Genomic DNA, 115,343 nt, shown 5'->3' with positions numbered 1-115,343 from the left:
CCACAATAAAAAAGCGGCCATTGGCCGCTTTTTTATTGTTCTGTATTTCAGTCTTATTACCAGTCACCGGCAGACAGTGCCGCCCTGACGGTGCGCATTTTCTCAGACTCTTCCAGTGCGATCAGATTCTGGAACAGCTGACGCGAGTCTGCGGTAGTCGCTTCGCTCAGCATCTGCTGGTACAGGCCGATCATGTAGTCGTCGATCTTCAACGCCACCATGACCAGTTCATCAACCGAAATATCCGCATGAAATTCACTGCAGCCCTGCAAAGCATCACTGATCGAACCGGGTTCAAACTGATGCCATTCGGTCAGGACTTTCTGGCTTACATGCTCCTGCATACTGGCCATCGACTTTGCCAACGTATCTTCATGCGCCGCCAACAGCTGCAGCATCATATCGACCCGCTCACGCTGAGTCTGATCGCGCAGCTGTTGATACAGGTTGCGCGCATGCTCGTGCAGGCGACGGCTGTATTCGAGCACATCTTTGACCGTGGAATAACTCATATTTCTGCTCCCTGCTCAAAGCACCCGTGTGTTCCACAGGCCGGTAACCCGCAGATTCTACCCAAAGGTATGTGACTCAAGGCCACAAACACAGTGGATGCTTACAGCATAGCGTCCACGGTTGTATGCGCCATTGCGCAGGATCAAGCCGGGATGCCAGACGGCAGATTACTCGTCGCCGGAATCAGACTCGGCAAACTGATCAGCCAACTGCTGGCGGAAAGGACGTACGGCGGCTTTATCCTTCTCGCTGACATTCTCCACCGCACGCATCATCATCAGCGACGCACTCATCATTTGTTCCATCATCATTTTCTGTTCTGCCGGCATTCCTTCTGCCTGGCGGATCTGTTCCAGTTGCGCTTCCAGCTGCGACAGACTGACCTGCTCGTTTTCCATTTCCAGCGCCATATAGCCCATGGTCACACGACGGGAAACTTCGGCCCACTGCTCGATGCTGTTATAGCCACCCGCTTTTACCTGCTTGCTGAAATCGTCATGCAGACCAGCGGCCTTCAGCTGCTCTATTCCTTTGTTGAACATGGCATCAATACTGGTTTCACCGGCACTGAAATCTTCATCCGGCAACTGATCTTCATGCTGTGTCAGCCAATTTTCCAGTGCTGGCATGGCTTCCATCCAGTGTTTTACATCTTTTTCTGTCAGATCAGCGGCCATTGCCAGTGGTGCCAATAAGCTGAACAACAGCGTCATAACGATGCGCATGGGTATCTCCCTGAGAGTGTTTATTAAAGCGTTATTATTGATAAAGCGGTTACGTTAGTCGAGATTGACCGGCGCGGCAATAAATCTCAACCTCCACCGCCTCATCAAAATCACCAATGGCGGGAAGTGTCGAACTGACCATGGAATGCAGACAATCCAGCGCAACAAAATCCGGCGCAACAAAGCGGCTTTCGGCCAGAATCCAGTCGGGAATACTCAGCATCAGCGGCTTAAGATCGGCACTGGAGCTGATGTCATACAGCACATCACTGGCCAGCAGCAGGTCGACCTGTGGCCACTCCCCTTTTACCGGTAAAACCTCCACCCCGTTCAGGGCGGCATTTTCGGCTGCAGCCTGCAGAGCATTTGCGTCCAGATCGGCAACCCAGACTTCCGCAGCTCCGGCCTTAGCTGCAGCGATGCCAACCAGCGCTGAACCACAGCCAAAATCCAGCACTTTCTTGCCGGCAACCGCCTGAGGGTTAGCCACAATCCATTGCGCCAGAGCACGCCCGCCTGCCCAGGCAAACGCCCAATACGGCAGATGCTGCCAGAAGGCACCAATAGCCTGGCTGTCCAGCGTTAACTCGGAGTCAGGCAGGCTGAGCAGCCACAGTTGTAACTGTTCAGCGGCGAGATGCTCAGCCACGAGCTGCGCCTGCGGTAAAATCAGTGCCTGTTGTAAATGAGTAAGACGTGAACGATCTGAAGACATAAAAACGTAAAACCAACGATTATTAGGACCCGGCGTTTAAATCCGTGAAATTTAAAACCCGTAGATTTAAAACCAGTGACGTTTAAAATCCGTGACCTTTTCCAGGTATCGGCGCGACTCGGCTTTCGGATGCTTGTGTACTATCGTGCGGTACACCTCCTCTGCTGACATCGCATTAATCCGTTGTATGGCTTTTTTCCGGTCGGAATGAAACGCTTTAAGTAAATTACCTGCACCGCCGTTATACGCAGCAATGATGCAGTACTCGCGCTTTTGCCAGCCCTGAATATCCCGCAGATAGACATCCCGCAGAATCGATAAATACGCACTGCCGGCGTCGATATTATTGGCGGGATTCAGCAGATAATTACGCGTAGGCCGATCGCTGCGGCCATAAATACGCTCATACACATCCCGCCCCGCGGTATTCTGCATCACCTGCATCAGACCATAAGCTCCGGCATGAGAAACAGCAAACGGATTAAAACTGCTTTCGGTTTCAATCACCGCCAGAATTAACGCAGGCGACAGCTTATAACGCTTAGCGGCACGTTCAACCAATGGCCGGTAGCCTTCCGCACTGCGCTGTTTATGAGTACCAACCATCGTCACGTCAACCCAATAACGCGCACCTTTATGGCGTAATTTATGGTCAATCAGGTATTGCGCGAAACGTTCTGCGCGCCAGGGATACTCAATACTTTTGCCATCCTGATCCAGTATTTGCCCGGCCAGAAAGGGTTTACCGGTAATGCCCATATCGGCCGCGGTATACAGATCAACCGCCGATGGGTCGGCCGGTGTCAGCAATGTCGCGACCAACGCCTGACGAATCGCCTTTAACGGCGTTTGGCTGCGCTCACTTTCCACCCGGATGCGACCGGCGGCAAAGTCGATATGTACCCGGGTGTGATAATCGTCCAGATATTTGACCATGGCATGAGCCGATGCTTCTTCAAAATCCTGTCCCCAGACCTGATTGGCTTTTTCTGAAAAAAAAGCGTACTCAAGAATAACCGCCTGCACATCATCCGACAGGTCAGCAAAATTATCCGGCAAGCGGCCATCATCAGCGATCACCGATACGCTGTAACACAGCAGAAACAGCCTTAAGAAGTGCAGCAGAGAAGAAATACGGACGGGAAGAAAAGTCACAGAGTACACGGGCAACAAAGATTGCTGCCCAGTGTAATCGTCATAACGCTGAATGTCAGCGCACAGCCTCACGGCGGATGGCATTAGGGGAGAAGTCGTTAGCATCCAGCTCACGGCTGAAATTGATCGTGGCACCACGCTCGTTATCCAGACCTTCAGCGTAATAACGTCCGCTTTCGAGGTCGTAGGTAACTTCCAGCGTCGGATACACCAGCTGGATATCGTAGTAGTTGATGGTGTGAGCTTCTGTCACCTGCCACAGCTCGCCTTTTTCATCGTATTCTTCAGCGTAAATGATCGACCAGGAGTCTTCATCAACATAGTAACGACGGGTTGAATAACGATGACTGTAACCAAGGCGCAGCTTCGCTTCCACCACCCACACGCGATGCGCTTCGTAGCGCAGCAGAGACGGATTAATGTGGTGATCTTGCAGAATATTATCAATCTTCAGATTGCCCTGATGAACCTTGTAAGCATTGTATGGAATATAGATTTCACGCTTACCTTTCAGCTCCCAGTCATAGTAATCCGGTGCGCCGTTAAACATATCCACCTGATCAACGGTACGGATGGAGTTGGTGTTGGAATCCGCAGTGTCATAGGCCAGATCCGGAGTGCGGCGCAGACGGCGCTGGCCCGGTACATAAATCCAGGATTTACGCGGTGAACGCACCTGATCCAGCGTTTCATGCACCAGCGTAATCCCCCCCGCCATTTGTGCCGGCGCCAGCGTTTTACGCTTCAGAAAGAAAATCTTATTATCCAGGTCTGCCGGTTCCGCCCCCGGAATGCTGTACTGAATAAAGTATTCGTATTCACGCAACGCATCAATGCGCTGTCCACCCTGCGTCACCGACGAAGCAACTGCGGTATACGCCATGGAATGACCACGAAAACGCAGGGTGTGGTTCCACAGAACTTCCAGGCCATTCTGCGGCACCGGGAAAGGAGACGACATGGTTGCACCGGTAACACCGGCACCGTATTTCATCAGTTCAGCACGGCCGGCATTGGTCTTAATCGCTTTGTAGACATAATCCGGGTAAGACGCAGAGCGATGGGTTGGGTAAACCTCAAAGTACAAATCAGGGAAACGCTGTAATAAAGCAACCTGGCCATCCGTCAGGCGGGAGCGGTGTTCAGCCACATTGGCTGCGGTAATACGGAAGCGGGGCTTATCCGCCGCAAAAGGGTCAGGATGAAAAGCACCCGGCTGATGGCTTGTGTCCAGTGGCAGGCCACCTTTCCAGGCAGGTATGTCCTTGCCATTACCCAATTTATCAGCACCGACCGGCGTCAGATCTTTACCAAGACGGGCAATGTCTTCTGGTGCAACGGCAGCTGTGGCCGGAAAAACAAAGCACATCAACGTAGCAAACAAAAACCGTCGTTTCATCACATCACCATCGAGGCATATTCTGGGGGCGTGCAGGCTACTGACTGGTGATTCTATGATCAACTACATGTTACAAAATGACTACAAAACTCTGTCGGTCACCGCCAGACGTAAAACGCCCTCCGGTAACCAACAGTACAACGGAAAGTCAGACGAATGCTGGCGCCACCCCCATCCCCCAGAGGATCACGGTAACGGCCATACAGCCGACCAACGCACAGAGGCCAACGGTCAACATGGAACTGGCGAAAATGAAGCCGCGCTCTTCCGGGATATCCATAAAGATGGGAACCCCCGAATACAGCAGGTAGACGCTGTAGCAAACGGCTGCCAACACGACCATGACATCCAGCCAGAGAATGGGTAACAGTCCGATAAATCCGGCTAAGAACATCGGAGTGGACGTAAAGATGGTAAAAATCAGGCAGCGTTCATAACTGGCACTGACGCCGAAGGTCCGCTCCATCCAGAACATGGCATAAGCCACCATCGCGACCCCGAATAACAGGGCAAAGTAGAAGGCGACGGCCATAGGCAGGGCGCTTTCGGTACTGAGTTTCACCACATCACCACCGGCAATACTCCAGCCATATTGGGTTGTACCAATAAACAGTGAGACCGGCGGAATCAGTGCGAGAAAGATCAGGTTACGAACAAAAACTTCCAGAATGGAGCCTGCCCGTTCCCGGCGAATTTCATCCCACTCGCGGCGCGGATGATACAGCAGTCCGAACATGTGATTTGCAAACATAGTGCTCACCTCTCTGTGTGACTACGTTACAAGGATTATGCGTTCTTAGCAGACAAAGCAAGGCGGGGGCGTTTTATGCAATAAGCTTGTCTAAAAATTGTACTGCTCAGCACTTACAGCAATATCAGGCACCGGAATGGCTTATGCGGTCTTATCGCCGTGCGGCGATACGGGGAAAGGTCTGCAGCAGATTCTGCTCAAGACGAAGCGCCAGCTCAGTCAGACTGACGCGGTGCAGGCTCGCCAGCATCGCCGCTAACAACGGAATACTGGCCGGACTGTTATTAACACCGTTCCAGAAGGCTGGTTGCATATCCGGACTGTCGGTTTCCAGCAACCAGGAATCCAGAGGTAAGGCCGCTACGGTGCGCCGTAACTTGTGTGCTCGCGGATGGCTCATTGCCCCACCGATGCCCAGTCGGAACCCCAGCTTACGCCAGGCGTTACCCTGCTGTTCGCTGCCGCTGAACGCGTGCACCATGCCACCCGCGCGAAAACGCTGCTGACGCAGGAAAGAGGCCGCCTCATCATGGGCGCCACGGATGTGCAGAATCATGGGCAATTCGTATGTCTGCGCCAGCGCCACCTGCGCCCGGAACCAAAACCATTGTTGCTGCCGCTGCCCTGACGTTAGCGCCAGCATCCAATCGAGACCGGCTTCCCCCACCGCAATCACATCCGGTTGCTGCAGCGCCTGCTCCAGCCAGAGAAGATCGTCTTCTTTATGTCTGGATAAAAAATACGGATGCAGGCCAAGCGCGTAATAAAACGGCCGGTTTTGACAGAACGCGGCCAAATACTCTCCCTGCTGGCGATGCACACCGGGAATCAACAAACCGCTGACACCTGAGCGTTGTGCCAGCGCCCACTGCGGCTCACGCTCATGATCCAGCGCGGCAAAGTCAAAGTGGCAGTGGCTGTCGAACCAGTGCGGTGGAATGCTATTCATAGACTCAGTCATCGATTTGATTCATGGCAATGCCACATTAAAAGCAAAAATTTCATTCTACTGATGGAGAATGTACCGGTAGTCTGCTATCAATAATCGAGGTTTTGCTGCGGAACGGCCCATGGAACTGGCTTCACAAGAACTGCGTGAGCGCATTGTACGCCCCACCCTGCATTATCTCGGTAAGCATTGCCATGCTTCAGAGAATCTTCTGGTTGCGATTGCCCAATGGCAACAGCAACACCCACAGGGCCGAACCGAAGGCATCTACCCCATCGACGCTGGACTGCACCAGAAAGTCTGGAATCAGCACCTGGCGTTTCACCCGGATCTGGCCAGCAAAATCCGCGGTCTGGCCTCACAGCGCGAATTCCTGAATAACCCGCATATCGAACTCATCACCAACCTGGCCTACGCCACCGCCATTGCCTGGGCGGTGTATCTGGCGTTCCCACAGGTAAGACACACTAACGCAACGCCTTGCGCAGCGACCTCGTCCAAACCAAGCCCTTGCCCGCTGGCTCCGGCCCAGACGACGGCACGCCAACCCGAAATCAGCACAAATTAAGCTTGGGCTTCAGCGCCTTCCATAAAGCCTGATAATTACGTGCCAGTGGTACGGTTGGCTGCTGCTCGACAATCGGGCTGCGCAACTCCAGCATGCGCTCAGCACTGGCGGAGTAGGCAACAAAGGTGCGCAAAATTTCCGGAAAATGTTCCAGCCCGCTCTTTACCCAGCGCAAATGCGCGGGCTTACGCCGATCAATCATGGTGACAAAAGGCAGCCACTGGGATTTTTTCGCCCAATCAAACTGCGCCCGGATTTGTTCGTAAGCGCGGATCGATAACACAGAAGGCTCAACCGGAACCAGAATACGGTCCACTGCGCGCAATACGCCTTCCATTTGTGGCGTCATCATTGGCGGGCAATCAATAATAATCAGGCCATAATCTTCCGCCAGCCGATCAAGTACTTCGGCCATACGCTGGCGTGCTTCTTTTTTACCGCTCAGGCTTTGATGAAACTTACGCAATGAGCTGTCAGCCGACAGCACATCGAGGCGCGGAATGGTGCTCGGCTGAATATAGCGGTTGATGGGCTCATCACTGTTCCACAACTCATCCTGCTTATGACCTTTATCAATACCCAGAATCCAGCTGGCCGCGCCCTGGGGATCAAGGTCCCATAACAGTGTCGGGATTTTTTCCCGCGCAGCCAGTGCCGCCAGATTAACGGCGGTGGTGGTTTTACCGACCCCGCCTTTCAGCTGATAAACAGCCATTGCCCGCATACCTACTCCTTGTTAAACATTCCGGCCATTGTTAAAAACCCCGCCGCCCGCAGTGGTCAGTCAAAGCTGACGTTACAGCCGCCCAGCCCGCAATAACCATTGGGGTTCTTGGCCAGATATTGCTGGTGATAGCCTTCAGCCAGATAAAACGGCACGTTGACCATAATTTCGGTCGTGATGTCGCCCATACCCGCACGCTGCAGGCGCTGCTGATAATGCGCTTTAGTGCTCTCCGCGCGCGTGCGGTCAGCTTCTGACAGCAGATAAATCCCGGAGCGGTACTGGGTGCCGATATCATTCCCCTGACGCATGCCCTGAGTCGGATCGTGACTTTCCCAGAACACCGCCAGCAACTGCTCCAGCGGCAGCTGTTGTTCATCAAACCAAACCCGCACCAGTTCGTTATGGCCGGTCATGCCGCCGCATACTTCTTCATAGGTTGGATTCAGTGTATGTCCGGCACCATAACCGACAGCCGTCGAGTAAACTCCGGGCAACGACCAGAACTTGCGCTCAGCTCCCCAAAAGCAGCCCATGCCAAGCAGCACTTCACTTAACCCCGCCGGACGCTCTCCGCCAATACGGTTACCGTTCACATGGTGCTGCTGCGGCACCTGATACAACGATTCTGCTCTGCCCGGCAACGCCTGATCGGCGGTAGGGATAGACATCAGTTTTGGACGCCACATAATGCACCTCATTTCTCTGCGCTGATATGGCCTATTATGACCCGAAACGCATCCGATTATTCGCTCAAATTTCTGGGAACCGGCAGCGGTGGCCAACCCGACATGGGCTGCTCCGCCGCCGTGCTGGAATTGAACCAGCAACCCCTGCTGTTAATTGACTGCGGCTACGGTACGCTGAGTGCTTATCGTCGTCACTATAACCGTCTGCCGGACGCCATCTTTATTACCCACGGCCATCTTGATCATATCGCCGATCTGGAGATTCTGACCGTCCAGGCACGCCTGCAACAGCACCCTGCCATTCGCTTATATGTGCCGCTTAATCTGATTACCTTACTGCATCAACGACTGGCCACCTACCCCGGAGCCATGGCGGAAGGCGGGCACAACTTCTGGCAATCGTTTCAGCTGCTGCCGGTTACCGATACCTTTATTCATCAGGATCTGACCTTCCGGATGCACGCCACGCGCCATCACCAGCCCGGTTCCAGCCATGCCCTGCATTTGCCAGGCGTATTTTTTTACAGTGGTGACACCCGCCCGATACCGGAAATTCTCTGCCATGAGCTGAGCGGTCAGGAGAGGATATTCCACGACTGCGGCCTGGAGCCCAATCCTTCCCATACCGGTCTGGACGATCTGGCGCGCGAATATCCGCCCGCACTGCGCCAGCGCTTTGTGCTTTATCACTATGCCAATGAGCAGGCCGCCGCGGCGCTGGAGCAGGCCGGTTATCAGGTTGCACGTCCCGGCGACAGCATCAGCCTTGGCACGGAAAGCAACGCATGAACACCAGCTCACAGCCACACCACAAAGAGCAGGACGAGCAGCAGCTGAATCAGGCCATCAGCACCATGCTCGACGATGCTCGCGTCAGCGCACAGTCACTGCCACAGTGTCCGCAAATCAGCCTCTGGCTGGTTGAACCGGAGAGCATGCGCCGGGCGTTCAGTCAGGAAGAAATCCTGCGTATTCAGACCTACCCCGCTTACTGGGCCTTCTGCTGGGCCAGCGGTCAGGTGCTGGCGCGGGAGATTCTTGCCAACCCGCACTGGGTCGCCGGCAAAAAGGTGATGGACTTCGGTGCCGGTTCCGGTGTGGTCGCCATTGCCTGTGTGCTAGCCGGTGCGCGCGAAGTCATCGCCTGCGATATCGACCCCGATGCGCTGTTATCCTGCGCCGCCAATGCACGGCTGAATAACGTCGGTTACCGCCTGCATCCGGACTTATTCGCTTTTGATGAAGACCTCGACCTGCTGATTGCCGCTGACGTGCTGTACGACCGCGCCAACCTGCCATTACTGGAAGTGTTTCGCCAGAAGGCGCAGCAAGTGATCGTCGCCGACTCACGCGTTAAGGACTTTCATTTTCCGCCTTATCAGGCCACCGGGCGCAGTGAATCATTTACCGTGCCCGACCTCGACGAATTGGATGAATTCCGCTGGGTTAATCTGTACCGGGCATAAAAGGAAAAGGCCGCGTTTGCGGCCTTTTATCTACCTTGAATACACCGGATCAGGGAACCAGAGGAACGTCAATCAGGGTACGTTTACCTTGACCAGGTTTAACTTCCATCTTCTTCTGTACCGAGGCGGTATAGGTTTCGCTGGTGATGGTATCCACATAAACCCACTCACAGCTGGATTTTGCCGGGGTAAATTCCACCAGCATATAGCCGCGGTTGGCAGAATTCAGATACCCCAGATCATCCACCAATGTTGTTACTGCCTGCTCAAAACCAGCCTGCATTGCCGTATCCGTACCAAAACCAACATAGGTTTCAAAACCTGGCGAAGTGACCGAGGAAGTAGCAAACTCAACCCCAACGGAACCCGCAGCACGCTGCACCTCTCCGCTGTCATTCGCGGTATACAGATCACTGGCCCAGGCGTTGTGGGTATCCCCCGCCAGTACCACCAGGTTTTTATTAAAGTACTGGGCACGACGCAGAATTTCTTCACGGGCCGGGAAATAGCCATCCCAGGCATCCAGATTGTACGGAGCCATCTTCTCAACCCTTAAACGCTCCGCTGCAGTGACGGATGGATCGCCACCCAAAATACGTCCTTTGATGGTTGCCAGCTCTACCAGCAAGGCTGCTACCTGCGCTTGGGCTGCCGAGGCATCACCACCTGCTGAAATGGTTGCCTCAATCTGGCCAAGACCGACCAGCAATTCCTGTGGAATAAAAATACGTCCCATCAGCACCTGCTGACCCAGCACCTGCCAGGTGGCGTTATTATTAAACATTGAGCCAATGGCAAACTGCTGTTGTTCACTGCCCAGCAAACCGCGCCCCTGATCGGCCAACGCTGCTTGAAAGGCTACGGCATCAATAACGGGCTTACCATCCACAATCGTCGTGTAATCAGAGTAGGACAGCACTTTATCGCGGGCATACATACGCGTATCCAGCATGGTCAGGTTGACCAGATTGCCGAACTCAAAGGCACGCCAGATTTTGGCGGTATCGCTGCCGCTGCGGATCGGAAGCCACTCGTGGTAAGCCTGAATGGCGGCGGCACGGCGTTCTTCAAAAGAACCTTCATCTTCGTTGTGGTTCTCAGCGCCACCCTTCCAGGTATCGTTGGCCAGTTCATGGTCATCCCAGACACAGATAAACGGCTTTTTCTGATGTGCCAGCTGCAGCGCGGTATCGGTACGGTATTTGGCGTAACGGGCGCGGTAATGGGTCAGCGTTAATACTTCGACCAGCGGGTCCGGATCACGAACCAGAGAAGCCGCCGTTGGGTATTCATTGGCACCGTACTCATAGATGTAGTCACCCAGATGCACCACAACATCGGCATCGCTGTTAGCAATTTCGTTGTAGACGTTGAAGTAACCGGCGGGCAGGTTAGCGCAGGAGCACACCGCCAGTTTCACACTATCAACACTGCCGACTGGCAGAGTGCGGGTCTGGCCAACAGGCGTCACCGCGCCGTCTTTACCAGCGAACTGGTAGTAATAAACAGTATCAGCACTCAGGCCGGTAACATCGACTTTCACGGTAAAATCGCGCTTGCTGTCGGTGTAAACAGAACCACTGGCCACCACGTTGGTCATGGCTTCGTCGCTGGCCACGACCCAGCCCACCTGGGCGTCAGCGCTGGTATCGGATGGCGTTACGCGGGTCCAGATGATCACGGCATCGGCCAGCGGATCACCGGAGGCCACACCATGACCAAACACAAACACGGTCAGATCACGGTCGTTATCGTCATCATCACCAAAGCAGCCGGTTAAAGCGGCGGGTACAGAAACAGCACCGGCGCCAGCGGCAACGGACTTTAAAAAACTACGGCGGCTCAGATCAGCTCGGTTAGACATTCGGAGGAACCTTATATTGTCTGGTTTTATTGTGCGTATAGGACGACTTTTCCATGTCAGAAGTATTACAAGGGCCCGTTCTTTTCCAGCACAAAATAGGGTTTGGCTCAATAAAGCACCGCCCTGTCCGCTTAGGTGAGTGCATTTGGTACAAATGAACCACTTAAAGCGGAACGGTTTCACAATCCGATGTTCCTCCTGCTCCGCGGTAGCCCTGAAGGGCCCGATCCAGTAAACTCCTGCTCCTTTATTTTCAGCCATGGTCCAGTGCGGATGCTCGATAAAAACGCCCTCTCGCAATTACAGTCGTTGAAGCAGGAAATCCAGTTGAGCACGCCCCACTTTGAGGGCCGGGTACGCTCTACCGGTGGCCGCTTTGGTTTCGTCAATACCGACGATGGCCAACAGTTTTTTCTCGCCCCGGATGAAATGGATAAAGTCCTGCCCGGCGATCGAATTGAATTTCGGGTAGAACCTGCAGGTGAAGGCAAAGAGCAGGCAATCATTGAAAAACTGCTCAGCACCGAGCTGAACGAATTCTTCGGCAAGTACATTGTGCGGGGCAAAGGTCACTTCGTTGAAGCGGATCACCCCACCCTGAACCGCTGGATTTTTGTACCGCCAGCCAAGCGCCTGAAAGCCGCCGACGGCGATCTGGTCAAAGCCCATATCAGTCAGCATCCGTTTCCGAAAGCGAAAGCACAGGCCGATATCGATGCCATTATCGGTAAACCAACCGACGCTTATATCGAGCAAGCGTTCATCAAGGCCAAGTGGCAGTTACCCACGGAGTTTGACGATGCCGTCAGCGCTCAGGTCGCCGAGCTGACCGCTAAAGGGCTGGACGATGTTCTGAGCGAGCGCACAGACCTGACTCATCTGCCATTTGTTACTATCGACTCGGCAGGCACCCGCGATATTGATGATGCACTCTATGCCGAAGCCCGCAGCCAGGGTTGGTCATTGTGGATCGCCATTGCTGACCCGGCGGCGTTAATTCAGCCCGGCACAGCGCTGGATCATGCCGCCCTGCAACGCGCGACGTCGGTGTATTTCCCCGATCAGGTAGTGCCTATGCTGCCAGCGGAATTATCTGAACAGCTCTGTTCGCTGCAGGCTGACCAGCTGCGCCCGGCCATGACCGTCGAACTGCGTATCAGTGAAGCCGGTGAAATTGAACAGATTCATATTTATAACGCCATTATTCGTAGCCGCGCCAAACTCAGTTATAACCAGGTAGCACTACTGATTGATGGCGAAAGCAATGATATTCCGGCCGAACTGCATGGCCATCTGGTGCATCTTGATAACTGTGCCCGTACGCTGGCGGCTTACCGTAAGAACCATTGCCTGGTGATGGAAGACCGTCCGGACTTTAAACTCATCACCGATGAGCAAGGCAAAGTTAAAGACATCGTCCGCATTGAGCGCAATCAGGCACATCGTCTGGTGGAAGAATGCATGCTGGCCTGTAACCGCGCGGTGGCCGGTTGGCTGGCAGAAAAAGGCAGTGGCTTCTTTATTGAACATGCCGGTGTGCGCACCGAGCGTCAGGGGGAAGTGGCGGCGTTATTAAAAGAACATCTGCCGCTGGAGAAAAAACCCAGCCTCAACAGCCTGGAAGATTATGTCAGCCTGATGCAGCAGGCCGATGCCAGCAACAGCGATTTACCCCTGCGCATGATCATTACCCGTCAGCTTGAACGCAGCAATTTATCACTGCATGCCAAGCCACACATGGGCCTCGGCTTTGCGCACTACACCACCTTCACTTCGCCCCTGCGTAAGTACAATGACTTGCTGATTCACCGCATTGTAAAAGCCTTGCTGACAGACAGCAGCGTCCAACTGCCGGATGAAAGTATTCTGCTGCAGATTCAGAGCGCCCAAAGCAATGCCCGCATGGCCGCCAATCAGGCAGAAACCTGGCTGAAACTGCTGTGGCTTGCGCAGCAGGATAAAGAACAGCTGTATGACGCCAGCATTGTGCACATGAATTCGTCAGGCTTTACCGTGCGTCTGGATAACACCGGCATAGAAGGAACAATCGACCGCCGTAAAGCCGGTAACGGCTGGACCTTTGAAACCAAAACGCTGACTCATCGTAATGAAGAGCAACGCTTTATTCTGGGCCAGGCCGTACGGGTAAAGCTGACGGACGTACAACCTCAGGCACGCATAGCGCGTTTTGCTCTGGTGTAATCGCCGCTGCAACACGTGGTAATAAACAGCAGGCAATAAAAAAGGGAGCTCAGCTCCCTTTTTTATTGACCGCTAATCGCTATCCGGATTAATCGATTTTCCAGGTACGAACCACGGCAAAACCGTGCAGTTCGATCCATTCATCCAATTGACGTGGATTGCGTTTAATTTTTTCTACTTTTTCCTGAGTTGCCGGATTGCGGTAAGTACCTACCGGCAGCTTTGGTTTAGGCAGAGATGATTCTTTTTCTGCTTTAGCGGCTTTTGGTCCGCGTGGCGCTGTGCGGGCAAAATGCTTTTTCAGGTTGTTATAAATAGAAGAAGGATTGTCCTGCTTGGCCATGCCAATAATCCAGGCTTCAATCTGCTCTGAACGGGAAACGTACAACTCATCTTCGTTCAGACGATTCTGATTGCACAGACGCTTGATGGTAACGTCAAACTCTTTCAGGCCTTCCAGCTTATGTTCCTGATCTTTACGCAGTTGCTCCAGTTCATGAATTTTTTGCTGGTGCTGTTTAATCTGCTTATCAATATCGATGTCAAATACGCTCACTGCTTAACCTCTGTGTTTTAACGGCATAACGATAGACTGATATCCCGTTGAGATATCAATACTAAGAATAGGGTATTATCGCGGACTATTACGGCAATGGCCGCACAGTTCATAGATATTATGTCACGCTGCGATTATAGCGGTGCCAGTAAGCGTTAAACAATCAATAAAACACGACATATAAACGACAACAGACTGTTTTATAAACACGCCTTAATAACGGCGGAACTTATCGACAAAAAACAGATTAATCGTTCCACCTTGCCATAACGCAAGGGAAGCTCTGAATAAGCATCGCGCCCCTTGTGCAATCAAATGATAAACATTATCATCTTTTCTGTTTATTTCCTTCCCGCCGGATCAGCATGACATCGCAAACTCTTGATCAGCTCAGCGTTGGTACCCAGGCCCGTATCATCGGATTTACCGCTACCGAAGCCAACTTCCGCCGTAAACTGCTGGCCCTCGGATTAATGCCGGGCACCCAGATTGAAGTACGGCGTTTTGCTCCGCTGGGCGATCCGATGCAGATTCAGCTACGCGGCGCCTCTGTCAGTCTGCGCAAGCAGGAAGCCTCCATTATTCAGGTAGAAGTCATCGTATGAACCGAGCTGTTATTGGTGTCATCGGCAATCCGAACTGCGGCAAAACCACCCTATTCAATGCCCTGACCGGTGCCAAACAAAAAGTGGGCAACTGGCCAGGCGTGACCGTTGAACGCAAAGAAGGCAATCTGGTGTTGCGCGGTGTCAGCCATAAACTGGTCGACCTGCCGGGCACTTATGCCCTCGACAGTCACGACGATGAACTGTCCACCGATGAAAAAATCGCCCGCGAATTTGCCTTAAGCGGCGAAGCGCAACTTATTATTAATATCCTTGATGCCAGCAACCTTGAGCGCAACCTGTTTTTAACCTCACAACTGCTGGATATGGGCGTACCGGTTATCTGTGCCGTCAATATGCTGGATGTCGCCGAGCGCGAAGGCATTCATGTGGATACTCAACTGCTGTCGCAGCAGCTCGGTGTGCCGGTGGTGCCGATTGTCGCCTCCACCGGACGCGGCATTGAAGAATTGTGCCGTATCCTTGCTCATCATCTGGAGCACGCAACCGTGGCGACGCCGCTGCTGCGCCTGGATACCGATTTTGAGCAGGCGGTGAATCAACTGAAAGAACGGCTGCAGGGAACCGTCGCCAATCCGTTCTGGAGTGCCACGCGGGTTCTGGAAAACGACATGTACGCCAGCGAAGTACTGCCGCTGGAGCGCCGCAACGAAGTCCTCGCACTGGCGCAGCAGCTGCGGCAAACCCTGGAAAATCAACACCAGCAGCCGATTGATGTATTAATGGCCAACAGCCGCTACCGCTCAATCCAGCATATTCTGCAGCAATCCCTGACTGTTAATACCAAAGGCCGCACGCTGAGCGAACGCATTGACGACTGGGTACTGAACCGCTGGCTGGGCATTCCGTTCTTCTTTGGCGTGATGTACCTGATGTTCACCTTCGCCATCAATGTCGGTGGTGCCTTTATTGATTTCTTCGATATTGCCTTTGCCACGGTATTTGTCGACGGTACTCATTACCTGCTGGACGGCATCGGTGCGCCGCAATGGCTGGCAACCCTGCTGGCCGATGGTCTCGGCGGCGGTATTCAGCTGGTTGCTACGTTTATTCCGGTCATCGGTGGACTGTATCTGTTTTTGTCGATCATTGAAGACTCTGGCTATATGGCCCGCGCGGCCTTTGTGATGGACCGTTTGATGCGCGCCGTCGGCCTGCCAGGCAAATCTTTTGTGCCGCTGATTGTTGGTTTTGGCTGTAACGTACCGGCAGTGATGGCTGCCCGCACCATGGACACCCACAAAGACCGTCTGCTGACCATTGCCATGGCACCGTTTATGTCCTGTGGCGCACGCTTATCGGTATACGCGCTGTTTGCGGCGGCATTCTTTACCGAGAACGGTGCCTTTATGGTATTCAGCCTCTATGTGCTGGGCATTGTCATGGCACTGCTGACCGGTATTGCACTGAAAAACACGCTGTTCAAACCGGACCTGACCCCCTTTGTGATGGAACTGCCGGCTTACCATGTGCCAACGGTAAAAGGCATTCTGATCAAGACCTGGGAGCGGCTTAAATCCTTCTGCCTGCGCGCCGGTAAAACCATCATTACCGTTGTTGTTGTGCTGAGTTTTCTTAACTCGCTGGGTACCGATGGTTCGTTCGGTAATCAGAACAAAGAAAGCTCAGTTCTGTCGCGAATCGCCAACGTCATTACGCCGGTCTTTACTCCTCTGGGCGTACAGCAGGATAACTGGGCGGCCACCGTGGGTATCATCACCGGTATTTTTGCCAAAGAAGCCGTAGTGGGTACGCTGGATGCGCTCTACAGCCCGGAAACCAGCGCCGACAGCGAATACTCGCTCAGCGCCGGTCTGCTGGAAGCACTGCAAACCATTCCGGCCAATGTCGCCGACCTCGCCGACAACCTGCTCGATCCGCTGGGGCTGAGCCTGATCAGTGCCGATCAGGGCGAAGAACAAGGCGTACACAGCACCACCTTCTCCACTATGGATGCGCTGTTCGGCAGCCAGCTGGCCGCTTTCTCGTATCTGGTGTTTGTCCTCCTTTATACGCCCTGCGTCGCAACACTCGGCGCCATGGTACGGGAAGCCGGACTGCGCTGGATGTTGTTTGTTGCCGGCTGGAGTACCGGGCTGGCTTATACCACTGCGGTGATTGTCTATCAGCTTGGCAGCCTGCCTCAGCACCCGCTCAGCTCCCTGCTGTGGGTCGGTGGCAGTATCGCCTTTATCGGTCTTAGCCTGTGGCAGATGCGCCGCTACGGCCAGAAGCACAGCGCCCGCCTGATCCCCCTTACCCCCGTCTGATTTTCTGATATTGCGCTGCGGTGACCCGGCCACCGCAGCCGCACCTTTCCTGACAAAAGTAGCGCTATTTCTAAGAAACAAGTTCTAGGCACTTTGCCATGCCTGCGTTAGAATGCGCGCGCTTTTTTTCGAGGAGTTCACAATGGAACTTATAGCCGACCAGGGACATATATTTATCATCCTGGCCTGCATTTTCGGTGTATTTATGGCCTGGGGAATTGGTGCAAATGATGTTGCCAATGCCATGGGAACGTCAGTTGGTTCCAAAGCCATCACCATCAAGCAAGCTGTCTTTATTGCCATTGTCTTCGAATTTGCCGGTGCATTTTTTGCCGGAGGCGAAGTCACCGAGACCATCCGCAAAGGGATCATTGATCCGGCGGTGATGTCAGGTCATCCCGAACTGTTTGTATTCGGTATGCTGGCGTCCTTACTCGCAGCCGGCACCTGGCTGTTAATTGCCTCTTACGCAGGCTGGCCGGTATCCACTACCCATTCTATTGTCGGTGCCATTGTCGGCTTTGCTGCCGTCGGCATTTCGATGGATGCCGTCGAATGGGGCAAGGTAGGTAACATTGCCGCCAGCTGGGTCGTATCCCCGGTCATTGCCGGCTCCATTTCTTATGTACTCTACAAAAGCGTAAAGCACTTTATTCACGACACCCAGGACCCCTTTGCTCAATCCAAGCGCCTGGTGCCGTTTTACATCATGCTGGTTGGCTTTGTTATTTCCATGGTCACCCTGCTCAAGGGCCTCAAGCATCTGGGTCTGAAGCTGGATTTTACCGATGCCATCTGGATCTCTCTGCTGATTGGCGTAGCCGTTATGGCCATTGGCCGCTTCTTTGTCGGACGTATCCACGCCGACCCGGAGCTCACCGAAGAAGTTCATCTGGCGAACGTTGAAAAAGTCTTTGCCGTACTGATGATTTTTACCGCCTGCGCCATGGCCTTCGCCCACGGCTCCAATGACGTTGCCAATGCCATTGGCCCGGTTGCCGCAGTTTACAGCGTGGTCAGCCACAGTGGGGAAATCACTGCCAAGGCTGCGGTGCCAATGTGGATTCTGCTGGTGGGTGCCTTAGGCATCGTTGTTGGCCTGGTGACCTTTGGTCATCGTGTGATCGCCACCGTTGGCTCCGGCATTACCGAACTGACGCCCAGCCGTGGCTTTGCCGCAACACTGGCCGCCGCCACCACCGTTGTTGTTGCTTCCGGCACCGGCCTGCCAATTTCCACCACTCATGTTCTGGTCGGAGCCATTCTGGGCGTGGGCCTGGCGATGGGCACCGACGCGCTGAACTACCGCAAAATTGGCTCCATCTTTGTCTCCTGGCTGGTGACGCTACCGGCGGGTGCTCTGCTGTCGATTATTTTCTTCTTTATCTTCCGCGCGATCTGGTTGTAAACATCCCGCTGCTGATAAAAAAAAGCGTCTTTTAAAAGGCGCTTTTTTTATGCCTGCCTGCCACGAAAATGCCCACAGCTCAGCACGGCCGGACAACCTGAAGTCATCTGCGGTCAGCGCATAGGATTGATGACCGCCTTGTGGCATAACTGACACATGACGCGCCGAAAAAATTATGGTACAAACGTACCACCAATAAAAATAAAGCGTCTGTGATCGGCCCCATGCTTATAGCGGAATAATCTATGACTCAAATGTATTTTCAGAATCTGACCCAGGGTTTACAGCAGGCCGGCATTTGCACGCCAACCCTGGTGGTGGATAAAGAACGCCTGGATCGCAACATTGATCACCTGATTGATGTGCTTAACCGCGGCTTCGATTACCGTATTGTGGCCAAGTCACTGCCCTCTGTTCCGTTACTGCAGTACATCATGCGCCGCACCGGCACCACACGGCTGATGAGTTTTCATCTGCCGTTTCTGATGCATCTGGTCGAGCATATTCCGGCCGCGGATGTACTGCTGGGTAAGCCGATGCCTGTGGCCGCAGCCGAGCATTTTTATCAATGGCACAGCCAGCAGACCAGCAGCATGTGCTTTGCTCCGGAACTGCAGTTGCAGTGGCTGATCGACAGTCACGAGCGCCTGCAGCAGTATCAGGCACTGGCACAGCGACATAATCTGCGTTTACGCATTAATCTGGAAATCGACGTTGGCCTGCATCGTGGTGGTTTTCTGCCCGACCAGCAGTTTATTAACGCCTTAAAAACCATTGCCGCCTCCCCCTTGCTGACACTGTCCGGCCTGATGGGCTACGAAGCACATATCAGTAAAATTCCGGGATTCCTCGGCGGCCTCGACAAGGCCCTGCGCAGTACGCAGGAGACTTATCGCCACTTTACTACGTTGATTAAAGAGACCCTGGGCAACGATGCGCTGGATGGCCTTTGCCTGAACACCGGCGGCAGCTCGACCTATCCGCTGTACGATCAGGACAGCGTCGGGCTGGTCAACGAAATCGCTACCGCCTCAGCACTGGTCATGCCGACCGACTTTGATGTCACGACACTGGAACACCACCAGCCTGCGGTGTTTATTGCCGCACCGGTACTGAAGGTGGTGAAAGATCCTGACATTCCGATGGCCAGTGGTCTGTCGCGTTTACTGCGTTTATTTGGTCGTTTACCGCATCAGGCCTGTTTTATTTACGGTGGCAACTGGCTGGCGCAACCCTGCTATCCAACGCCGTGTAAACGCGCCAGTATTTTTGGTCACTCCAGTAATCAGGAGCTGTACGAGTTGCCAGACGATCACCGTATCCGCCCTGACGATTATCTGTTCTTCCGCCCCAGTCAGAGCGAATCGGTCTTCCTGCAGTTCGGGAATATCGCGCTGTACGAACAGGGCCGCATCAGTGAATGGTGGCCGGTATTCAATTATCCGGAAGCCTTTCCGGCGACGGCTCAGGCCCGCAGACACAGTGCTGCCGCTGAAATATCTTCCTGATCTTCCGTATCTGAAATAATAAAAAACTGAGGAATCATCGTGTCCGCTGCTCTTACCCTGGTTGCTTATCTGCTTGTTCCGGCATTGCTTGTTGTTCTTTGTCAGCGTGTTCGCTGGCTGGATAAGCTTGGCGTGGTTGTGCTGTCATTTGCCAGCGGCATCGCTCTGGCCGCTACCGGAATGCTACCGGATCTGGCAGGTGCCGAAACACTGAAAGCCGTACAAACCAATCTGTCAGAAATTGCCATTGCACTCGCCCTGCCGTTGCTGGTGTTTTCGATTGATGTCAAAGCCTCGTTCGGCATGGCCGGTGACACCATGAAAAGCATGGGTGTGGCCTTAATTGCGGTCATCATTGCCAGCGCCGCCGGGGCTTTTATCTACGCCGATTCTCTCGCCAATGTCTGGCAGATTGCCGGTATGTCGGTGGGTGCTTACACCGGGGGCGGGCCGAATATGGCGGCCATTAAAACGGCGATCGGGGCTGACGAAAACATCTTCACCACCATGATCACTTACGACATCCTGCTGTCGGCGCTGTATCTGATGTTTGTGATGACCCTGGCCAAGCCGATTTTCAGCCGCTTCCTGCGCCCTTACCGCAGTCAGGGCGAACACGCCTATCACAGCGAAGAAGAAAAGTTTGGTCATATGGCTGATGAAACCGCCAACGCCTATAAAGTGCTGGCCAATGTCAAAGCGCTGCCAAAGACCGCACTGGCTCTGCTGCTGTCCGCCGTCAGCGTCGTCATCGCGCTGGGCGTGGCTTCACTGGTGCCTGGCAGTATGAGTTCCGCGGTGACCATCATTACCATCACCACGCTGGGCGTGCTGGCATCTTTTGTGCCGGCCATCCGTAACCTGCCCAACAGCTTTCAGCTGGGGATGTACCTGATTCTGGTGTTCTGTTTCACCACCGGCACCATGACCGATACCAGTATTGTTACCAACCTGAACGTCGACCTGTTTGCCTATATCAGCATTATTCTGATCGGCTCGCTGATTTTGCAGGCCATTATCTGTCGCCTTCTGGATATTGATACCGACACCTTTTTAATCACCTCATCGGCCGCCATTATGTCGGTGCCTTTTATTCCGGTGATTGCCGGAGCACTGAAAAACCGCGAGATCATTCTGCCGGGCTTCGCCGCGGCGATCATCGGCTATATCGTCGGAAATTATCTCGGGGTCGGTGTCGCCTTCTTTACCCGCTGGCTGCTTGGCGCCTGAGATGTTCAGTCGGTGTGCAAACAGCGACCTGCAGCATAAAACCATCCTGATTGCCGGCGCTTCCGCCGGCATGGCCCGCCAGCTGGCACTGTTAATTGCACAGAGGCCTAACCGCTTTATTCTGTTTGCCCGCCGCCGGCACGAACTGCAGGAGCTGGCAGATCAGTTACGCGCACTGCAGTGTGAGGTACTGACCGTCTGCGGTGATGCCTGCCGGGAAGAAGACACTAACAATGCCGTATCTCTGGCAATGGCTCAGTTCGGACGCATTGATCTGGCATTACTCAATGTCGGCGCCGGCCCTGAACAGCGCATGGCAGAAACCTCCGTTACCGATATCCGCCAATGCATGGAACTGAATTATCTGAGCCTTGCGAATTTTCTGCCGCCGCTGATCGCTGCGATGCGCAGCCAGCAGGCGGATAAACGCGGATTACGTGGCACCATCGCCCATACCAATTCTCTGGCCGGTTTTCTTGGCCTGCCACTGCAGGGACCGTACAGTGCCGCCAAAGCCGCTGCCCGCTTACTGATGGACAGCTGCCGGATTGAGCTGGAACCGGAAGGCCTGAAATTTATCTCGCTTTACCCCGGCTTTGTGCAGACAGCGCGGGTTAACCAATACGATATGCCCGCCCCTTTTGCCATCAGCGAAACCCGAGGCGCAGAGCTGATGCTTAAAGGCCTGCTGAGCGGCCGCGACGATTATCTGTTTCCCGGCCCATTAAGCTGGTTGATCCGTCTGGCACGCATACTGCCGACGTTTATCAGTAAGCCATTATTACGCCGCGCGCTCTGAACTACGCCCATACGGCACCATCATCCTGCATCCGCAAAGCGGTTATACTGGCCACCTAATTCGTGGAGCCATTTATGACCCGCCCAACCTATCAGCGTCAGAATTTTCCCGACCGTATCGTACTTGAACCTTCAATGCCCGCCGACAGCTGCATTATCTGGCTGCATGGCCTGGGTGCCAGCGGTGATGATTTCGTACCGCTGCTGCCGCATTTGTTACAGGCTCTCAATACCGCTCAGCCACCCGTGCTGCGTGCTGTTTATCCGCATGCAGCACAGCAGCCGGTAACCATTAATGGCGGCATGGTGATGCCCAGCTGGTACGACCTGCTGGCCACCAGCCCGCGACGTCAGATTGATGACCAGCAACTGAGCGACTCCGTACGACGCACCCACACACTGATCGATCAACAAATAGCCGCTGGTATCGACAGTCGCCGTATTTTGCTGGCCGGTTTCTCTCAGGGTGGTGCTGTCGCTTATGAAGCCGCTTTCAGCTATCCGCAACCTCTGGCTGGGTTAATGGCGTTATCAACCTATATTGCCCGCCCACTGCAGATAAACGCCGCCAATCAGCATCTGCCGGTGCTGATTGCTCATGGTGATTATGATGGTGTGGTCAGCCCGGAACTGGGCGAAGAAGCCAGCCGGTTGCTGGCACAGTCTGGCATCAATACCGAAAACCATCGTTACCCGATGGCGCATGAAGTGTGTCTGCAGGAGATTGAAGGTTGCGGCCGTTTTTCCGGCCGCTGCTTCAACGCTGCGGTTTAGAGGCTATTTCGGGCTGAGTATAAACTCAGCCGCCAGGCTGGTCAGTTTACCCGCCAGATCTCGCTGCTCTTTGGCGGTTTTTCGCATAAAGTTAGACGTTGCAACGGTGTGCTCGGCAATTTTATAGATGCTGCGCACACTGCCTGCCACTTCCTGATTGGTGGCAACCTGTTCCTCAGCCGCCGCCGCGACCTGATCACTCATATCGCGGATGGTGCGCACCGCACTGCGGATATGGCCCAGTTCCTCATCCAGCGATGAGGCCAGTTTTACCGTATGCTGTACCGCCTCCTGTGATGACTCTACCGCCACAAAAGCCTGTTTAGATTCCTGCTGGAAGCGACCAATAATACTTTCAATTTCTGCAGTTGAATCCTGCGTACGCTGCGCCAGCGTCCGAACTTCGTCAGCCACAACAGCAAAGCCCCGCCCCTGTTCACCGGCCCTCGCGGCTTCAATGGCGGCGTTTAACGCCAGCAGATTGGTTTGCTCGGCGATGGATTTAATGACATTCAGCACACCACCAATGGCACCACTGCTGTCATGCAAGCTGCGGATTACAGTTGAAACCTGATGCATTTTTTCATCCAGCTGGCCGATATAATTCAGACTGCTCTGCACCGCTTCACCACTTTTGTCGGCGGTATGATTTGCTTCATCTGACTGGTTAGCGACCTGCTGAATATTGCCGGCAATTTCTTTGGTCGCCACTTCCAGCTGGCCTATTGCAGTAACCACCTTCGCGGTTTCATGCTGCTGTAAATCCATCCCCTTAGTGCTGAGCGAGATAGTGACGTGATTCTGCATCGAAATCAGCGTCAACTGCTCAGAGATCGCATTAATATGCTCCACCATCGATGCCATCCGCGCCATCATTTGATTACAGGCCCGCGCGGCTTCGCCAAGTTCATCATCCAGCAATACCGGTACACGCTGATGCAGACACAAGTCATCCCCTGCGGCGGTCAGGCCAATATGCAGTTGTCGTATCTGCTGGTACAGCAGATACGACAGCCAGAACGCCAGCGAGGCCGTAATACCGACCGCCAATACTGCAATCAGCACCCCCAGCCAAATCTCATGCTGGGTCGATCTCAGGACCGCGCTGGCATTAGCCAATAACGCTTTCTGCTGCTCATCCTCCAGTGTTTTTAAAGCCTCTATCCTGGCCGTTGCAGCGGCAAACCAGTCAGTCGGGGAAACGCCGAAACCACGGTTGCTCTGTAGCGCTTTTTCGCGCAAACGTTCAACCTCAACAACCACGTCAGACTGCTGAAATTGACGATATGCAGCCAGAGCCTGCGCATCGGCAATGCGTTCAAAGCTCTGCAGAAAAGCATCCTGTTCCGATACCAGTCGCACAAAGCGGGCGAACAGTGCCGGTGTAAAGGCATCCTGAGCGAATACGTTACTTAATACGGCACGTTCAATACCGGCACGCTCCTTACCCTGCAAAAAGCTGTAATAAGCCTGCAACTGACGCACCGTTGGGCCATGGCCAGTAAATTTGCTGGCCAGCGCCGGTACAATCAACAGCCGGTCTATGGTTTGGGTATAAAACGCCAGAACATCAGGCAACGCTGCCGACTGCGCCTGCACTCCCTGACGCAAAGTACTGAGCTTTTTCAGATTACTCTGAACATCTTTTATGGCCTGATTGAGAGTCGGATAAACGCTGAAATCCTGCTGGTTGAGAAAGTTATTCCAGCCTCGCAGCCGTTCATCCGCCACGCTCTGCTGCTGTGGCAGGGCAGTAGCAAAATCTTTGCCTTTACTGCCAAGAAAACCTGCGGACATGCCCCGTTCTTTCTGCAGCTCATGCGCCAGTGCGCTGTTCAGCGCTGAAATATTTACCAGAGCCTGCACATCGGACAGCTCATCCATATGGTTCAGACTGCCAAGCAACCAGCGTCCCTGCAATAACAACAACGCCACTAAAGGCACAGCAATTAACAGCAGCAGCTTGCCTTTAACACTTAATGATTTCAGCAGTCCCATGCGGATTCTCCCGGTGAAAATGGTGTCTGGCATTCAGAATAGACTCGCTGACAAAACTCACAGGGAGACAGAATGACAGATACGACAAAAGCCTCAGACACATCATTGCTGGCGGGCATCTAATCAGGAATAAGACTGAAGTGGCCGTGGCCTGTTAACACTAACAGAGGGGATTAATCTGATAACTCAGCGGAGCGGGCGCAGTTACGGCCATCGTGTTTGGCACGATAAAGCTGTTCATCGGCCGCTACAATCAGCTGCCCGGCGTTATGCTTAACCGAAGGCGTGACGGTCGCCACCCCGGCGCTGATACTCAGGACATCGCCTGCTAACGATTTTTCATGGCGGATAGTCAATGCTGCAACCGCCGCCAGCAGGCGCTCTGCCAGCAGCATAGCCCCGGTATTGTCGGTGCAGGGCAGCAGACAGACAAACTCTTCGCCACCATAACGCGAAACACTGTCATGTGGCCGCAACAACACAGTGCGCAGAGCGTGAGCAACTTCCTGCAACGCTTTATCGCCCGCCACATGCCCATAGTGATCGTTGTATTGTTTAAAAAAATCGATATCAATAAGAATCAGTGATAATGGCTTTTTATCACGCTGTCCCTGACGCCAATGCACCTGTAACTGTTCATCAAAACGACGGCGATTGGCAACACCGGTTAAACCATCCAGCATCGCAATAGAGTACAAAATATCACGCTGTAATTTCACCGTAACGTGGGTACAGACGCGGGCAAAAACCACCACCGGGTTAATAGGCTTGGTAATAAAATCGACAGCACCTGTATCGAAGGCACGGACTTCATCCACCACTTCATTCTGAGCCGTGACAAAAATAATTGGAAAATCATTGTCTACCGGGTCAGCCTTAAGCGTTTTGCAGACATCGTAGCCATTCATATCCGGCATCATAATATCCAGCAGCATAATGTCCGGTTTATTATCCGCACACAGCTCCAGTGCCTGCCGGCCACTGGTCGCCATGACGATTTCGAATTCCGCTTTAAAAATTTCATTCAGACTGCGGATAATCAGCGGCTGATCGTCGACGATCATCAGACGCGGTTTATGCGTCAGACCGGGGATTAATTCTGCCAGTGTTTTACCTGACTTCATGACCACTCCTGCACACGGATCAGCGTTCTTTTGGCGGCCGTAAAATCCAGCTGTTCAATCTGTTCAAGCATTTGCTTAAACAGTGATCCATTGCCCGGAAAACCTGCCGGCGGCAACTGTTCAATCAACTCCAGCACCGCCATATTATTGTCCTGTAACAGCCCATGCAGCTGCACCAAGGCTTCACGCCAGCGTTCATCCGGCCAATGCTCAGACACTGCAGGTTCTGACGGTGTGTGACTTTGCAGCCCGCCACTGGCCACAGTATCGGCCACTGTATCGGCCGCAACACCAGTCATCTTAACCAGCGCCTGATACGAGGCCGATAGCAACGCCTGCAGTTCAGCAAGCATTGCTGCGGTTTGTTCCGTTTCATTCGGCAGAACATCGTTCTCTGTGGCTGAAGCCGGGGCCGATGCTATGTTATGAAAACGCTGCTCCAGCTCGCCACTGCGTCGCGCCAGAGTCACAGCACCCATGGTCGCCGCCGTACCTTTCAGTGTGTGCAGGCTGGCGGCACTGTCAGACCAGCGCCCTTCCTGCCATTGCTGATCAAGCTGGCAGAGCAGGCTGGTCATATCCACCATAAAGCGCTCTGACATATTCACCAGCAGCGACTGATTATTACCAAAGCGCTGCAGCAAAATATCGCGGTTTTCCAATGCTGCCAGGGCTGTTTCATCGCTCGTCAGCGAGACTTGAGCGCTGGCGTGGCCGGTCAGCTGCAACAACGAATGCACAACATTATCGAGGTCAATAGGTTTGCCTACATGCGCATTCATACCGGCGGCAAAACAGGCTTGCCGGTCAGATTCAGCAACATTGGCTGTCATCGCCAATATTGGCAGATGGTTAAAACGACCATCGGCACGGATACGCCGGGTGGCTTCCAGACCATCAATATCCGGCATCTGCATATCCATAATGACCACGTCGTACGGATCTTCCGTGGCAAATACGTGATCAACACCACTCAAGCCGCCCTCAGCCAACTCGACAACAGCACCTTCGGCACTCAGTAATTCGAATGCAATTTCGCGGTTAATTTCATTGTCTTCCACTACCAGAATACGCATTCCGGCCAGGCGTTGTTCGCTGTCGACTGGCGGTAACGGCATCACCGGTTCGCCAGGGCTGTGCAATACGCGCATCACCGCTTCTGACAACTGCACCGGAGTGATGGGTTTACTGAGAAAATCACAAAATGGTGGATTATCACCGCACAGCACGTCATTGAGAGATTCCCGACCATAAGCACTGATTAAAATAACAGGTGGGGCATCGTTCCCCAGACGGTCAATCAGAGATTGGGCAACCGCCGTGCCCTCGTTATCGGGCAACTGCCAGTCAAGTAATATCACCTGATAGGGCTTATCCTGCTGATCCGCCCTGACCACCGCTTGCAATGCTGCAGCACCAGTTTGTTCAACCTCCACATTCCAGCCTAATGAGCATCCGTCACGCTGTAATAATTCGGCCGTCACCGGATTATCTTCAACCAGCAGTACCCGTAACGGTGGTTCAAACTGCGGAGCGGCGTAAGGCTCTGGCACGACAATGGGTAAATCCAGTTCAAACCAGAAGCAACTGCCTTTGCCCAGTTCGCTGTGCAGATGAAGCTCAGAGTTCATTAACGACACCAGACGCTTACAGATAACCAGCCCCAATCCTGTGCCACCAAAACGGCGGCTGGTCGATACTTCGGCCTGGGTAAACCCGTCAAAAATACGCTGCTGGTTGTCGGCTGAGATGCCGATGCCGGTATCTTCGACCTCTATGCGCAGACGGATCTGCTCACCATCGGTAGCTACACTGCGCGCCCGGACGGTGACATAACCGCTGCTGGTAAACTTCAGTGCATTACCCGCCAGATTAATTAAAATCTGCTGCAGACGATTGCTGTCGCCCATCAGGGTTTGCGGCAGTGAAACGTCCAGGTCAAACAGTACTTCAACCGGTTTATTGCCGAGATTGCCGGATATCACCACCGCCAGATTACGCATCACTTCATCAAGGTTAAAGGGCTGACGATCAAGCTGCAGCTTACCCGCCTCAATTTTTGAGTAGTCGAGAATGTCATTCAGCAGGCTGAGCAACGAGCCGGCTGCGCCCTGAGATTTATTCACATAATCCCGTTGCCGCTCACTGAGATCGGTCTGCGATACCAGTTTTAACATGCCCAGTACGGCATTCATGGGGGTACGGATTTCGTGACTCATATTGGCCAGAAAGGCTGATTTAGCCGCACTGGCGGCATCGGCTGCTTCTTTGGCTTCGCGCAGACGGGCTTCGTACTGCAGTTGATCGGTGATATCGCTGTTAATCCCGGTGACCCGCAATAAGGTACCGTCTTCCGCATATTCAACCTGAGCTCCAGCCTGAATACTGCGCTCACGGCCATCCGGCAATACGACGCGGAATACCGGGTCGTACACGCCGATACCAGCAACGGCATTGTTGAGAGCCGTCTCGGTACGCTCAAGATCATCCGGGTGAATACGCATGCGCCAGTGGTCATAGTTCAGGCCGTTGTCGCGTAAGCTGAGCGGCTGTTGGTACAGCTCAAACATGCGGTCATTCCATTGCAAATCGTTATTGGCCGGAGTCCAGGACCAAATCCCCATCTGCGCGACGTCGGCCGCCATCGCCAGCTGTGCCGTGGTCGCGGCCAGAGCATCGTGCTGCGCCCGCTGTTCGCTGATATCCATTGCAATCCCCAGGTAACCGACGATCTCACCGGCACTATCGCGCATCGTGGTTACTGACAGGCTAACCAGCAACGGCTGGCCATCTTTGCGTATGTACGTCCATTCACGGGTTTCGGCACCTTCCAGCTCCGAGCGGTACACAAACACCCGGAAGCCCCGGATTTTTTCACCGTATTCCCGTTCCAGCTCAACTGAACAGGCTTCAACCTCTTCCGCGACGTGCAACACCGCCGGTGACTGCACACCGACAAACTCTGCCGCACGATAACCCAGCATACGTTCAGCGCCCTGATTAAACAGGGTGACCGTGCCTTCTTGATCGGTGGCAATGATGGAAACTTCAGAAGCGGAATCCAGCACGCTTTGCAACAGCTGGCTGAGACGCTGGGCCTCACCGGCACGCTCTTCCACCTGGCGTTCCAGATTGCTGTTCAGCTCGATAATTTTTTCCTGAGCGGCTTTTTGCGCTGAGATATCCCGGATGCTTTCCGACACCCCTACCACTTTCCCTTCCGCGTTGTGAATGACGGCATAAGAAACCGACACATCCAATAAGGTGCCATCGACGCGGCAGCGCTGCCCTTCTTTCGGTAACAAATGTTCTCCCTGTGAAGCCGCCACACACACCCGGTGCTCTTCTTCCTGCAATTCGGGGGGAAGAATCAGCTCCATTAATGGCCGTCCCAGAGCATCCGCTTCGGCAATGCCAAACATCCTCGCCGCCGCCGGATTCCAGCTCTGTACATGACCGTGACAATCCTGACTGATGATGCCATCGGCCGAACTTTCAACAATGGAGGCCAGCCGTTCCTGTTGTGCCAAAAATTCTCTGCGCCGCTGGCGGCTGCTTACCAGCAACGCCAATAACGCACTGATAAGCACACTGATAAGAGAGCCCAGTGCAAAGACAATCTCTGGTGAAGGCAGATTTAACGCATGAATAAAGGATGGATATACCTGAAAACGGAATTGCCAGTGACGACCATAAATCGTGCGTTCAATCTGATAGCCGGCCACATGAGCAAACTCGGCGGAGGTTTGGTTATTAAAAAAACTGACCGGTTGTTGCGCATCGGTCATATCGACAATTTCCAGCGCCAGCTCATCCTCATGCATACGCAGATCGGCCATAACCTCGGCCATTAATAACGGTGCGTAGCTCCAGCCATAGCCCAGCTGTTCGCGTCCGGCCTGCGTCTGCGGGGTTTTACCACCCTGATACACCGGCATAAGAATCAGAAATGACTGTTGTGGGCTGCCGGTGGCCTGCACCAGGGTGATCGGGCCGGTTAAGCGCACCTCACCACTGAGTAAAGATGACCAGGCAGCCTCTCGGCGATTAAGTTCAGACGCAATATCCAGCCCAACCGCAGCGTCATTGCGCTCAACCGGTTCAATATATTGGATAACAAAACGCTCATCGGCGCGTGGCCCCAGCTGGCGTATTTTAAAATCCGGCCAGTCATCGGACTGAGCGGCCTGGATAAATTGTGGCTCATCGGCCAGCGCTACACGGCGGATAAAGCCAAACCCGCGTGCGCCCGGAAACTCAATATCGACATCGCGGGTGGCGCTGTAACGCTTCACCAGCTCACGGCTCAGATCCTCACCGGCGGTCAGGATGGCACCACGCATACCGCGCAGACCGTACTGGTAAAGCTCAATGCGTTCCTCTGCCTGATCTGCCAGATCGTATGCCTGCTTGGTCAGAGATTCGTGCAGACGCTCATCGTTCAGCTGTCCGATTTTGGCTGACAACAACAAACTGATCAGCAGCCCCGCCGCCAGAGCCACCAGCGCCCAGCCCCAGAGCTGGCGATGTTTGCCCTTGTTTATAACGTTTGGCACGCTGATATCTCCCTATCACCCACGAAACACCTGCCGTGAGCGGCGATGTATTGCTTAAGCCTAGTTTCCCCCATAGGAATCACCAGCGGCTGAACCGCTGGCCACCTTCTGGTATCCTTGCGCCTCTTTTTTGCCAGAACTCTGGCGCAGAGCTTTCACCCGGAATTTTCGTCCAGAAAACAGGAGCGCACCGTGGTTACCATGTACGGCATCAAAAACTGCGACACCATCAAGAAAGCCCGCAAGTGGCTGGAAGACGCCGGTGTTGACTATCAGTTTCATGACTACAAAAAAGACGGCTTAAGCGCTGAATTACTGGATGGCTGGATCCGCGAGCTGGGCTATGAAGCCCTGCTGAACAAGCGCGGTACGACATGGCGCAAACTGCCGGACGACATCAAAGACAATATTGATGAACAAAGCGCCCGTGCGGTGATGCTGGATAACCCGTCCATTATCAAACGTCCGCTGCTGGATACCGGCAGCGCCAAAGTACTTGGCTTCAGCGTTACCGAATACACCGAACTGAAATTCTGAATATTTCATTAATTACGTTAGAACGCGCATTCGCGCCCGATCTGAGGAATGACTATGACAAACGCATTTGCCCTGGCCATTGGTGTCGGCACCAAAAACAGCAAAGGTGACTGGCTCGAAGTATTTTACCCGCAGCCACTGCTGAACCCTTCTGCCGCTCTGATTGACGCCGCCAAAAGCGCTCTGGGCTATGAAGAAGGCAACGTTGCACTGGATGTTGACGGTGGCGAACTGGAAGCCTTTGCTGCAGCACTCGACAGCGCCGATCCGCTGCAGGCTGCCCTGGCCCGCGCCTGTACCGAAAGCGAAAAGCCGGTTGTGGTGACTATTCTGGCCGCCGATGAACAGGCCTCTTCTACTCCAGAGGTTTACCTCAAGCTGCACCTGCTGTCTCACCGTCTGGTAAAACCACACGGTCTGAATCTGGGCGGTATCTTCGGCCTGCTGCCCAACGTGGCCTGGACCAATAAAGGCGCAGTCGATCTGGATGAGCTGCCAGCTGCACAACTGGAAGCCCGCCTGAACGGCGACCTGCTGAGCGTCAACAGCGTGGATAAATTCCCGCGCATGACCGATTACGTGGTACCGAAAGGCGTGCGTATTGCACACACCGCACGTGTGCGTCTGGGCGCTTACATTGGCGAAGGCACCACCATCATGCACGAAGGCTTTGTTAACTTTAATGCCGGCACTATGGGCGTTTCTATGGTTGAAGGCCGTATCTCTGCTGGTGTGGTTGTGGGTGACGGTTCTGATCTGGGCGGTGGCTGCTCCACCATGGGCACACTGTCTGGCGGCGGTAACATCATTATTTCTGTCGGTGAAAAATGCCTGCTCGGCGCCAACGCCGGTATCGGTATCCCACTGGGCGACCGCTGCACCGTTGAAGCCGGTCTGTACGTCACCGCCGGTACCAAAATTCAGGTACTGGACGATCAGAAAAACGTGGTTGAAGTGGTTAAAGGCCGTGATCTGGCCGGTAAATCCGACCTGCTGTTCCGTCGTGATTCCATCACCGGTGCCGTTCAGTGCGTTACTAACAAGAGCGCGATTCAGCTCAACGAAGAATTGCACGCCAACAACTGAGGCTGCAGAATTTAACGCGGCTGAGCGTTCTGCTCAGCCCGTTAATGAGCCGCAAACCAGTGCGGATGCTGCAGATACCAGCGCACGGTATCCAGCATCGCCGCGGCAAAATCATGCTGCGGCATAAATCCTAATTCTCTGCTGATTTTTCCGGCATTAATGGCGTAACGCACGTCATGCCCCGGCCTGTCCTGCACATGGGTAATCAGCTGTTGCGAACGTCCGTCGATGGCACTCAGGGCCTGCGGATAATGTTCTGCTAATGAAGCATCGCGGGCAAACTCATCATTGATAAGGCCACACAACAACTGAATAAACTGCAGATTGGTCTGTTCATTATGGCCGCCGATATTGTAATTGCAGCCTGTTTTTCCGGCGCCAAGAATACGATCGATACCTGCCGCGTGATCTTTCACATATAACCAGTCGCGTACCTGCTGACCATTACCGAATACCGTTAAAGGCCGCTCAAACAGAATGTTGGTAATCATCCGTGGCATCAGTTTTTCCGGATACTGATAACGGCCGAAATTGTTGGAACAATTCGATAAACTCACATTCAGCCCGTAGGTTCTCGCCCAGGCATTTAACAAATGATCAGACGCCGCTTTGGTGGCCGCATAAGGATTACTCGGCTGATAACGGCTGTGCTCGCTGAATGGTTCACCCTCTTCACCCAGATCACCGAAAACCTCATCGGTTGAAACATGATGAAAACGATGCGGCAGCACTGGTTTACCAGCGTTAAGCGGTTCTTCAATCCACACATGACGCGCTGCCTGTAATACATTCAGCATGCCGACAATATTGGTTTCGACAAATTGTTCCGGTGCACTGATCGAACGGTCGACGTGGGACTCTGCGGCAAAATTAACGATCGTATCCAGACGATAAAAAGCCAGTAAATATTCAATCAGGCTGCGGTCGTTAATACTGCCCTGCACAAACACCGTATTCGGCCGTTTTAACGCCTCAGCTAAATTGGCTTTATTACCGGCGTAACTGAGGATATCGAGCACCACAATAAAATCCTGCGGATGCTCTTCCTGCCAGTATTCAATAAAATTGGCTCCGATAAATCCCGCACCGCCGGTTACCAGTAAACGTTTCATCAGAGAGATTCCAGACAACGCTGCAGGCTTGTGCGCCAGCAGACAGCTTGACGTTGCAGCCGGGCATGTAATGGGGCCGGGTCCAGTGCGCTAAATGCCGGACGTTGAGCGAGGATGGCCGGATTATTTGCGGCATAGGCAGTACTGCTGAGCGGAGTAATTCTGACCGCTTGTGTTAACAGCCCAAGGCTGAGCGCCAGCCGCTGTATTTCACAGGCAAATTCATACCAGCTGGCCACACCGCTGCCCGCCCAATGATAAATACCCTGTAATTGCCCGTTATACAGCAGCCACGCCGACTGCCAGATAACCTCAGCCAGCTCTGTTGCGGAAGTAGGCGAGCCATACTGGTCATTAACCACCTGCAGATCACGACCGGCCTGCATTAATTTGAGCATGGTGCGTAAAAAATTATGGCCATAATGGCTGTATAGCCAGGCGCTGCGGATAACCAACAGATCATCTTTTAAAATACTGGCCGCCTGTTGTTCACCCGCTAATTTAGACTGACCATAAATATTCAGCGGGCCGGTTTCAGCCTCGGATATCAGTGGTGTATCGCCGCATCCGGAAAACACATAATCGGTGGAAAGATGCAGTAAACGCGCGCCCTGCTGACGGCAGATTTCTGCCAGTACCGCAACAGCCTCAGCATTTACGCGGTACGCTTTTTCTGCCTGAATTTCTGCCTGATCGACGGCGGTAAACGCGGCGCAGTTAATCACCAGCTGCTGTCCGTCACAGGCCTGGCGCAACGCGTTGTCGTCGCAGATATCCAGTGCCTGATGATCACAGGCGCGCAGCCTGATCCAATCCGGGCAGCTTGCCTGCAGACTCCGGCCCAGCTGGCCGCCGGCGCCGGTCAGTAATACGTTAACCGGCGTCATACGAAATAATCGGCCTGTTTAAAAGAGGAGCCTCTGGCGTCTTTTTCAGATAATTTGGGTTCGCCCTGTAACGGCCAGCGGATAGCAAGATCCGCGTCATCCCAGCGCAGAATGCGTTCGCTTTGTGCGTGAAAATAACCGGTACAGCGATACAGGCATTCGGCCCGTTCACTCAGGGTATAAAAGCCGTGGGCAAAACCCGGCGGCACCCATAACTGGTGGCGGTTGTCAGCGGATAATTCGAAGCCCTGCCAGCGGCCAAAGGTTGGTGAAGTGCGGCGCATATCAACAATCACATCAAACACACGGCCTGCCACCACGCGCACTAATTTGCCCTGCGGTTGCTCCAGCTGATAGTGCAGGCCGCGCAAAACGCCCTGATGGGAAGCCGAATGATTATCCTGCACAAACGCCGCGCCTCCGGTCAGATCGTCCAGCCATTCCTGACGGAAGGTTTCCATAAAGAAGCCGCGCTCATCTTCATAGACTCTGGGTTCAATAATGTACACATCGTTAAAGACGGAAGACGGCGTCAGCATGGTGGTATCCACAAAAGAAAGCGGCAGCGGAGTAAATAAATACGAAGCGCGCGCGTTATAGCACGCGTCCGCTTAAACCAACAGCCTGCCGCAACCGGAAAGCATAAGGGTCAGGTTATTCTACCTGCAGTGTACGCCGGTCAAGCTCGCCCTGAGCATCCATCACCACCACTTCCTGCTCACCGGTCACGCTGAAGCGGTAACTGAGGGTTTCGGCCTCACCACTACTGCCTACGTGCAGGCCATTCACATACCAGTCGCGCGGACCCAATCCACCCTGAGCGTGCAGCGAGATTTCCGGTAAGGCAGCGCTGCCGCCGGCACGGGTACGGCTGGAGCGCAGAATCAGGCCATCCTGAATACCGGTAATCTGCAGCGGTTCGAGTGCCAGAGCCGGAGGCTCGCTGCAGCGCGGATCAACGGCGGGTAAACGGTTACGCAGGCGCTGACTGGCCGGCAGCCAGTGTTCCAGCGGCCGTGGCCAGAGTGCCAGCTGGTGCGCTGTGCGTGCGGGCACATCACAACTGCTATCGACCAATAAGCCGCGTTCGCTGGTCCAGTAGGTTAACGGGTTGCGCCATAAACCATCGCTGCGCTCATCGCGTAAGGTCGGCGGCAGCTGACTCCGTACCAGCCAGGCTTTATGGGTCTGGAAGCACTGATCGGCTGCGGTTTCAGCGGCACTCTTACCCAACGGCCAGCAGATGGTTTCCTGACTGACCTGCTCCGGCTGTGGCAGGACCCCAGGTTTATGTTCAATGCGGTCAAATAACTGGAACAGCACCGGCAGTGCACTGAGCGCGCCGTAATGTCCGGGCGATGGCGTGCCGTCCGGGCGGCCAAACCACACGCCAATGGTATAAGCAGGAGTCACACCCACCGCCCAGGCATCTCGGAAGCCATAACTGGTGCCGGTTTTCCAGGCGATGCTGCGGTCGTTATCCTGCAGGGCATAACTGCGCGCACGGTCCGGACGCGGACTTCGCAGCATATCGTTTAATACCCAGGCCGTTTCTGTCGAAAATAACCAACGTGAGCCTGCGACGGATGGCGACTCCCCATTCAGATAACGCAGCGGCCAGACCTGACCGCCATTCGCCAGTGCAGAATACAATTGCACCAGCTGCGCCAGCGATAATCCGCCGCCACCCAGCGCCATACTCAGGTTGGCCTTACCATCACCGGGAATACGGTAGCGTGCTCCGGCATTGGCAAGGGCTGCAGCAAAACGTTCCGGAGTAACAGCCTCCAGCACCTGCACCACCGGTAAATTAAGTGACTGCCGTAACGCTTCGGTGGCCGACACCGGGCCGGAAAAATGGCGGGTAAAATTTTCCGGCTGATAATCGGTAAAATAGCGTGGTACATCGCGCAATAAACTGGCGGAGTGAATCAGCCCGTCTTCTATTGCCAGTCCATAAATAAAAGGTTTTAAGGTTGACCCCGGCGAGCGCTGCGCCTGCACCATATCGACATGGCCGAAGCGTGAATCGTCGGCAAAATCGGCCGAACCGGCATAGGCGCGCACCTCGTGGCTGGCATTATCCAGCACCAGAATGGCGGCAGAATGACTGGGCGGAAAACGCTGAATTTCCTGCGCCAGATAATCTTCTATCTCGTACTGTAAATCGGCATCCAGCGTGGTTTTAATCAGGCTTTTATCGGCATTTTGCCGGCGTAATTCCCGCGCCAGTAACGGTGCCAGCTGCGGTGTATGCGGCTGATAGGCCAATACCGGTTCCAGCAACGCCTGCTGATAATCGGCCTGGGTAATCACGCCAAATTCCAGCATGCGCTGCAGCACTTTATTACGTGCATTTAATGCCCGCTGCGGATAGCGGTCGGGGCGCAAACGCGACGGTGCCTGGGGTAATACCGCCATTAATGCCGACTCGGCCAGCGATAAGTCCAGTGCCGGTTTATCCAGATATAAACGGCTGGCCGCCCCTACCCCTTCAATCACGCCGCCCATAGGCGCGTAATTTAAATACAGGGTGAATATTTCATCTTTGCTGTAATGCCACTCCAGCTGTAATGCCCGCAAGGCCTGTTCCAGCTTACCGCCGATGGAGCGTGAGTGCGGATGAAAACGCCGTGCCACCTGCATGGAAATGGTCGAGCCACCGGATACCACACAACCGCAGCGCCAGTTTTGCCAGGTAGCCCTCAGCAGCGCAAAAGGATTGATTCCGGGGTGATAATAAAACCAGCGGTCTTCGTAATTCAGTAATGCCTCTTTATAAAAAGGCGATACTTCGCTCAGCTCTACCGGATAACGCCAGACTCCATTGCTGTCGGCAAAGGCACGCAACGGCCGTTCATGGTGATCAACCACCAGCTGGGCAAAATCATTCTGCGCACCTTCTGTCTGGCGTTGCGGATCGGGTACGGCCAGTGGCCATAACCAATCGGCACTTTTTAACAGCAGGCAAAAAACTGCCAGCAACAGCACAAATCGGGTGGCTCTGTTCTGTGGCAGGCGGAAAAAACGTGCCGCGTTAAACGCGGCACGGTTGGCGGGTATGTTACTCACTCAGAGGACTCTTCTGACTGACACATTCAACATCAGAGAATCAGGGCTGAGTAACAAACAGAATATCCGGCGTAGTACCCAGCGCACGGGTTTCCGGGTCGTACATATCTTCAACCAGCGGCACCGGCACCTGATAATTACCCGGCGTTACCGCCCGCACCAGATAAAATACCCGGGTGGTGCTGTAAGAATCGGCATCAATGGCGGCGACATAACGGTCGTCACGGTATTCCTGATGAGAAATACGCGAACGGCGCTGCCATTCGGCCACCGGCTGAGTATCGATATTGATCTCATCCAGCTTGATCGATGCGCTTAAGTTCTGATTTTCCAGCTCCAGACCGGCCGGTAATAAATCCACCAGCAATAAATCAGGACGGCGTTTATCGGCTTTTACTTCCAGCTGCACCAGCATCAGCTCACCGACTTTCATGCGCAGTGCACCGTCATCCGCAATAATTGCCTGACCGTCGGTGGTGAAATAACGGCGCTGAATACTCACACCATTACTTTCAGCCGGCGGTGCCAGTTTGCTGTGACCCTGATACATCAGCGTGGCGAATAACGGATCGCTGCTGGTATTGCTCAGCGTTACGCCATCACGCAGGCTGCTGCCACTTTCCAGCAGATTAAATTCACCGGCCTGCTGCAGGGTTTTTAATACGCTGCCCATGCTCAGCTCACCGCTCCACTCATCACCCGGCACACGATCCAGCTGCACCGCCGCCATAAAGATGGCGTTACGTTCCTGCGTACTCAGGTAAGTACGACGCTCCAGCATACGCGCCAGCGCTTCAGCACGGCTGAGCGCAAAACTCTGCTGCTGACGATACTGCAGTAACAGGCGTACCACCTGCGCGGTATCACGCACCCGTGAACCATAATCACCGAGGTAATAATTTTCTTCACGCTGCACGGTTTTCAGTTTTTCCATTAACTGATCAGACAGCTGCTGGTCGCCCTGTAATTTTGCCGCCAGTGCCAGATGCAGTAATGGCAGGGCCGGTAAATCCAGACGCGCCTCACCCGCCAGGCGACGGATATCACTCAGCGATGCTTTTTTATGCCGCGCCAGAACATAGGCGGCATAGCTCTGATAAATCTGACGGTAAAGTTCCGGACGGTCATTCCAGCGTTCGCTGAAATTACCACGACCACGCAGATATTCCTGCAAACGGCTCAGGGTTTTACGCAGTACATCGGCATCAACACGTACACCTTCGTCCTGGGCATCGGTGAGGAAATCACCGGCATAAGCGGTTAACCAGTGCTGTTCATAATCGTCGTGGTTAGACCACAAACCATAACCGCCATGATTCATCTGGCGCTTAACAATACGATCCATGCCGCTGTCCAGGGCACTGTCGCGGTTACGGCCGGTGGTATTTTTCAGGCCCAGGTCCGACAGTTGATTCGGCGTTGCATAAATCCACGGATAAGTGGAGCTTAACGATTGCTCCAGACAGCCGTACGGATAATGCAGCAGGTATTCGAGCTGACTGCGCGGATTTAAATTCACGCGGTTATTAACGCTGAGCAGCGCTTCCAGTGATTGCGGAATCCAACCATCCATCTCGCTGCCGTCCAACACCAGACGCTCGCCCGGCTGCAATACCACTTGTTTCTTTTTGGTCAATGCCGGATGGGCGGCACGGCTGTTCAGTTTCCAGCTCTGGGTAAGAGAGTAATCACCGGCACCGGTTAATTGCAGGCCAATTTCAATCTGCCCGGCCGGGAACTCTGAACGCAGAGGTAATAACAGGGTTTGTTTTTCACCATCAGCCAGCGTCAGCTGCTGGGTTAATGGTGTGTTATCACGCACGACTGCCGGGCCAGTGAGGCTGAATTGCAGATTTAATACCTGCTGCTCACCACTTAAATTGGTAACGTCCAGCGCCACGCTGGTCTCATCACCCACGGCGACAAAACGCGGTAAAGACAGTTGTGTAACCACCGGCGCTGCGACCGTGACTTCCTGCTCCAGACTGCCGAAACGTTCGTCATCAAAGGCCAGCGCCATTAACCGCAGACGGCCATTAAAATCGGGTAATTGCAGCGGAATGCGGGCAACGCCATTTTTCACCGCCACCTGACCGGAAAACAACGATACGATCTGTACTTCGGCGCGGGCTTTTTTACCGCCACGGCTTAATTCCGGCGCATCACCACCAAAACGCTGAGTCGCCATGCGGTTGTTATTCAGACCAATTAAATGGCTGTACATATCGTACATATCCACCAGATAACGGCGCGGGCTGAAGAACCAGGCAAAAGGATCGGGGGTTTTAAAATCGGTAATCGACAGCACACCAACATCCACCGCCGCCAGGGTTACCCAAGCGCTGTTAACGGCACCACCGTTACTATCGCTGACTGTCACTTCGGTGACGACACGCTGGTTCGGCGTCCACTTTTTTGGGGCATCGAGGGCAATATTAAGACGGCGTGGTTCACGATCCAGTTTCAGATGCATCAGCCCCACTGAACGGGTCGGGGTAATGCGCTGTTTGTTGTCGGCCGGCTGTAAATGCAGCGCACTGATATAAATATCGTGACGGTTCCAGGATTCATCGACCGGAATATCCAGCGTGGCACCTTCGGCGGGCGTGGTTACCCGGGCACTCCACAACAGCTGATTACTTTCGACCACCACCAGGGTTTCACCGGCCGCTGGCGGTACAATTTTCAGACGTGCGACATCACCGGCGGCATACGCGGCTTTATCGAGAGCCAATACAACTTTATCCGGGCGTGCGCCCTGCTCGGCATTCTGAGCATCTTCCCAGTACCAATACCAGTTTTCTCCCGCATCAAAGGTCATGCTGCTGATTAAACCGGTGCTTTTATCGGTAATTTCCAGACGATAGCTGCCGAAGCTGACCGGTAGCGCCAGTTTTTCGGTATTACCGGCACTGATGCTGCGTGTCAGTGTCAGTTCGCTGAATTCACGCTCGCTGGTTTCCACATACCAGCCGCGGTTGCTGGAATAGCGCCAGTGGTAACGGCGATTCTGATTAATTAACCGCACCTGCAAATTATCGGCCGCCAGTTTTTCACCTTTGGCATTGGTTTTAATCAGCTCAAATTCTGCCTGTGAATTACGTGCTGCACGATCGCCAAACAGCGGGCGGATACCGACCAGCTCTTTACCCGGTAAAACACGGGCAACATGGCGGCGCACCACCGGGCGACCGCCGGATTCAAACAGACTACCGGTAACGGTTACCGCCAGCGGCGATTTGGCACCATCCCAGCGGGAATCAATATTCAGGCTCAGCTTGCCGTCTTTATCCAGCACAGCACCGTTTTCAATAAACTGCTGATTCCAGTCGGTTTCGCGCACATTGCCAAAATGGAAATCCGGCCATTGTTCAAAAGGATGTGCCAGTGACGATACACGGATGCTGGCATCAAAACGGTTACCCGCCGCCGGTGCACCGTATAAATATTCACCCAGTACCGGAATATTCAGACGCTCACGGCTGGTGAAGTATCGGGTGGTATTCTGTCCGGGATTAAAGGTCAGCTTCAGACGCTCAGGCATAAAGTCTTCGACTTTAAACTGATACACCACGCGGTTTTTACTCACGCCTTCAACTTCTAAACGCCAGTTACCGGTCTGGGCATCGGCGGCCAGCGGATATTCATACTGGTAATAACCACCGGCAGCCGGCTGCCAGTTGATGTCTTTTACTTTCTGACCATCCGGGCGGATGATGCGGCCTTTTAATGGCCGTGAATTAACACTCTTGCCATCATCATCACGCAACAAAGCACTGAAGGTGGCAGTCTCACCGCCACGGTAAATATCACGCGGTGCATAAATAAAGAGTTCGGCACTGTTGTATGGACGGTCGGCCAGACGGAAATCGGATAAATCGAGGGCCGGAGTATTTAAATTCACCAGGCTGACGGATTCATCTTTACGCACCACCAGCACCTGGCCGTAATCAATTTTACGGCGTACGCTGACGCGTCCTGCGGCACTGCTGGTTGCTTCAAAGGCAACACTGCCATTGCTGTTTAATAACTGAACCTGTGCGCCTTCGACCGGCTCCGGGCTGCCCAGAGTATTCAGATAAACATCAAAGCCGTTGCCGTAATTGCGGATATGCACGCCGATATCGGTCACCATAAAATAGGTAACGGCAAGCTGGTTATCATACTGTCCGGGACGTGCCATCACTGCCAGGTAGACACCCGCTTCACGCAGCGCCGGAATATCCTGCAGCGGTAAATTAATCTGGCGGCGCTTGTTACGCTCGGCAGGCAGAGTAAAACGCCCTTCGTGCACTAATTCAGAAAATTGTGGCAGCTCATCAAGGCGGTAATAGCTTTCGCTCTGGCCACGGTTTTTCCAGTTAAGCAAACGCACCAGTTGATCGGCATTTACCCGGTGAAAAGCCACATTGGCTTCGCTGACGTTTAAGGCATACAGCGGCAGACCGGTATGCAGATTTAATGGTAAGAAATGGCCGTTACTGGCAAAGGCAAGGCTGGCACTCAACGAGCCGAATTTCACATCACCACGGCTGGGTTTGTGCAGGGTTTCACCGTTAATCGCGCGGATGCCAGAATCAACGGTAACCCAGTAACGGTTGTCCGGTTCAACACTTTCAAAATACGCGGTGCGGCCATCGTCGGATAAGATCCAGCCGCCATCAACGGGTTCACGCTTGCTGTTATTCAGCTCACGCTCCACCAGTAAATATCCCTGAAAGTTCTTACTGCCATCCAGCGGTACAGAAAAGGTAATTCCTATGGCACTACCATCGTCGTAATTCTGCTCGCTGATATCCGCTACCTGTAACGGCACACCGGCGTACAGTTCGGCCGTTGTCAGCTTTTCGCCGGGGGCTTTAGCATCGGCCTGGGCTTTTGTACCTGCCGGAGCAACGGATTCAGCCGGAATGGCGCTCGACGCTGGAGCCTCGGCTACCTGATCAAGTGACGGCTCACTGACTGCCTGAGCAGAACTGGCTGACGAGCTGCCGGAATCATTATCGCTGCACCCGGCAAGCAATAAAGCGGAGGAAATAATGGCGACAAGCGCCAGACGTGGGCTGATCATGATGTAGTCCTTAGAAGTACCCTTAACCGGGCCTGTAGTCCATTGTGCATTCGCTGCTGACAGCAGAGCCGCCATCCTGAAAACGACAGAAGCCGCTTTATTGATAAGCCGCGAAGTATATCCGAGGGGGAAGCCACCTTCACCTGAAAATTCTGCCGTAAAAGCGGTCTATGTCACACATTAACGTCGCCGTTCAGCTCCTTGCAGCAAGCGCTCTTCGGCTACGATGGCACGGCCATGGGTGCCCGCCCCGGCTATCCCTGCCGCATCTTCAAGGCGGACTTCGAATTCGTAAAAGTCGGCCGGTTTGCCCAGATACTCAGCACTGACTTTCACACTCGCTCCGACTGGCGTCGGCGCTATATGGGTCACATTTACATGCACTCCGACCGAAAGTTCACCCGCAGCCAATAATGGCGTCATCAGTCGTGACGCTGCCAGCTCCATCAGGGCAATCATTTTGGCTGTTGCCAGTACCTCAGGAAAACGTTCTTCTATTGTTGTGCACAATCCCTGCGCCGTATACGCCGCGGTAATATCCACTTCCAGCTCGTAACGGTCACCAATCTGCATAGGGTTTCTGCTCCGGAGGAAAATAGGCGTTTTATCGCAGATTCGTTGCCATTCTCCAACACAATGTTGCAATTGCGGCCAGCACAGGCGTCTATAGTTAGAGCCTGATTCACTATTAATGACTTTGAGATTAATTGTGCCTTACCTCCGCTCTCTTCGTCCGGCAGCCCTGCCGTTTATTGTTCTGCTGGCAGCCTGGTTTTCCCTGCCTTATATGCCGCGCTGGAATGCCGACTACGCCCTGTTGCTGCAGGCTCTGCCGTATGGCTTAGGTGTGCTACTGCTGTTATTGGCGCAGCTGTTTAACCAGGGCCGTATTGCTCAGATGGCCATTCTGACGCTGGCCACTTACGCTCTGGTGCAACAGCGGTTACAGGTACAACTCAGCGATCCCGACACCTATTGGCTGTTTTTCTGGTTATGCCTGTTATGGCCACTCAATGCGGCATTAATCCGCTACCTGCCGGATCGGCGGCCATTATCGCTGGGAGGTCTGTTATTTCCGGCCATATTGGCACTGCAATTATTACTGCTTGGCAGCCTGAGTATCAGCTCCTGGTATGCCGCCAGCCTGGATTGGGTTGAAGGCTTTCGCCAACAGGCCAGCGCCGGTTTGCTGCCGCTGCCGGCGTGGATCAGTTTTACTCTGGGTACCGCGCTGATGGTTAACCGCCTGCCACGCCAGAGTGATACCCCGCTGGCGATGCTGGCCTTGCTGCTGTTGCACGGCTGGTTGTTTTATCGCCTGGATGCCAGCCAAATCTCCGTATTGGTCAGCAGTCTGTCGTTACTGCTGTTATTCGCCACGCTGCTGATTAACAACCATCATCTTGCTTTTATTGATGAACTCACCAGCCTGCCCGGTCGCCGGGCACTGATGAATGATCTGAAACACCGTCATGGCCGCTATTTGCTGGTGATGGCGGATATCGATCATTTTAAGCAGTTCAATGATACCCACGGCCATGATGTCGGCGATGACGTGCTGCGTCTGGTTGCCGCTCAACTGAATAAAACCAGTGGCGGTGGGCGCGCTTACCGTTACGGTGGTGAAGAGTTCACCCTGATTTTCCCGGCCACCGAGCTGAATGAATGTCTGCCTTTTATTGAAGCAACCCGTGAACGCATCGCCGCCTACCCTTTAATGGTGCGCAATCGTCAGCAGCGCCCGGAGACCCAGCGTCAGGGGAAAAAACAACGCGGCCAGAACAACGACAGCAAGACTCTGAATGTCACCATGAGTTTTGGCGCGGCACGTCGCAACAGCGGCGAAAGCATCGAGGATTTAATGAAACGCGCCGACAAAGCGCTGTACAAAGCCAAGGAAAATGGCCGCAACCGGGTAGAAAAGGCGAAATAGAACAGGATCGGCGTTATGATACGCGCTGATTCAGTCAGCCTGTTATCCGCATGAATAAAGAAAAACGCATCGAAATTTTTTCCCGCCTGAAGGCCGAAAATCCACATCCGGAAACCGAACTGGAGTACAGCAATCCGTTCGAGCTGCTGATTGCCGTACTGTTATCAGCCCAGGCCACCGACGTTAGCGTCAACAAAGCCACACGTAAGCTCTATCCGGTGGCAAACACGCCAGAGACCATCCGCGCATTGGGCGAAGAAGGTTTAAAGCAATACATCAAAACCATCGGCCTGTTTAACAGCAAAGCCAAAAACGTCATCAGGTTGTGCGAGATTCTGCTTGAACAACATGGCGGCGAAGTGCCGCAAACCCGTGAAGCGCTGGAAGCCCTGCCCGGTGTCGGGCGCAAAACCGCTAATGTGGTGCTGAATACCGCTTTTGGCCAACCAACCATTGCGGTAGACACGCATATTTTCCGCGTGTCCAACCGCACGAAAATTGCGCCGGGTAAAAATGTTGATGAAGTAGAACAACGCCTGATGCGCGTCGTGCCAAAAGAATTTCAGCTCGACGCTCACCACTGGCTAATCCTGCACGGCCGTTATGTCTGCGTGGCACGCAAACCCAAATGCGGCGCCTGCATCATCGAAGACCTGTGCGAATTCAAACAAAAGACATCAGACTAGGAGCTTCCCATGCGACTGTTACACACCATGCTGCGCGTCGGCGATATGGACCGCGCCATTGAGTTTTATACCAAAGTGCTGGGCATGACCCTACTGCGCAAACACGACAACGAAGAATACCAGTACACCCTGGCCTTTATCGGTTATCAGCCGGAAAGCGAAGGTGCGGTGCTGGAACTGACCTATAACTGGGGCACCAGCGAATACGATCTGGGCAGCGCCTACGGCCATATTGCCATCGAAGTCGACAACGCTGCCGAAGCCTGTGAACGCATCCGTAATAATGGTGGCAATGTGGTGCGTGAAGCCGGCCCGGTTAAAGGTGGCAGCACGGTGATTGCCTTTGTTGAAGATCCGGACGGCTATAAGATTGAACTGATTGAGAAACGCGCCGACGCCCATAATTTCTGAGCGGCGACACGCTGTATGGCTCTGGGCTGGTAGCGGAAGTGCAGTACCTTTAAGCCGCGCCCGGCCTGAGCTTCCATCACGAACCTATATCACAGCCCTCATTGCCCTCACTCACGACCGGCAGGTTGGCCCTTTCAGACACAGCAGAGCCATCTTCCCCAACCATCACCGGCTCTGGCCGGCGGCATTTGAGACCGTCAACCGGGGTTATCGCAGCCCGACAGAGTACTGTTAACCTGCCCAGAGTGACAAAATGATCCATTTTTCAAGCGCCGGCGGTCGACCGAAAGACGTTCTGAGCAGGGTCAGCGATCCCACTGACGAGGGAAAAGCCGTTACGCCAGAACGTCGGCAGGCCACGAAAAATGCCGGAACAGCGGGATTTCCTGTGATTTTGCGCATCTTATTTCAGCAAAAAACGGCCGTTAACGCCTGTAACAGCGCACATGCTGCAAATAGTTGCCAAACTGCCCCGCTAAGGCTTGGTAAGGGCGAATAAGTAAGATACTATAATTGTGCCTGTACAGGTGTGCAGGTGTGTTGGCGAGTGCTCCATATTCGTAAGATATGCAAGATACTGGTCGATAGCGGCATTTATTGATTGTCTTCCCGGTTCGCCGGCCAGTATCGATGAAAATGCCAGAAGATATAGCAAGGCCGATCGTTGATTGGCGCATTACTCAGGAAAAAAAAGCATGGCAAATATAGTTCAAGGCACCGTCAAGTGGTTCAATGACGAAAAAGGTTTCGGCTTCATCGAGCAGGAATCTGGCAAAGATGTATTCGTACATTTCAGTGCTATCAACGGCGGCGGTCGTAAGACTCTGCAAGAAGGCCAGAAAGTAACGATGGAAGTTACTACTGGTCAGAAAGGTCCACAGGCGGAAAACGTTACTCCTCTGTAAGCCTTTTAGCCTGGTCTGGTCTTCGGACCAGACTGAGCATCTTCTGGCAGCCCACATTCACTCCGGTGTTTGTGGGCTGTTTCATTTAGGCCCCCCTTCAGATTCCCTCTGCCCGCAACCAGCCCCTACCCTTCTCCAACACGCATCTTTCCTGACCCCCTGCACAGAATTGGCCTGCCCAACGGTTTCCTGCTGCGCAGAACCTGTTAATCTTGAGTGATCATCAGCTGACGTTAACTGCCATGATTGATCAAGGCGAATTTTTTGACATTCCCAGTCCGTGCCGCCGCATTTGCGAACTGAATAACCGTGGCTATTGCAAGGGTTGCTTCCGCAGTCGTGACGAGCGCCTTTACTGGAATCAATTCACCACATTCCAGAAGCAACTGGTCGTTAATCTGTGTGAAAAGCGTCGCCTGAAAGTACTCAGCGCAAAACAACAAACCGCTGTCGCCGAAGAAGACGATAGCGCCATACCGCAACTGGATCTGTTTGCCGCGGCCACCGCCAAACCAGTACCTGAAGCCAAACCAGTGCCAGAAACCGAGCCGCAGCCAGACTCTGCACGCCAGGAAAAGCCAGAGCTACCAAGCGTCATCGGCATCAATACAGAGACGGCCGTCATCGCTGAGCGTGACAGCCCATCTGAACCAATACCCACAGCGGAGCCACAGAACAGGCAGGCAGCAAGCGCGGCAGAGTCCACCAGCGGGGAAACCAGCAGCTTGTTTGCGGCCGAAACCGCAGAGCAAAGCGCGGAAGTAAATAAAGATAAGGAAGAACAAGCACCAGCCAAAGAGCGCACAAAATCTTCAACGAAAGCGCGCAAGGCTGACGATTCTCAGCTGGATATGTTTCGCTGATCAGGAACAGAGAGCGACATTAACCGCCAGATCGCGCTTCCACTGCATAGTCATCGACGTTGTCCGCGTTGGCTTATATTCGGCGCCAACCCAGCCTTTATAGCCAGATGTCTCGATGCAGCGGAAAATAGAGGGAAAATCCAGCGTACCACTGCCAGGCTCACCCCGTTTTGGAATATCCGCAAACTGAATGTGACCAATTTTAGCCGCATGCAGATTAATAAAATCACAGACGTTATGCCCCATCAGCGCCATATGATAAATATCAAATTGCGCTTTAATCGCCGGATGATTCAGCTCAGCAATAATATCCAGCATCTGCTGCCCGGTAGAAATCAAAAAACCCGGCATGTCGCGGGTATTAATGGCTTCAAACGTGATGGTAATGCCAAAAGGTGCGAGGCTTTCTGCCGTTTTCAGTAAATTCTTTTTGAACGTATCCAGATAAAAAACACGCTTGTTTTCATCGTTACAACGCCCTGGCAGAACATTCACGCAGGATACTTTTAAGGCGCGTGCATAGTACAGACACTCGACCATCGCGGCGGCGTATTCAGCGGTTTTTCCTGGTACAGCAGCCAGACCTTCGCCACCTTCCATCAGATCACCAGCCGGTACATTAATCAGCACACATCGCAGGTTATTTTCGCTCAGCGCCTGCTGAATCTGCTCGATCGGCGTATCGTAAGGGAACTGGATTTCTACCGCCCCAAAACCATCATTATGCGCTGCCGCAAAACGCTGCAAAAAAGGCAGCTCAGTGTACATCAGGGACAGATTTGCGGTGAGTTTCACCCTTATTTCTCCGTATACATAGTCACCAGAGTGCAGGGGTCCTTCTCTGCGTTACCCTGGCTTGCGTGCAGACGCATCAGTTCTGCACCCAGTCCGGCCATTGGAATGGCACTTTTCATTATTCTGGCCAGATCATTGGCCATATCCAGGTCTTTTAACAGCGTCTTTACGTGCCACTTAACGGGGTCAAAATCACGCTCTGCCATGCGTGGGCCGGTCAATTGCAAAGGCACAGAATCGGCAAATCCGCCTTTCAGCGCAGCCGGAATCTGCAGAGCATCAACACCGGCTTTTTCGGCAAGCGCCATGACTTCAGCCATAACCAGTACATTGCAGCTTACCAACATCTGATTACAGATTTTGGTTACCTGTCCTGCGCCCACCGGCCCCATACGCGTAACGCGCTGCGACAGCGGCGCCAGCAAAGGACGCAAACGATCAATTAACGCTTCATCACCACCGGCCATAATCGCCAGCATGCCCTGCTCTGCACCAGCCACACCACCGGAAACCGGTGCGTCAACCCAATGCATGCCGCACGCAGAAGTCAGGCGGGCCGCCATCTGTCTGGTTGCTTCGGGTTCAATGCTGGAAAAATCGATCAGAATCTGACCACTGCGAGCATTCGCGGCAATGCCGTCATCGCCAAAGACAATCGCCTCAACCGCTGCGGTATCCGTTACGCAGAGCATTACAACATCGCTGTCTGCCACCAACTGCGCAACAGAATTGGCAACACGGGCTCCCGCCTGACGCGCCGCTTCTGTTTTACTGGCGTTGCGATTCCAGACACTGAGGGAATACCCCGCCGCCAATAAACGCAAACTCATAGGCACGCCCATCAAGCCCATACCAATAAAGCCAATTCGTTGTTGCTGCATAACTGATCTCCCGAAGTCGTTCAATAATATCAAAGACTTAGCGCGACTGTATGTTGATTTATTGGCGCTGTGTGAGTTTTATCCGTCATTTTTTATTGATTCAGGTAGCTCTGTTTCCCATCAGGACAGATGCACAACATTACAATAAAGAACTTACCTCAAATTACCCGTTCCGTATTCCTCGCCTATGCTTTATCTCAGTGAAACCCAAAGGAAGTATAATTATGAGCATGGCTAACATTTTCGCTGAGTCCCAGGCACTGCCCCACATTCCGCGAGTAGTACAGGAATTAATCGAAAGTTTCCGCGACGATGACGTTAATGTCGACGAAATAAGCAATAAAGTGGCGCTGGATCAGGCACTCACTGCAAAGGTTTTGCGCCTGGCTAATTCTGCCCACTATGGGGTATCCCGCACCGTTTCCAACCCGCACGATGCCATCATGTTGCTCGGCTTTAATACCCTGCGCACCATGGTGCTGGCCTCCGGGGTCACCGGCGCTTTCAAAGCCCCGGAAGGATTTGATCAGCGCAAATTCTGGCATGATTCCTTTGCCATTGGCGCGTTATCCAAATGGATTGCCGCTTACGTTAAAGACTGCGACAGAGAGACCGCATTCACCTGCGGCATGCTGCACTCCATTGGTATGCTGTTGATGCATATGGTGATGGCCGATGAAATTAAGAGCATTGATGATGCCGAAGCGATGGGCGGCAAGCGTGATACGCTGGAAACCAGCCTGCTGGGCTATAACTACGCTGACGTTGGCGCGGAACTGGCGAAACGCTGGAAGTTTCCGGAAGAGATGCAACAGGCGATTCTGCAGCAGCATCACCCTGAAACCGATCAACCTTATTCAAAACTGGCCGGGGTCATCTACATCGCCAAATATCTGAAAGAAGCCCACGAAAAAGACTGGACTGATGAGCAGATTATTGAGCATTTCCCTCTGGCGGTAGCTGAAGCGATTGGTATGGATACCACCCGTGCCTACGCGGATGTTGCCAAAACCAATTCGCTGGAATCCGGTCTCGACAGCCTGCTGGAATAAGGCCTGTGGCAAAAAAGCCTGAATTATCTGGCTGCCATACAACACGCTGAATGCTGTCACACAGACAAATAAAAAGGCTCAAATGAGCCTTTTTATTTGTCTGTTATTTATTCCTGGGCACCTCTGCATAATTCAGAGGTGACCTCGCTAAAGCGAAGTCTCCGTACGCAACTCTGATTCTGCACCAAACCACTGACGGCTTAGCTCAACCCGCTCGGCGGCAGGACGGGCAACATCCGCATCACTTAATGCATCAATGATTTCCAGCCGTGGTAAAAGGCCACAGCCATTCGCGACCTGGATCGTCAGGCCCGGGCGGGCATTAAGTTCCAGCAACATCGGACCATAACGCCGGTCGAGAACCATATCCGTCCCCAGATACCCCAGCCCGCTTTCTTCGTAGCAACGCGCAGCCAGTTCCAGTAGCTGCCCCCACTGCGGAATAACCAACTCTGATAATTCCCGTCCGGTATCCGGATGGCGTTCAACACTCAAACCATTTTGTACGGCTTTTAATGGTCTGCCGGTGGCAATGTCCAGCCCAACGCCGACCGCGCCCTGATGCAAATTAGCCTTACCATCAGAACTGCGGGTAGAGAGACGCATCATAGCCATTACCGGATAACCGCGGCAGACAATAACGCGGATATCCGGCACGCCTTCAAATGAATAGCCACCCAGTTGCGGATCAAATTCGATCAACTCTTCAATAATAGCAATATCCGGACTGCCACCCAGACTGTAGAGTCCGGACAAAATATTCGATACATGACGCTGTAATTCCGTCAGTGTCACCAGCGTTCCGCTGTTTTTTACATACTGTGTGTCGTCATAACGACTGAGTACCAGAATACCTTTACCGCCACTGCCTTTCGCGGGCTTGATGGCAAAACCCGGCACATCGCGCAGCAGTTCCGCCAGTAAAGAAACATCGTGCTGACTCTGAATGGTGCCGATTAATGCCGGAGTGGTAATACCCGCTTTTTGCGCCAGTAATTTGGTCTTCAGTTTATTGTCGACCAGAGGATACAACCGGCGTGGGTTATAACGGCTGATATAGCTGATATTACGCCGGTTCATGCCCAGAATTCCGCGCCGTTCAAGACGCCATGGCAAGGTAAACACGTCAGCTCCCGAACGCTTTGAAGCGCTTCAGCTCCAGCAGCCGATAACCGGTGTAAGAACCGATCAGCAAGACCAGCGCCAGCACAATAAACTGAATACCAATAAAGTTGAATGTTAAATGCCGTACCCAGGGATCACTCATGGCCCAGTATGCCAGCACCGCAGTCAGCAAACTGCCACCGCCCTGCACCATGACTTCGCGACCACCTTCTTCTTCCCACAGAATCGACATACGCTCGATGGTCCAGGATAAAATAATCATCGGGAAGAAGGTGATTTTTAAGCCTTCCGTCAGGCCGAGTTTATAAGACAACACACTGAAAATACTGATGATGGCAATCACGGTAATAATCACCGCCGTAATCCGCGCCACCAGCAATAAATTCAGACGCGATAAATAACCGCGGATAAACAACCCGGTGGCGACCACCAACAAAAAACCAACCAACCCCGTCACCAGCGATGTCTGAATAAAGGCCAGCGCAATTAACACCGGCATAAAGGTACCTGAAGTACGGATACCGATAATAATGCGCAGAATGCAGACGATCAGTGCGCCAATGGGAATCAACAAAATGGTTTTAAACATTGCCTGCTCTTCGACCGGCAGACTGTGAATTGAAAAGTTCAGGAAATCATGCTGACTGGAAAGATTTTCAGCGATGTTTGCATAGGTCGATTCTTCACGTTTAAGCATCGAGAAACGAATGCTTGAATCGGTGCCTCCGGTAACGTCCAGTACCGGAGCGCCGCGCTGTTCCCATAGCAGTAACGGTGTATCAGCAGCCAGCAGAACCGAGGCATTACTTTTTTCACCGGGTAGTTCAAAAATCTGACTGTCGTTGCCATTCCACACCCGCAGCAACGGCATCAGATTCTGACGGCGACGACCATCCTGCAAATTCAGACCATAAACCACCGAAGCCGGAACCCGCGCTTTATGCAGCATTTCCACCCAAAGCTCAGGCAGCTGATCGGCATAATGGGTACGCAGTAATTCGATATGCTGGGCGGTTTCATCTTCCTGAAAGCGCTTCAGCAGCTCCCGAGTCAGGCTGTAATTATCGGCCGACGTTGCATAAGCGCCGGCCAACACTTCATTCACCGCACTGGCATAAGGTTCTGGCCAGCTGACCGGATCAATCGCAGGCGGCGGAAGATCAGCACCGGATTGCATCTGGCTGACCAGAATCTCGGCACGATAAAATAATTCCTGCTTCCCTTTTGCACCGCGCACAGTCCACTCTGCGCGCGGCTCATTGCCATCCATAAAATTCAGGCCATAACCTGGCGATGCACCGGCTTCTTTTAAAACGGTAAAACCATCCTGCGCCGAAGGCCGTGCCATCGATACTTTCACCGGCCCGCCATGGGCATTGAATTCGACTTTCGCTTCCACCGACCAAATGGTCTGTGTTTCACCGTAAACCAGAGGAACTTCATACATCCAATGGCGGTGCAGTGTCAGCACGATACCAATCACCAGTAAAAATCCGACCAGCAAAAAGAAAGGTGCACGGGTAAATGAAAAGGAACCGATGTTCATAATAATGGGGTCGCAGGCTACGGAGTATTAGGAGCCGGTTCAGTGTTCACCGGGGTTTCTGCAGTACTGGCAGGCGGCGGCAAAACGTCTGCTGCCTGGCCGCTGTGCGGCTCTGCGGCTTTCGCTTTTTTGGTTTTGCCCGGTTCTGCTTCTTTGTTTGGCGCTGAAGCAGCGGCCGGTGCCTGCTCCGCTGGTGCCGCAGGCTTTTTCAGCGCAGGTTTTTTCACCGCAGGCGCTGCCGGTGACGTTGCCGGAGCGGCGGCCGGGGTGGTGTCCGGAACAAACTTGGCGTGTAAGAAGCGACGCCCCACATCAATCAGAGTGACATCACGCAAAAATTCACGCCCCAACAGAATCGGATACGTCATTTGTGAACGGTCGGTGAGGGTAAACTCGGTGTCCTGTTGCAGCGCGGTACCAAGATTCACCGTCAGCGAAACCACCGGCCGGCGATCAACTTCATCGCTGGATGCCTGACGAATCAGTACATGACGTACTAATGGCGCTTCAATTTCGATCGGCTCCGCTTCGTCATCATGCTGCAACCAGAAGCGAACCCAACGCTTACCATTACGCTCAAAGCGCACCACATTGACCGCACTTAACGAGGAGGTGGCAGCACCACTGTCAATTCGCGCCTGATAGTGATGTCCTGGCGGAGAAATATAAATCCACTCACTGGCACCGATAATGGTTTTGCCGTCCATCAGTGTCGCTGGAGCCTCTCGTGGCGGACATTCCGTACCGGAAAAGGTCGGCGAAGCCGCAGTCAGTGACTGCAACTGCTTATTGATACGGACCAACTGCAAACGCTGACGCCGCAGTTTATCGTCCAACGCCGCGACATCAGCACAGGCTGTTACTGCCGGAGCTGGCTCAGCAGCCGGGATCTTTTGATCGAGCAATTTTTCAATGTCTGCCAACGTCAGATCACGATGTTCAGGGCCAGGCCAGACACTGCAGCCCGAACTGATCAGGGCAATACAAGCTATGAGGAAAAACGATGCCCGAGGGGGCATAACAACCTCCACCAACAGAGAAATGCGTGCGGCATTTAACCACAGAAAGCGGGAGAATCTGAACACAGGTACAACCTTTTACCGCGTTATTTACAGTGATACTGACCCATCACAGTGCTGAGAACACACTTCTGCAGCAACAGAGCACGACTCTTGGCGTGGTTCGACCGAGCCATAACAAAAAAGCTCCCGATGGGAGCTTTTTTTACAGCAACAATGTGTTCCGCTCAGGACATCTGCGACTGCAGATAGTTAGGCAGGCCGATTTTGTCGATCAGGCCCAATTGCTGTTCCAGCCAGTGGGTATGATCGTTTTCGGTATCATCCAGCAGCACCTGCAACATATCGCGGGTCTGATAATCCTGAACCTGCTCACACAGAGCCATCACATCACGCAGGTCCACAATCACTTTGTATTCCAGATCCAGATCGCTCTTCAGCATCGCCGGAACATCTTTGCCGATGTTCAGCGGAACCCGGGTAACCATATCCGGAGTGCCACCGAGGAACAAAATACGTTCGATCAGCTTGGAGGCATGTTCTTTTTCGTCTTCAAACTCATGATCAATACGCTCATAGAGCTTTTTCAGTCCCCAATCGTCATACATACGGGAGTGAATAAAATACTGATCCATGGCGCTTAATTCGCCGGCCAGTAACTCGTTTAATTTGGCAATAACCTGCGGGTTACCTTTCATATCTGGCCTCCTGTCACATCATGGACTGTTGATAGTTTTCGATACCGACCTGGGCGATCAGTGATTGCTGGGTTTCAAGCCAGTCGAGATACTCTTCTTCGTATTCCTGAATATCTTCCAGCAACTCGCGGCTGACGTAATCCTTAACCAATTCACAATAAGCGATGGCTTCTTTCAGTACTTCCAATTGCTCAATAATCTGCTCCAGATCGCACTGCAACATTTCGGCGGTGTTTTCACCAATACGCAGACGATTCAGTTTCTGCAGATTCGGCAAACCTTCAAGAAATAAAATGCGCTCAATCAGCTTGTCAGCCTGCTTCATATCCTTAATGGATTTTTTGTAGGCCTTTTCATCCAGCTCAGAGAAACCCCAGTTTTTAAACATGCGGGCATGAAGAAAATACTGATTAATCGATGTGAGTTCGATGCCAAGTATCTGATTGAGATACTCATTCACTTTGACGTCACCCTTCATGGCCGCGCTCCTTAAAAACTGAATAAACCAGTCTATGAATTAGTGCTGAGCAGCGCAAGCCCGCAGCAGAAGAAGACAATATAAATGACTTTGATTATTACCTGCACTGGTAACAGACAAGCAATCTCCTGAGACCCCGTGATAAAGGGTCAGTGATCCTTAGGCCTGGTACCGATATGGAAGCTGCCATCGGAGTGAAATTGCACAACCTGGGAGCGTTTCTTCCCTAACAGAAAAGGCTCATCGTCATAGAATAAAAAATTCTTCCAGTAACGGCGGAATATTTTCCAGCTGGTCTGCACGACATGTTCCGAGTGATAGCAGAAATACACCACGGTGTTGTCATCCCAGCTTAAATGGGCAGCAATCAGTTCCGGCAATTCATTGCAGTCACGATCCCAGCATGACTGCCAGTCGCCCTGCTCCGCCCAGACGCCATTACGCGCCGGCCAGTCATCGCCAAGAAAGTGGCTAGCATGGGTCGCTTCTTTACTGATGTTCTGCCGCCAGAACTGCAACGCAGCCACAGCAGTCAGCGGTTTAATATGCTCCAGATCTTCGGCAGCAACGGGCAACTCCCGGTGGCGGAAAATCCAGCCTTGTTTGTAATCTGGCCAGGCAAGGTAATTCATACAGACTCACAGCGTTAAAGACGCATAAGAGTAACATTTTCAGTCACAACTGCGGAATTCATCAGCGGGGAATAATAAAATGTGCCTGAACAGACAGCCAAATGCGTCAGCCGACAATCCGGTTACGGCCTAACGATTTGGCCCGGTACAGCGCTTTATCGGCATTCTGCACCAGTGTTTTGATGCTTTTACCATGACCCGGGCATGTTGCCAGCCCGATACTGACCGTCAGCGGTACATGGCAACCGGATGAGCGCAGATCGGCGACCTCCAGCTGCTTGCGCAGCGTCTCACACAGCCCCAATCCAGCGTGCAGAGTGGTATTCGGCATCAGTAGCAGAAATTCTTCACCGCCCCAGCGCATTAACGTATCGCTGGCACGTATGCGCGTATGGAAAATATCCGATGCCATGCGCAGTGCTTTGTCGCCGACCTGATGACCGAACTGATCATTGATGTTTTTAAAGCTATCAAGATCCAGCAAAGCAACGGTCATCTCGGTGCGCTGGCGCAACGCTAATTGCAGCTGTTGTTCAAACACCGCATAACCGGCACGGCGGTTCAGCAGGCCGGTCAGCTCATCAATGGTCGCCAGCTCACGCAGTTTTTCTTCGAGTCGTTTGTGCTCATTAATATTGTGCACCATACCAACCACCCGCAGAGCACGGCCATTGGCATCTCGGGCGCAGACATAACCGCGATCATGTACCCAGAGATAATCACCGTTGCGTGTTTTCAGCCGGTATTCGATATCGTAAAGATCCTGTTTTCCGCCAACGTATTCTTCGGTTGCGGCCAGAATGCGTTCGGCATCGTCGGGATGCAGACTGTCTTTCCAGGTAAACAGACTGTGTTGCACTTCATAAGGGCCATAGCCGAGCATGCGCTTCAGCTGAGGCGCATAAAACACGTCGTTGGTGGTCAGATCCCACTCCCAGATACCATCGGAGGCCTCGTTCAGCACAAAGCGCATAATGGGTTCCAGGTTATGCAGGGTCTTTTCTACGGCGCCACGCTGGGTAATGTCACGGACCGATGACAGCAGGTATTCGGTGTTGTCCCAACGGACAATATGACTGGAGACTTCAACTAAAAACTCGCTGCCGTCAAAGCGAAGATGGCGTCCGACAAAGACATAATCCGGATCGGAACGGATGGCTTTCACCACCAGCCGCCAGTGCTGTATGTCTTTAATATCGCGTTGCTGCTGCAATACCGTACGGCCAACAAATTCGTCACGATTGAAGCCTTGCTGGCGACACGCCTCGTCGTTGACCGCAACGATAGCGGCCGTTCTCGGATTAACGATGTAAATGGCGTCTTTCAGCTGGTCGAATGCTTTCAGATAACTGAGCAGCTCCGGACCACACTTATTGGTCATACGCATACCTGTGCGGCAGTAGCGAGCGGTACAATCTGGATCTCTGCTTCACATAATAGACTAACGCAGCATACCCACACGAATCACATGCATAAAAAAGGCCACCTAAAAGGTGGCCTGTGCGCTGCAACCGTTCAGGAATCAATCCTTGAAGGTGTGCTCTGCGATGAAGCTTTGTACCGTTGCCAGATCAGCAGGCAGAACATTCATACGCTCTTCGCGCGCCATCAGATCGGTCAGGTGGTGCGGCAGTTTTGGCATGTCGAAACCGGCACGCAGTACCGCGTCTTCAAACTTAACCGGATGCGCCGTCCCCAGGGTGATCATTGGGATACGTGGATTACGACGGCATTCACGCGCCGCTTTCACGCCAATGGCGGTGTGCGGATCGAGCAGATATCCGGTCTCACCGAAGACTTCCTGCATCGTTGTAACGGTGCTGTCTTCGTTGACCGCATAGCTGTCGAACAGCGCGCGTGCCTTGGCCAGCTTGTCTTCGTCCAGCGAGACCACATCTTTCTTGGCGTTCATGCGTGCCATCAGGTCCGCCAGTTTGGCACCGTCACGGTCGTACAGGTCAAACAGCAGACGCTCAAAATTGCTGGATACCGCGATATCCATCGACGGAGTAATGGTGTGCTGCAGCGGATGTACTTCGTACTGATTCTTGCTCATCAGACGATGCAGAACATCGTTGCTGTTAGTGGCAATAATCAGCTGCTCAATCGGCAGGCCCATTTTCTTCGCCATGTAACCGGCGAAGATATCGCCGAAGTTACCGGTCGGAACGGAATACGCCATCGGACGCAGCGGGCCACCCAGGTTCAGTGCGGAATAGAAGTAGTAAACGATCTGCGCCATGATGCGCGCCCAGTTGATGCTGTTTACAGCGACCAGTTTGCGCTCACCACGCAGGAACTGCTGGTTGCCAAAGCTGGCTTTAACCATGTCCTGCGCCTGGTCGAAGTTACCTTCGATGGCGATATTGAAGATGTTGTCACCTTTAACCGTGGTCATCTGGCGACGCTGAACTTCTGATACCTTGCCGTGCGGATGCAGGATGAAGATATCGACATTGCGGCAGGCTTTGGTGCCTTCAATCGCGGCAGAACCGGTATCGCCGGAGGTTGCCCCCATAATTACGACTTTCTCGTGGCGGCGTTCCAGTACGTAATCCAGCAGACGGCCCAGCAATTGCAGCGCAAAATCTTTGAAAGCCAGCGTCGGGCCGTGGAACAGTTCCAGCACGTATTCGTTGTGGTCGATCTGCTGCAGCGGAGCAACCGCTTTATGACCGAAGCCGGAATACACTTCATTCAGCATTTTCTGTAACGCAGCGGAATCCACACAGCCTTCGACGAACGGGTAAATCACTTTGTGCGCCAGTTCGGTGTACGGCAGGTCACGCCAGGATTCGATTTCTTCGAGGGAGAATTGCGGTACGTCTTTTGGCACATATAAACCACCGTCGGTGGCCAGGCCGGTCAGCAGTACGTCTTCAAAGGTCAGTTCCGGCGCATTACCGCGGGTAGAAATATATTTCATCATGGGTGAAAGCCTGCGTGTCTTCCAAAAGGTATGAAAAGGAGTGGGTAAAAAATGCGCGTAGTTTACATGGTTCAGGCCGTCACTGCATCTTGCCTGCGGCCTGTTCAATGACGACGGCCAGCTACAGCTGCTCAAGCAGCTCCGGACGGTAATCTTCCACGCTCACGGTCAGTCCCAGTCGCTCAATCTGCTTATCCAGCTGGGCAATCTGAGTATTCAGTTCATCCATGGTCAGCGTGTTGTCTTCCAGCTGGTGCAGATGCTTTGAACCGTGCAGAAAGTAATATTGAATGGTCACCGCCAGTGGGCTGTCAGCCTCCAGCGCCGCATTCAGCTTTGCACTGGCGCGGTAAATCCGGTTCAGCGCCTGCTTCAGACGCCAGACATACATTACCTCGGTCAGGGCCGGATGCTGTTTAAAACGGTTAATCAGCAACGCAATCAACGCTGCAGCCGTTGCCACACCCGCAACATTCAGCCAGAAATTGGACTCTTCACCGCCCCACAGGGCGATATACAGCGTTGAAAACCCCAGCGACAGAACCAGCAGCGTCGCAACCAGTGCCGCCTGAAAACGGTTCAGGTGTTTTTTAAAGCGGGCCTTATCAATATTCTCAAGTTTCATGCTTACTCCTGCGACGGCAGCGGACGAAAAAAATCACCCAGCTCGCGGTATACATCTTCGTTTAAAAAACAGGACACATATTTGCCCTGTTTTTCGACCCGGATCAGCCCGGCATCCACCAGCGCCTTTACGTGATGAGAGACGGTCGGCGCACCAATGCTGAGCTTGCTGATAAAGTCAGCCACACCACAACCAGCCGCCGGGGCCGGTAAGCCGCTGCGGCTGTGCTCAGTTAAGAGCTGTTCCGCCTGATGATGACGCACCACTTCCAGGTACATCTGCAAACGGTTGGGATGAGCCAGTGCTTTAAAGGCATCGGCCAGCAGGTTCACCCCTTTATTGGTCAGTCGGCACATAGATTCACTGTGAACATCCGGAAAGTGGGCGGCAGTGTACTTCAGCCTCCGTCGTTTTAACACGATGGCAGGATAACACTTTGACAATGATCAAACTGTTTCTTAGCATCCGGTCAGTTCGACAACTGTCAAACTATAAACAGCCGCAAAATAAAAATAAACGCATCAGCCAACGGAGTTCTGCCATGCGCACCTTCCATAACAAAACCGCTCTGATTACCGGTGCCTCCAGTGGCATTGGCGAATCCTTTGCCCGTCAGCTGGCCGCCGCCGGCTGCCATCTGATACTGGTGGCACGGCGCGAAGACAAATTACTGGCGTTAAAACAGGAGCTGGAGCACAGCACAGGCATCCGCGTGCAGGTGATCAGCCAGGATCTGGCTCAGCCCGGCTCGGCCACAGAGCTGTTTCATAAAACTCAGGCGCTGCAGCTGCCCGTCGATCTGCTGATTAATAACGCCGGATTTGCCCAGCATGGCTATCTGCTCGACGTGCCGATGCCGGTTCACAGCCAGATGATTCAGCTGATGGTCACCACCCTGACCGAGCTGACCTGGCTGTATGCCGCCGAGATGAAGCAGCGCGGCGGCGGCCATATTCTGCTGGTGTCGTCCCTGCTGGGCTTCTTACCCGGCCCGCAGTTCGCCAGCTACGCCGGCAGCAAAGCCTATGTACTCAACTTTGCCGAATCGCTGGCGCGGGAACTGCGCCCGCATAAGATTCACATCAGCGCTCTCTGCCCCGGCGGTACGGCCACCGAGTTTATGGATGTATCCGGACAGAAGATTGAAGGACTGCGCACCCTCGCTATTATGAGCAGCGACTCGGTCGCACGCGCCGGTCTGAAAGGTGTCATAAAAGGCAAAGCCAGCGTTGTTCCCGGACTGCTGTACAAAGCCTCGGTGTTTGGCATCCGCTTTATTCCGCGACAACTGCAGGCTGTTTTCGGTGAAGCGGCAACGCGCTAAGCTTTGCTGCTCTGCTGATCCAGCCATGCCTGAACCGCCGGGCCCGTGCCTATGGGCCAGGCCTTCAGCTTATTAACCGCAATATGCTTATAGGCGGCCAGCTCGCTGGTATCCATGACGATTTCCCCTTCGGCGTGCACCTCATACACCAGCAACAGCTGGTTGGCCTGAGCGAAGGGGTAATGACCCAGAAAACGGACGGCTGTACTGCTGAGCCCCAGCTCTTCTTTAATTTCGCGCACAATACCCTGCTCCGGCGTTTCACCAGACTCCACAAAACCACTGACCAGCGCCAGCATCCCCTCCGGCCAGCCGACATTATTCACCAGCAGTACATGCTCCTGCGCCTCTGGCTGCGGCCGGTGCAAAACAATTGCCGCAACCACCGGAACCGGGTTATTCCAGTGGATAAACCCACAGCCGATGCGCATGCAGACCAGGCGCTGATCAACCTTCGCGGGTTGCAGTTCAGCCGCACAATGCGGGCAGTAACGAAATTCCGGCATTCTGTTTTCTCCTGAAACATCAATGTAACGCTGCAATGAAACGCTGCAATGAAACGCTGAAACGAAACGCTGAAACGAAACGCTGCAAAACCGGCACCGCGCACATCCCACGTTTCCCCAGTTATAACGGCTTAAACCTGACAGAAACATGAACCGTTGCAAAAAGCAGTGGCTATCTGCCGACTTCTGGCACAAATGCCCCCTGCAAGCCTACCTACCAGTAGGTAGGCTAATCACAGTCGATACCAACAAACGTCCAGAGCGATGCCGCGATGACCACAAAATCTGCCAATGCCCGCCAGACCCGTCAGCAGCTGATTGATGTTGGCGCTGACCTGCTCTGCCGCCGTGGTTATACCGGCTTCAGTTATCAGGATCTGGCGCGTGAGCTGGGCATCAGCAAACCCAGCGTGCATCACCACTTCGCACAGAAAGCCGATCTGGGCCTGGCACTATGTGACTGGACCGAACAATGGCTGCGTGACGGTTTCGCGCACTTTGATCAGCATGGGCACAACGCACCGGACAAACTGCAGCGTTATCTGCGCGCCGCCGCCAAACATACCTTTAACGAACATAAGCAATGCCCGCTCAGCGCCCTGCACAGTGATCTGGCCCAGCTGCCGGATGCCATGCGCACCCGCCTGAGTGACCTCAGCCGGCTCGAAGTGGACTGGGTTGCTGCGGTGTTCAGCCAGGGGCTGGCAGACGGCGAGCTGCAGGCTCCGGCCACCGCCAGTGCGCAGGAACTGGCGCAGTTATTTATTTTTGCCTGCAAAGGCGCGCTGTATTACGCCCGCCTGTTAGGGCGCGAACACTTTGAGCAGAGCATGTCGCTGCTGCTGCAACAATGGCTGCCGGATGCACAAGCGGCGCAATCATTCACAACCCTTTAACCATTTCTGACAACAGTAAAACAGCCAACAGGAATATTTATATGAGTAATGTCCACGGCGCCGTCAGCGCCCTGTTTGAACCCATCACCCTCGGTCCGCTGCAACTGAGCAACCGTATTGTTATGGCTCCGATGACCCGCACCTATTCGCCGGGCAATATCCCTAATGAGCTGGTTGCCGCTTACTACGCCCGCCGCGCCGAAAATGAAGTCGGACTGATCATTACCGAAGGCACCTGTGTCGGCCATAAAGCCGCTAATGGCTATCCGCGCGTTCCTTTTATTTATGGTGAAGACGCACTGGCCGGCTGGAAAAAAGTGGTCGATGCAGTACACGCCAAAGGCGGCAAAATCGCTCCACAGCTGTGGCACGTAGGCGCCATCCGTAAAGAAGGCGTGGAGCCTGATCCATCAGTGCCGGGTTACAGCCCATCCGGCATGGTGAAAGCCGGTAAAGAAAATGGCGTAGCCATGAGCAAAGAAGATATTCAGGAAGTGATTGAAGCCTTCGCTCAGGCGGCTGAAGATTCCAAACGCATTGGCTTTGATGCGGTGGAAGTACACGGCGCTCACGGTTATTTAATCGACCAGTTCTTCTGGGAAGGCTCTAACCAGCGCACCGACGAATACGGCGGTGATCTGGTTGCCCGTACCCGTTTCGCCTGCGAAATTGTTTCCGCCATCCGCGACCGTGTTGGTCCGGATTTCCCGATTATTTTCCGTTTCTCCCAGTGGAAACAGCAGGATTACAGCGCCCGTCTGTGTGAAACCCCGGAAGAACTGGAAGCCTTCCTCAAGCCACTGGTCGAAGCCGGTGTCGATATTTTCCATTGCTCAACCCGCCGTTTCTGGGAAAAAGAATTTGAAGGTTCCGACCTGAATCTGGCCGGCTGGACCAAAAAAATCACCGGTAAGCCGGTGATTACCGTCGGTTCCGTTGGTCTGAATGCCAGCTTTATTGATGAAGACAAACGCGACATGGTTGACGCTTCCGGTGTCGCCACCGCCTCCATCGATGAACTTGGCCAGCGCATGGCGGCCGGTGAATTTGAACTGGTTGCCGTTGGCCGGGCACTGCTGCAGGACCCTGAGTGGGTACTGAAAGTAAAAGCAGGCCGCTATGACGAACTGGAAGACTACGATAAGAAATCGCTAATGCAGCTGGTGTAAATACCACGCTGATAACACAGAACGGGCCTGAACAGGGCCCGTTTTTATTTCTGTCCGTTAATCCGGCTAATAAAAACGCTTTTCTATTTTCCCACCGGCGACAGAGTAGGCATTTGCGCAACCATCTGGCATGCTGCTTTTTCACATCAGAGTTTCAGTCTGCTATTGCAGAGTTATACAGGACGCTTTATGAACTGGATCTTCGCCAATCTGTTCAGCATTATTCTGACCATTATTATTATCACCCTGAGCTGGAAACTATGGCGTAAAATCGCCATTAAATTACGTGCCCGGCATATACAGGATTACGCCTTTCCCGGCACCTTAAAACGCAAGGTGGCACAGCGCTACCCCCATCTGGACGAAGCTCAGCTGGCGCTGGTAATGGACGGACTGCGCGAATATTTTCAGATCTGTAATATTGCCGGGCGTAAACCCGTTGCCATGCCCTCGCAGGTGGTCGACCTCGCCTGGCATGAATTTATTCTGTTTACCCGCAAATATCAGGAATTCTGCCGTTCGTCTTTTGGCCGCTTTCTGCACCACACACCAGCCGAAGCCATGAGTACGCCCACCACTGCAGCGAATGGAATTAAACGCGCCTGGCGTATTGCCTGCGCCCGGGAATGGCTGTCAGCCAAACAGCCGAGCAAACTGCCGTTGCTGTTTGCGCTTGATGCCCAGCTGAATATTGATGACGGATTTTTTTACCAGCTAAATTGTCAGATGGCAGCCACTGGCACAAACAAGAAAACACAAAATGACACAACGCCCTATTGTGCCAGCCATATTGGCTGCGCTTCCGGTTGCTCCGGCAGTGGCGGCTGCACCAGCAGTTGCTCATCCGCTTCCGACAGCGGTTGCAGCAGCGGCTGCGGTGGTGATTAAACAGCAGTACTTTCGAGCAAGGTTCAATACAAAAGAATCGACGTTAAGGAATACACCATGTTAACCGACACGACCGCACTGTTTCTGTCTCTGATTTTCGGCTCCATTGGTTTTGGTTATTTTATTTACGGTAAGCGTCAAAGCCACAAAATCGCACTGTGGAGCGGCGTTGCCCTGATGATTTACCCCTACTTTGTATCTAATCACTACGCCATGGTGATGACCGGAATTGGCCTGATGCTGGTACCCAGGTTTTTACGTCTGGACTAACCTCGGCACTCATACTATCCAGCAATGCTGCGCTCATAATGCAGACACAACCCAACCAGCCCCATAAACTCAACTGCGCTTCTCCCAGCCACCAGGCCGTCAATACTGCGGTGACCAGTTCCATAATAATAATCAGCGACGAGCGGCTGGCAGGTAAATGACTGACACCCCATTGCGACCCGAAGGATACCGCCAGAAGCCAGGTTGCGCCGTACAGAATGGCCAGCAAAACGGCGCTTGCCGATACCTGCAACAGCTGATCGGCATTCTGTGTATCCGCCTGCCAAAGCCAGCTCAGCAACATAAAAAATGCAGCTCCCAGCAACATACTTTCTGCTTTTAATACCAGCGCAACCTGCTGCCCTTTACGGAATAAAATATTATTCGCTGCATAGGTAAAACCGGCAATCAGCCCCAGAGTATCGCCTGTTCCCCAGGGCGTTTTCAGTAAGTTCGTCTGCCAGTCGCTACCCGGCTGAATACCCGCAACCAGCACCACGCCCAATAAAGCCAGCACAATCATCAGCGCTTTACTGACATCAACGGTTTCGTGCAGAAATAATCGTCCAAGTAAGGTGCTCCACACAGGCAACAGATAAAACAGCACCATTACCCGCACCACATTACCTTCCAGCAGCGCCAGCGAAAAACTGGCATTGGCCAGCCCACCGACCAGAAATATTCCTGCTAACAACGCTTTATTCTGCTGCCAGTGCGCCAGCACCCTGTGCCACTGACGCCACAGAATCACCGCGGTCAGAACACTGGCCACGCTGTACGCCAGTAGCAGCAGTAATGAATGACTGATTCCGGCGCTTTCAATAGCGTTCAGCGGTATCCAGGCACTGCCCCAGAGAACCGATGCCAGAAACAGCACCGCCGCAGGATTCAGATAACGACGCATAACACCCTCTTTAAAAGCACCAAAATAAAACCTCTTATAAAAAATACGACCCAAAATGCAGCATAAAAAGGTGAAAACGCTTTGCTGAGAACTCTCTCAGCCACCAAGTTATGACATTTCGGCACGCCGCATGTGCAAAAACAACGCATTGCCACACTTTGTAAGAATTGGCACACCATTCGCAAAGACTCAGCAGATGCGAAAACAATGGGGTGTTCTGCATCGCTCACGGAATTGCTACACTGATTCCGTTAATAGGTCGCTAGGGTTCCGGTTTGTGTTGTAAAACACGAATGACTGGTCCGAGAGCAACCGACCTCAGCCGCGTGCGGGGGTTACACGGAGGGATAAAAGCCCGGGAGATCACTGGAACATTCGCTCAGGCCAGCCTGTGCAATGCCCCTTGTATCCGCTCCGTTAACCCGAACAGGAGTGCGCTTATGCGCCGGCTGATTAATCAGAGAATTTCCCGCCCACTGGCTTTTTTTCTGGGCGCCCTGCCCTTCATTATCGCCATCCTGCTCTATATGGCAGCCTCAACCGAGCGCCTGAGCGAAAATCCGAACGACAAATTACTGCCTGCCTTCAGCACTATGGGCGATACCCTGTTGCGCATGGCGACTGAAGAAAATAAACGCAGCGGCGATATTCTGCTCTGGGTCGATACCCTCGCCAGCCTTGAACGTCTGGCCATGGGCGTTGGTATCAGCGCAACGATTGCTCTGTTATTTGGTTTAACACTGGGCGCCCTGCCGCTGCTGCGCGCAAATTTATCGCCCTTTACCACCGCCATCTCGATGGTGCCGCCCATGGCCCTGCTGCCGGTACTGTTTATTGTTTTCGGCCTCGGTGAAGTATCGAAAGTGGTGCTGATTGTGATTGGCATCACGCCATATTTAATCCGCGAATTACAAAGCCGTGTATCAGAACTCCCGACCGAACAGTGGATTAAGGCACAGACTCTGGGCGCCAACAGCTGGCAATTAATGCTGCGCATGGTGCTGCCGCAAATGCTGCCACGCCTGGTCGATGCACTGCGCCTGTCGATGGGAGCTGCCTGGTTATTTTTAATTGCCGCCGAAGCCATCGCCTCGACCGAAGGACTTGGTTACCGGATTTTTCTGGTACGCCGTTATATGGCAATGGACGTCATCCTGCCTTATGTGGTGTGGATCAGCCTGCTGGCGATTATTTCTGATCAGTTACTGAAACAACTGAACCGCAAATTATTCCCCTGGTATCAGCCGCAATAAATGCACTGATTTTCAGACGCAGGATAACCACAAGGTGGAATATGTATGAGTTTTATCGAATTTAAAAAAGTCAGCAAAACCTACGGTGATCAGCCGGTGCTGGACAATATCAATCTGAGCGTTAAAAAAGGCGAATTTGTGACCATGGTCGGAGCATCCGGCTGCGGCAAATCGACCTTTCTGAAAATGCTCTCCGGTCAGGAAAGCGCCAGTAAAGGCCAGTGCCTGCTGGATGGTCAGCCATTAACCGACGAGCCCAGTGTCGACCGCGGCATTGTGTTTCAGAAATACTCAGTATTTCCCCATCTGAGCGTGCTGGACAATGTCATTCTCGGGCTGGAATTTGCCCAGAGTAAATTGCTGGCCCGCCTGTTTGGTAAAGCCCGCGCTCAGGCCAGAGAAAAAGCCATGAATCTGTTGCAGCGGGTAGGACTGCACAGCGCCGCCAATAAGTATCCACATGAACTTTCCGGCGGCATGCAGCAGCGTCTGGCCATTGCTCAGGCATTAATTAAAGAGCCAAAAATCCTGCTACTTGACGAGCCCTTCGGCGCCCTTGATCCGGGTATCCGTGCCGATATGCACCAGTTAATTCTGGATTTATGGCAGCAGACCGGCACCACTATTTTTATGGTCACCCACGATATTGGTGAGGGTTTTTATCTCGGCAGCCGTTTATTGGTATTCGATAAAATCCGCCATGATCCTATGGCTCCCAATGCCTGGGGGGCGACCATTACCTACGATTTAAAACTGAACCAGGCCAATCATGGCCAGCTGGCCAAAAGCGGCGACAGCGCTCAGGAACATTCTTTATACAACGATATTCAGCACTCCGTTCATGCCACAGCCCGTGTGCAGGACGAGGCAGGTATAAGTACCGGAATAGGTGCCTGAAGGAGAAACCATGACTCAGTTAAGCAAAAAACATCAGCAATTTTATCAGGGCGAGGCCGTTTATCAGGATACGCTGGGAGGCGGCTGCCACTGGTCGATGCGGGTAAAAAAAGGCACGGTCATCACCTTTACCGACCTGCACGGCGGCGCCAATCTTGGTCTGTTAATGTTTAACCCATACGACCTGCTGGAAAAGTACAACGCACCGGATACCTTAAAATGCCAGCATACCTTTAAGCTGACTCAGGGCCACTGTCTGTATTCCGATATGGGCCGTATTTTTGCCTCTGTTGTGGCGGATGATTGCGGCTGGCACGACACCGTCTGCGGCAATATTAATAAAGCCATGGTGGCAGAAAAATGGGGCATTAAAACCTATCAGGAAGCCCGTAATGGCTGGACACAGAACGGCTATGACAGCTTTCTGGTGGAATTCGCCAAATACGGTCTGTCCCGCAAAGATATGGCCGCCAACCTCAATCTGTTCAGTCAGGTGCAGACCGATGATCTGGGCAATATGCGCTACATCGGCGATGCATCAAAGGCAGGAAATGCCATCACTCTGCGCTTTGAAATGGACACCCTGCTGATCATGCACACCTGTCCGCACCCGATAAACAATGCCGCCGAATATCCTGTGCGGCCGGTGCATTACCATCTGGGCAAAGCCGCCGCCGTTGCCGACGATGATGAGTGTAAAAATCACTGCGCAGAAAATCAGCGCGGTTTTCACAACAATTTTCTCTATAACTTCTGCGAAGCCTGAGGAGCCGAATCATGATTAAAGCAAGCACACTGCAGCCCCAGGATGCCAGTTTCCGCCAGACAGTACTCGCCGGTGACTATTTTATTCACCGTATAGAAGCCGGACAGACCCTGCGTATTCTCGATCTGGAAGGTAATCAGGCCGCCGATACGCTGTTTTATAATGCCGATGATCCCAGCGAACGCTACAGCGCGACTGATACCATCCGCGCCCAGGGTAATGTATACCTGACAGCAGGCTCGGTATTAATGACCAACGAAAACCGCCCGCTGCTGGAAATTGTTGCCGATACCTGTGGTCGACATGACACCTTAGGCGGTGCCTGCGCTACCGAATCCAATACCGTGCGCTACAGTCTGGAAAAAAAGTGCATGCACGCCTGCCGTGACAGCTGGATGCTGGCCATTAACGAGCATGAAGAATACGGCCTGGATAAAGCCGATATTACCCACAATATTAATTTCTTTATGAATGTACCGGTCACCGCTGAAGGCGGACTGACCTTTGCCGATGGCATTTCCGATGCCGGCAAATATGTCGAACTGAAAGCTCTGATGAACACCATCGTGCTGATATCCAACTGCCCGCAGCTGAACAACCCCTGCAATGCCTATAACCCGACACCGATTGAAGTGATTGTCTGGTAATCCTGCCTGCCGATCAGAAAACTCATATTTTAAGGCACCTCTGAATAATTCTGCACAGCTTCGCGTGAGTGCTGCAGAGTGCTTTTGACAAGGCGTCGATTGCAGTGAATGGCGAGTCCTTTATAAAATCGACAACACCGTCAAAACACTCTGCAGCCCACGCCCTTCGGGGCTTGCTGAAAAAATCCAGCTCGGTGTTGCCACGTTTTGGCGTAACCCGTTATGCCTTCAACGTGGCGCTTTGATCTGAACTTTTTCAGTAAGCCGAAGCGGGCACTGAATTATTCAGAGGTGCCTTAAGCCGCCGGACGACCGGCAGGCTTCAGTATTTATGCAGGACGACCTGCCTCTTGTGCAACAAGACATTAAAGAATGAGGCAAGACCATGTTTAAAAAAGTCTTAATCGCTAACCGTGGCGCCATTGCCAGCCGTATTATCCGCACCCTGAAAAAAATGAATATTCAGGCGGTTGCAGTTTACCATCAGGCCGACCAGCATTCGCTGCATGTCCAGCAGGCCGATGAGGCTTATTGTTTAGGTGATGGTACGGTCGCGGATACCTACCTGAATCAGGAAAAAATCCTGCAGATTGCCAAAGACTGCGGTGCTGAAGCCATTCACCCCGGTTATGGATTTTTAAGCGAAAATACCGGCTTCTCCCATGCCTGCGATCAGGCTGGCGTGGTCTTTCTTGGCCCCACCGCCGCACAAATGGATGCCTTTGGCTTAAAGCATTCGGCGCGTGCACTGGCGCAGGACAATAAAGTTCCGCTGCTGCCGGGCACCGAACTGCTGACCGATATTCACAGCGCCATCCGTGAAGCCGGGAGCATTGGTTATCCGGTGATGTTAAAAAGCACCGCCGGTGGTGGCGGTATTGGTATGCAGCTGTGTTACAGCGAGGCCGAACTTCAACAGGCGTTTGCCTCGGTGAAGCGTTTAAGTGCCAATAACTTTGCCAACGATGGCGTTTTTATTGAAAAATTTGTCGAAAAAGCCCGCCATATCGAAGTACAGATTTTTGGTGACGGTAAGGGCCAGGTGCTGGCATTGGGCGAACGCGACTGTTCTATCCAGCGCCGCAACCAGAAAGTGCTGGAAGAAACACCGGCACCGGGTTTAACCGCACAACAACGTGAAGCCTTGCACACCACCGCAGCGCGTCTGGGCCGCTCGGTTAATTACCGCAGTGCCGGTACGGTCGAATTTATTTACGATGCCGATTCCGGCGAGTTTTATTTCCTCGAAGTGAATACCCGCTTACAGGTTGAGCACGGCGTTACCGAAGAAGTCTACGGTATTGATCTGGTGGAATGGATGGTGCGCCTCGGTGCCGGTGAAACGCTGCCACTGACAGAGCATTTCATACCCAAAGGCCACAGCATTCAGGCACGGATTTATGCCGAAGATCCGGCACAGGATTTTCAGCCCTGCGCCGGATTATTAAGCAATGTCCGCTGGCCTCTGATAAAGGAGACTTCAGGCTGGCCATCACTGCGTATTGATACCTGGGTAGAAAGCGGCTCGGAAGTACCGGCACTGTTCGACCCTATGCTGGCCAAAGTGATTGCCACCGCCGCCAACCGCGATCAGGCGCTGGCAACTCTGGCAGAAGCGCTGGCCAACACGGAATTGTACGGACTGGAATGCAACCGCCGTTATCTGCTCGATATTCTTAAAGATAAGCGCGTACAAGCCGGTGACGTCTACACCCAGTTATTAAAAACCCTGCAACACCAGCCCACCAGCGTGCAGGTATTAACCGCCGGAACACAAACCACCCTTCAGGATTTACCCGCGCGCATTGGCTATTGGGATATTGGCGTGCCACCGTCAGGTCCGTTCGATGGCTATTCTTTTGCTCTCGGTAACCGTTTACTCGGCAATGCAGAACAGGCGGCGGGTCTGGAAATTACCTTAAAAGGCCCGGTGCTTAAATTTAACGCACCGACAAGAATATTACTGGCCGGTGCCACCACCAGCGCCAGTCTGACCCGCGCGGGCCTACCCCCTGACAGCCTGAGCCACAACAGTACAACCAGTAATATTGAATTCTGGCAGGTCATTGATATTAATGCCGGCGATATTCTCGACTGCGGCAGCGTTGGCAGTGCTGGAGCACGTGCTTATTGTTTAATTGCCGGTGGTTTTAACTGTCCGGATTACTTGGGTTCAAAATCCACCTTTACGCTTGGCCAGTTTGGCGGCCATAACGGCCGCGCATTACTACCGGGCGATGTGCTGCATTTTTCCGCAGATAATAAAGCGGAGCCTGCAACTCTTAATGATCCGGCTTTGCTGCCCACGATTGCCAATGAGTGGGAATTACGGGTTATTTACGGCCCACACGGCGCACCTGAATTTTTCACCGACAGCGATATTGAACGCTTCTTTGCCCACACCTGGGAAGTGCACTACAACTCCAGCCGTACCGGTGTGCGCCTGATTGGCCCCAAACCGGAATGGGCACGGGCCGACGGTGGTGAAGCCGGCTTGCATCCATCCAATATCCACGACAATGCCTACGCCATTGGTACCGTCGATTTTACCGGTGATATGCCGGTGATTTTAGGGCCGGACGGCCCGAGTCTGGGCGGCTTTGTCTGCCCGGCCACGGTGATAACCGCGGATTTATGGAAACTCGGCCAGTTAAAAGCCGGTGATAAAATCCGCTTTTTACCGGTGAGCCAGCAAACCGCGGTGGCCTTAAACCGCGCACAGCAAAACGGCCTGACAACACTGAGGGCAGAGGATTGTGCGGTTGAACGCTGCTTACCGGACAGCCCGATTGTGCACAGCATCGCTTATACCGGTCAGGCAGACTCACACCCGACCGGTGTCGTTTATCGCCCCAGTGGAGACCAGTATTTACTGGTGGAATACGGCCCACTGCAGCTGGATATCCGCTTGCGCTTCCGTGTCCACGCCTTAATGCAGTATTTAAACACACAGAATATTACCGGCCTGTGGGAACTGACTCCGGGCATCCGCTCGCTGCAGCTGCACTACGATTCCAGCCGTTTAAGCCAGCAGGAATTACTGCAGATATTAATTGCCGCCGAAGATCAGCTCGGTGATTTGCAGGATGCCGAAGTGCCGTCACGCATTGTTCACCTGCCATTGTCGTGGAACGACGAAGCCTGCCAGCTGGCGGTGAATAAATACATGCAATCGGTACGGGCCGATGCGCCCTGGTGCCCGGATAATATTGAGTTTATCCGCCGTATTAATGGCCTGAATTCCATCGACGAAGTAAAGGACATTGTCTTTAACGCCAGTTATCTGGTGATGGGCTTAGGCGATGTGTATTTAGGTGCTCCGGTGGCAACGCCCATGGACCCGCGCCACCGTCTGGTCACCACCAAATATAATCCGGCGCGTACCTGGACAGCAGAAAACTCCGTCGGTATCGGTGGCGCTTATATGTGCATTTACGGCATGGAAGGCCCGGGCGGTTATCAGTTTGTTGGCCGTACCCTGCAGATGTGGAACCGCTATAAAACCACCCGCGAATTTACCCAGCCCTGGCTGCTGCGCTTTTTCGATCAGGTGCGTTTTTACGAGGTCAGCCACGACGAACTGATGACGATCCGCCAGCAGTTTCCCCACGGCCAGTACCCCATCAAAATTGAAGAAACCCGCTTTAATCTCGCGGAATACGAACGCTTTTTACAGGAACAGGGCACAGGCATTTCAGCCTTCCAGCAGGAACGGCAAAAAGCCTTTCAGGCAGAACTTGAGGAATGGAAAGCCTCAGGAAAATTCCATTACGACAGCGAACCAGCGGTGCTGGAAGAAAGCGATGAGCGTCCGCTGGCAGAGGGTGAATTCAGCATCGACAGCCATGTATCCGGCAACGTCTGGCAATGTCTGGTGAAGCCCGGCGATCAGGTCAGCGCCGGTCAGCCCCTGGTGGTGCTGGAATCCATGAAAATGGAAATTGAAGTCAGCAGCCATCAGAGCGGTACCGTGGTGGAAGTGCTGCGCACAACCGGCCAGAGCGTCAGTCCGGGCAAAGCGCTGGTCATTCTGCAAACAGCCGGTAACGGGGAGTAATTACTCCCCACTCCTCTGCGGCAGATACTGGTAATGCCCTGATCATTCTGCAAACAGCCGGTAACGGGGAGTAATTACTCCCCACCCCTCTGCGGTAGGTACTGGTAATGCCCGGTAATCCGGTAACGGAACAGCATATCCTCCAGCACCGGACCGGCACCGATGTTATGCACGATTAACGGCGTCTTGGAGCCCGGCGCATAACGGTCGCTGACCACACCAATATGCGGCAGGTTGCCCGGCAGCATCCAGGTGACAAGATCCCCCGGCTGATAATCGGCCGGGTTATCACTGACGGCTAATGTCCGGCCATTACGCTGAAAAAACGCCTGTAAATTCGGCACCCGGCGATGGTCAATATTGGTATCGGTACGGGTCATGCCCCAGATGCGGCGCGACGGGTAAGCGGCAAAATCGGCCACCATATCTTCGTGCACACGTTGCTGTAAATCGATCCCCAGAGCGCGGTAGCTGCGGATTACCACATCGGTGCACACACCAATGTCTGGCGCCACATCACCATTGGGATAGGCAATTTTCTGGTAAGCGCCGTCATAGCGCACCTGCTGAGTTGTACGCTGCAATGCGGCCGCCACCAGCTCCTGTCGGAAAGCCGCGGCGTTGCCCTCCCCGGCATTCACCTGCACCGCGGCCAGCATGAAGGCCAGCAGCGTGATACCGGGCAGCCATATTAATTTCTGCATCCTGTTCATAATCTGAGATTCCTTTCGTTAATGATCAGTGGATATCCGAGCATCATAAGGCATAACTAAATCATTACAGTTCCATAATCAGCCAGCGCAATGATCTGTAATACCGGTATTGATGCATGCCAGACCTCAGTTTCAACCAGCAATCTGTGCATATTGATCATTGCTCTGTTATTCCGGGTTTGCCATCATGCCCGCCATACTGAACCGATGAGACCATCCCTATGTATCAGGACATTACCTACAGTCTGGAAAACGGCATTGCCGTGATTACTCTGAACCGCCCAAAAGTGCTGAATGCCATCCGCGTACAGACTTACAAAGATGTTATCGCCGCCCTGCACGACAGCGATGCCAACGATGAGGTTAAAGTCATCGTAATGACCGGTGCCGAAGGCCGTTTTACCGCCGGTAACGATCTGGCCGACCTGCTGCCTGGCGGTGATTTGCCTGCGGTACAGGACGGCGTTGCCCGTATCTTTGATGCCTTCGCCGGTCTGCAAAAGCCCCTGATTATGGCGCAGGAAGGTGTGGCCATCGGTATTGGCGCTAACATGCTGCTGCATGCCGATATCGCTTACGCCGGTAACAGTATCCGTTACAGCCTGCCATTCGCCAAAATCGGTGTTACTTCTGAAGGTGCCTGCTCGGTACTGCTGGCCGAAGCCATTGGTCCTAAGCGTGCAGCAGAACTGCTGTACACTGGCCGTTTCTTTACCGCCGCCGAAGCCGAAAAATGGGGCCTGTTAACCGCCGCCGTTGAAGACGGCAAAGCGCTGGAAACAGCGATGGCTACCGCCAACGAATTACTGAAAAATTCTCAGGATTCTATCCGTGCCATTAAAAAACTGGGTCGTGCTGAAGGCCACCGTGAGCGTGTGAATAAAGCCGTTAAACTGGAGATGGAATTATTCTCCGGCCTGCTGGGCACACCAGAAACTCAGGCGCGTATTAATCACGTGCTGAAAGGCGGTAAATAAGCTCAGTACTGTTAAAACACCGCCGAATAAATAATTCAGCGGTGCTTTAACACTGAACCTGTTTAAGACGTTCAATAAAAAACCGCCGGTTGTTAACAACCGGCGGTTTTTTATTTTTAAGCTCCGGTTTGAGCACAGCACAGGATCTGAATAAAACGCCGCGCTGACCGCGATCAGGATATCGATTTTCCTGGCATCAGAATCCAGATCAGTACCATAATCGGCAGGTTTTTAACCACCGGCGCAAACGGATGCCACCAGAACTCAGGGGCAATAACCGACAGCAGTACGCTATAAACCGCAATCGTGATCAGCTGTATCTGAAAACACAGACGTTGCGCCCAGGGCAGTAACAGCCAGAGTCCTAAAAGCGCATCCACAATACTGCCACCATAGAGCAGCCAGGGAGCCAGAGCATCGGCTACGCCACCCTGCTGTAAGATCACCAGACCGATATCCTGCGCCGTCGCGACCGACACCAGCGCCGTAATAAGCCAAAGCAGGCTCAGCGTACAGCGACCGAATCTTTGCTGCAATGCCGTCATATCACCGCCAGAGGCTTGGCCACCATCAACCAGAAAAGCACCAGCATGGCAGCGAATGCCGGTATTCCCAATGCAATCCAGAGTCGCATCAGACGCTTAAAGCGTACGCTTAAAAAGCCATTTTCCATACAGGCTTCGCGGTGCAACTGATACTGAATCCAGACCACCGGCAGCCAGCAGCAACCAATCAATATAAACAGCGCAGCGACCGTCAGAAACCATGGCGAGGTAAAACTGACATTCAGCAGAGACATCAACCACACACCGGTGATCAGCTGCACTAAAACCGCCGGAGCGGTAAACAGCCAATCCGCCAGAATAACGATCCGGCTGACATGACGGATTGTTTCCTGACTGCGGCTGAGAACCGCCATTAACATAAAAAAAGCAATGCCACTGCCGGTGCCCATTAATACGACCGCCGAGAGAATGTGCAGCGTTTTCAGCAAAAAATAATCAGTCACCCTGCTCCTCCCTGATCACCAGCCCTAAGCTCTGTGCATAAGGGTAAAATTCCGCCAGCGAAAATTCACCGCTGCAGGCTCTGGCACCGGGATGTACCTGCCCTGCCAGCAATTGTCTGGCGATGATAATGGTCGATAATGTGGGGATAAAAGGGCCAATACCATCATAAGCCTCCAGACGCCAACGCAGCCTGCTGGCTGCACCCTGCGTATTTAATCCGGCGATATCAATCTGCATCGCACCATCAGCGCTGCCCAGTTTACTAAACCAATGGCTCATCCGATAAATAAGCGCCGTAACAGGTGCCCAGTTTTTAATCAGGCGCAGACGCGCCAGTGATGCCATTGCCAGCATCGAAAAATGCAGAAAAGTCAGCTCAAGACTGGCCTGAAAACGTACCCGCTCAGTAACCGCAAACTGCGCCGGGAACAGTTCCAGATCGGGCACATCCACATTCGCCAGCCAACGCCATCCTAACCCTGGGCCTAAATATTTACGCCGGGAATTCATCCAGCCATACACCGTACATATGCGCCCCTGTTCAAACACAGAGAAAGGACGGCCGGTGTACGACAAAATGCCACGCAGCGTTGCCTCACCGCGTTCAGCCTGATTACCCGGTGCGATAGCAATATCAATGCTGTCGATCTGGCGGAAGCGTGATTGATAATGTTCAATAACCGCCGACGACAACCCCGGTACCGAGCTGGCACCACTGATGATCTGCACTCCGGCGTCTTCAGCCTGTTTATTCAGTGAGGTTATATCGCAGACAAAACGCCGGTCATCGGCAAGATCCAGATAATGCGCACCAACCGCAATACAGGCTTCGGCAACACGATAATTCTGCCCCTGAAAAGGACCACCGGTATGAATCACCAGAAACGGCGTTAAATCCTGCAGCTGTGCGCAGAAATCGGCCGCGTTGATATCCAGTACAACGGCCTGTAATTCTGCTTTGGCTGACGGCTGCAACTGAGCAACCAGGGCACGGGCTTTATCAGAATGACGTCCACAGCACAGTAAGCGGATACCGCTGTCCTGCGCCAGAGTCTCACAAATGCGCTTACCGAAGTTTCCATAACCGCCCAATACAACGACTGTTTTCATCCTGATGACTGGCTCTTGGTTTCTGATAGCAGACGCAGTATAACGGAGTGCCGGAGCAGGTAACCATGCTGTACTACACACTCTCCGCTGTTTTTCCCGTTGTGCGCCGTGGCAGATCTGCAGATCCCCAGCCATCTCTGCTAATCACTCTTTCTGGCATTGATTGAACCCGGCAACCTCAGTACCCTCAGTGATAAGGCAGGGATAGCGGAATCTGCACTGCGGATTCGCAAAGCGATCCAGTCTGCAGATATCCCTCTCGGTGCACTTTGCTCCTGCAACATGAGCGCAGTTGTCGGTATCAGCAAGGCTAAGCCTGAACGACAGCGCGTGTTACAGGCGAAACGCTACGCTTTAACCTGAATCTCAGCAGGGTACGGAACAAGGAATGGAACAATGAATGGAACAATGAATGGAACAATGAACACAAAAAAAGCCAGACAGTTGAATATTATCATTTCCGTTTTATTCGCCCTGACGATGTTACTGACGTCTTATTTCGTTGCCGATAAAGACTTAACTCAGAATATTGTTCTTATCCTGATTACTCTTTGGTTTATTCCGTTCCTTTACCTCAGTAAAAGCCACCCGGAAAAATAAACGGCCGCACGCCAGCAATGGATGGCATCAGAAACTGATTTAAACATTCAGAATTTTTCCTGCCGGGCGTAAAAATAACACGGCGCCCACGGAGCATTATGAGAAAAATACGCACGATACTGACGCTAATGATCATCGCATTTATGTTTGCACCACTCTCTCAATGCACAAAAATGATCATTCTGACACCCACAGCCGGAGATGACGGTATCAACGGACTGAGTCGCGAAAGGGTGACAGAAACCTATGTGGTCTACGATAAAATCATGTCGCAGATTCCGACCGATCTCATTGAAGTATTCCTGTTAATCACTACCTTTTTTGCACCGCTGTTCCTTAACCTGCTCAACCCGGTGTCTTACCGGATGAAACTGTTGAACAACATCGCGCAATTAGCGGCAGGTGGATGGTTACTTTATTTCAGTGTTGTCGTTGTTTTTTTATTCGGCGATGCCCTGCTCTTTGGTTATCTGTTCTGTACAGTCGTCGCCAGCCTGAATCTTGTGAACCTTTATGCCCTGTTCAGTCTCATTAAAAACCGCACAACACAGCAGCTCAATGCGGATATTCCGCCTACCTGAACAAAGGCGCGTTGACCTGAACAAAGGCGCGTTGATCTGAACAAAGGCGCGTTGATCTGAACGTTGCAGTAAGCCGGAGCGGACACTGAATTATTCAGAGATGCCCAGGATAACCCGTTTAACAACTGGCGGTTAAACTGCCGCTGAGCCGAGCAAAAATGCCGGTTAAATAACCGGCGTTTTTATTTGTTACCGCAATAAACCCGCTGTTTTTCGCCCGGCTTACTCCAAACGATCGCGCTGTTTCAGTCGCTGCCGGTACTGTCCGGGGGTAAGGCCCACCACCTGTTTAAAGTCGTGAATAAAATGTGCCTGATCGAAATAACCGGCGTGATAGGCCGTGCCGGTCAGATCCGTTTGCGGAATTTTCAGTAATTCCCGTGCATGCTGAACACGCCGGATACGGGCCAGCTGTTTTGGTGTCAGCCCGACCCATTGCCGGAATAATCGCTCAACCTGACGCTCTCCCAGGGCCATACGCCGGGCCAGTTCGGCGGTCGAAAACTGTCCGCTGTCTGGCAATGAAGGCAGCACCGCCAGCAACGGATTTTTTGCCTGTAGCTGCACATCCAGCTGCCGCAGCAGCCAGAGTTCAATCTGTTGCACCCGCTCAGCCGCCGTCCCCGCTTCCCACACCTGCTGCCAGCTTGCTTCCAAAGGCAGATCCGTTACCGGTAACAGACAACCATGCAACTCGGCCAACGGCAGCTGAAAAAATGCATGTGCCGCACCAGGATAAAAGCGCACGCCAATAGCATCGACCTGACCGCTCAGTGTCAGGGTACCGGTACGTTGCGCAGGACCAATTAACAGACAGGGGCTGAGATAAGGCTGGCCATTAAAAATCAGCGGATCAGCAAAATTAAACACCACACCGGAACCCCCTTCCGGATGCAGAAATTCATCGGCCAGTGCCGACTGCCCCACATGACAGCGGATATGCCAATAACACTGAACCAGCGGCTGTAATGCCGTTGTTGGCCGGAAAAACCGGAATCCCAGATGCGTAAGATGCTGTGTCATTGCCAACCCCGTGCAGCGCTGCTGCCGCTGCATTGCAGGCGGCGGTTCTTGCCAGTCTAACAAACCTCCCAAGCGCCTCACAGCACCGTAAAGCCTTGCGCATGTCGTATTTTTACAATTACCGCTGTGAGCTGGCCGTTACTCTGCACAGGTATTTCAACCTCATCACAATTAGGGCCTGTTGACACTAAGTGAATCGGGCCTGCTGAGAGCCAGTTTTTCTCAGAACAAGGAGAGAGGAGTGATATTAGCGGGCTAAATGAATGACGAGCGACGAAGTTAGTGGGGAAAACTGGCCTCAGCCCGAAGGGTTATGGCTAAAAATCCCTCATCCTTCGTTGCTGTTCGCTCGCTTAACCCGTTAGGCCACACTCTCAGCGCCTTGTCTGAGGAATTTTTATCCGATAACAGGCCTGTTTAATTAGTGTCAACAGGCCCTAACCAAATGCAATAAGGAGAGCCTTATGACTCAGCGTCTTAACTACTACCAGGCGGCCCCCGCCGCCATGAATCCCTTAATGGCCGGTGAGCAATATCTGAAAGAATGCGGACTGGAAAAATCGCTGCTGGAACTGGTGAAACTGCGGGTTTCGCAGCTGAACGGCTGTGCCTATTGTCTGGATATGCACAGTAAAGATGCCCGCGCAGAAGGCGAAAGTGAACAGCGCCTGTATACGCTCAGCGCCTGGCGTGAAGCACCCTTTTTCAGCCTGCGTGAACAGGCGGCACTGGCCTGGGCAGAAGCCCTGACGCTGGTATCGCAACAGCATCCGGCAGAGCAACTGCTGGATGATGTACGGAAATCCTTAAGCGATGCAGAGCTTACCAGCCTGACGCTGGCCATCTGCAATATCAACAGCTGGAACCGCTTTGCCGTGGGATTTGGTGCTGATGTGGGCTCTTACCAGCCGGGTGACTTCGGCTGAGGTTCTGAGGCCTGCAATTTCCCACTTTCAGCAGGCTGAGAGCCTGCACATTCTGACCAGCCGCATCAGGTTGTCGCCTTCCCACTGGCGACAGCCGCTTTTAGGCTTTAACCTGAATGTCTGCCGGGTAATGAATACAGGCATTTATCCGCAATCGTCACTCCTTTAAGAGGTCATATTCGATGCCTGCTCTGTCATCCGTTCCGGAACATTCTTTTCTTGCCAGCTGTAAAGATTCCGGAGCCTTTACCGATTGTTACACCATCACAGTGCCTGGAAATTTGGGTTTAGCTGAATTTATAGAAGCCTTTTATACAACACGGCTGTTTAAAACCGAACGCTGGCTGCTGGCTAAAATATTGGCTTGCCCATCCAGTGACAATCAGGTGCGTGATCTGGCTTATAGTGCTGCCAACGATTTTTCTGCATGGCGTGTTGAACAGAGATCTGATCGCGAAATTTTGCTGGCCTTTGGCCAGACGCGCTCATGGCTTTATGTTGAACCCCTTTCTGAGACATTAAAGAACGGAGAGACACCTGCAACCCGCTTATACTTTGGCTCTGCGGTATTCCCGGCACGCACCAGTGGAAAATTCAGTTTTCTCTTTCATGCTCTGGGTGGTTTTCATCATATATATTCCAGATGCTTACTGGCTGCAGCAGCAAAACGAATGCAGGTAATCGGACATTAATCCTGCTGATTATTTACGAACATGTTTTTTTCGTCAGTACAGAGCAAGCTATTGCGCTCATAAAAAAACCGCATTCCGTTTCCGGTATGCGGTTTTCTTTTTTATCGTGGTTGGCAAATAAAGCCGCGAGCGGATGTAAAAACCTCAGGCAACAATCACCTGTTCCAGTTTTTCCAGCAATAAGGTTTTTTGTTCGACCGTAATAAAGCTGGCCTGAATACTGTTGGCAGCCAGTTGCGCTGCCTGACCACGGGTCATGCCCAGGTGGTCGGCCAGAGCCTGATAGTTAGCGAGCAGATAGCCGCCAAAAAACGCCGGGTCGTCAGCATTGACGGTGACGCACAGTCCACGCTGCAATAATTCCAGAATCGGGTGCTCGCTCATGTGTTGATACACCTTTAAGCGGGTATTCGATAGCGGACAAACGGTTAATGGAATCCCTTCGGCGGCAAGGCGGGTCATCATCGCCTCACTGTCAGTGCAGCGCACACCGTGGTCGATACGCTCAACATTTAATACGTCGAGAGCACCTTCAATATAAGCAATAGGGCCTTCTTCTCCGGCGTGGGCCACCCGGTGCAAACCAAGTTCGGCGGCGGCAGCAAACACTTTGGCAAATTTTTCCGGCGGGTTACCCAGTTCGGAAGAATCGAGCCCGACACCAATAAATACGTGCAGATAAGGGATGGCCTGCTCAAGAGTGGCAAAAGCCGCTTCTTCGCTCAGGTGGCGCAGAAAACATAAAATTAACCCGCTACTGATGCCAAGCTGCTCGTGGCCATCGGCCAGCGCGCGGCTGATGCCGTCGAGCACCGTTTGCATGGCAATGCCACGATCGGTGTGGGTCTGGGGGTCAAAGAAAGGCTCTATGTGCACCACTCCTTCTTCGTGGCAGCGTTGCAGATAAGCCCAGGTTAAATCGTAAAAATCCTGTTCAGTACGCAGTACGTCGGCGCACTGGTAGTAAATATCAAGAAAGGATTGCAGGTTGGTAAAGTTATAGGCCTGGCGGATCTGATCCACATCCTGATACGGCAATTGAATGCCGTTACGTGCGGCCAGCTCAAACATCAGTTCTGGCTCCAGCGAGCCTTCCAGATGCAGGTGCAGTTCGGTTTTCGGTAAGGCCCGTAAAAAGGCTTCGTCGGCCCGCTCACTGGCTGCCCGTGTGTTCTGCAGGATGTGTTCAAATCCGCTCATTATGGTCTCCTTGGTCAGTCTTCGTCCCAGCTTAGCTTTCGTTCTGGGTCAGCTTTCGTCCTGGGTACGATAGGCGTAGGTAGCGGCGAAGCGCGATAAAATCCATTCGCCACTGGTAATTAAAGGATAGCGTGCATCGCGCTCGGCGGTGATGCAGCTTGGAATACAGCTTACCGGCGTGTCGTAACGCGGCTCGACAAAAAACGGCATGGAATAACGGTGCACGCCGGGAGATAAATTGCGCACACGATGCTCGGTGGAGCGGTAATAATCGTTGGTCCAGCGTTGCATCAAATCGCCGATGTTCACCACCAGTGCATCTTTAATCGGTGGTGCAGCAACCCATTCATCCTGTGCGTTGCGAACTTCCAGCCCACCGACATCATCCTGTAATAACAGAGTCAGACAGCCGTAGTCGGTATGCGCACCGGCGGCTTTGGCATCGGCATCCACCACCTGATCGGCCGGACGTGGCGGGTAATGAATCATGCGCAGCACAGAAATATGCTGATCATCAAAATACTGATTAAAAAAGTCATCGGGTAATTTGAGGGCGATGGCCATGGCTTGTAACAGACGGCGGGCAACGTTAATGAGCAGACCGTAGTGCTGATTCATCTGCTGCTGAAAACCGGGCAACACACCGTATTGATTCGGGCCGTACAGCTGCGGACAAGCCTTAACAATCGGGTGCTCCGGATGAATATCCAGCGCCATGTCGAAGGTTTCTTTCCAGTCACTGGGCTTGCTCGGATCGAGTTGCTCAGCACCGGCACTGCCCCAACCACGATGGTTGCTGCTGTTGGCAATTAACAGCTGTTGTTTGATGTCTTCCGGCTGAGCAAAAAAAGTCTTTGCCAGGGTAAACATACTCTCAAGCTGGGCAGAGGAAATACCGTGTCCCTGAATGTAGAAAAAACCAATCTCACGACAAGCCTGGTCAATGTTTTCTACGACGGGCAGCCAATCTTCACGGTTGTCGCTTAACAGCGGGGAAATATCGATTAAAGGAACATTATTCATCGTCATAGTTCGTGCCTTCTTTATTAAAAATAAGCACCTGGCGGCCAACAAGAGTCTTGCGAACATCCATACCCGGCAGGTGTCTTTTTACGCAGTGAATCTTTATCTGGCGCAAAAAGAAGTCCGGTATTCACTCTTACCAAGAGGGTATTTTGGAATGACAGCAGGTACATAATGCGCTGAGGCGTTATACAACCGGCGGCTCTTCCCTTCTTACCAAGAGAATGGCGTCTTGGGCTCTTATGGTCTGGCTTCCATGCAGGCAGAGCGGCTAAAGCCGCTCTGCCGGAACAATGACAGCAGGGCCTGTTAACACTAATGAAACAGGCCCAAGGTCAGTATTATTTCGGGATAGTAGCGTCAATGCCTTCGATAAACCAGTTTACTCCAGCCAGTTCTTCGTCGGTCAGGCTGTGACCGGCTTCAATCACCAGTTTGCCTTCATTGCTTTTCATTGGACCGGTAAAGGGTTTCAATGCGCCGGATTTAATGTCGTCATGCGCTTTTGTCACCGCAGCTTTTACATCGGCAGGCAGGTTGTCGTTCATAGACGCAACCATCAGCATATCTTCAGCAAAACCGCCCCAGAAATCTTCTGGCTTCCAGGTGCCAGCCTTAATTTCCTGAATGGTTTTGATGTAATGCGGTGCCCAGTCATCACGGATAGAGAACATGTGTGCGTTAGGCGCAAACTTGCTCATATCGGATGCCTGACCAATGGCTTTTACACCACGTTTTTCAGCGGCCATCAATGGTGCTGGTGAATCGGTGTGCTGAATCAGAACGTCAACGCCCTGGTCGATCAGTGCGTTAGCGGCTTCGCTTTCTTTAACCGGGTCATACCAGGTGCTTACCCACATGATTTTGATTTTTACATCCGGGTTAACGGATTTGGCCGCCATATACACGGCGTTGATATCACGGATGACTTCCGGGATCGGGAAAGAAGCGATGTAACCAATGGTATTGGTTTTGGTCATCATGCCGGCAGCGATACCGGAAACATAACGGCCTTCATAGGTACGCAGGACGTAGGTAGACAGGTTTTTAGCGCGCTTGTAGCCGGTGGCATGCTCAAAGAATACTTTCGGGAAACGCTTGGCGACTTTTTCGGTCGGGTTCATAAAACCAAATGAGGTGGTAAAAATCAGATCGTGGCCACTTTGCGCCATCTGACGGATCACACGCTCAGCATCAGCGCCTTCAGGTACTTTTTCGACAAACGTGGTTTCGATTTTGTCGCCGAAGAATTCCTGCGCTTCGATACGGGCACGGTCATGCTCATAAGACCAGCCATAATCACCCACCGGGCCAACGTACACGAAGCCCACTTTCATTGGGTCTTCGGCCATTGCGCCAGTGCTCAGGCCAAGTGCCAGAGCAGCAGACGTCACCCAGCGTTGCCAGTTCTTGTGTTTCTTCATCATGGTTTTACTCCAAGGTAGTACCTGCATGCAGGCTGTTAAAAACAGAATCATTGCCAATTTAGCAATAACTTGGCCAACTGGTCAGGAATAACAGAAATATGAATAAAATCGCCGCATTATGCCAGACTCCGGGGGAAAGGTTGGCCCATAAAGATGGAAACTCATGAAAAAGCGCACTAAAAAACAGCCTGCTACAGTTTCGTGCGCACCAATTATGATCAACCTACGGGGACAACAGTAAGCCTCCGGCTACGATCAACCTGCGCACCGGCCAAAGAGAGATCCATAAAAAAGGGAAGCCGTGACCGGCTTCCCTTTTCAGGCAATTCACAGGCAATGCACAAATATGATTCAGTGTGTTGCCAGTGTTCCGCGTCCGGACTTATCCGGCAGAGAATAGCGCAGTACGCGTTTCACTACCGTCAGATACTGGTGGCCAAAAGAACCACTGTTGTAAGGGATGCCGTGGGCCTTACAAACCTGCTCCACCTGTTTTGCCATCCCCGGGTAATGGCGGGCCGGAATATCCGGAAACAAATGATGCTCAATCTGGCAGCTTAAATGGCCGGTCAGAATATGAAACCAGCGCGCGCCTTCAAGATTGGACGAGCCCAGGATCTGACGGTAATACCACTGTCCGCGGGTTTCATTCTGGCATTCTTCTTCACTGAAGGTGTGTGCTTCTTCGGTAAAATGGCCGCAGAAAATAATGGTGGACGTCCACAGGTTACGGATCAGGTTGGCGCAGACATTGCCCAATAAAACCGACCAGAACACCGGAAAACACAGCAGTGGCCAGAACACGTAATCTTTAAATACCTGCTTGCCGATTTTACTGAAAAAAGCCGCTTTTAATTCTTCACGACTGATGGGCAAATGACTGTCTTTGCGGCGTTTACCAAAGAAAATACGTTCCGCGGCCAGCTCGTGATACGCAACGCCCCACTGAAATAACAGGCTGAGATTCAGGTAAGTAATGATTTGCCACAGGTTTTTCTTACGCCATGGAATATCGTCACTTAAACGCAGCAAACCATAACCGTAGTCACGGTCTTTACCGATAATGTTGGTATAGGTGTGATGCTCGTGGTTGTGATAGCGCTTCCAGGATTCACCATCGGCGGCAATATCCCACTCGAAGTTGCGCGAATTAATGTGCGGGTCGTTCATCCAGTCGTACTGGCCGTGCATCACGTTATGGCCAATTTCCATGTTGTCGAGAATTTTGGCCAGCGCCAGCATAAGAACCCCGGCAACCCAGAATAACGGGTGTATAAAACCGAGCACAATCACCAGTCGCGAAAGCAAATCCAGCGCCCGCTGCCAGCGAATAACGCGGCGAATATAATCGGCATCGGCCTGGCCGACTTTGCTTAATGCGTCGTCGCGGATGGCATTAATCTCCTGCTCAAAACTGAACAGCGTTTCTGCCGATGGAATACTTGTTGTCATTATTTTCCTCACAGATCCAGAATCAGGTCGCTGGCGGCAACCGAGATACACAGCTGAATGTCTTCACTGCCGGTATCGGAATAGGCGCCGGTTTTGGTGTTAAACACCACACCGCTCTCTTTTTTGCAGATGCACTGATGGCAGACACCAATACGGCAACCGCTGACCGGCTTCAGTCCGGCCTGCTCTGCCACCTCCAGCAATGTTTGCGCAGGCTGTGCAGCGATATCGGCATTAATCGCCGAGCGCTTAAAGGCGACCAGCGTGTCGCTGGCGTTGGCGCGCTGCATATCAATCGGTGCAGCACCAAAGTATTCGAAGCGGATCTGAGCGGCATCGACAGCCAGCTCGCTTAAGGCGCTGCGGGCGGCCTGAATCATCGGTGTCGGGCCACAGATCATAATGTCGCGGGCAGCATAATCCGTGCAGTACTGGCGGATATGCGCCGCTGAAATAAAACCGTGCTCTTCGTTATTCAGCAATGTCAGACTGAACTGCGGCATATCCAGCAACAGGCGGTCGAACTCCTCACGGAACAGAAAGTGCTGTGCATGGCGGGCGTAATACAGCAGCTGTACCGGGCGCACAGAACCTTCGCGCTGCAGTTGCTGCAACAACGAACGGAACGGCGTAATGCCACTGCCACCGGCAATCAGCAACAAGGGAGCAGTACTCTGGCTGACAACAAAATCACCCTGCGCAGCCGACAGGCTGACCAGGCCACCATCAGCAAAGTGCTGACGCAACCAGGGGGTAATGCGGCCCTTATCCTGTACCCGGATGGTCAGTTCAATCAGGCCGGTACGGGCAAAGTAAGCCGGAGAAGACGAAATACTGAAAATCCGGCTGACCCGACGGCCATCCTGCTCGGCGCTGATTTCAACGTACTGACCGGCGTTAAAACCAGACCAGCCTTTAGCCGGACGCAGCACCAGTGAGTACACATCGTCCAGCTCGGTACGGACTTCGAGTACGCGAGCACGCCAGCCAGCAGTAGACCATCGCGGAAGCACCAGCTGGATAAGAGGTTCAAAGTAGGCAGCAAAGCGGTCGTGCTGGGTCAGACTGGAAGCCAGCCAGCGGCGCAGTGCAGATCGGCGTTGCGATCGCGGTACTGGCCGGGAGGAGCGCGGTGAGAGCGCGGAGTCGGTCATGGTCGTCATAGTGCACCTGATTCAATGTGAACACATCTGCGTGTGTTTGATTCTCAGCGCGTGTTTTAACGACTCATCCGACTAAAGTCCAACAGGGAACATCCGGCACAAAATCAGACAACCTCTGGCGTCTTCAGCCTCTGCGACCGAGTGAGTGCTCCCTAACCCGGCAAGGTTTGTCAGACAATGATTTAAGAAAAATATCAGCATAAACAGGATGATCACGCCAAAACTATTAACTTTAAGGAATTAATATTTTAACTCAGACGCTTCATCGGCAACGGCAAATGCGGCGGCATGCAGCTCTTCCAGATCATCGGCAATCACCCGGTTACGACCGCCATGCTTCGCCGCGTACATCCGCTGATCGGCTATGTGGTAAAGCTCCACCAGCTCATGTCCGTCCTCTCCGCTGACCGCGATACCGAAACTGGCGGTCAGTGACAACGGTTTACCCGCCATGCAAAAATCCCCCTGCTCCAGCTCACGCCGGGCAGACTCTGCCACTTCTGCAGCGCTGTAACGATCAGCTCCCGGCAGCAGAATACAGAACTCCTCGCCACCCAAACGGAAAACATAATCCGTTTTCCGGACCGCCGATTGCAGCTTCTCAGCGACATAAATCAGTGCGTGATCACCGGCAGGATGGCCGTGGCAATCGTTAACCTGCTTAAAGTGATCAAGATCGAGCAGAATCATCGCCATCGTTTGCCCGCGGGTTTCGGCATTGCGGATTTCAGAATCAACCACTTCTGCCAGCCGCATACGGTTCAGCAGGCCGGTCAGGCTGTCACGCTCGGCAATCTGCAACAGACGGCGGCTGTAACGTTCCCGGCTCTGTTCGTAATAATGGGCAAAACTCCAGATGGCGATGGCACAGATCACGGTATTAGCAATGCTGACCGCAGGCATTGTCTCCATATCCTGATAACGGTTGTAAAACAGCGCTGCGGCGGTCAGCAGGTAAAAGCCGGTAATCATAAAACCGCGCTTGACGCCGGTAAGAAGATAAGAAATCTGGGGGATCAGAAACACCCAGACAAAAATGCTGTCGGAGGTTCCCGGCTGAGCCAGAGCAAACATCATGATGCTCAGAAACGGCAATAAGTAAGCAAGAATCCAGGCATCGAGATGGCGTGTTCTGCTGACCACGCGATACAACAACAATGAATACGCCGCCGTTAATAACTCAATCGTCGCCAGCGCATATACCCCACGCTGCGTATTCAGAATGCAAAACAGAACCCCACTGATCATGGTGATCAGCAGTAAGGCTTTCAGTACTGTGCGGCGGTGCAGCGGTTCCCTGTACAACAACATAGACGCTCCGAAAATCCGCGGGCATCTTGCCCACATTTAACCGGCAGTGCAGACCATCAGCAGCTCCGGAATGGTTTTACATTACAGGTGAGCATGCGTACCAGTGCCCTGCCAGGCTGCCCATCCGCATGTCAGCTCCCTGTATTTGCAGTGACTCTGCCACAAAAAACGCTCGCCGGTCATATTTTTGAATATTAATTTGTCAGCAAGTGCATTGATATGCACAGATGTTGCGGTGTATGAGCCAACTGCTGGCATGTTAAAGCGCGACGATAGAACACAGAGCGGTAAGAGCGCATCCGTTTATCAAACCCCAGGCACAAAAAAAGGCGACCCTGAGGTCCACTGTTGCCCCACAGTTTGGCGTGACATTGTGTCACTCCAAACCGTACTATTAATTGACTACTGTTTTTCAATCTGAAACGCCTTTCCGGGGCAAGCCCCTGGCCCAATGCAAGGAGAGGTATCTCCTTACGATCCTCTCTTTTCGGCGCGTCCGGCTTCATCCAGCCAACTGCAATGATTATGCGGCACGCAAAACAATTCGCCCCGGAACGACGCTTTAAAACACCCATAATTTGTATCGTTCCGGGGCAGGGTTTTGCTCTGAAGGCCGCAGAATCATCTGGTTGACTGGCGCCGCACGATCGCCGTTTTTAGTCATCCGCTCAGCCGTATTTCAACGGAAACCGTGTTTGAAACATGATATTTAAAAGGAAACGTTTGATCTGAAAAGCGGCATTGCGGTGATGGTTTTCTGCGCCCTGCTTTTCATAAGAGACACCAGAAACTGGTTGGTTTATTGACTTAGTGGTTACCACCCAGTCTTTCGATATCTCAAACCCCAGGCACAAAAAAAGGCGACCCTGAGGTCGCCTTTTTCGAACACTAACGTGTCAGCAATACCTAATCGAAATTAGATGTTGTTGAACTGGTTAGAAGTGTTCTTAGCACCACCGGCTTTCAGAGCGTTCTCACCAGCAAAGTATTCTTTGTGGTCGTCGCCGATGTCAGAACCGGACATGTTCTGGTGTTTAACGCAAGCGATACCCTGACGGATTTCTTTACGCTGAACGCCAGCAACATAACCCAGCATACCGGCTTCACCGAAGTACTCTTTCGCCAGGTTGTCTACAGACAACGCAGTGGTGTGGTAAGTCGGCAGAGTGATCAGGTGATGGAAGATGTTCGCTTCACGTGAAGATTCAGCCTGGAAGCCCTGGATACGCTTATCAGCTTCTGCAGCCAGTTCAGACGCATCGTAGTCAGCAGACATCAGCTTGGTACGGTCGTAAGCAGAAACGTCTTTACCTTCAGCTGCCCATGCATCAAAAGTCTGCTGACGGAAGCTCAGAGTCCAGTTGAAAGATGGAGAGTTGTTGTAAACCAGTTTCGCATCTGGGTGAACTTTACGAACGTCGTTCATCATGTCACGGATTTCGTGAACAGTCGGAACAGCAGTTTCGATCCACAGCAGGTCAGCACCAGCGTTGATAGCGTGGATACAGTCGAATACGCAACGCTCATGGCCAGTACCTTCACGGAACTGGAACAGGCCAGAAGCCAGACGCTTAGGACGAACCAGCTTGCCGTCACGGCTGATCAGCACATCGCCAGCTTTGGTTTGTTCTGGAGTTACTTCTTCAACGTCCAGGAAGGAGTTGTAGATGTCGCCTTCGTCGCCTGGCTCGTTAACCACAGCGATTTGCTTGGTCAGGCCAGCGCCTTCGGAGTCAGTACGTGCAACGATAACACCGTCGTCAACGCCCATTTCCAGGAAAGCGTAACGCAGAGCGCGGATTTTAGAGTGGAAGTCAGCATGTGGAACGGTCACTTTACCGTCCTGGTGACCACACTGCTTCTCATCAGCAACCTGGTTTTCGATCTGCAGTGCACAAGCACCGGCTTCGATCATTTTCTTAGCCAGCAGGTAAGTCGCTTCTTCGTTACCGAAACCAGCGTCAATGTCAGCGATAACCGGTACGATGTGAGTTTCGTAGTTGTCGATTTTTGCTTGAACGGCGTCAGCTTTAGCAGCATCGCCAGCAGCGCGTGCAGCGTCCAGTTCACGGAACAGACCACCCAGTTCACGTGCATCAGCCTGACGCAGGAACTTGTACAGTTCTTCGATCAGGTCAGCAACAACGGTTTTCTCGTGCATAGACTGGTCAGGCAGTGGACCGAAGTCAGAGCGCAGAGCAGCAACCATCCAGCCAGACAGGTACAGGTATTTACGTTCGGTAGTACCGAAGTGCTTCTTGATAGAGATCAGCTTCTGCTGACCTACGAAACCGTGCCAGCAACCCAGAGACTGAGTGTATTTGGTTTTGTCTGCATCGAATGCAGCCATGTCGCGACGCATGATGCCAGCGGTGTACTTAGCGATATCCAGACCAGTTTTGAACTTGTTCTGAATGCGCATACGGGCTGCATATTCTGGGGTGATAGCGTCCCAAGAGGCACCATTCTGTTCTTTCAGAGCTGCTACGGCTTTGATTTCGTCTTGATAAGCTGACATGAGTCAATCCTTTCAACATTGTGGGTGGGGTACGTCTGTCCTGGCGGCCTCGATGACTGCGGGCAGTACGTTAAATGCAGGCGAATAGTAGTGACTTCCCCCCCATAATTGAAATCAATACCATGTATACCTGACATTTTTGGTGTGAATGGGGAGGAAATAAATAAAAAGAGGAGAGAATTCCCGGCCAATAAGGCCGGAAGAAAGGGCTGAAAACGCGAATGATTAAGCCTTCACGGGGAGTCTGACGGTAAACGTCGCACCCTCGCCGGGTTTGCTTTTAACGCTGATTTCACCACCGTGCTCCTGCACCATGCCATGGGAGATCGACAACCCCAACCCCGTGCCCTCGCCCACGGGTTTGGTGGTAAAAAACGGGGTGAACAAGTGGCGCATATGCTCTTCACTGATACCGTAACCGTTATCGCTGACGGCGACTTCAATCCAGCCATCCACCAGCCGGCTGCTGATACGGATCAGACCATTTTCCGGCACCGCCTGATTGGCATTGGCAATCAGGTTGGTGAACACTTGATTAAGCTTGCCAAAATAGCCCTGAATAACCGGCAGCTCGCCGTAATCGACCTCGACCTGCGCATGGTACTTGGTCTGATTATTCAGAATATTCAGCGCCCCTCGCAGGCAGTCATTCACATCCACCGGCGCTTTTTCGCCATCTTCCTGACGGATAAACGATTTTAGATCGGCCACAATTTGCTTCACCCGCTCCAGTCCTTCAATGGTTTCCAGTGCCAGACTTTGGTAATCACTGAGCAGGTAAGCAATATCAAATTGTAATAAGGCATTACGCCAGCCATCCCGCAGAGACTCGGCGGTTTCGCCTTTGGCAATGACGCCATCCATGTAATTCAGAAGGCGTTGTATATCCTGCAGACCTTCCACAAGGCTGGAAAAATTGCTGTAGATATAACCCAGCGGATTATTAATTTCGTGTGCGACCCCCGCCGCCAAAACCCCCAGAGAGGCCATTTTCTCGGATTGAACGACAATCTGCTGCTGTTCCTGCAGGTTGCTGTTAACTTCCTTCAGCTGCTCATTGGCCAGGAAAAGTTCGCGCGAACGGTCTTCCAGCAGTTGCTCCGCTTGTTTGCGTAACTGTTTTTCACGCAGATAGGCTGTTTCGTAATCCGTCTCAGACATCGCGACCATTACCTCTCGAGCTTAATGTGCAGACTGCAACAGTCGGCCCCCTGATGCATACAGGGATCATGTTGCAGTTGATATCGCTCGCCAAAATGTCTGGCACTGCCGGCGATCAGGCCTTCAGCCAAACGGCACAACTTGCGTGGCGAGCGGTAATTCATGGTGATTTCGTCAATACTGCCCCCTTGGTAGGTGAAACTGGGCAGTGCCGCGTCCGGATAGAGCTTTCTTACTTCGACATGAACAATCCGGTCGATCGACACCAGAAAGTTAATCAGCCCACTGGCGTTATCAAAGAAGTCCGGAAAGCGGGCATAAAATTCTTTCACCATAAATTCACCGAAGGCAAAAACCAGCTCATCAACGGGTTTACCGGTTACCTCACTGGCGGCAGCCACCAGCCCTAACAGCTCAGCATCCGGATAGGTCTGGGTTGACAGATACAAGCCTTCCGAACCGGCCTGTTCGAGTACGGCATTCCAGCCAGCCAGACCAAATTGCTCTTCGACCATATCGCGCAAAATATCGAAAACCACACCTTTCATAGAGAGACCCCGCACTGGCACAGCAGGCCATGCCCGCCTTGCAAACGTTGCGTCAGAAAAGCGCTAAGGGCACAGCCCATGCGCAATACGGTGCATTGCGCACGGTGCCAACCGCGATCCCGGGGGTGAAAACTGACAGGCAATGTGTAAATCCGGAGTGAGGACATAGGGCACCCGATCTGACTGATATGACTTCAGTTTAGCCAATCAATTCTGTGGCACCCTTGCCTGATACCTCACTATCAGAAGAAAAGGATCTTAATAAGACTGTTTTAAGAAATTACAGACGCTTAGACAAACTCGGCTGCCGCAACCGCACTCGACCACGCCCATTGAAAATTAAAGCCACCCAGATGTCCGGTGACATCGACCACCTCGCCGATAAAGAACAAGCCGGGAAAGCGTTGCACTTCCATGGTTTTGGACGACAGCTCGTCGGTATCCACGCCGCCTAACGCCACCTCAGCGGTGCGGTAGCCTTCCGTACCGGCGGGTTTAACCTGCCATTCATGCAAACTTTGCGCGATGACATCCATATCGGCACCGGACAGCTGCGCTAACGTGCTCTGCTGCCAGGCAGAAGACGCCAGCCATTTCTCGGCAAATTTTTGTGTGGTCAGCTCTGCCAGCCAGTTTTTCAACGACAGTTTGGGGCGCTCGTGTTGTTGCTGACGCAGCAGACCGGCAACCTCATGATCTGGCAGCAGATTAATGTTCAGGCTTTGTCCGGCCTGCCAATAGGATGAAATCTGCAGCATGGCCGGACCACTGAGGCCACGGTGGGTAAACAGCATATCGTCGCGGAAGCTCTGCCCGGCACAGGCCACATCAACATTCAGCGCACTGCCGGACAAAGATTCACTCAGTTGTTTGTTATGGTCGGTCAGGGTGAATGGCACCAGACCGGCGCGCGGCGCATACACGTTAAGACCAAACTGCTGTGCCAGCTCATAGCCAAAGCCCGTTGCTCCCAGTGTGGGGATGGATGGCCCACCGCTGGCGACCACCAACGATTCACAGCCCAGCCACACACCCCCACCCCTGAGCTGGTAACGACAGCCTTGCTGAGTGCATTGCGCAACCGCACTGACCGGCGTATCCAGCCGGATCTGTACGCCCTGCTGTTCGCACTCGCTCAGCAGCAGATTAAGAATGTCGGAGGCTTTGTTATCACAGAACAACTGGCCGTCTTTTTTCTCGTGATAGGCCACGCCATAACGCTCCACCAGCGCAATAAAGTCCCACTGGGTATAACGCTTGAGGGCCGATTTACAGAAATGCGGGTTATGGCTCAGATATTTATCCGGGGCCACAAAGTAGTTGGTGAAGTTACAGCGCCCACCGCCCGACATCAGAATTTTTTTACCGGCTTTATTGGCATGATCCAGCACCAGTACGGAACGGCCGCGGGCTGCCGCCTGGGCGGCGCACATTAAACCGGCGGCACCGGCACCAATGACGATCACATCAAATTTCTGTAGCATTTCGGTCATAAACTATTCAAGCGTCGTGGTCTGTGGACAAGACGCCATTATGCCATCGAATCCAACAATAAAGAGTAGTCAGCGTTATGGAGTTGTTTGACCGTCAGGGGTTACTGCAGGCCACCGGCCTGACACCACGTAAACTGGAATGGCTGCTGCGCCTGCTGAAAGGCCCAACGCTGAATCGTATTTACAACCAGCTGGATGAAAAACAGGGCATCGATATGATTGAAAACGCCCTGCAGCATCTGAAAATTCATCTGGATTATGATCCACAGGCACTGGATGCGGCCATTCCTGCGGAAGGCCCGTTCGTTACCGTATCCAACCATCCGTTTGGTTTTCTCGACGGTGTCATTCTGCTGCTGGTGATTGGCCGTAAACGCCCGGAATTCCGTGCGGTGGCCAATTTTCTGCTGAGCTATTTCGCGCCGATCTCCGATTTATTTATTACCGTAAATCCGTTTGAAAATTCCGGCCCGAAAGGCATGGGCGGCATGCGCAAATCGCTGGCACAACTTGAACGTGGTGAAGGCCTAGGGCTGTTCCCGGCCGGAGAGGTTTCCACCTGGTATAAAGGCCAATCGGGTATTTATGACCGCCCCTGGTCAATCTCCAGTATCCGTATGATCCGCAAAGCCGAAGTCCCGGTTATTCCGGTCTATTTTCATGGCCATAACAGCCGCAGCTTTCATATGTTCGGCAAAGTGCATCCGGCGCTGCGCACGCTGCGGATTCCGGCGGAGTTTCTGAAAAAACAGAATTCAACGATTCAGATGGGGATTGGTGAACGCATTGAGTGGGCTGAGCTGGCCGATCTGGAGAATGAAGCCATCCGCGATTTACTGCGCCGCAAAACCTACGAGCAGGCGATTAAATTCCGCCGTTAGCCGCATCTAAAAAACACAGCATTAATCTTTCAGCAAGGCTTTTACCGGTGCATAACTGCGCCGGTGAATTTCACACGGCCCCAGCGCCTGCAGCGCTTCCATATGCGCTGCGGTGCCATAGCCTTTATGTTTGGCAAAACCGTAACCCGGATACTGTTTATCCAGCTCCAGCATTTCACGATCGCGCTGAACCTTCGCCAGTACCGAAGCGGCAGAAATCGCCGTCACCAGACTGTCGCCTTTAATAATGGTGGTTACATCCAAAGTCGTTTGCGGCGCTTTATTGCCATCCACCAACGCGTGCTGACAAGGCAGTTTAAGGCCATCAATCGCGCGGCTCATGGCCAGCATGCGCGCATTAAGAATATTCAGCTGATCAATTTCTTCAACGGTTGCGCGGGCAATGCAGTAATCGAGCGCTTTTTCACGGATTTCATCGAATAGCTTTTCACGTTTTTTTTCCGTGAGTTTTTTCGAATCATTCAATCCTTCAATCGGATTTTCCGGGTCGAGAATCACAGCGGCAGCCATGACATCGCCACATAAGGGACCTGCACCGGCTTCGTCCACGCCACAATAGGGAATGCCCTGCTGACACAGGGATGCTTCGATTTCGGTCTGATAGTCGGTAGCAGTGTCGGTCATTATTGATTGAGCAACGCGCTGATAGCATCCGCCGCTTCATCATCGGCATTACGCTTCAGCAGGCGATGAATAAACAGAAAAGTTTCGTGCAGCTGATGCATGGCGTCGGAATCTTCCAGACGCACCAGCAGTGCTTCAGACAGATTTTCCGGCGTGGCGTCGTGCTGAATAAATTCCGGCACTAATTCGCGTCCGGCCAATAAATTAGGCAGTGAAATATAAGGCTGAGTCACCAGTTTTTTCAGAATGCGATAGGTCAGTGGTGCCACGATATAACTCACAACCATGGGCTTTTTCAGCAGCATGGCTTCGAGGGTTGCCGTACCAGACGCCAGCAAAATTGTATCGGCAGCGGCCATACAGGTATGCGACTGACCCAGTACCACTTTCACCGGCAGGCTGGCCGTATAAGCGGCAAGCATGGCTTCGATCTGGTTACGACGCTCGACCGAAGCGGCCGGAATAATAAATTGCAGGTCGTTGCGTTTCAGCAACATACGCTCAGCAGTCTGCAGAAACAAAGCCCCCAGACGCTCAACCTCACCACTGCGGCTGCCGGGCATCAGGCACACAACAGGGCGTTTGTTATCGAGCCCGAGATCTTCCCGTGCCGGCGCAACCGGGGTATCAAACGGAATTTTATCGGCCAGGTGATGACCGACAAATTTCACCGGCACCTGATGTTTCTCGTAGAATTTGGCTTCAAACGGAAACAGCGTCAGCATCAGATCAACAGCTTTAGCTATTTTGAAGACACGTTTTTCTCGCCACGCCCAGACCGAGGGACTGACGTAATGAGCGGTTTTAATACCGGCTTCACGTAATTGTTGTTCAAGGCTGAGATTAAAATCCGGCGCATCGATACCAATAAAGACATCCGGCGGATTTTTCTTCCACAGTTTGACCAGATCGCGTCGCACTTTCAGCAGTTCGAATAAACGCCCCAGTACTTCCACCAGCCCCATCACCGATAAACGCTCCATCGGTACAAAGCTTTTGAAGCCCTGCGCCTGCATCAACGGACCGCCGATACCTTCAAATTCGGCATCAGGGTAACGGGCTTTAAGGGATTTAATCAGGCCTGCGCCGAGCATATCGCCCGACGTCTCACCGGCAACAATGGCAATACGCATGATTATCGGATAATGCCCCGTGAAGCGGCCTGCAGGCTTTCGACCAACTGCCGCACGCCATCGTCCTGTTCAGCCTGCGGCACCAGTACTTCCAGCGCTTCGGCCAGTGTCAGGCCCTGACGGTACAGGGTTTTATACGCACTGCGTATCAGCTTAATGCTTTCTTTGCTGAAACCACGGCGTTTCAGACCTTCGCTGTTAATGCCGTGAGGCGTCGCCGGATAACCCAGCGCCATCACATAGGCAGGAATATCTTTTAAAACAACGGTGCCGGCACCACACATAGAGTGCGCGCCAATCAGGCAGAACTGGTGCACCTGTGTGGCACCGCCCAGAATGGCCCAATCACCGATTTTTACATGGCCGGCAACGTTGGTGTCGTTCGCCAGAATACAATTATCACCAATCACGGCATCGTGAGCGACATGCACATTCACCATAAACAGGTTATTGCTGCCGACGATGGTGGTGCCGTTATCCTGCACCGTTCCACGGTGAAAGGTACAGGCTTCACGGATCACGTTGTTATCGCCAATCACCAGCGTGGTTGGCTCACCGGCGTATTTTTTGTCCTGGCATTCTTCGCCAATACTGGAAAACTGAAAAATACGATTGTTTTTACCAATCGTTGTTGGCCCGCGCACAATAACGTGCGGGCCAATTACCGTGCCTTCGCCGATTTCTACGTCCGGGCCGATAATGGAAAAAGGACCAATTTCCACGTTTGCCGCAATGCGGGCACCGGGATCAACGATGGCTCTCGGGTCTATCATGCTTGCTCCAGATCTCTCTCAGCACAGGTGATTTCTGCCGCACAGACCACTTTATTATCAACAAGAGCACGGCAATCGAATTTCCAGATGCCACGGCGTCCGCTCATAAAACGGGCTTCAAGACAAACCTGGTCACCCGGCACAATCGGGCGCTTAAAACGCACATGATCGGCACCGGCAAAATAATACAGTGTTGTTGGCTTACGATTTTCGCCCAGCATGGTCAGCCCCAGCAATCCTGCTGCCTGGGCCATAGCTTCCAGCGTTAATACGCCGGGCATGATTGGGTGTCCGGGGAAATGGCCATTAAAGAACTCTTCATTAATGGTGACATTTTTAAGCACCCGGATATTGGCGCCGTCCTCGGCGTCAAGATTAACTTCCTGAATTCGGTCAACCAACAGGAACGGATAACGATGTGGCAAAAATTCCTGTATCTGTTGAATAGTGTGCGCTGGCATCAAGCTTTACCTTCGTGACTTTTTTCTAACTGTTGTAGCCGTTTGGCCATAGAATCAAGTTGTCGGAAGCGAGTTGCACTGCGACGCCATTCCTGCATCGGCATCTGAGCGGTACCTGTAGCGTATGCCCCTGATTCGCTGATCGATTTACTGATCAGGGTCATCGCCGCCACATGCACGCCATCCGCCAGGGCCAGATGTCCGGCGATACCGGCACCACCAGCGATCGTACAGTGCTTGCCAATGGTCGTACTGCCGGCAACACCTGAATTTCCTGCCATCGCCGTTCCCTCTCCCAGGCGCACGTTATGTGCAACCTGAACCAGGTTATCGACAATGACATGATCTTCGATGGTGGTGTTACCCAGCGCACCGCGGTCGATACAGGTATTGGCGCCGATGTCGACGTCATTACCGATACGAACCCCGCCGAGCTGTGCAATTTTATGCCAGCGGCCTTTATCCGGCGCAAAGCCGAAACCGTCAGCACCGATCACGGTACCCGAATGCACCTGCACACGCTCTCCCAATACCACATCATGGTACAGAGTGACGTTAGCGCGCAGGCAGCAATCACGGCCCAGCACACAGTGATCACTGATCACGGTATTGGCGCCGATTTCACAACCGTCACCAATCACACAATGCTCACCAATCACCACGTTAGCGGCGATGCAGACATCGTCCCCCAGCGTTGCGCTGGCAGCCACCACCGCAGAGGGGTGGATGCCGCGCACCGGTTGTGGGCGGTTATCAAACATCTGAGTCACGAGTGCAAAGCTCAGATAAGGATTGGCAACAACCAATGCAGCACCGCGCACGTCTGCCGCTTCTTTGGCACTGACAATCACCGCGCCCGCATTGCTGTCTGGCAGCTGACTGCGGTAGCTGGAGTTCGCCAGAAAGCTGACATCCGTTGCCGTTGCATCCTTGAGAGTGTTCACTCCGCGGATAACGGTATCGGCATCACCAATCAATTCGGCTCCCAATCGCTGAGCCAGTTCACCTAAGCTTAATTGCATCATCATGTCCCGAAATCGCTTATTTGGCGTTCAAGCGTTCCAACAACAACTTGGTCAGATCCGTTTTTGGTGAAGAGTAAATCACCGCACCGGACTGAAGCACCACATCATAACCGCCCTCATCGATGATTGCTTTAAGCAACTTTTCAAGTTGAGGCAACTGTGTTTGGAAAAATTCGCGCTTCCATTTTTGCTCAAGTTGCTGCAGCTTACGCCCGTAAAATTTGTACTCAGTCGATTTCTGTTCGTAATCGTTTGCCAGCTTGCGACGCTCGTCATCGCTCATCACATCGCCGTCTTTTTCAGTCTTTTCTTTCAGGGCCAGCAGGTCTTTTTCCAGACCTTTCAGCTTTTCGATATCGGCTTTATTGTCCACTTCAAACTGCTTAACCGATACTTTTGCCGCATCGGACAGGAACAATGCACGCTCCATATCAACAACGCCGACATTAGTTGTTTCTGCTGCTGCAACCTGAACACACAGTGCCGCTAATACCCCAATAAACCAACGCATCCCAGACTCCTTATTTATTTTGTCGTTACAATCAGAAAACCTGTCCCAGGGAGAACTCGAATCCTTCAGTACGGTCACCACGTTTTTCGTTCAGTGGCACCGAGTAAGTAAAGGTCAGAGGTCCGATCGCTGTGATCCAGGTCAGCCCTACCCCGGTGCTCAGACGAATCTCAGCCAGATCAATACCCTCATTACAATAAGGGTGTTTGGTGAGTGTCGGAACATCGGCATCATAAGGCACATAGCATTCACTGGTGAATGCATTCCCCGCATCAAAGAACAGAACACTGCGTACCGAGCGGCGATCCTCAATGAAAGGCAGCGGGAAAATCAGCTCGAAACTGGCTTCGGCCAGGACGTTGCCGCCCAGAGCACGTTCACTTTCGAGGTAGTAAGGCGCGGTGACAACGGAGCCATCGCTGTTGGTTTCGTATTTCGGTTTGTATTGATTGCTGTTGCTGACCAATACTGCAGCGCCGTCTTCGTCGGTTTTGTACACCACCGTTGGTGCAGAGTTATCCACCACCGGGCGACCGAGATCATCAGTTTCGTACACTACGTTGCCATCGGCATCGGTCTGTACCACGCTGACTGGCGCGTATTCCGGCAGACCTTTAGGCCCGAGACTGTTGGAGCGGTAACCACGCACCGAACCGATACCACCGGAACGGAAGTTCTTGAAGAACGGCAGGCGCTCAAGATCGCCGAAGCCATCGCCGTAACCCAGATCAGTACGCAGGCGCAGCGCCCATTCTTCAGCAATCGGGAAGTAATAGTTAGCGGTGTAACCCAGTTTAAAGTACGTCAGATCACTGCCCGGTACCGACACATCCGCAGACAGCTTGTGTTCAGTACCTGCCGTTGGGAACAGACCCCGGTTCAGGTTGTTATAACGCCAGTTCAGGCCCAGTGTGTATTCGTCGAAGTTATCGCCTTCATTATCAATGAAGTCGACAATCTCCGCCGGTACGGTGGTGCCTTCAAACATTTCGGTGTTGGCAAAACCGACCGAGAAGGACAAACGCTGACGGCTGGAAATCGGATAGCCAAAGGTCACATTACCGCCTTTGGTATTGGTCTGGTAATCGCTGACGGTATTCAGGCTGGCGTAATCCGTTTTACGGTAAAACAGATTAAAACCACGGCTTACACCGTCGATGGTGTAATACGGATTCAGGTAGGAGAAGTTATACGACTGCACGGTGTTGTTTTTCTGCACACCAAGCGACATACGGTTACCGGTGCCGAAGAAGTTATTCTGACTGACACTGGCCCCCAGAATCATACCGCTGCCACCGGCGTAACCGATGTTAAAATTCAGGCTGCCGCTGAGCTGTTCTTCAACGTTGTAATTCACATCGATCAGATCGTCGGAACCCGGAACCGCAGGGGTCTCGACGTTGACGGTTTTGAAGAAGCCGAGTTGATTCAGACGGTTTTTACCGGCATCAATTTTATCGGTTGAGGCCCAGCCACCTTCCATCTGCAGCATTTCACGACGCAGCACTTCGTCTTTAGTGCCTTCGTTACCGGTAAAGTTAATGCGACGCACGTAAGTACGTTTGCCCGGTTCAACAAAGAAGGTCAGATCGACGGTTTTCTCATCATCATGAATTTTCGGAATGCCATCAACTTTGGCAAAAGTATAACCATCGTTGCCCAAGCGTTTGGACATCAGATCGCTGGAATACGTGACTAACTGACGGGAGAAGGTATCGCCGCTTTTGATCAGGTACAGGCGGGTAAATTCAGCTTCGTCCAGCACCAGATTACCGGCCATTTTAATGTCTTTAACCGAGTACACATCCCCTTCGGTGACGTTGACGGTGATGTAGACCCCTTCTTTATCCGGGGACACCGATACCTGAGTGGATTCAATATTGAAGCGGATATAACCACGGTCGAGATAGTAAGAGCGCAGTTTTTCCAGATCGCCGGATAACTTTTCACGGCTGTATTTGTTATCACTGGAGTACCAGGACCAGAAGTTACTGGTCTGCAGCTGGAACTGCTTGAGCAGCTCGTCATCACTGAAGGCTTCGTTGCCGACAATGTTGATGTGTTCGATGGTGGCAATACTGCCTTCTTCTACATGGATTTTCAGCGATACACGGTTACGTGGCAGGCGCACCACTTCGGTTTCGATGCCGGCATCATAACGCCCCTGAGCCACATACTGACGTTCCAGTTCCAGCGAGATACGCTCCAGTGTGGAGCGTTTAAACACCAGACCTTCAGCCAGACCCGACTGTTTCAGGCCATCGAGCAGCATGTCGGTCTGAATGGCTTTGTTACCGTCAATTTCAATGCCGGTAATAGTGGGTAGTTCAACCACCTGCACAATCAGAATGTTACCGTCACGCAGCAATTGCACATCGTTAAACAAAGCGGATTTGAATAAGCGCTTGGAAGCCGTGACCAGGCGCGAGGAATCCACCTGATCGCCAACGTTCACCGGAAAAGCCTCAAATACTGTACCGGCAGACACCCGCTGCAAACCTTCAAGGCGGATATCTTCAACGACAAAGGATTCGGCGCGGACGGTGGAGGACAGTAACCCCAGGAAAAGCGTAAACAGCAAAGAACGCATGTAAATAGTTATCCAAGCAACTCGGCCATTAACTACAGCCGACTTATATCGTTGTAAAAAGCAACCAGCATCAGGCTCAGCAGCAGGAATAAACCGAGCTGCACGGCAATGATCTGAACACGTTCTGGCAGAGGTCTGCCGCGTACTACCTCAACGAGGTAAAACAGGATATGCCCGCCGTCCAACATAGGCACGGGCAATAAATTCAGCACGCCGAGAGAAATACTCAACAAGGCCAAAAATCCGATAAAGGCTTCCAGCCCTCCCGAGGCCGAAGCGCCGGCTACTTTAGCAATGGTGATAGGCCCACTCAAGTTCTTTACCGACACATCGCCCAGCAGCATCTTCCACAGGGAATCCAGGGTAAAGACAATCAGATCGGTGGTTTTGTTCACGCTGAGCCACAACCCCTGAAAAATACCGGCATGACTGGTACGCAACCAACCTTCCGGTATCTCGGGCGCGACCACTCCGGCACCGACGTAACCAATCACCGAGCCATCATCCAGTGTCTTACTGCCTGGGGTCAGGACAACATTTATCCATTCACCGTCACGTTCCAGCGTCAAAAGCTGCTCAACCCCGGCGGCGGCACGGACATGCTCTACCCAGTCATACCAGTCGGCAATGTCAGTACCATTAACCGCAACAACCCGGTCGCCTGCCTGCAACCCGGCGGCCGCGGCCGCTCCACCCGGCTGAACTTCTCCGACAACCGCCGGTACGTCCAGACGACGTGGCTCAATGCCTAACCCGGACAGCGGGTCCGGCACTTCCTGATGCGCCAGCCAATCCTGCAACTGCAATTGGGTTGAGCGCTGAGTACCGTCTGCGCCTTTCAGCGTCATGCGGATATCGGCGTCTTCCCCCAGAAAGCCCACCAACTGCCAGCTGACTTCCTGCCAGGTTGTGGTGTCATGATCGTTAATGGCCACAATTTCATCGCCACTGCGCACACCGGCAACCGCCGCCACAGAGTCGTCAGCGACCGTACCGACCACCGGTACAACACCGCTGGTGCCAGAGACAAACAGCAGCCAGTACGCCAGTAAGGCAAAAATAAAGTTGGCAACCGGGCCCGCCGAAGCAATGGCAATACGCGCCCAAGGGGATTTACGGTTAAAGGCCTGATCAAGTAAATGCTCCGGCACCGGGGCTTCGCGTTCGTCCAGCATTTTAACGTAGCCGCCCAGCGGAATCGGCGCGATGGCGTATTCCGTGCCGAGCTTATCGGTAAAGGACCAGAACGGTTTGCCAAAACCAACGGAAAAACGCAGCACCTGAACACCGCAGCGGCGAGCCACCCAAAAGTGGCCAAACTCATGAATCACCACCAGCAAACTAATGGCAATAATGAAATACAGTAAGGTCACAGGTTTACCCTCTCGTGCCCGGTTTCAGGCTGCGCCAGTGCACAGTCCCGCGCCCATTGATCAGCCGCCATAACATCCGCCAGATGCTGAATAGGCCGCACCTCATGCAGGGCCATCACCCGGGCGATCAGCGTTGGAATAAAACTGAACGCTATTTGTTCCCGCAGGAAAGCCTCAACCGCAATCTCGTTGGCGGCATTCAGCACCGCCGGCATGGTGCCACCGGCATTAAAAGCTTGCTTAGCCAGCGCCAGACAAGGAAAGGTTGTTTCATCCGGTGGGGTAAAATCAAGGCGGGCAATGCTGAACAGATCCAGCGACTGCACACCGGCATCAATACGCTGCGGCCACGCCAGACCATAAGCGATCGGGGTGCGCATATCCGGCTGGCCTAATTGCGCAATCACCGAACCATCGCAATACTGCACCATGGAATGAATAACGCTCTGTGGATGCACCACCACCTGAATATCATCCGGTGCGCAATTGAACAGAAAGCAGGCTTCAATCAGCTCCAGACCTTTATTCATCAGCGTGGCGGAATCGACGGAAATTTTCTGTCCCATTGACCAGTTGGGATGAGCCACCGCCTGCGCCGGCGTAACCTTTTCCAGCTCTGCCGCGCTGCAACCACGGAAAGGACCGCCGGATGCCGTCAGCAGAATTTTGCTGATACCGTGAGCGGCAAAATCACCGTCATAGTTATGCGGCAACGCCTGAAAAATAGCATTGTGCTCACTGTCGATCGGTAGCAAAGTGGCTCCGCCAGTGCGAACCGCCTGCATAAATAATGGCCCGGCCATCACCAGACTTTCTTTGTTGGCCAGCAGCACGCGCTTACCCGCCTCTGCCGCCGCCAGTGTGGGTAACAAACCCGCAGCGCCGACAATGGCCGCCATCACCGCATCCACGTCATTATGGGCAGCGATCATGCTTAACGCTTCGCTCCCCGCCAACACTTCGGTGGTGCAGTGGTCAGGTAAAGCCGCCTGCAGATCTGCGGCGGCCTGCGCTTCGGTCATCACCGCAAAGCGCGGTGAAAATTCGACAATATCGTCACGCATGCGCGCCACACTGCGGGCAGCACTTAAGGCAAAAATGCGGTAACGATCAGGATGTCTGCGGACAACATCGAGCGTGCTCTGGCCAATCGAACCCGAGGCCCCAAGCACGGTCAGGGTCTGGATCATGCAACCAGACCCCAGTCCAGAATCAGCATAAAGAAGGCAAATACAGGAACCGCCGCCGCCATGCTGTCGATGCGATCCAGCACACCTCCATGACCCGGCAATAACGAGGAACTGTCTTTGATACCACGATGACGCTTCATCATGCTTTCCACCAGATCGCCCAATACCGAGATCACCATGGTGATGACGGTAATGGCCAGCAGACGCCAGGCGTCATGCAGATCCATTGGCTGAACCCAGGTATGAACGCAAGCACCAAATACCAGGGCAATCAGTAAGGTGGTGGCCAAACCGCCCCAGAAGCCCGCCCAGGATTTACCCGGACTGACATGAGGCGCCAGTTTCGTGTCCCCCCATTTTTTACCGGAGAAATAAGCGCCGGTATCAGCGCCCCAGACAATCAGCATCACGTAGACGATCAGCAGAGAGCTGTGCGGCTGGGTTTTCAGATGCATGAAACCTACCCACATAGGCACCAGTACGCACAAACCTAACAGGGCGCGAATCGGGCGCGCAGCCCAGAGATCCGTTCCTCCCGGATAGCGCTTCACCAAGGCAAAGGCTACAACCCACCAGGCGGTACCAACCGCGAGGAAGCCGAGCAAATATTCGGGGTACATTTTCAGGATGCGGGCGCTGATGTAGAGGCAGACAAACACCACCAACGCATAGGCTATACGGCTCCAGTTACGCTGGTAACCGGCAATATTTGCCCATTCCCAGGCGCCAATGGTGGCAATAGCAGCAATAAAAATTGCGAATTCTTTCAGCGGCAGGAAAAAAATGCCGATGATCATCAGGGGGGCCAGCACCAGCGCTGTCAGTACGCGTTCCTTAAACACCTTGTTTCACTTCCTCTAACTGGTCGTCCGTGCGGCCAAACCGTCTTACCCGGTCTGCAAACGCAATCAACGCTTTTTGATATTCTTCTTGTTTGAAGTCGGGCCAGAAGGCATCGGAAAAGTAATATTCCGAATAGGCGGTCTGCCACAGCATAAAATTGCTGATGCGCTGCTCTCCGCCCGTCCGGATCAACAGATCCGGTGCCGGTAAATCACTCAGCCAGGTGTAACGATGAAAAACCTGCTCATCGATATCCTGTGGCTGTAACTTGCCGTCCTGCACGTCCTGGGCAACACGGCGGGCTGCCTGAGCAATATCCCACTGGCCGCCGTAATTCGCGGCAATCACCAGCGTCATTGCGTCGTTACCCGCGGTCAGCGCTTCGGCATCAGCAATCAATTGCTGAATTTTGGCGGAAAAGCCCTGCAGATCGCCCATCACCCGCAAGCGGATATTATTGCGATGCAGCTTTCTGACTTCCCGTTCCAGTGCCACCACAAACAGCTGCATCAGGGCACTGACTTCATTCGCCGGCCGACGCCAGTTTTCACTGCTGAAGGCGAATAATGTCAGTACCTGAACACCAGAACGCGCAGAGGTTTCCACCACTGCGCGCACGGCATCGACGCCAGCTTTGTGGCCGGCCACTCCGGGCATAAAACGGCGTTTAGCCCAGCGGTTGTTGCCATCCATAATAATGGCAACATGGCGTGGCACCTGGCCCTGAACGGCCTGCATATCATCAATACTGGTTGACATAAAATGTGCCGGTTTAAACCTGCATCAGGTCTTTTTCTTTGGTTGCCAGTGCGGCATCCACGTCGGCAATAAACTTATCGGTCAGCTTCTGAATCTGATCGTCACTGCCGCGCAGCTCGTCTTCAGAGATCAGTTTTTCTTTCAGCAGGTCTTTGGCTTTACCGTTGGCATCGCGACGGATGTTGCGAATCGCAACGCGGCCTTTTTCTGCTTCAGAGCGGGCTTGCTTAATGTACGTTTTACGGGTTTCTTCGGTCAGCGCCGGCATCGGCAGGCGAATGGTGTCGCCGTTGGTCGCCGGGTTCAGACCCAGGTCGGATTTCAGAATCGCACGTTCAATCAGAGGAACCAGGTTCTTTTCCCATGGGTTAATCGCCAGACTGCGGCCATCTTCCACAATGATGTTGGCCACCTGAGAAATCGCGGTTGGTGTACCGTAGTAATCCACCATTACGCCATCCAGAATAGAGGGACTTGCACGCCCGGTACGGATTTTTTTGAAAGACTCCAGCATGGCCTGAAGACTTTTATCCATACGCTCTTCAGCGTCTTTTTTAATATCGTTTACCATCGTTATTTTTCCTCACTCACGATCAGGGTGCCGTCATCGCCACCGGTCATCAGGCGGGCCAGCACTCCGGGCTCATTCATATCATAAACACGCAGTGGCATGTTATGGTCACGGGCAAGACAGATCGCAGTTAAATCCATAACACCCAACTGCTTTTCCAATACTTCCTGATAAGTCAGGCAGTCGTATTTTTCGGCATTAGGGTCTTTCTTCGGGTCGGCAGTATACACACCATCGACGTTGGTTGCCTTCAGAACAACATCGGCATTAATTTCGATACCACGCAGACAGGCCGCCGAATCGGTCGTAAAAAACGGGTTACCGGTACCGGCCGAGAAGATCACCACATCGCCGCCTTCCAGTGCACGGATAGCGCTGCGACGATCATAATGATCCACAACGCCACTCATCGGGATCGCAGACATGACACGGGTTGGCATATTGGCACGCTCAAGAGCGTCGCGCATGGCCAGCGCGTTCATTACCGTTGCCAGCATGCCCATATGATCTCCGGCAACACGGTCCAGCCCGGCTTCGCTCAGTGCTTTGCCACGAAACAGGTTGCCACCGCCAATAACCAGGCCGATCTGTACACCAATACCACGCAACTGGCCGATTTCGAGCGCCATACGATCGAGAACTTTGGGATCAATACCAAAATCCATATCGCCCATCAGGGCCTCACCACTGAGTTTCAGCAGAATGCGTTTGTATTTGGGACTTTTGTGCTCGGCCATGGAGATCTCCAGATAGATATTAAACTCGACAACAGACAGACCCGCCTGGCTGTTGCGTTACGGGATGGGCACCCCGCCTTGCGGTGAATCACCGCGCCAATACTCTGCGTATCAGCAGACACCAGACAATAGCGTTAGTTGCCTTGGTGATAAATACAAATATGCCGGGCGAGCCCGGCATATTAAAGGGTATTCAACCGCTGGTTATCCTACCCTGTGTGCTTTATCAGCCTTTCAGCTGTGCAGCAACTTCAGCAGCGAAGTCTACTTTTTCAACTTCAATGCCTTCACCCACTTCCAGACGCAGGAAGGAGATCACTTCAGCACCGGCCGCTTTCGCCAGCTGAGCGATAGTCTGTTCAGGGTTCTTAACGAACGGCTGATCCAGCAGGCTGTTTTCTTTCAGGAACTTATTGATACGGCCAACCATCATTTTTTCGACGATTTCGTCTGGCTTACCAGCCATATCTGGCTGCGCCTTGATGATTTCTTTTTCTTTCTCAACAACTTCAGCAGGCATGTCTTCAGCGCGCACAACACGTGGGTTAGCCGCCGTTACATGCATTGCGATGTCTTTAGCCAGCTCTTCATCGCCACCGTTCATGGCAACGATACAAGCGATTTTGCCATTGGAGTGAACATAAGCACCCACAGTAGCCGCTTCAATAACTGCCGGACGACGCACCGTAATGTTTTCACCGATTTTCTGAACCAGAGCCATACGGGCTTCTTCCAGATCTCCGTCCATCAGCTTGGCAACATCAACTTCTTTGGTTTCAGCCAGTTTAGCTACAACCTTGTCAGCGAATGCATTGAAGTTTGCATCACCGGCAGCGAAGTCAGTTTCAGAGTTCACTTCAACAGCAACCGCAACACCCGCATTCACGATCACACGAATTTTGCCTTCGGCAGCCGTACGGTCAGCTTTTTTAGCTGCTTTCAGACCGGAGTTTTTACGCAGGTTTTCAATCGCCAGCTCGATATCACCGTCGGTTTCAACCAGTGCTTTTTTGCACTCCATCATGCCCAGACCGGTACGTTCACGCAGTTCTTTAACCTGAGCAGCAGAAATATTTGCCATGTGTGTAATCCTCTTCAGTTAACTTGTCAGTAAATTGCACCTAAAAAAAAGGGGGCAAGCCCCCTTTTTCCGAGCGTCTGAGATTACTCAGCCGCTTCCTGTGCAGGCGCTTCTGCTGCTACTTCGACGAATTCGTCTGCAGCCACACCATTTTGCTGCTTGCCTTCCAGTACGGCGTCTGCGATGGCAGAAGCGTAGATCTGGATAGCACGGATAGCATCGTCGTTACCTGGGATAACGTAATCGATACCGTCAGGGTTAGAGTTGGTATCAACCACACCAATAACCGGGATACCCAGTTTGTTGGCTTCCTGAACCGCGATGCGCTCATGGTCAACGTCGATCACGAACAGTACGTCCGGCAGACCGCCCATTTCCTTGATACCACCGATAGAACGCTCCAGCTTCTCCATTTCACGGGTACGCATCAGAGCTTCTTTTTTGGTCAGCTGTTCGAAAGTACCATCGTTTTGTTGCGCTTCGAGGTCACGCAGACGCTTGATAGACTGACGGATGGTTTTGTAGTTGGTCAGCATACCGCCTAACCAGCGGTGTGCGACGAAAGGCATGCTTGAACGCTCAGCCTGCTCTTTCATGATCTTACCTGCAGCGCGCTTGGTACCAACAAAGAGAACTTTGTTGTTACGGGCAGCCATAGACTCAACCAGCTTCAGCGCGTCGTTCAGCGCCGGAACGGTGTGCTCCAGGTTGATGATGTGAATCTTGTTACGCGCACCGAAAATGTATTTGCCCATTTTCGGATTCCAGTAACGGGTCTGGTGACCGAAGTGTACGCCTGCTTTCAGCAGGTCACGCATGCTTACTTGTGCCATGATAACTACCTTAATTAAGTTGGGTTAGGCCTCCACGTACCCGCTTCTCCGACCCTCACCAGTCACTGGCGGGGCACCCCGGATCAACGTTGTGATACGTGTGTGTCATTTACATGGAACGGATCAGTCCGTTTCACGGCGATTTTTCGCGGGCGCTTTATACCACTTTCAGCCATCCAACACCAGTACTAAACGGTACGTCAATGGCGCCCCCCTCCCCCCAGGCAACAAGCCGCAACAGTGCGGATCAACCAGCAACGGGTGAAAAACGCACGCAAATCAGCCTGCCATTTCATGGCGGCAGCCATCATTGATTGTCGCTATGACGACCATTGGTTCACGCCGCTGCCGACAACCAGTACAATGGTTGCCTATCCAAGTCTGATGAACAGGTAAAAAATCTCCCTATGAGTGTCATCATCAAGTCCGCTGAGGACATCGAGAAAATGCGTATTGCCGGACGTCTGGCCGCCGAAGTACTGGAAATGATCGGCCCTTACGTCAATCCCGGTGTATCCACCGGTGAGCTCGACCGCATCTGCCATGACTACATTGTGAATGTTCAGCAGGCCATTCCCGCACCGCTTAACTACCGTGGTTTTCCTAAATCGATCTGTACCTCGATCAATCAGGTGATCTGCCACGGTATTCCGAGTGATGACAAAATCCTGAAGAAAGGCGACATCATCAATATCGACATCACCGTGATCAAAGACGGTTATCACGGCGATACCAGTAAGATGTTCTTTGTTGGCGAGGGCAGTCCGGCCAACCAACGTCTGGTAGAGATCACCCAGGAGTGCCTGTATCTCGGCATTGATCTGGTCAAACCCGGCGCCCGCCTCGGTGATATCGGTCATGTGATTCAACAGCACGCCGAAAGCAATCACTATTCAGTGGTACGCGAATATTGCGGCCATGGTATCGGTACGGTCTTCCATGAAGATCCGCAGGTACTGCATTACGGTCGCCCAGGCACCGGACTGGAGCTACAAGCCGGCATGATCTTTACCATCGAGCCGATGATCAACCAGGGCACGCGCTTTAATAAGCTGATGAAAGACGGCTGGACCGTGGTCACCAAAGACCGCAAACCTTCCGCGCAATGGGAGCACACCATTCTGGTGACAGAGACAGGCGCAGAAGTGCTGACCCGTCGCCAGGAAGAAACCCGGTTCGGGCAATAACGGATGGATGCCGTGGCGCCTGCGTTACCCTCGATCGACTCGCAGCAGTTATTGGCGGATCTGCAGGCGGCGGTTTCACCGCTGCCGGTGGTTAAACCCCTGCTGAAACGCATTCAGGAAGAGGCTCATGCTTACTTCCGCGCCACACTGGACGCCAGCACTCTGATCCCCCTGCGCGCCCGGCTGATCGACCAGATACTGCAATGCCTGTGGCTTAACAGCCAGTTGCCCGCCGCCGATCTCGCCCTCGTGGCCGTTGGTGGTTACGGTCGCGGCGAGCTTCACCCTCACTCCGATATCGACGTACTGCTGCTGGCCCGCAACGAAGATGCAATCAACGCCAACAGTGATGCCCTGCAGGGCTTTATTACCCTGCTGTGGGATCTGAAACTGGATGTTGGCCACAGCGTCCGTACGCTGGATGAGTGTGTCAGTGAAGCGGAAAAAGACCTCACCATCATCACCAATATGATGGAAAGCCGCACACTGGCTGGCGACACGCAGTTGCACCAGCAGCTGAAAGAAGCCACTGCGGCCGACAGAATCTGGCCTGCCCAGGCATTTTTTACCGCCAAGTGGCAGGAAGTGCAGGCACGCCACCGCAAGCACAACGACTCCGAATACAATCTTGAGCCCAATGTAAAAAATTCACCGGGTGCTCTGCGGGATATTCAGACCATCACCTGGGTCACGATGCGTCATTTTGGTCAGGGCAGCCTGCTGGCACTTCAGGACAAAGGCTTCCTGACAAACTTTGAATTTGAACGCCTGGAACGCAGCCGCCATTTTCTCTGGCAGGTCCGCTACGCCCTGCACATGCTGGCCGGTCGTGAAGAAGACCGTCTGCTGTTTGATCTGCAGCGCGAAATAGCCGAACTGCTTGGCTTCAGCGATGATAAAAATCAGCTCGGCGTTGAGCGCTTTATGCTGCGTTTTTACCGTAATCAACTGGCCACAACCGAGTTGTCCGATTTACTACTGCTGCATTTCAATGAAGATTTTATGAAATGCGACAAGGTCAATGAAATTGAAACGCTGAACGAATACTTCGTTCTCTGTAATGGCTACCTGCAATTAATCGATAAAGATTTATTCGCCCGCGAGCCGGACTGGTTACTGCGCGTATTTCTGTTGATGGCGAAAACACCGCAGGCTAAAGGCATTCACTCCGATACCATCCGTGCCCTGCGTGACCACCGCAATCTGATTGACGATGCCTACCGCAGCAACCCGGATAATAACCAGATTTTTATGCAGCTGATGCGCAATCGCTCGCGCGTGGTACGCGAGCTGTTACGCATGATGCGCTATGGCATCCTTGGCCGTTATATCCCTGAGTTCGGTCATATTATCGGCATGATGGAACACGACCTGTTCCATATTTACACCGTCGATGAACACAGTTTCCGCATGATGCGCTTCCTGCGCCATCTGCGTTTTGGTGATGTACGTGAACGCTTCCCGATAGCCTCACGCCTGATCCACAAAGTGCAGAAAAAAGAAATTCTGTATCTGGCTGCCCTGCTGCACGATACCGGCAAAAGCATAGAAGGTGACCATACCGCCAATGGCGGTGAGATCGCCTCAGCGTTCTGCCGCCAGCATAATTTACGCCCCACCGACAGCCACATGGTGGCCTGGCTGTGCGCCTCACATCTGGTTATGTCACAGGCGTCACAACGTCTGGATCTGAATAATCCGGATGACATTCATCAGTTTGCGCTGGAAATGGGCGATCAGAATCATCTTGATCTGCTGTACCTGATTTCTGTTGCTGACATTGTCAGCACCAACCCGAAACTCTGGACCAGCTGGCGTGCTGAACAGATGCGCGACCTGTACCGCAATACTCAGGCAGCCCTGCGCCGCGGACTCGGAAATCCGATCAATAAAGAAGATTGGATTGAAGAAATCCAGCAGGAATCGATCAGTCAACTGATGGCCAAAGGTCTGAGCGAAGAACGCATTCTGCAAATCTGGGGTGAGCCCGGCGATGATTATTTCCTGCGCGAAGGCATCGATAACATCGTCTGGCAAACGCTGGAAATTCACGCTCATGGCAGCAGCGGTAAACCGCTGGTATCCATCCGGCCGACGTCTGACCGTCAGTTTGAAGGGGCAACCCAGATCTTTATTTTCATGAAAGATCAGCTGAATTTATTTGCCGCCACCACCGCAACACTGGATCAGCTCAACCTGAATATTCAGGACGCCCGCATTATGACTTCCGAGCAGGAACATAACGCGGTCGATACCTACATTGTTCTGGATGAAAATAACGAACCGATCGACGATCCGCAGCGAATAGAAAAAATCCGTGAAACTCTGATTGAAGCGCTGTCACACCCGGAAGAATATTCGACCATTATTCAACGCCGCACACCAAGAGTGCTGAAGCAATTTCAGGTAGAAACTCAGGTGTCTATGAGCAACGACCCGGTGATGCAGCGCACGGTACTGGAGGTGATTGCCGCCGACCGGCCAGGCCTGCTGGCACGCATGGGGGCTATTTTTGCCGAATTCGGCGCACAGATGCAGGGAGCGAAAATTCTGACCGAAGGCGAACGGGTCTCGGATATTTTCTTTATTCTCGACAGCAACGGCCAGCCATTTTCCGATGCCGCACAATGCCACAAACTTCAGGATGCCATCATTCACGGTCTGGAAGAACAGGTCGAAGCCCAATCTGCCGTATAATTCGAAGGGTTCGGTCGAAAAATAGCGCTCATTTTTCGACTGAAGCCACGCTACAGTATCTCCAATAACAGTACCGGTTAAAGGTGAACAAGGAGATTTCTGATGAACGAACGGCACCTGCAGCACATTATCCCCAGCCACCCCACATCTGATGGCGACGGTGTAAAAATCCGCCGGGTTGCGTTGTTTGATCAACCTGTCGCCGACCCTTTCCTGATGATCGATGAGTTACTGTCTGATAATCCGGATGATTTTATCGGCGGCTTTCCGCCACACCCTCATCGCGGCATGGAGACACTGACGTATCTGCGCCTTGGCAGTCTCGAACATCGCGACCATATGGGAAATAAAGGCATGATTAACAGCGGCGGTGCCCAATGGATGTCGGCAGGACGCGGAATCATTCACAGCGAAATGCCCGCACGGGAGATGCAGCAACTGCATGGCTTTCAACTCTGGATTAATCTGCCGGCCAAAGACAAAATGCAGCCGCCGAAATACCGTGATGTCAGCGCGACAGAGATTCCATCTGTCACACTGACAAACGGCGTCCAGCTACGCGTCATTGCAGGCCCATGGCAGATTGATGGCAACAACATTCAGGGGCCACTGAATGACCTGGCCGCAAGCGCGGGCTATCTGGACATTGAATTACCGGCAGGCAGCAATCTCAGCTTACCGACATCTGTACAGCAGAATATCGTCGCCTTTGTTTATCAGGGGCAACTGCAAACTCAACCGCTGGCACCAGAAAAGTCGTTACTGGTATTCAGCAAGGGTGAACAATTGACTCTGAATGCACAGAGTGACACCAAACTGCTGCTGTTAAGCGGTGAAAGCATTGGTGAAAAAGTGGTTCATTACGGTCCCTTTGTCATGAACAGCGTCGCCGAAATTGAACAGGCCATTCAGGATTACAACGCCGGGCGTTTTGGCCGCGAGTGAGCCCGAATACCCATAGTGCATCGCTAAAAACAAAAAAAGGGCCAATGGCCCTTTTTTGTTTTTCAGAACAGTATCAGTTGCTGTCAGCGCCTGGTTTTTTACGTTTAATCGGCGCAAAACCTTCGGAATCCATTAATGTTCCGGTGTTTTTTGGACGACTTGGGCGTGGACCCAGTTTTTTCTTTTCTGAGCTATTTTTACTGCCTGCCCTTGCGCCTGAAGCTTTTGCGGCGGCGGCTTTTTTACCAGCCTTAGGCTTCTTCTTCGCTCCAGCCGCTTTACCTGATGCCTTCAGTTTTTTCGGACCACGATAATTACCCTTCAGCTCAGGGATTTCACGTGACTCCATCAACTGCTGTAAATAGCGTTCAATGGACGCTTTCAGATTCCATTCATGAGCAGCAATCAAGCTGATGGCCAGGCCGGTTTTTCCTGCACGACCTGTGCGACCTATGCGATGAACATACTCATCGCCTTTACGCGCCAGGTCATAGTTGATGACCAGATCCATACCTTCAACATCCAGACCACGGGCAGCAACATCGGTGGCGATCAGAATATTGCGCTTACCTTCACGCAGAGACTGCATCACATAGTTACGTTCGTCCTGGGTCATATCGCCATGCAACATAGCAATACCGTTACGATGACGACGCAGAAATTCGTTCAGACGCTGCACTTCAATGCGCTTATTCACAAAGATAATGGCTTTGTCGTAAGTTTCATTGGCCAACAACCAGACCAGCAAGCGATCTTTATGCGCATTATCGTCCGCCAGAATGCGTTGCTGGCGAATATACTCATGCTGATCCTGCACAGTATGAGTGGTGATTACTTCCGGCTCACGCAACATCGCACGGGCAATACGGCCAATACCTTCATGACGCAGTGTCGCCGACAGCATAAACGTCTGACGCTCTTTGTTGGCGTGAGACACCACCAGATTCATGTCTTCAGCAAACCCCATATCGAGCATGCGGTCAGCCTCGTCCAGAATCAGGAATTCCAAATCTTTCAGCTCTGCGGAACCACGCTTAATATGATCGACCAGACGTCCGGGGGTAGAAATAATGATTTCCGGATTTTTGCGCAGCACAGCAGCCTGGTATTTGAACTCGTCGCCACCGGTTAGCAGACCAACATTCAAATGGGTCAGATCGGCAAACTGCTGTGCCGTCTTAAATACCTGACGAGCTAATTCCCGCGTAGGCACCATCACCAGAGCACGGGTTGCCGCATTAGGTGCTGCAGCTCTGTTCAATAACAATTCCATAACAGGCAACAGATAGGCCAGCGTTTTACCACTACCGGTTTCTGCGCAAACCTGAACATCCTTTCCCGCCAATGCCAAAGGAAGCATCAGCTCCTGAACTTCAGTCGGGGTAGAAATATTAAGCTGTTCCAGGCCTGTCAGCAGACGGGCATTAAATTCGATATTGGCAAACAAAGGATTACTCTCACGTATCAACTGAATTGCAGTATAACAAAAGCGCGGCATCACCACCGGTTAAGTTATTGCAGGTATTTTATTCAGACAAATACTGAACGGCAGGATGCTGTTCCGCACAGCGAAGCTGCCTGAAGGGTTGGCACAGGGAAGTGCCCATATGAAAAAACCCCAACCGCATAGCGATTGGGGTTTTAGAATAAGAGCTTGACGATGACCTACTCTCACATGGGGATGCCCCACAC

Annotated in this window: 103 protein-coding genes and 1 riboswitch; of the genes, 38 read left to right on the top strand and 65 right to left on the bottom strand. The window is 52.9% G+C overall.

The window, feature by feature from the left end; genetic code table 11:
• Positions 1–56 precede the first annotated feature (56 nt).
• From NYR02_RS05260 to NYR02_RS05230, 7 genes are all read right to left on the bottom strand, one after another.
• Entirely contained in the window at positions 57–512 is a 456-nt protein-coding gene (locus NYR02_RS05260) for a hypothetical protein (protein WP_260975346.1), read from the bottom strand.
• Positions 513–680: 168 nt separating this feature from the next.
• Positions 681–1,238, bottom strand: coding sequence for a hypothetical protein (locus NYR02_RS05255; protein WP_260975345.1), 558 nt, complete (start codon positions 1,236–1,238; stop codon positions 681–683).
• 49 nt (positions 1,239–1,287) lie between these two features.
• A complete protein-coding gene (locus NYR02_RS05250) occupies positions 1,288–1,887 on the bottom strand; it encodes a class I SAM-dependent methyltransferase (RefSeq protein ID WP_260975344.1) in 600 nt (199 codons plus the stop codon).
• Between the two features lie 132 nt (positions 1,888–2,019).
• Complete coding sequence (locus NYR02_RS05245; protein ID WP_260975343.1) at positions 2,020–3,108, bottom strand: murein transglycosylase domain-containing protein; 1,089 nt, start codon at positions 3,106–3,108, stop codon at positions 2,020–2,022.
• Positions 3,109–3,163: 55 nt separating this feature from the next.
• On the bottom strand, positions 3,164–4,507 hold the full coding sequence (locus tag NYR02_RS05240; protein ID WP_260975342.1) for a DUF1329 domain-containing protein: 1,344 nt from the start codon (positions 4,505–4,507) through the stop codon (positions 3,164–3,166).
• A 148-nt stretch (positions 4,508–4,655) separates the two neighbouring features.
• Positions 4,656–5,258, bottom strand: a complete 603-nt coding sequence (locus tag NYR02_RS05235; RefSeq protein ID WP_260975341.1) for a Yip1 family protein — start codon at positions 5,256–5,258, stop codon at positions 4,656–4,658.
• Positions 5,259–5,409: 151 nt separating this feature from the next.
• Positions 5,410–6,207: a TatD family hydrolase gene (locus NYR02_RS05230; protein WP_260975340.1), complete on the bottom strand. Its 798-nt coding sequence runs from the start codon at positions 6,205–6,207 to the stop codon at positions 5,410–5,412.
• 121 nt (positions 6,208–6,328) lie between these two features.
• On the opposite strand from NYR02_RS05230, the gene NYR02_RS05225 reads away from it, so the two are divergent.
• Entirely contained in the window at positions 6,329–6,775 is a 447-nt protein-coding gene (locus NYR02_RS05225; RefSeq protein WP_260975339.1) for a hypothetical protein, read from the top strand.
• Here the strand turns inward: NYR02_RS05225 and NYR02_RS05220 are convergent.
• Together NYR02_RS05220 and msrA are read right to left on the bottom strand one after the other, a co-directional pair.
• Positions 6,762–7,499, bottom strand: coding sequence for a ParA family protein (locus tag NYR02_RS05220; RefSeq protein ID WP_260975338.1), 738 nt, complete (start codon positions 7,497–7,499; stop codon positions 6,762–6,764). The genes NYR02_RS05225 and NYR02_RS05220 overlap by 14 nt on opposite strands.
• A gap of 56 nt (positions 7,500–7,555) precedes the next feature.
• Positions 7,556–8,188, bottom strand: coding sequence for a peptide-methionine (S)-S-oxide reductase MsrA (gene msrA, locus NYR02_RS05215; protein ID WP_260975337.1), 633 nt, complete (start codon positions 8,186–8,188; stop codon positions 7,556–7,558).
• A gap of 36 nt (positions 8,189–8,224) precedes the next feature.
• On the opposite strand from msrA, the gene NYR02_RS05210 reads away from it, so the two are divergent.
• Both NYR02_RS05210 and NYR02_RS05205 read left to right on the top strand, forming a co-directional pair.
• Positions 8,225–8,977, top strand: a complete 753-nt coding sequence (locus NYR02_RS05210; protein ID WP_260975336.1) for an MBL fold metallo-hydrolase — start codon at positions 8,225–8,227, stop codon at positions 8,975–8,977.
• The gene (locus NYR02_RS05205) at positions 8,974–9,654 is read left to right on the top strand and encodes a class I SAM-dependent methyltransferase (protein WP_260975335.1); all 681 of its coding nucleotides are present in this window, start codon (positions 8,974–8,976) and stop codon (positions 9,652–9,654) included. Before NYR02_RS05210 ends, NYR02_RS05205 begins: the two co-directional genes overlap by 4 nt.
• 49 nt (positions 9,655–9,703) lie before the next feature.
• Here NYR02_RS05205 and NYR02_RS05200 read toward each other — a convergent pair whose 3' ends face one another.
• Positions 9,704–11,518 (bottom strand): alkaline phosphatase D family protein, encoded by a 1,815-nt coding sequence (locus NYR02_RS05200; protein ID WP_260975334.1) that lies wholly within the window; start codon positions 11,516–11,518, stop codon positions 9,704–9,706.
• A 189-nt stretch (positions 11,519–11,707) separates the two neighbouring features.
• Between NYR02_RS05200 and NYR02_RS05195 the strand changes: the two genes are divergently transcribed.
• Entirely contained in the window at positions 11,708–13,720 is a 2,013-nt protein-coding gene (locus NYR02_RS05195; RefSeq protein WP_338055922.1) for a VacB/RNase II family 3'-5' exoribonuclease, read from the top strand.
• 88 nt (positions 13,721–13,808) lie between these two features.
• Here NYR02_RS05195 and NYR02_RS05190 read toward each other — a convergent pair whose 3' ends face one another.
• Complete coding sequence (locus NYR02_RS05190) at positions 13,809–14,276, bottom strand: hypothetical protein (RefSeq protein WP_260975332.1); 468 nt, start codon at positions 14,274–14,276, stop codon at positions 13,809–13,811.
• Between the two features lie 365 nt (positions 14,277–14,641).
• Between NYR02_RS05190 and NYR02_RS05185 the strand changes: the two genes are divergently transcribed.
• The 7 genes from NYR02_RS05185 (at position 14,642) to NYR02_RS05155 (ending at position 22,890) form a co-directional block, all read left to right on the top strand.
• The gene (locus NYR02_RS05185) at positions 14,642–14,881 is read left to right on the top strand and encodes a FeoA family protein (RefSeq protein ID WP_260975331.1); all 240 of its coding nucleotides are present in this window, start codon (positions 14,642–14,644) and stop codon (positions 14,879–14,881) included.
• A complete protein-coding gene (gene feoB / locus NYR02_RS05180) occupies positions 14,878–17,172 on the top strand; it encodes a Fe(2+) transporter permease subunit FeoB (RefSeq protein ID WP_260975330.1) in 2,295 nt (764 codons plus the stop codon). Before NYR02_RS05185 ends, feoB begins: the two co-directional genes overlap by 4 nt.
• A gap of 142 nt (positions 17,173–17,314) precedes the next feature.
• The gene (locus NYR02_RS05175) at positions 17,315–18,580 is read left to right on the top strand and encodes an inorganic phosphate transporter (protein ID WP_260975329.1); all 1,266 of its coding nucleotides are present in this window, start codon (positions 17,315–17,317) and stop codon (positions 18,578–18,580) included.
• 245 nt (positions 18,581–18,825) lie between these two features.
• Positions 18,826–20,088, top strand: coding sequence for a DSD1 family PLP-dependent enzyme (locus NYR02_RS05170; RefSeq protein WP_260975328.1), 1,263 nt, complete (start codon positions 18,826–18,828; stop codon positions 20,086–20,088).
• A 39-nt stretch (positions 20,089–20,127) separates the two neighbouring features.
• Entirely contained in the window at positions 20,128–21,318 is a 1,191-nt protein-coding gene (locus NYR02_RS05165; RefSeq protein WP_260975327.1) for a DUF819 family protein, read from the top strand.
• 1 nt (position 21,319) lies between these two features.
• A complete protein-coding gene (locus NYR02_RS05160; RefSeq protein WP_260975326.1) occupies positions 21,320–22,117 on the top strand; it encodes an SDR family NAD(P)-dependent oxidoreductase in 798 nt (265 codons plus the stop codon).
• Positions 22,118–22,191: 74 nt separating this feature from the next.
• The gene (locus NYR02_RS05155) at positions 22,192–22,890 is read left to right on the top strand and encodes an alpha/beta hydrolase (RefSeq protein ID WP_260975325.1); all 699 of its coding nucleotides are present in this window, start codon (positions 22,192–22,194) and stop codon (positions 22,888–22,890) included.
• A 3-nt stretch (positions 22,891–22,893) separates the two neighbouring features.
• On the opposite strand, the gene NYR02_RS05150 is transcribed toward NYR02_RS05155, so the two are convergent.
• The 3 genes from NYR02_RS05150 to NYR02_RS05140 all read right to left on the bottom strand — a co-directional run bounded on the left by NYR02_RS05150 (position 22,894) and on the right by NYR02_RS05140 (position 30,568).
• The gene (locus NYR02_RS05150; RefSeq protein ID WP_260975324.1) at positions 22,894–24,888 is read right to left on the bottom strand and encodes a methyl-accepting chemotaxis protein; all 1,995 of its coding nucleotides are present in this window, start codon (positions 24,886–24,888) and stop codon (positions 22,894–22,896) included.
• Between the two features lie 173 nt (positions 24,889–25,061).
• On the bottom strand, positions 25,062–26,012 hold the full coding sequence (locus NYR02_RS05145; RefSeq protein ID WP_260975323.1) for a diguanylate cyclase domain-containing protein: 951 nt from the start codon (positions 26,010–26,012) through the stop codon (positions 25,062–25,064).
• The gene (locus NYR02_RS05140; protein ID WP_260975322.1) at positions 26,009–30,568 is read right to left on the bottom strand and encodes a PAS domain-containing hybrid sensor histidine kinase/response regulator; all 4,560 of its coding nucleotides are present in this window, start codon (positions 30,566–30,568) and stop codon (positions 26,009–26,011) included. The genes NYR02_RS05145 and NYR02_RS05140 overlap by 4 nt, the downstream gene beginning before the upstream one ends.
• A gap of 201 nt (positions 30,569–30,769) precedes the next feature.
• On the opposite strand from NYR02_RS05140, the gene NYR02_RS05135 reads away from it, so the two are divergent.
• Together NYR02_RS05135 and dapD are read left to right on the top strand one after the other, a co-directional pair.
• Positions 30,770–31,105, top strand: a complete 336-nt coding sequence (locus NYR02_RS05135; RefSeq protein WP_270049529.1) for an ArsC family reductase — start codon at positions 30,770–30,772, stop codon at positions 31,103–31,105.
• Between the two features lie 54 nt (positions 31,106–31,159).
• Positions 31,160–32,191 carry a 2,3,4,5-tetrahydropyridine-2,6-dicarboxylate N-succinyltransferase gene (dapD, locus tag NYR02_RS05130; RefSeq protein ID WP_260975320.1) on the top strand — a complete coding sequence of 344 codons (1,032 nt, stop codon included), beginning with the start codon at positions 31,160–31,162 and terminating at the stop codon, positions 32,189–32,191.
• 41 nt (positions 32,192–32,232) lie between these two features.
• Here dapD and rfbB read toward each other — a convergent pair whose 3' ends face one another.
• The 6 genes from rfbB to NYR02_RS05100 form a co-directional block, all read right to left on the bottom strand.
• Positions 32,233–33,303, bottom strand: coding sequence for a dTDP-glucose 4,6-dehydratase (gene rfbB / locus NYR02_RS05125; protein WP_260975319.1), 1,071 nt, complete (start codon positions 33,301–33,303; stop codon positions 32,233–32,235).
• Positions 33,303–34,190 (bottom strand): dTDP-4-dehydrorhamnose reductase, encoded by an 888-nt coding sequence (gene rfbD, locus NYR02_RS05120; RefSeq protein WP_260975318.1) that lies wholly within the window; start codon positions 34,188–34,190, stop codon positions 33,303–33,305. Before rfbD ends, rfbB begins: the two co-directional genes overlap by 1 nt.
• Positions 34,187–34,729 carry a dTDP-4-dehydrorhamnose 3,5-epimerase gene (rfbC, locus tag NYR02_RS05115; protein ID WP_260975317.1) on the bottom strand — a complete coding sequence of 181 codons (543 nt, stop codon included), beginning with the start codon at positions 34,727–34,729 and terminating at the stop codon, positions 34,187–34,189. The genes rfbD and rfbC overlap by 4 nt, the downstream gene beginning before the upstream one ends.
• A 115-nt stretch (positions 34,730–34,844) precedes the next feature.
• Entirely contained in the window at positions 34,845–37,262 is a 2,418-nt protein-coding gene (pbpC, locus tag NYR02_RS05110; RefSeq protein WP_260975316.1) for a penicillin-binding protein 1C, read from the bottom strand.
• Positions 37,263–37,302: 40 nt separating this feature from the next.
• The gene (locus tag NYR02_RS05105) at positions 37,303–42,333 is read right to left on the bottom strand and encodes an alpha-2-macroglobulin family protein (protein ID WP_260975315.1); all 5,031 of its coding nucleotides are present in this window, start codon (positions 42,331–42,333) and stop codon (positions 37,303–37,305) included.
• A gap of 180 nt (positions 42,334–42,513) precedes the next feature.
• Positions 42,514–42,906 (bottom strand): thioesterase family protein, encoded by a 393-nt coding sequence (locus NYR02_RS05100; RefSeq protein WP_260975314.1) that lies wholly within the window; start codon positions 42,904–42,906, stop codon positions 42,514–42,516.
• Positions 42,907–43,024: 118 nt separating this feature from the next.
• Between NYR02_RS05100 and NYR02_RS05095 the strand changes: the two genes are divergently transcribed.
• The 5 genes from NYR02_RS05095 (at position 43,025) to NYR02_RS05075 (ending at position 47,131) form a co-directional block, all read left to right on the top strand.
• The gene (locus NYR02_RS05095; protein ID WP_260975313.1) at positions 43,025–44,266 is read left to right on the top strand and encodes a GGDEF domain-containing protein; all 1,242 of its coding nucleotides are present in this window, start codon (positions 43,025–43,027) and stop codon (positions 44,264–44,266) included.
• Between the two features lie 50 nt (positions 44,267–44,316).
• Positions 44,317–44,952: an endonuclease III gene (gene nth, locus NYR02_RS05090; protein ID WP_260975312.1), complete on the top strand. Its 636-nt coding sequence runs from the start codon at positions 44,317–44,319 to the stop codon at positions 44,950–44,952.
• A 9-nt stretch (positions 44,953–44,961) separates the two neighbouring features.
• Complete coding sequence (gene gloA / locus NYR02_RS05085) at positions 44,962–45,363, top strand: lactoylglutathione lyase (protein WP_260975311.1); 402 nt, start codon at positions 44,962–44,964, stop codon at positions 45,361–45,363.
• Positions 45,364–46,058: 695 nt separating this feature from the next.
• The gene (locus NYR02_RS05080) at positions 46,059–46,268 is read left to right on the top strand and encodes a cold-shock protein (protein ID WP_270049508.1); all 210 of its coding nucleotides are present in this window, start codon (positions 46,059–46,061) and stop codon (positions 46,266–46,268) included.
• A gap of 212 nt (positions 46,269–46,480) precedes the next feature.
• Complete coding sequence (locus NYR02_RS05075; RefSeq protein ID WP_260975310.1) at positions 46,481–47,131, top strand: DUF1289 domain-containing protein; 651 nt, start codon at positions 46,481–46,483, stop codon at positions 47,129–47,131.
• Here the strand turns inward: NYR02_RS05075 and NYR02_RS05070 are convergent, their stop codons facing one another.
• Together NYR02_RS05070 and NYR02_RS05065 are read right to left on the bottom strand one after the other, a co-directional pair.
• On the bottom strand, positions 47,132–47,926 hold the full coding sequence (locus tag NYR02_RS05070; protein WP_260975309.1) for a hydroxypyruvate isomerase family protein: 795 nt from the start codon (positions 47,924–47,926) through the stop codon (positions 47,132–47,134).
• Positions 47,927–47,928: 2 nt separating this feature from the next.
• Entirely contained in the window at positions 47,929–48,807 is an 879-nt protein-coding gene (locus tag NYR02_RS05065) for an NAD(P)-dependent oxidoreductase (RefSeq protein ID WP_260975308.1), read from the bottom strand.
• Between the two features lie 224 nt (positions 48,808–49,031).
• On the opposite strand from NYR02_RS05065, the gene NYR02_RS05060 reads away from it, so the two are divergent.
• Positions 49,032–49,859: an HDOD domain-containing protein gene (locus NYR02_RS05060; protein WP_260975307.1), complete on the top strand. Its 828-nt coding sequence runs from the start codon at positions 49,032–49,034 to the stop codon at positions 49,857–49,859.
• Between the two features lie 147 nt (positions 49,860–50,006).
• On the opposite strand, the gene NYR02_RS05055 is transcribed toward NYR02_RS05060, so the two are convergent.
• From NYR02_RS05055 to NYR02_RS05010, 10 genes are all read right to left on the bottom strand, one after another.
• On the bottom strand, positions 50,007–50,984 hold the full coding sequence (locus NYR02_RS05055) for an alpha-L-glutamate ligase-like protein (protein WP_260975306.1): 978 nt from the start codon (positions 50,982–50,984) through the stop codon (positions 50,007–50,009).
• Position 50,985: 1 nt separating this feature from the next.
• Complete coding sequence (locus NYR02_RS05050) at positions 50,986–52,530, bottom strand: inactive transglutaminase family protein (protein ID WP_260975305.1); 1,545 nt, start codon at positions 52,528–52,530, stop codon at positions 50,986–50,988.
• 17 nt (positions 52,531–52,547) lie between these two features.
• Positions 52,548–53,615 carry an ATP-dependent zinc protease family protein gene (locus NYR02_RS19500; protein ID WP_260975304.1) on the bottom strand — a complete coding sequence of 356 codons (1,068 nt, stop codon included), beginning with the start codon at positions 53,613–53,615 and terminating at the stop codon, positions 52,548–52,550.
• 161 nt (positions 53,616–53,776) lie between these two features.
• On the bottom strand, positions 53,777–54,247 hold the full coding sequence (bfr, locus tag NYR02_RS05040; RefSeq protein ID WP_260975303.1) for a bacterioferritin: 471 nt from the start codon (positions 54,245–54,247) through the stop codon (positions 53,777–53,779).
• A gap of 13 nt (positions 54,248–54,260) precedes the next feature.
• Entirely contained in the window at positions 54,261–54,725 is a 465-nt protein-coding gene (bfr, locus tag NYR02_RS05035; RefSeq protein ID WP_260975302.1) for a bacterioferritin, read from the bottom strand.
• Between the two features lie 149 nt (positions 54,726–54,874).
• The gene (locus tag NYR02_RS05030; protein WP_260975301.1) at positions 54,875–55,357 is read right to left on the bottom strand and encodes a DUF2947 domain-containing protein; all 483 of its coding nucleotides are present in this window, start codon (positions 55,355–55,357) and stop codon (positions 54,875–54,877) included.
• Between the two features lie 106 nt (positions 55,358–55,463).
• Entirely contained in the window at positions 55,464–56,738 is a 1,275-nt protein-coding gene (locus NYR02_RS05025) for a sensor domain-containing diguanylate cyclase (protein ID WP_260975300.1), read from the bottom strand.
• A 141-nt stretch (positions 56,739–56,879) separates the two neighbouring features.
• The gene (gene thrC / locus NYR02_RS05020; RefSeq protein WP_260975684.1) at positions 56,880–58,283 is read right to left on the bottom strand and encodes a threonine synthase; all 1,404 of its coding nucleotides are present in this window, start codon (positions 58,281–58,283) and stop codon (positions 56,880–56,882) included.
• A gap of 124 nt (positions 58,284–58,407) precedes the next feature.
• A complete protein-coding gene (locus NYR02_RS05015; RefSeq protein ID WP_260975299.1) occupies positions 58,408–58,911 on the bottom strand; it encodes a DUF3087 domain-containing protein in 504 nt (167 codons plus the stop codon).
• Between the two features lie 2 nt (positions 58,912–58,913).
• Positions 58,914–59,267 (bottom strand): ArsR/SmtB family transcription factor, encoded by a 354-nt coding sequence (locus NYR02_RS05010; RefSeq protein WP_260975298.1) that lies wholly within the window; start codon positions 59,265–59,267, stop codon positions 58,914–58,916.
• A gap of 185 nt (positions 59,268–59,452) precedes the next feature.
• Between NYR02_RS05010 and NYR02_RS05005 the strand changes: the two genes are divergently transcribed.
• On the top strand, positions 59,453–60,235 hold the full coding sequence (locus tag NYR02_RS05005; RefSeq protein WP_260975297.1) for an SDR family NAD(P)-dependent oxidoreductase: 783 nt from the start codon (positions 59,453–59,455) through the stop codon (positions 60,233–60,235).
• Here NYR02_RS05005 and NYR02_RS05000 read toward each other — a convergent pair.
• Positions 60,232–60,741: an NUDIX domain-containing protein gene (locus NYR02_RS05000; RefSeq protein WP_270049507.1), complete on the bottom strand. Its 510-nt coding sequence runs from the start codon at positions 60,739–60,741 to the stop codon at positions 60,232–60,234. The two genes, NYR02_RS05005 and NYR02_RS05000, sit on opposite strands and share 4 nt — an antisense overlap.
• 272 nt (positions 60,742–61,013) lie before the next feature.
• Between NYR02_RS05000 and NYR02_RS04995 the strand changes: the two genes are divergently transcribed.
• From NYR02_RS04995 to NYR02_RS04980, 4 genes are all read left to right on the top strand, one after another.
• Complete coding sequence (locus tag NYR02_RS04995) at positions 61,014–61,637, top strand: TetR/AcrR family transcriptional regulator (RefSeq protein ID WP_260975296.1); 624 nt, start codon at positions 61,014–61,016, stop codon at positions 61,635–61,637.
• 41 nt (positions 61,638–61,678) lie between these two features.
• The gene (locus NYR02_RS04990; RefSeq protein WP_260975295.1) at positions 61,679–62,806 is read left to right on the top strand and encodes an NADH:flavin oxidoreductase; all 1,128 of its coding nucleotides are present in this window, start codon (positions 61,679–61,681) and stop codon (positions 62,804–62,806) included.
• 189 nt (positions 62,807–62,995) lie between these two features.
• Positions 62,996–63,694, top strand: coding sequence for a glycine-rich domain-containing protein (locus NYR02_RS04985; RefSeq protein WP_260975294.1), 699 nt, complete (start codon positions 62,996–62,998; stop codon positions 63,692–63,694).
• A 57-nt stretch (positions 63,695–63,751) separates the two neighbouring features.
• Positions 63,752–63,964: a hypothetical protein gene (locus NYR02_RS04980; RefSeq protein WP_260975293.1), complete on the top strand. Its 213-nt coding sequence runs from the start codon at positions 63,752–63,754 to the stop codon at positions 63,962–63,964.
• On the opposite strand, the gene NYR02_RS04975 is transcribed toward NYR02_RS04980, so the two are convergent.
• Positions 63,894–64,868, bottom strand: a complete 975-nt coding sequence (locus NYR02_RS04975) for a DMT family transporter (protein WP_260975292.1) — start codon at positions 64,866–64,868, stop codon at positions 63,894–63,896. The two genes, NYR02_RS04980 and NYR02_RS04975, sit on opposite strands and share 71 nt — an antisense overlap.
• Positions 64,869–65,119: 251 nt before the next feature.
• Positions 65,120–65,232, top strand: a riboswitch (guanidine-I (ykkC/yxkD leader).
• A gap of 76 nt (positions 65,233–65,308) precedes the next feature.
• Here NYR02_RS04975 and NYR02_RS04970 point away from each other — a divergent pair.
• The 5 genes from NYR02_RS04970 to uca all read left to right on the top strand — a co-directional run bounded on the left by NYR02_RS04970 (position 65,309) and on the right by uca (position 72,488).
• Positions 65,309–66,121, top strand: a complete 813-nt coding sequence (locus NYR02_RS04970; protein WP_225690936.1) for an ABC transporter permease — start codon at positions 65,309–65,311, stop codon at positions 66,119–66,121.
• 45 nt (positions 66,122–66,166) lie between these two features.
• Positions 66,167–67,018, top strand: coding sequence for an ABC transporter ATP-binding protein (locus NYR02_RS04965; RefSeq protein ID WP_260975291.1), 852 nt, complete (start codon positions 66,167–66,169; stop codon positions 67,016–67,018).
• A gap of 10 nt (positions 67,019–67,028) precedes the next feature.
• Positions 67,029–67,784 carry an urea amidolyase associated protein UAAP1 gene (locus tag NYR02_RS04960; RefSeq protein WP_260975290.1) on the top strand — a complete coding sequence of 252 codons (756 nt, stop codon included), beginning with the start codon at positions 67,029–67,031 and terminating at the stop codon, positions 67,782–67,784.
• 11 nt (positions 67,785–67,795) lie between these two features.
• Positions 67,796–68,431 carry an urea amidolyase associated protein UAAP2 gene (locus tag NYR02_RS04955; protein ID WP_230330415.1) on the top strand — a complete coding sequence of 212 codons (636 nt, stop codon included), beginning with the start codon at positions 67,796–67,798 and terminating at the stop codon, positions 68,429–68,431.
• Between the two features lie 385 nt (positions 68,432–68,816).
• Complete coding sequence (uca, locus tag NYR02_RS04950; protein WP_260975289.1) at positions 68,817–72,488, top strand: urea carboxylase; 3,672 nt, start codon at positions 68,817–68,819, stop codon at positions 72,486–72,488.
• A gap of 74 nt (positions 72,489–72,562) precedes the next feature.
• Here uca and NYR02_RS04945 read toward each other — a convergent pair whose 3' ends face one another.
• Positions 72,563–73,201 carry a DUF1287 domain-containing protein gene (locus tag NYR02_RS04945; protein WP_260975288.1) on the bottom strand — a complete coding sequence of 213 codons (639 nt, stop codon included), beginning with the start codon at positions 73,199–73,201 and terminating at the stop codon, positions 72,563–72,565.
• 221 nt (positions 73,202–73,422) lie between these two features.
• On the opposite strand from NYR02_RS04945, the gene NYR02_RS04940 reads away from it, so the two are divergent.
• Positions 73,423–74,178 (top strand): enoyl-CoA hydratase/isomerase family protein, encoded by a 756-nt coding sequence (locus tag NYR02_RS04940; protein WP_260975287.1) that lies wholly within the window; start codon positions 73,423–73,425, stop codon positions 74,176–74,178.
• 173 nt (positions 74,179–74,351) lie between these two features.
• On the opposite strand, the gene NYR02_RS04935 is transcribed toward NYR02_RS04940, so the two are convergent.
• Genes NYR02_RS04935 through NYR02_RS04925 form a run of 3 tightly spaced genes read right to left on the bottom strand, consistent with a single transcriptional unit; the run spans position 74,352 to position 76,298 of the window.
• Positions 74,352–74,723, bottom strand: a complete 372-nt coding sequence (locus tag NYR02_RS04935; RefSeq protein ID WP_260975286.1) for a DoxX-like family protein — start codon at positions 74,721–74,723, stop codon at positions 74,352–74,354.
• On the bottom strand, positions 74,720–75,187 hold the full coding sequence (locus NYR02_RS04930) for a DUF2269 domain-containing protein (protein WP_260975285.1): 468 nt from the start codon (positions 75,185–75,187) through the stop codon (positions 74,720–74,722). Before NYR02_RS04930 ends, NYR02_RS04935 begins: the two co-directional genes overlap by 4 nt.
• On the bottom strand, positions 75,180–76,298 hold the full coding sequence (locus tag NYR02_RS04925; protein WP_260975284.1) for a saccharopine dehydrogenase family protein: 1,119 nt from the start codon (positions 76,296–76,298) through the stop codon (positions 75,180–75,182). The genes NYR02_RS04930 and NYR02_RS04925 overlap by 8 nt, the downstream gene beginning before the upstream one ends.
• Before the next feature lie 420 nt (positions 76,299–76,718).
• Between NYR02_RS04925 and NYR02_RS04920 the strand changes: the two genes are divergently transcribed.
• Together NYR02_RS04920 and NYR02_RS04915 are read left to right on the top strand one after the other, a co-directional pair.
• Positions 76,719–76,898 carry a hypothetical protein gene (locus tag NYR02_RS04920; RefSeq protein ID WP_260975283.1) on the top strand — a complete coding sequence of 60 codons (180 nt, stop codon included), beginning with the start codon at positions 76,719–76,721 and terminating at the stop codon, positions 76,896–76,898.
• A gap of 98 nt (positions 76,899–76,996) precedes the next feature.
• Positions 76,997–77,479 (top strand): hypothetical protein, encoded by a 483-nt coding sequence (locus NYR02_RS04915; RefSeq protein ID WP_260975282.1) that lies wholly within the window; start codon positions 76,997–76,999, stop codon positions 77,477–77,479.
• A gap of 222 nt (positions 77,480–77,701) precedes the next feature.
• Here NYR02_RS04915 and NYR02_RS04910 read toward each other — a convergent pair whose 3' ends face one another.
• Positions 77,702–78,502: a helix-turn-helix domain-containing protein gene (locus tag NYR02_RS04910; RefSeq protein WP_260975281.1), complete on the bottom strand. Its 801-nt coding sequence runs from the start codon at positions 78,500–78,502 to the stop codon at positions 77,702–77,704.
• Between the two features lie 464 nt (positions 78,503–78,966).
• Here NYR02_RS04910 and NYR02_RS04905 point away from each other — a divergent pair, with 464 nt between their 5' ends.
• A complete protein-coding gene (locus NYR02_RS04905) occupies positions 78,967–79,428 on the top strand; it encodes a carboxymuconolactone decarboxylase family protein (protein WP_260975280.1) in 462 nt (153 codons plus the stop codon).
• A gap of 182 nt (positions 79,429–79,610) precedes the next feature.
• Positions 79,611–80,120 carry a hypothetical protein gene (locus NYR02_RS04900; protein WP_260975279.1) on the top strand — a complete coding sequence of 170 codons (510 nt, stop codon included), beginning with the start codon at positions 79,611–79,613 and terminating at the stop codon, positions 80,118–80,120.
• Between the two features lie 144 nt (positions 80,121–80,264).
• Here the strand turns inward: NYR02_RS04900 and NYR02_RS04895 are convergent, their stop codons facing one another.
• The 10 genes from NYR02_RS04895 to NYR02_RS04850 form a co-directional block, all read right to left on the bottom strand.
• Positions 80,265–81,320, bottom strand: coding sequence for an adenosine deaminase (locus NYR02_RS04895; protein ID WP_260975278.1), 1,056 nt, complete (start codon positions 81,318–81,320; stop codon positions 80,265–80,267).
• Between the two features lie 48 nt (positions 81,321–81,368).
• Positions 81,369–82,349, bottom strand: coding sequence for an isopenicillin N synthase family dioxygenase (locus tag NYR02_RS04890; RefSeq protein WP_260975277.1), 981 nt, complete (start codon positions 82,347–82,349; stop codon positions 81,369–81,371).
• A gap of 335 nt (positions 82,350–82,684) precedes the next feature.
• Positions 82,685–83,767 carry a BMP family ABC transporter substrate-binding protein gene (locus tag NYR02_RS04885; protein WP_260975682.1) on the bottom strand — a complete coding sequence of 361 codons (1,083 nt, stop codon included), beginning with the start codon at positions 83,765–83,767 and terminating at the stop codon, positions 82,685–82,687.
• 354 nt (positions 83,768–84,121) lie between these two features.
• Complete coding sequence (locus tag NYR02_RS04880) at positions 84,122–85,222, bottom strand: fatty acid desaturase family protein (RefSeq protein ID WP_260975276.1); 1,101 nt, start codon at positions 85,220–85,222, stop codon at positions 84,122–84,124.
• Positions 85,223–85,230: 8 nt separating this feature from the next.
• A complete protein-coding gene (locus tag NYR02_RS04875) occupies positions 85,231–86,385 on the bottom strand; it encodes a ferredoxin reductase (protein WP_260975275.1) in 1,155 nt (384 codons plus the stop codon).
• Between the two features lie 240 nt (positions 86,386–86,625).
• The gene (locus NYR02_RS04870; RefSeq protein ID WP_260975274.1) at positions 86,626–87,696 is read right to left on the bottom strand and encodes a GGDEF domain-containing protein; all 1,071 of its coding nucleotides are present in this window, start codon (positions 87,694–87,696) and stop codon (positions 86,626–86,628) included.
• Positions 87,697–88,612: 916 nt separating this feature from the next.
• The gene (locus NYR02_RS04865; RefSeq protein ID WP_260975273.1) at positions 88,613–90,214 is read right to left on the bottom strand and encodes an isocitrate lyase; all 1,602 of its coding nucleotides are present in this window, start codon (positions 90,212–90,214) and stop codon (positions 88,613–88,615) included.
• Between the two features lie 225 nt (positions 90,215–90,439).
• Positions 90,440–91,375, bottom strand: coding sequence for a sensor histidine kinase (locus NYR02_RS04860; RefSeq protein WP_260975272.1), 936 nt, complete (start codon positions 91,373–91,375; stop codon positions 90,440–90,442).
• An 8-nt stretch (positions 91,376–91,383) separates the two neighbouring features.
• Positions 91,384–91,923: a heme NO-binding domain-containing protein gene (locus tag NYR02_RS04855; protein WP_260975271.1), complete on the bottom strand. Its 540-nt coding sequence runs from the start codon at positions 91,921–91,923 to the stop codon at positions 91,384–91,386.
• 290 nt (positions 91,924–92,213) lie between these two features.
• Positions 92,214–93,416, bottom strand: a complete 1,203-nt coding sequence (locus NYR02_RS04850) for a BaiN/RdsA family NAD(P)/FAD-dependent oxidoreductase (RefSeq protein ID WP_338055917.1) — start codon at positions 93,414–93,416, stop codon at positions 92,214–92,216.
• A 77-nt stretch (positions 93,417–93,493) separates the two neighbouring features.
• On the opposite strand from NYR02_RS04850, the gene NYR02_RS04845 reads away from it, so the two are divergent.
• A complete protein-coding gene (locus tag NYR02_RS04845; protein WP_260975270.1) occupies positions 93,494–94,297 on the top strand; it encodes a lysophospholipid acyltransferase family protein in 804 nt (267 codons plus the stop codon).
• Positions 94,298–94,318: 21 nt separating this feature from the next.
• Here NYR02_RS04845 and rnhB read toward each other — a convergent pair whose 3' ends face one another.
• From rnhB to rpsB, 15 genes are all read right to left on the bottom strand, one after another.
• Positions 94,319–94,942 carry a ribonuclease HII gene (rnhB, locus tag NYR02_RS04840; protein ID WP_260975269.1) on the bottom strand — a complete coding sequence of 208 codons (624 nt, stop codon included), beginning with the start codon at positions 94,940–94,942 and terminating at the stop codon, positions 94,319–94,321.
• On the bottom strand, positions 94,942–96,075 hold the full coding sequence (gene lpxB, locus NYR02_RS04835) for a lipid-A-disaccharide synthase (RefSeq protein ID WP_260975268.1): 1,134 nt from the start codon (positions 96,073–96,075) through the stop codon (positions 94,942–94,944). Before lpxB ends, rnhB begins: the two co-directional genes overlap by 1 nt.
• A gap of 2 nt (positions 96,076–96,077) precedes the next feature.
• Positions 96,078–96,848 carry an acyl-ACP--UDP-N-acetylglucosamine O-acyltransferase gene (lpxA, locus tag NYR02_RS04830; RefSeq protein ID WP_260975267.1) on the bottom strand — a complete coding sequence of 257 codons (771 nt, stop codon included), beginning with the start codon at positions 96,846–96,848 and terminating at the stop codon, positions 96,078–96,080.
• On the bottom strand, positions 96,845–97,309 hold the full coding sequence (gene fabZ / locus NYR02_RS04825) for a 3-hydroxyacyl-ACP dehydratase FabZ (protein WP_260975266.1): 465 nt from the start codon (positions 97,307–97,309) through the stop codon (positions 96,845–96,847). Before fabZ ends, lpxA begins: the two co-directional genes overlap by 4 nt.
• The gene (gene lpxD / locus NYR02_RS04820; RefSeq protein WP_260975265.1) at positions 97,309–98,331 is read right to left on the bottom strand and encodes a UDP-3-O-(3-hydroxymyristoyl)glucosamine N-acyltransferase; all 1,023 of its coding nucleotides are present in this window, start codon (positions 98,329–98,331) and stop codon (positions 97,309–97,311) included. Before lpxD ends, fabZ begins: the two co-directional genes overlap by 1 nt.
• Before the next feature lie 19 nt (positions 98,332–98,350).
• Complete coding sequence (locus NYR02_RS04815; protein WP_260975264.1) at positions 98,351–98,926, bottom strand: OmpH/Skp family outer membrane protein; 576 nt, start codon at positions 98,924–98,926, stop codon at positions 98,351–98,353.
• Complete coding sequence (gene bamA / locus NYR02_RS04810; protein WP_260975263.1) at positions 98,877–101,435, bottom strand: outer membrane protein assembly factor BamA; 2,559 nt, start codon at positions 101,433–101,435, stop codon at positions 98,877–98,879. The genes NYR02_RS04815 and bamA overlap by 50 nt, the downstream gene beginning before the upstream one ends.
• A 32-nt stretch (positions 101,436–101,467) precedes the next feature.
• Entirely contained in the window at positions 101,468–102,808 is a 1,341-nt protein-coding gene (gene rseP, locus NYR02_RS04805) for an RIP metalloprotease RseP (RefSeq protein ID WP_260975262.1), read from the bottom strand.
• Complete coding sequence (gene ispC / locus NYR02_RS04800; protein WP_260975261.1) at positions 102,805–103,998, bottom strand: 1-deoxy-D-xylulose-5-phosphate reductoisomerase; 1,194 nt, start codon at positions 103,996–103,998, stop codon at positions 102,805–102,807. Before ispC ends, rseP begins: the two co-directional genes overlap by 4 nt.
• Positions 103,995–104,840 carry a phosphatidate cytidylyltransferase gene (locus tag NYR02_RS04795; RefSeq protein ID WP_260975260.1) on the bottom strand — a complete coding sequence of 282 codons (846 nt, stop codon included), beginning with the start codon at positions 104,838–104,840 and terminating at the stop codon, positions 103,995–103,997. The genes ispC and NYR02_RS04795 overlap by 4 nt, the downstream gene beginning before the upstream one ends.
• Positions 104,833–105,600: an isoprenyl transferase gene (locus NYR02_RS04790; RefSeq protein WP_260975259.1), complete on the bottom strand. Its 768-nt coding sequence runs from the start codon at positions 105,598–105,600 to the stop codon at positions 104,833–104,835. The genes NYR02_RS04795 and NYR02_RS04790 overlap by 8 nt, the downstream gene beginning before the upstream one ends.
• Positions 105,601–105,613: 13 nt before the next feature.
• Positions 105,614–106,171 carry a ribosome recycling factor gene (gene frr, locus NYR02_RS04785; protein ID WP_260975258.1) on the bottom strand — a complete coding sequence of 186 codons (558 nt, stop codon included), beginning with the start codon at positions 106,169–106,171 and terminating at the stop codon, positions 105,614–105,616.
• A gap of 2 nt (positions 106,172–106,173) precedes the next feature.
• Positions 106,174–106,908 carry a UMP kinase gene (gene pyrH, locus NYR02_RS04780; RefSeq protein ID WP_260975257.1) on the bottom strand — a complete coding sequence of 245 codons (735 nt, stop codon included), beginning with the start codon at positions 106,906–106,908 and terminating at the stop codon, positions 106,174–106,176.
• A gap of 226 nt (positions 106,909–107,134) precedes the next feature.
• Positions 107,135–107,989 carry a translation elongation factor Ts gene (tsf, locus tag NYR02_RS04775; protein WP_260975256.1) on the bottom strand — a complete coding sequence of 285 codons (855 nt, stop codon included), beginning with the start codon at positions 107,987–107,989 and terminating at the stop codon, positions 107,135–107,137.
• Positions 107,990–108,072: 83 nt separating this feature from the next.
• Positions 108,073–108,822, bottom strand: a complete 750-nt coding sequence (gene rpsB / locus NYR02_RS04770; protein WP_260975255.1) for a 30S ribosomal protein S2 — start codon at positions 108,820–108,822, stop codon at positions 108,073–108,075.
• A gap of 407 nt (positions 108,823–109,229) precedes the next feature.
• Here rpsB and map point away from each other — a divergent pair, with 407 nt between their 5' ends.
• The 3 genes from map to NYR02_RS04755 all read left to right on the top strand — a co-directional run bounded on the left by map (position 109,230) and on the right by NYR02_RS04755 (position 113,651).
• Positions 109,230–110,009: a type I methionyl aminopeptidase gene (gene map, locus NYR02_RS04765; protein WP_260975254.1), complete on the top strand. Its 780-nt coding sequence runs from the start codon at positions 109,230–109,232 to the stop codon at positions 110,007–110,009.
• 12 nt (positions 110,010–110,021) lie between these two features.
• Positions 110,022–112,706, top strand: a complete 2,685-nt coding sequence (gene glnD / locus NYR02_RS04760) for a [protein-PII] uridylyltransferase (RefSeq protein ID WP_420864295.1) — start codon at positions 110,022–110,024, stop codon at positions 112,704–112,706.
• Between the two features lie 102 nt (positions 112,707–112,808).
• Positions 112,809–113,651 carry a pirin family protein gene (locus NYR02_RS04755; RefSeq protein ID WP_260975252.1) on the top strand — a complete coding sequence of 281 codons (843 nt, stop codon included), beginning with the start codon at positions 112,809–112,811 and terminating at the stop codon, positions 113,649–113,651.
• Positions 113,652–113,724: 73 nt separating this feature from the next.
• Here NYR02_RS04755 and NYR02_RS04750 read toward each other — a convergent pair whose 3' ends face one another.
• Positions 113,725–115,098: a DEAD/DEAH box helicase gene (locus NYR02_RS04750; protein ID WP_260975251.1), complete on the bottom strand. Its 1,374-nt coding sequence runs from the start codon at positions 115,096–115,098 to the stop codon at positions 113,725–113,727.
• Between the last annotated feature and the right edge of the window lie 245 nt (positions 115,099–115,343).

Source organism: Thalassolituus pacificus (assembly GCF_025318105.1).
Lineage (GTDB): Bacteria > Pseudomonadota > Gammaproteobacteria > Pseudomonadales > Oceanobacteraceae > Venatoribacter > Venatoribacter pacificus.
The sequence above is the reverse complement of the archived record's forward strand: the minus strand, read 5'-3'. Positions and strand labels throughout refer to the sequence as shown.

Bases quoted from the DNA above. Each gene is read 5' to 3' on its own strand.
- NYR02_RS05260 (WP_260975346.1), bottom strand. From the start codon at position 512: ATGAGTTATTCCACGGTCAAAGATGTGCTCGAATACAGCCGTCGCCTG.
- NYR02_RS05255 (WP_260975345.1), bottom strand. From the start codon at position 1,238: ATGCGCATCGTTATGACGCTGTTGTTCAGCTTATTGGCACCACTGGCA.
- NYR02_RS05240 (WP_260975342.1), bottom strand. From the start codon at position 4,507: ATGAAACGACGGTTTTTGTTTGCTACGTTGATGTGCTTTGTTTTTCCG.
- NYR02_RS05235 (WP_260975341.1), bottom strand. From the start codon at position 5,258: ATGTTTGCAAATCACATGTTCGGACTGCTGTATCATCCGCGCCGCGAG.
- NYR02_RS05230 (WP_260975340.1), bottom strand. From the start codon at position 6,207: ATGAATAGCATTCCACCGCACTGGTTCGACAGCCACTGCCACTTTGAC.
- NYR02_RS05225 (WP_260975339.1), top strand. From the start codon at position 6,329: ATGGAACTGGCTTCACAAGAACTGCGTGAGCGCATTGTACGCCCCACC.
- NYR02_RS05220 (WP_260975338.1), bottom strand. From the start codon at position 7,499: ATGCGGGCAATGGCTGTTTATCAGCTGAAAGGCGGGGTCGGTAAAACC.
- msrA (WP_260975337.1), bottom strand. From the start codon at position 8,188: ATGTGGCGTCCAAAACTGATGTCTATCCCTACCGCCGATCAGGCGTTG.
- NYR02_RS05210 (WP_260975336.1), top strand. From the start codon at position 8,225: ATGACCCGAAACGCATCCGATTATTCGCTCAAATTTCTGGGAACCGGC.
- NYR02_RS05205 (WP_260975335.1), top strand. From the start codon at position 8,974: ATGAACACCAGCTCACAGCCACACCACAAAGAGCAGGACGAGCAGCAG.
- NYR02_RS05200 (WP_260975334.1), bottom strand. From the start codon at position 11,518: ATGTCTAACCGAGCTGATCTGAGCCGCCGTAGTTTTTTAAAGTCCGTT.
- NYR02_RS05195 (WP_338055922.1), top strand. From the start codon at position 11,708: ATGTTCCTCCTGCTCCGCGGTAGCCCTGAAGGGCCCGATCCAGTAAAC.
- NYR02_RS05185 (WP_260975331.1), top strand. From the start codon at position 14,642: ATGACATCGCAAACTCTTGATCAGCTCAGCGTTGGTACCCAGGCCCGT.
- feoB (WP_260975330.1), top strand. From the start codon at position 14,878: ATGAACCGAGCTGTTATTGGTGTCATCGGCAATCCGAACTGCGGCAAA.
- NYR02_RS05175 (WP_260975329.1), top strand. From the start codon at position 17,315: ATGGAACTTATAGCCGACCAGGGACATATATTTATCATCCTGGCCTGC.
- NYR02_RS05170 (WP_260975328.1), top strand. From the start codon at position 18,826: ATGACTCAAATGTATTTTCAGAATCTGACCCAGGGTTTACAGCAGGCC.
- NYR02_RS05160 (WP_260975326.1), top strand. From the start codon at position 21,320: ATGTTCAGTCGGTGTGCAAACAGCGACCTGCAGCATAAAACCATCCTG.
- NYR02_RS05155 (WP_260975325.1), top strand. From the start codon at position 22,192: ATGACCCGCCCAACCTATCAGCGTCAGAATTTTCCCGACCGTATCGTA.
- NYR02_RS05150 (WP_260975324.1), bottom strand. From the start codon at position 24,888: ATGGGACTGCTGAAATCATTAAGTGTTAAAGGCAAGCTGCTGCTGTTA.
- NYR02_RS05145 (WP_260975323.1), bottom strand. From the start codon at position 26,012: ATGAAGTCAGGTAAAACACTGGCAGAATTAATCCCCGGTCTGACGCAT.
- NYR02_RS05135 (WP_270049529.1), top strand. From the start codon at position 30,770: ATGTACGGCATCAAAAACTGCGACACCATCAAGAAAGCCCGCAAGTGG.
- dapD (WP_260975320.1), top strand. From the start codon at position 31,160: ATGACAAACGCATTTGCCCTGGCCATTGGTGTCGGCACCAAAAACAGC.
- rfbB (WP_260975319.1), bottom strand. From the start codon at position 33,303: ATGAAACGTTTACTGGTAACCGGCGGTGCGGGATTTATCGGAGCCAAT.
- rfbD (WP_260975318.1), bottom strand. From the start codon at position 34,190: ATGACGCCGGTTAACGTATTACTGACCGGCGCCGGCGGCCAGCTGGGC.
- rfbC (WP_260975317.1), bottom strand. From the start codon at position 34,729: ATGCTGACGCCGTCTTCCGTCTTTAACGATGTGTACATTATTGAACCC.
- NYR02_RS05105 (WP_260975315.1), bottom strand. From the start codon at position 42,333: ATGATCAGCCCACGTCTGGCGCTTGTCGCCATTATTTCCTCCGCTTTA.
- NYR02_RS05100 (WP_260975314.1), bottom strand. From the start codon at position 42,906: ATGCAGATTGGTGACCGTTACGAGCTGGAAGTGGATATTACCGCGGCG.
- NYR02_RS05095 (WP_260975313.1), top strand. From the start codon at position 43,025: ATGACTTTGAGATTAATTGTGCCTTACCTCCGCTCTCTTCGTCCGGCA.
- nth (WP_260975312.1), top strand. From the start codon at position 44,317: ATGAATAAAGAAAAACGCATCGAAATTTTTTCCCGCCTGAAGGCCGAA.
- gloA (WP_260975311.1), top strand. From the start codon at position 44,962: ATGCGACTGTTACACACCATGCTGCGCGTCGGCGATATGGACCGCGCC.
- NYR02_RS05080 (WP_270049508.1), top strand. From the start codon at position 46,059: ATGGCAAATATAGTTCAAGGCACCGTCAAGTGGTTCAATGACGAAAAA.
- NYR02_RS05065 (WP_260975308.1), bottom strand. From the start codon at position 48,807: ATGCAGCAACAACGAATTGGCTTTATTGGTATGGGCTTGATGGGCGTG.
- NYR02_RS05060 (WP_260975307.1), top strand. From the start codon at position 49,032: ATGAGCATGGCTAACATTTTCGCTGAGTCCCAGGCACTGCCCCACATT.
- NYR02_RS05050 (WP_260975305.1), bottom strand. From the start codon at position 52,530: ATGAACATCGGTTCCTTTTCATTTACCCGTGCACCTTTCTTTTTGCTG.
- bfr (WP_260975303.1), bottom strand. From the start codon at position 54,247: ATGAAAGGTAACCCGCAGGTTATTGCCAAATTAAACGAGTTACTGGCC.
- bfr (WP_260975302.1), bottom strand. From the start codon at position 54,725: ATGAAGGGTGACGTCAAAGTGAATGAGTATCTCAATCAGATACTTGGC.
- NYR02_RS05030 (WP_260975301.1), bottom strand. From the start codon at position 55,357: ATGAATTACCTTGCCTGGCCAGATTACAAACAAGGCTGGATTTTCCGC.
- NYR02_RS05025 (WP_260975300.1), bottom strand. From the start codon at position 56,738: ATGACCAATAAGTGTGGTCCGGAGCTGCTCAGTTATCTGAAAGCATTC.
- thrC (WP_260975684.1), bottom strand. From the start codon at position 58,283: ATGAAATATATTTCTACCCGCGGTAATGCGCCGGAACTGACCTTTGAA.
- NYR02_RS05015 (WP_260975299.1), bottom strand. From the start codon at position 58,911: ATGAAACTTGAGAATATTGATAAGGCCCGCTTTAAAAAACACCTGAAC.
- NYR02_RS05010 (WP_260975298.1), bottom strand. From the start codon at position 59,267: ATGTGCCGACTGACCAATAAAGGGGTGAACCTGCTGGCCGATGCCTTT.
- NYR02_RS05005 (WP_260975297.1), top strand. From the start codon at position 59,453: ATGCGCACCTTCCATAACAAAACCGCTCTGATTACCGGTGCCTCCAGT.
- NYR02_RS05000 (WP_270049507.1), bottom strand. From the start codon at position 60,741: ATGCCGGAATTTCGTTACTGCCCGCATTGTGCGGCTGAACTGCAACCC.
- NYR02_RS04995 (WP_260975296.1), top strand. From the start codon at position 61,014: ATGACCACAAAATCTGCCAATGCCCGCCAGACCCGTCAGCAGCTGATT.
- NYR02_RS04990 (WP_260975295.1), top strand. From the start codon at position 61,679: ATGAGTAATGTCCACGGCGCCGTCAGCGCCCTGTTTGAACCCATCACC.
- NYR02_RS04985 (WP_260975294.1), top strand. From the start codon at position 62,996: ATGAACTGGATCTTCGCCAATCTGTTCAGCATTATTCTGACCATTATT.
- NYR02_RS04980 (WP_260975293.1), top strand. From the start codon at position 63,752: ATGTTAACCGACACGACCGCACTGTTTCTGTCTCTGATTTTCGGCTCC.
- NYR02_RS04975 (WP_260975292.1), bottom strand. From the start codon at position 64,868: ATGCGTCGTTATCTGAATCCTGCGGCGGTGCTGTTTCTGGCATCGGTT.
- NYR02_RS04970 (WP_225690936.1), top strand. From the start codon at position 65,309: ATGCGCCGGCTGATTAATCAGAGAATTTCCCGCCCACTGGCTTTTTTT.
- NYR02_RS04965 (WP_260975291.1), top strand. From the start codon at position 66,167: ATGAGTTTTATCGAATTTAAAAAAGTCAGCAAAACCTACGGTGATCAG.
- NYR02_RS04960 (WP_260975290.1), top strand. From the start codon at position 67,029: ATGACTCAGTTAAGCAAAAAACATCAGCAATTTTATCAGGGCGAGGCC.
- NYR02_RS04955 (WP_230330415.1), top strand. From the start codon at position 67,796: ATGATTAAAGCAAGCACACTGCAGCCCCAGGATGCCAGTTTCCGCCAG.
- uca (WP_260975289.1), top strand. From the start codon at position 68,817: ATGTTTAAAAAAGTCTTAATCGCTAACCGTGGCGCCATTGCCAGCCGT.
- NYR02_RS04945 (WP_260975288.1), bottom strand. From the start codon at position 73,201: ATGAACAGGATGCAGAAATTAATATGGCTGCCCGGTATCACGCTGCTG.
- NYR02_RS04940 (WP_260975287.1), top strand. From the start codon at position 73,423: ATGTATCAGGACATTACCTACAGTCTGGAAAACGGCATTGCCGTGATT.
- NYR02_RS04935 (WP_260975286.1), bottom strand. From the start codon at position 74,723: ATGACGGCATTGCAGCAAAGATTCGGTCGCTGTACGCTGAGCCTGCTT.
- NYR02_RS04925 (WP_260975284.1), bottom strand. From the start codon at position 76,298: ATGAAAACAGTCGTTGTATTGGGCGGTTATGGAAACTTCGGTAAGCGC.
- NYR02_RS04920 (WP_260975283.1), top strand. From the start codon at position 76,719: ATGAACACAAAAAAAGCCAGACAGTTGAATATTATCATTTCCGTTTTA.
- NYR02_RS04915 (WP_260975282.1), top strand. From the start codon at position 76,997: ATGAGAAAAATACGCACGATACTGACGCTAATGATCATCGCATTTATG.
- NYR02_RS04910 (WP_260975281.1), bottom strand. From the start codon at position 78,502: ATGACACAGCATCTTACGCATCTGGGATTCCGGTTTTTCCGGCCAACA.
- NYR02_RS04905 (WP_260975280.1), top strand. From the start codon at position 78,967: ATGACTCAGCGTCTTAACTACTACCAGGCGGCCCCCGCCGCCATGAAT.
- NYR02_RS04900 (WP_260975279.1), top strand. From the start codon at position 79,611: ATGCCTGCTCTGTCATCCGTTCCGGAACATTCTTTTCTTGCCAGCTGT.
- NYR02_RS04895 (WP_260975278.1), bottom strand. From the start codon at position 81,320: ATGAGCGGATTTGAACACATCCTGCAGAACACACGGGCAGCCAGTGAG.
- NYR02_RS04890 (WP_260975277.1), bottom strand. From the start codon at position 82,349: ATGACGATGAATAATGTTCCTTTAATCGATATTTCCCCGCTGTTAAGC.
- NYR02_RS04885 (WP_260975682.1), bottom strand. From the start codon at position 83,767: ATGAAGAAACACAAGAACTGGCAACGCTGGGTGACGTCTGCTGCTCTG.
- NYR02_RS04880 (WP_260975276.1), bottom strand. From the start codon at position 85,222: ATGACAACAAGTATTCCATCGGCAGAAACGCTGTTCAGTTTTGAGCAG.
- NYR02_RS04875 (WP_260975275.1), bottom strand. From the start codon at position 86,385: ATGACGACCATGACCGACTCCGCGCTCTCACCGCGCTCCTCCCGGCCA.
- NYR02_RS04870 (WP_260975274.1), bottom strand. From the start codon at position 87,696: ATGTTGTTGTACAGGGAACCGCTGCACCGCCGCACAGTACTGAAAGCC.
- NYR02_RS04865 (WP_260975273.1), bottom strand. From the start codon at position 90,214: ATGTCAGCTTATCAAGACGAAATCAAAGCCGTAGCAGCTCTGAAAGAA.
- NYR02_RS04860 (WP_260975272.1), bottom strand. From the start codon at position 91,375: ATGTCTGAGACGGATTACGAAACAGCCTATCTGCGTGAAAAACAGTTA.
- NYR02_RS04855 (WP_260975271.1), bottom strand. From the start codon at position 91,923: ATGAAAGGTGTGGTTTTCGATATTTTGCGCGATATGGTCGAAGAGCAA.
- NYR02_RS04850 (WP_338055917.1), bottom strand. From the start codon at position 93,416: ATGACCGAAATGCTACAGAAATTTGATGTGATCGTCATTGGTGCCGGT.
- NYR02_RS04845 (WP_260975270.1), top strand. From the start codon at position 93,494: ATGGAGTTGTTTGACCGTCAGGGGTTACTGCAGGCCACCGGCCTGACA.
- rnhB (WP_260975269.1), bottom strand. From the start codon at position 94,942: ATGACCGACACTGCTACCGACTATCAGACCGAAATCGAAGCATCCCTG.
- lpxB (WP_260975268.1), bottom strand. From the start codon at position 96,075: ATGCGTATTGCCATTGTTGCCGGTGAGACGTCGGGCGATATGCTCGGC.
- lpxA (WP_260975267.1), bottom strand. From the start codon at position 96,848: ATGATAGACCCGAGAGCCATCGTTGATCCCGGTGCCCGCATTGCGGCA.
- fabZ (WP_260975266.1), bottom strand. From the start codon at position 97,309: ATGCCAGCGCACACTATTCAACAGATACAGGAATTTTTGCCACATCGT.
- lpxD (WP_260975265.1), bottom strand. From the start codon at position 98,331: ATGCAATTAAGCTTAGGTGAACTGGCTCAGCGATTGGGAGCCGAATTG.
- bamA (WP_260975263.1), bottom strand. From the start codon at position 101,435: ATGCGTTCTTTGCTGTTTACGCTTTTCCTGGGGTTACTGTCCTCCACC.
- ispC (WP_260975261.1), bottom strand. From the start codon at position 103,998: ATGATCCAGACCCTGACCGTGCTTGGGGCCTCGGGTTCGATTGGCCAG.
- NYR02_RS04790 (WP_260975259.1), bottom strand. From the start codon at position 105,600: ATGTCAACCAGTATTGATGATATGCAGGCCGTTCAGGGCCAGGTGCCA.
- frr (WP_260975258.1), bottom strand. From the start codon at position 106,171: ATGGTAAACGATATTAAAAAAGACGCTGAAGAGCGTATGGATAAAAGT.
- pyrH (WP_260975257.1), bottom strand. From the start codon at position 106,908: ATGGCCGAGCACAAAAGTCCCAAATACAAACGCATTCTGCTGAAACTC.
- tsf (WP_260975256.1), bottom strand. From the start codon at position 107,989: ATGGCAAATATTTCTGCTGCTCAGGTTAAAGAACTGCGTGAACGTACC.
- rpsB (WP_260975255.1), bottom strand. From the start codon at position 108,822: ATGGCACAAGTAAGCATGCGTGACCTGCTGAAAGCAGGCGTACACTTC.
- map (WP_260975254.1), top strand. From the start codon at position 109,230: ATGAGTGTCATCATCAAGTCCGCTGAGGACATCGAGAAAATGCGTATT.
- NYR02_RS04755 (WP_260975252.1), top strand. From the start codon at position 112,809: ATGAACGAACGGCACCTGCAGCACATTATCCCCAGCCACCCCACATCT.